The 93663-nt window shown below is 72.8% G+C and carries 89 protein-coding genes, 3 tRNA genes, 1 rRNA gene, 1 other RNA gene and 2 pseudogenes (1 of these 96 cut by a window edge); 44 read left to right on the plus strand and 52 right to left on the minus strand.

Annotation, left to right across the window (positions count from 1 at the left end; all coding sequences use genetic code 11):
* The 6 genes from ACFT41_RS06480 to ACFT41_RS06505 all read right to left on the minus strand — a co-directional run.
* Positions 1 to 646 carry the 5' portion of a MarP family serine protease gene (locus ACFT41_RS06480; protein ID WP_377583978.1) on the minus strand. Its footprint begins 533 nt before the window's first position, so the window shows 646 of its 1179 coding nt (coding positions 1–646); it begins with the start codon at positions 644 to 646; its stop codon lies beyond the left edge, outside the window.
* Positions 647 to 735: 89 nt separating this feature from the next.
* The gene (locus ACFT41_RS06485; RefSeq protein WP_377583981.1) at positions 736 to 1434 is read right to left on the minus strand and encodes an NUDIX hydrolase; all 699 of its coding nucleotides are present in this window, start codon (positions 1432 to 1434) and stop codon (positions 736 to 738) included.
* Positions 1431 to 2042 carry a TlpA family protein disulfide reductase gene (locus ACFT41_RS06490; RefSeq protein WP_377583984.1) on the minus strand — a complete coding sequence of 204 codons (612 nt, stop codon included), beginning with the start codon at positions 2040 to 2042 and terminating at the stop codon, positions 1431 to 1433. The genes ACFT41_RS06485 and ACFT41_RS06490 overlap by 4 nt, the downstream gene beginning before the upstream one ends.
* Positions 2039 to 2878 carry an endonuclease III gene (gene nth / locus ACFT41_RS06495; RefSeq protein WP_377584078.1) on the minus strand — a complete coding sequence of 280 codons (840 nt, stop codon included), beginning with the start codon at positions 2876 to 2878 and terminating at the stop codon, positions 2039 to 2041. Before nth ends, ACFT41_RS06490 begins: the two co-directional genes overlap by 4 nt.
* A gap of 29 nt (positions 2879 to 2907) precedes the next feature.
* Complete coding sequence (locus tag ACFT41_RS06500; RefSeq protein ID WP_377583986.1) at positions 2908 to 4083, minus strand: CapA family protein; 1176 nt, start codon at positions 4081 to 4083, stop codon at positions 2908 to 2910.
* 55 nt (positions 4084 to 4138) lie between these two features.
* Positions 4139 to 4831 carry an adenosylcobinamide amidohydrolase gene (locus ACFT41_RS06505; RefSeq protein ID WP_377583989.1) on the minus strand — a complete coding sequence of 231 codons (693 nt, stop codon included), beginning with the start codon at positions 4829 to 4831 and terminating at the stop codon, positions 4139 to 4141.
* Positions 4832 to 5051: 220 nt separating this feature from the next.
* Here ACFT41_RS06505 and ACFT41_RS06510 point away from each other — a divergent pair, with 220 nt between their 5' ends.
* The 7 genes from ACFT41_RS06510 (at position 5052) to ACFT41_RS06540 (ending at position 14017) form a co-directional block, all read left to right on the plus strand.
* Positions 5052 to 5729: a Crp/Fnr family transcriptional regulator gene (locus ACFT41_RS06510; protein WP_007073398.1), complete on the plus strand. Its 678-nt coding sequence runs from the start codon at positions 5052 to 5054 to the stop codon at positions 5727 to 5729.
* Positions 5730 to 6142: 413 nt separating this feature from the next.
* Positions 6143 to 6748, plus strand: coding sequence for a TetR/AcrR family transcriptional regulator (locus ACFT41_RS06515; RefSeq protein WP_377583992.1), 606 nt, complete (start codon positions 6143 to 6145; stop codon positions 6746 to 6748).
* A gap of 32 nt (positions 6749 to 6780) precedes the next feature.
* Positions 6781 to 7608 carry a TIGR03084 family metal-binding protein gene (locus ACFT41_RS06520; protein ID WP_377583995.1) on the plus strand — a complete coding sequence of 276 codons (828 nt, stop codon included), beginning with the start codon at positions 6781 to 6783 and terminating at the stop codon, positions 7606 to 7608.
* Positions 7605 to 9284: an acyclic terpene utilization AtuA family protein gene (locus tag ACFT41_RS06525; RefSeq protein ID WP_377583998.1), complete on the plus strand. Its 1680-nt coding sequence runs from the start codon at positions 7605 to 7607 to the stop codon at positions 9282 to 9284. Before ACFT41_RS06520 ends, ACFT41_RS06525 begins: the two co-directional genes overlap by 4 nt.
* Positions 9281 to 10882: an acyl-CoA carboxylase subunit beta gene (locus ACFT41_RS06530; RefSeq protein ID WP_377584001.1), complete on the plus strand. Its 1602-nt coding sequence runs from the start codon at positions 9281 to 9283 to the stop codon at positions 10880 to 10882. The genes ACFT41_RS06525 and ACFT41_RS06530 overlap by 4 nt, the downstream gene beginning before the upstream one ends.
* 10 nt (positions 10883 to 10892) lie before the next feature.
* Positions 10893 to 12857 (plus strand): acetyl/propionyl/methylcrotonyl-CoA carboxylase subunit alpha, encoded by a 1965-nt coding sequence (locus ACFT41_RS06535; protein WP_377584004.1) that lies wholly within the window; start codon positions 10893 to 10895, stop codon positions 12855 to 12857.
* The gene (locus ACFT41_RS06540; RefSeq protein WP_377584007.1) at positions 12854 to 14017 is read left to right on the plus strand and encodes an acyl-CoA dehydrogenase family protein; all 1164 of its coding nucleotides are present in this window, start codon (positions 12854 to 12856) and stop codon (positions 14015 to 14017) included. Before ACFT41_RS06535 ends, ACFT41_RS06540 begins: the two co-directional genes overlap by 4 nt.
* 110 nt (positions 14018 to 14127) lie before the next feature.
* Here the strand turns inward: ACFT41_RS06540 and ACFT41_RS06545 are convergent, their stop codons facing one another.
* Positions 14128 to 14316: a DUF397 domain-containing protein gene (locus tag ACFT41_RS06545; protein WP_377584010.1), complete on the minus strand. Its 189-nt coding sequence runs from the start codon at positions 14314 to 14316 to the stop codon at positions 14128 to 14130.
* Positions 14313 to 15167 carry a helix-turn-helix domain-containing protein gene (locus ACFT41_RS06550; RefSeq protein ID WP_377584012.1) on the minus strand — a complete coding sequence of 285 codons (855 nt, stop codon included), beginning with the start codon at positions 15165 to 15167 and terminating at the stop codon, positions 14313 to 14315. The genes ACFT41_RS06545 and ACFT41_RS06550 overlap by 4 nt, the downstream gene beginning before the upstream one ends.
* A 233-nt stretch (positions 15168 to 15400) precedes the next feature.
* On the opposite strand from ACFT41_RS06550, the gene ACFT41_RS06555 reads away from it, so the two are divergent.
* The 3 genes from ACFT41_RS06555 to ACFT41_RS06565 all read left to right on the plus strand — a co-directional run bounded on the left by ACFT41_RS06555 (position 15401) and on the right by ACFT41_RS06565 (position 16351).
* Positions 15401 to 15586, plus strand: coding sequence for a hypothetical protein (locus tag ACFT41_RS06555; protein WP_377584015.1), 186 nt, complete (start codon positions 15401 to 15403; stop codon positions 15584 to 15586).
* Positions 15587 to 15618: 32 nt separating this feature from the next.
* On the plus strand, positions 15619 to 15951 hold the full coding sequence (locus ACFT41_RS06560; protein ID WP_377584017.1) for a hypothetical protein: 333 nt from the start codon (positions 15619 to 15621) through the stop codon (positions 15949 to 15951).
* A gap of 166 nt (positions 15952 to 16117) precedes the next feature.
* Positions 16118 to 16351 carry a hypothetical protein gene (locus ACFT41_RS06565; RefSeq protein ID WP_377584020.1) on the plus strand — a complete coding sequence of 78 codons (234 nt, stop codon included), beginning with the start codon at positions 16118 to 16120 and terminating at the stop codon, positions 16349 to 16351.
* Here the strand turns inward: ACFT41_RS06565 and ACFT41_RS06570 are convergent, their stop codons facing one another.
* The 5 genes from ACFT41_RS06570 to ACFT41_RS06590 form a co-directional block, all read right to left on the minus strand.
* On the minus strand, positions 16352 to 17932 hold the full coding sequence (locus ACFT41_RS06570; RefSeq protein ID WP_377584023.1) for an ArnT family glycosyltransferase: 1581 nt from the start codon (positions 17930 to 17932) through the stop codon (positions 16352 to 16354). It abuts the gene before it with no gap.
* Between the two features lie 220 nt (positions 17933 to 18152).
* Positions 18153 to 18797, minus strand: a complete 645-nt coding sequence (locus ACFT41_RS06575) for an MBL fold metallo-hydrolase (protein WP_377584026.1) — start codon at positions 18795 to 18797, stop codon at positions 18153 to 18155.
* Between the two features lie 53 nt (positions 18798 to 18850).
* Positions 18851 to 19045 carry a hypothetical protein gene (locus tag ACFT41_RS06580; RefSeq protein ID WP_377584028.1) on the minus strand — a complete coding sequence of 65 codons (195 nt, stop codon included), beginning with the start codon at positions 19043 to 19045 and terminating at the stop codon, positions 18851 to 18853.
* Between the two features lie 666 nt (positions 19046 to 19711).
* Positions 19712 to 20758 carry a hypothetical protein gene (locus ACFT41_RS06585; RefSeq protein WP_377584030.1) on the minus strand — a complete coding sequence of 349 codons (1047 nt, stop codon included), beginning with the start codon at positions 20756 to 20758 and terminating at the stop codon, positions 19712 to 19714.
* Positions 20755 to 21696 carry a transporter substrate-binding domain-containing protein gene (locus ACFT41_RS06590; protein ID WP_377584032.1) on the minus strand — a complete coding sequence of 314 codons (942 nt, stop codon included), beginning with the start codon at positions 21694 to 21696 and terminating at the stop codon, positions 20755 to 20757. Before ACFT41_RS06590 ends, ACFT41_RS06585 begins: the two co-directional genes overlap by 4 nt.
* 280 nt (positions 21697 to 21976) lie before the next feature.
* On the opposite strand from ACFT41_RS06590, the gene ACFT41_RS06595 reads away from it, so the two are divergent.
* Entirely contained in the window at positions 21977 to 22327 is a 351-nt protein-coding gene (locus ACFT41_RS06595; protein WP_377584035.1) for a hypothetical protein, read from the plus strand.
* Here the strand turns inward: ACFT41_RS06595 and ACFT41_RS06600 are convergent.
* From ACFT41_RS06600 to ACFT41_RS06630, 7 genes are all read right to left on the minus strand, one after another.
* The gene (locus ACFT41_RS06600; protein ID WP_377584038.1) at positions 22314 to 23879 is read right to left on the minus strand and encodes a serine/threonine-protein kinase; all 1566 of its coding nucleotides are present in this window, start codon (positions 23877 to 23879) and stop codon (positions 22314 to 22316) included. The two genes, ACFT41_RS06595 and ACFT41_RS06600, sit on opposite strands and share 14 nt — an antisense overlap.
* 30 nt (positions 23880 to 23909) lie before the next feature.
* Positions 23910 to 24425 (minus strand): hypothetical protein, encoded by a 516-nt coding sequence (locus tag ACFT41_RS06605; RefSeq protein ID WP_377584041.1) that lies wholly within the window; start codon positions 24423 to 24425, stop codon positions 23910 to 23912.
* 129 nt (positions 24426 to 24554) lie between these two features.
* On the minus strand, positions 24555 to 28130 hold the full coding sequence (locus ACFT41_RS06610) for an adenylate/guanylate cyclase domain-containing protein (RefSeq protein WP_377584043.1): 3576 nt from the start codon (positions 28128 to 28130) through the stop codon (positions 24555 to 24557).
* Positions 28127 to 28939 carry an MBL fold metallo-hydrolase gene (locus ACFT41_RS06615; protein ID WP_377584045.1) on the minus strand — a complete coding sequence of 271 codons (813 nt, stop codon included), beginning with the start codon at positions 28937 to 28939 and terminating at the stop codon, positions 28127 to 28129. The genes ACFT41_RS06610 and ACFT41_RS06615 overlap by 4 nt, the downstream gene beginning before the upstream one ends.
* A 120-nt stretch (positions 28940 to 29059) precedes the next feature.
* The gene (locus tag ACFT41_RS06620) at positions 29060 to 29521 is read right to left on the minus strand and encodes a RidA family protein (protein ID WP_377584048.1); all 462 of its coding nucleotides are present in this window, start codon (positions 29519 to 29521) and stop codon (positions 29060 to 29062) included.
* Positions 29522 to 29526: 5 nt separating this feature from the next.
* The gene (locus ACFT41_RS06625) at positions 29527 to 29682 is read right to left on the minus strand and encodes a hypothetical protein (RefSeq protein ID WP_377584051.1); all 156 of its coding nucleotides are present in this window, start codon (positions 29680 to 29682) and stop codon (positions 29527 to 29529) included.
* A 44-nt stretch (positions 29683 to 29726) separates the two neighbouring features.
* Positions 29727 to 30215, minus strand: coding sequence for a hypothetical protein (locus ACFT41_RS06630; RefSeq protein ID WP_377584053.1), 489 nt, complete (start codon positions 30213 to 30215; stop codon positions 29727 to 29729).
* A 360-nt stretch (positions 30216 to 30575) separates the two neighbouring features.
* Between ACFT41_RS06630 and ACFT41_RS06635 the strand changes: the two genes are divergently transcribed.
* Genes ACFT41_RS06635 through ACFT41_RS06645 form a run of 3 tightly spaced genes read left to right on the plus strand, consistent with a single transcriptional unit; the run spans position 30576 to position 33465 of the window.
* A complete protein-coding gene (locus ACFT41_RS06635) occupies positions 30576 to 31247 on the plus strand; it encodes a hypothetical protein (RefSeq protein WP_377584056.1) in 672 nt (223 codons plus the stop codon).
* A gap of 34 nt (positions 31248 to 31281) precedes the next feature.
* Positions 31282 to 32259 (plus strand): ArsA-related P-loop ATPase, encoded by a 978-nt coding sequence (locus ACFT41_RS06640; protein ID WP_377584059.1) that lies wholly within the window; start codon positions 31282 to 31284, stop codon positions 32257 to 32259.
* A gap of 54 nt (positions 32260 to 32313) precedes the next feature.
* A complete protein-coding gene (locus tag ACFT41_RS06645; RefSeq protein WP_377584061.1) occupies positions 32314 to 33465 on the plus strand; it encodes an ArsA family ATPase in 1152 nt (383 codons plus the stop codon).
* Between the two features lie 38 nt (positions 33466 to 33503).
* Here ACFT41_RS06645 and ACFT41_RS06650 read toward each other — a convergent pair whose 3' ends face one another.
* Entirely contained in the window at positions 33504 to 33821 is a 318-nt protein-coding gene (locus ACFT41_RS06650) for a WhiB family transcriptional regulator (RefSeq protein WP_074472222.1), read from the minus strand.
* 397 nt (positions 33822 to 34218) lie between these two features.
* On the opposite strand from ACFT41_RS06650, the gene ACFT41_RS06655 reads away from it, so the two are divergent.
* Entirely contained in the window at positions 34219 to 36657 is a 2439-nt protein-coding gene (locus ACFT41_RS06655; protein ID WP_377584064.1) for a penicillin-binding protein, read from the plus strand.
* A 92-nt stretch (positions 36658 to 36749) separates the two neighbouring features.
* Here the strand turns inward: ACFT41_RS06655 and ACFT41_RS06660 are convergent, their stop codons facing one another.
* The 3 genes from ACFT41_RS06660 to ACFT41_RS06670 form a co-directional block, all read right to left on the minus strand.
* Positions 36750 to 37001 carry a hypothetical protein gene (locus tag ACFT41_RS06660; RefSeq protein ID WP_377586217.1) on the minus strand — a complete coding sequence of 84 codons (252 nt, stop codon included), beginning with the start codon at positions 36999 to 37001 and terminating at the stop codon, positions 36750 to 36752.
* Entirely contained in the window at positions 36998 to 37138 is a 141-nt protein-coding gene (locus ACFT41_RS06665) for a hypothetical protein (protein ID WP_377586219.1), read from the minus strand. The genes ACFT41_RS06660 and ACFT41_RS06665 overlap by 4 nt, the downstream gene beginning before the upstream one ends.
* Positions 37139 to 37218: 80 nt before the next feature.
* Positions 37219 to 37674: a GatB/YqeY domain-containing protein gene (locus ACFT41_RS06670; RefSeq protein WP_377586221.1), complete on the minus strand. Its 456-nt coding sequence runs from the start codon at positions 37672 to 37674 to the stop codon at positions 37219 to 37221.
* 25 nt (positions 37675 to 37699) lie between these two features.
* On the opposite strand from ACFT41_RS06670, the gene ACFT41_RS06675 reads away from it, so the two are divergent.
* From ACFT41_RS06675 to ACFT41_RS06700, 6 genes and pseudogenes are all read left to right on the plus strand, one after another.
* Positions 37700 to 38593 (plus strand): metallophosphoesterase, encoded by an 894-nt coding sequence (locus ACFT41_RS06675; protein WP_377586223.1) that lies wholly within the window; start codon positions 37700 to 37702, stop codon positions 38591 to 38593.
* A 346-nt stretch (positions 38594 to 38939) separates the two neighbouring features.
* A tRNA-Pro gene (locus ACFT41_RS06680) sits at positions 38940 to 39013 on the plus strand.
* A gap of 301 nt (positions 39014 to 39314) precedes the next feature.
* Positions 39315 to 40549, plus strand: a pseudogene (locus ACFT41_RS06685) (helix-turn-helix domain-containing protein).
* Positions 40550 to 40689: 140 nt separating this feature from the next.
* The gene (locus ACFT41_RS06690; RefSeq protein WP_377586225.1) at positions 40690 to 40857 is read left to right on the plus strand and encodes a hypothetical protein; all 168 of its coding nucleotides are present in this window, start codon (positions 40690 to 40692) and stop codon (positions 40855 to 40857) included.
* Positions 40844 to 42046 (plus strand): helix-turn-helix domain-containing protein, encoded by a 1203-nt coding sequence (locus tag ACFT41_RS06695; RefSeq protein WP_377586227.1) that lies wholly within the window; start codon positions 40844 to 40846, stop codon positions 42044 to 42046. Before ACFT41_RS06690 ends, ACFT41_RS06695 begins: the two co-directional genes overlap by 14 nt.
* A gap of 2 nt (positions 42047 to 42048) precedes the next feature.
* Positions 42049 to 42288 (plus strand): hypothetical protein, encoded by a 240-nt coding sequence (locus tag ACFT41_RS06700; RefSeq protein ID WP_377586229.1) that lies wholly within the window; start codon positions 42049 to 42051, stop codon positions 42286 to 42288.
* A gap of 74 nt (positions 42289 to 42362) precedes the next feature.
* Here the strand turns inward: ACFT41_RS06700 and ACFT41_RS06705 are convergent, their stop codons facing one another.
* The 6 genes from ACFT41_RS06705 to ACFT41_RS06730 form a co-directional block, all read right to left on the minus strand.
* Complete coding sequence (locus ACFT41_RS06705) at positions 42363 to 42575, minus strand: hypothetical protein (protein ID WP_377586231.1); 213 nt, start codon at positions 42573 to 42575, stop codon at positions 42363 to 42365.
* A gap of 203 nt (positions 42576 to 42778) precedes the next feature.
* Positions 42779 to 43438 carry an HNH endonuclease family protein gene (locus ACFT41_RS06710; protein WP_377586233.1) on the minus strand — a complete coding sequence of 220 codons (660 nt, stop codon included), beginning with the start codon at positions 43436 to 43438 and terminating at the stop codon, positions 42779 to 42781.
* A gap of 125 nt (positions 43439 to 43563) precedes the next feature.
* A complete protein-coding gene (locus ACFT41_RS06715) occupies positions 43564 to 44064 on the minus strand; it encodes a GNAT family N-acetyltransferase (RefSeq protein WP_377586235.1) in 501 nt (166 codons plus the stop codon).
* Positions 44065 to 44073: 9 nt separating this feature from the next.
* A complete protein-coding gene (locus tag ACFT41_RS06720; RefSeq protein ID WP_377586237.1) occupies positions 44074 to 44610 on the minus strand; it encodes a hypothetical protein in 537 nt (178 codons plus the stop codon).
* Between the two features lie 121 nt (positions 44611 to 44731).
* Positions 44732 to 45190 carry a lamin tail domain-containing protein gene (locus ACFT41_RS06725; RefSeq protein WP_377586239.1) on the minus strand — a complete coding sequence of 153 codons (459 nt, stop codon included), beginning with the start codon at positions 45188 to 45190 and terminating at the stop codon, positions 44732 to 44734.
* Positions 45191 to 45583: 393 nt separating this feature from the next.
* Entirely contained in the window at positions 45584 to 46363 is a 780-nt protein-coding gene (locus tag ACFT41_RS06730) for a phosphodiesterase (protein ID WP_377586241.1), read from the minus strand.
* 240 nt (positions 46364 to 46603) lie between these two features.
* Here ACFT41_RS06730 and ACFT41_RS06735 point away from each other — a divergent pair, with 240 nt between their 5' ends.
* Complete coding sequence (locus tag ACFT41_RS06735; protein WP_377586303.1) at positions 46604 to 47983, plus strand: diguanylate cyclase; 1380 nt, start codon at positions 46604 to 46606, stop codon at positions 47981 to 47983.
* A 51-nt stretch (positions 47984 to 48034) separates the two neighbouring features.
* Here the strand turns inward: ACFT41_RS06735 and ACFT41_RS06740 are convergent, their stop codons facing one another.
* Together ACFT41_RS06740 and ACFT41_RS06745 are read right to left on the minus strand one after the other, a co-directional pair.
* Positions 48035 to 49096, minus strand: coding sequence for an aspartate-semialdehyde dehydrogenase (locus ACFT41_RS06740; protein ID WP_377586243.1), 1062 nt, complete (start codon positions 49094 to 49096; stop codon positions 48035 to 48037).
* Positions 49097 to 49100: 4 nt separating this feature from the next.
* Positions 49101 to 50366, minus strand: coding sequence for an aspartate kinase (locus ACFT41_RS06745; protein WP_377586245.1), 1266 nt, complete (start codon positions 50364 to 50366; stop codon positions 49101 to 49103).
* 245 nt (positions 50367 to 50611) lie between these two features.
* On the opposite strand from ACFT41_RS06745, the gene ACFT41_RS06750 reads away from it, so the two are divergent.
* Entirely contained in the window at positions 50612 to 51472 is an 861-nt protein-coding gene (locus ACFT41_RS06750) for a hypothetical protein (protein WP_377586247.1), read from the plus strand.
* Between the two features lie 536 nt (positions 51473 to 52008).
* Positions 52009 to 53769 (plus strand): 2-isopropylmalate synthase, encoded by a 1761-nt coding sequence (gene leuA, locus ACFT41_RS06755; protein ID WP_377586249.1) that lies wholly within the window; start codon positions 52009 to 52011, stop codon positions 53767 to 53769.
* 21 nt (positions 53770 to 53790) lie between these two features.
* Here the strand turns inward: leuA and ACFT41_RS06760 are convergent, their stop codons facing one another.
* A complete protein-coding gene (locus tag ACFT41_RS06760) occupies positions 53791 to 55233 on the minus strand; it encodes an MFS transporter (protein WP_377586305.1) in 1443 nt (480 codons plus the stop codon).
* Between the two features lie 166 nt (positions 55234 to 55399).
* On the opposite strand from ACFT41_RS06760, the gene ACFT41_RS06765 reads away from it, so the two are divergent.
* Positions 55400 to 56059 carry an HNH endonuclease family protein gene (locus ACFT41_RS06765; protein ID WP_377586250.1) on the plus strand — a complete coding sequence of 220 codons (660 nt, stop codon included), beginning with the start codon at positions 55400 to 55402 and terminating at the stop codon, positions 56057 to 56059.
* A complete protein-coding gene (locus tag ACFT41_RS06770) occupies positions 55957 to 56346 on the plus strand; it encodes a hypothetical protein (protein ID WP_377586307.1) in 390 nt (129 codons plus the stop codon). Before ACFT41_RS06765 ends, ACFT41_RS06770 begins: the two co-directional genes overlap by 103 nt.
* A gap of 114 nt (positions 56347 to 56460) precedes the next feature.
* Here ACFT41_RS06770 and ACFT41_RS06775 read toward each other — a convergent pair whose 3' ends face one another.
* From ACFT41_RS06775 to ffs, 9 genes are all read right to left on the minus strand, one after another.
* Positions 56461 to 57558 carry an ABC transporter ATP-binding protein gene (locus ACFT41_RS06775; protein WP_377586309.1) on the minus strand — a complete coding sequence of 366 codons (1098 nt, stop codon included), beginning with the start codon at positions 57556 to 57558 and terminating at the stop codon, positions 56461 to 56463.
* Positions 57559 to 57587: 29 nt separating this feature from the next.
* Positions 57588 to 58574, minus strand: a complete 987-nt coding sequence (locus tag ACFT41_RS06780) for an ABC transporter ATP-binding protein (RefSeq protein WP_377586252.1) — start codon at positions 58572 to 58574, stop codon at positions 57588 to 57590.
* Between the two features lie 31 nt (positions 58575 to 58605).
* The gene (locus tag ACFT41_RS06785; RefSeq protein ID WP_377586311.1) at positions 58606 to 59547 is read right to left on the minus strand and encodes an ABC transporter permease; all 942 of its coding nucleotides are present in this window, start codon (positions 59545 to 59547) and stop codon (positions 58606 to 58608) included.
* Positions 59548 to 59606: 59 nt separating this feature from the next.
* A complete protein-coding gene (locus tag ACFT41_RS06790) occupies positions 59607 to 60614 on the minus strand; it encodes an ABC transporter permease (protein ID WP_377586254.1) in 1008 nt (335 codons plus the stop codon).
* Between the two features lie 96 nt (positions 60615 to 60710).
* Entirely contained in the window at positions 60711 to 62384 is a 1674-nt protein-coding gene (locus ACFT41_RS06795) for an ABC transporter substrate-binding protein (protein WP_377586255.1), read from the minus strand.
* Positions 62385 to 62647: 263 nt separating this feature from the next.
* Complete coding sequence (gene recR, locus ACFT41_RS06800) at positions 62648 to 63241, minus strand: recombination mediator RecR (protein ID WP_377586257.1); 594 nt, start codon at positions 63239 to 63241, stop codon at positions 62648 to 62650.
* 14 nt (positions 63242 to 63255) lie between these two features.
* On the minus strand, positions 63256 to 63564 hold the full coding sequence (locus tag ACFT41_RS06805; protein WP_377586313.1) for a YbaB/EbfC family nucleoid-associated protein: 309 nt from the start codon (positions 63562 to 63564) through the stop codon (positions 63256 to 63258).
* A gap of 110 nt (positions 63565 to 63674) precedes the next feature.
* Positions 63675 to 66218 carry a DNA polymerase III subunit gamma and tau gene (locus ACFT41_RS06810; protein WP_377586259.1) on the minus strand — a complete coding sequence of 848 codons (2544 nt, stop codon included), beginning with the start codon at positions 66216 to 66218 and terminating at the stop codon, positions 63675 to 63677.
* 131 nt (positions 66219 to 66349) lie between these two features.
* Positions 66350 to 66439, minus strand: an RNA gene (ffs, locus tag ACFT41_RS06815) — signal recognition particle sRNA small type.
* Between the two features lie 82 nt (positions 66440 to 66521).
* Here ffs and ACFT41_RS06820 point away from each other — a divergent pair.
* The 12 genes from ACFT41_RS06820 to ACFT41_RS06875 all read left to right on the plus strand — a co-directional run bounded on the left by ACFT41_RS06820 (position 66522) and on the right by ACFT41_RS06875 (position 76741).
* A tRNA-Ser gene (locus tag ACFT41_RS06820) sits at positions 66522 to 66606 on the plus strand.
* A 512-nt stretch (positions 66607 to 67118) separates the two neighbouring features.
* Complete coding sequence (locus ACFT41_RS06825; protein WP_377586261.1) at positions 67119 to 68333, plus strand: helix-turn-helix transcriptional regulator; 1215 nt, start codon at positions 67119 to 67121, stop codon at positions 68331 to 68333.
* 210 nt (positions 68334 to 68543) lie between these two features.
* A complete protein-coding gene (locus ACFT41_RS06830) occupies positions 68544 to 68795 on the plus strand; it encodes a hypothetical protein (RefSeq protein ID WP_377586263.1) in 252 nt (83 codons plus the stop codon).
* A complete protein-coding gene (locus ACFT41_RS06835; protein WP_377586265.1) occupies positions 68792 to 68989 on the plus strand; it encodes a hypothetical protein in 198 nt (65 codons plus the stop codon). The genes ACFT41_RS06830 and ACFT41_RS06835 overlap by 4 nt, the downstream gene beginning before the upstream one ends.
* Positions 68983 to 69243 (plus strand): hypothetical protein, encoded by a 261-nt coding sequence (locus ACFT41_RS06840; RefSeq protein WP_377586267.1) that lies wholly within the window; start codon positions 68983 to 68985, stop codon positions 69241 to 69243. Before ACFT41_RS06835 ends, ACFT41_RS06840 begins: the two co-directional genes overlap by 7 nt.
* A gap of 8 nt (positions 69244 to 69251) precedes the next feature.
* A complete protein-coding gene (locus tag ACFT41_RS06845) occupies positions 69252 to 69539 on the plus strand; it encodes a hypothetical protein (RefSeq protein ID WP_377586269.1) in 288 nt (95 codons plus the stop codon).
* Positions 69540 to 69628: 89 nt separating this feature from the next.
* A complete protein-coding gene (locus tag ACFT41_RS06850; protein ID WP_377586271.1) occupies positions 69629 to 70153 on the plus strand; it encodes a hypothetical protein in 525 nt (174 codons plus the stop codon).
* A 268-nt stretch (positions 70154 to 70421) separates the two neighbouring features.
* Positions 70422 to 72059, plus strand: a complete 1638-nt coding sequence (locus ACFT41_RS06855) for a hypothetical protein (RefSeq protein ID WP_377586273.1) — start codon at positions 70422 to 70424, stop codon at positions 72057 to 72059.
* A 182-nt stretch (positions 72060 to 72241) separates the two neighbouring features.
* Positions 72242 to 72856: a hypothetical protein gene (locus ACFT41_RS06860; RefSeq protein WP_377586275.1), complete on the plus strand. Its 615-nt coding sequence runs from the start codon at positions 72242 to 72244 to the stop codon at positions 72854 to 72856.
* The gene (locus ACFT41_RS06865; RefSeq protein ID WP_377586277.1) at positions 72853 to 73419 is read left to right on the plus strand and encodes a hypothetical protein; all 567 of its coding nucleotides are present in this window, start codon (positions 72853 to 72855) and stop codon (positions 73417 to 73419) included. Before ACFT41_RS06860 ends, ACFT41_RS06865 begins: the two co-directional genes overlap by 4 nt.
* 89 nt (positions 73420 to 73508) lie before the next feature.
* Positions 73509 to 75581, plus strand: coding sequence for an NACHT domain-containing protein (locus tag ACFT41_RS06870; protein WP_377586279.1), 2073 nt, complete (start codon positions 73509 to 73511; stop codon positions 75579 to 75581).
* A gap of 119 nt (positions 75582 to 75700) precedes the next feature.
* Entirely contained in the window at positions 75701 to 76741 is a 1041-nt protein-coding gene (locus ACFT41_RS06875) for a hypothetical protein (protein ID WP_377586281.1), read from the plus strand.
* Positions 76742 to 76815: 74 nt separating this feature from the next.
* Here ACFT41_RS06875 and ACFT41_RS06880 read toward each other — a convergent pair.
* Positions 76816 to 76902, minus strand: a tRNA-Ser gene (locus tag ACFT41_RS06880).
* A gap of 75 nt (positions 76903 to 76977) precedes the next feature.
* Between ACFT41_RS06880 and deoD the strand changes: the two genes are divergently transcribed.
* Positions 76978 to 77685, plus strand: coding sequence for a purine-nucleoside phosphorylase (gene deoD, locus ACFT41_RS06885; RefSeq protein WP_377586283.1), 708 nt, complete (start codon positions 76978 to 76980; stop codon positions 77683 to 77685).
* A 94-nt stretch (positions 77686 to 77779) separates the two neighbouring features.
* Here deoD and ACFT41_RS06890 read toward each other — a convergent pair whose 3' ends face one another.
* From ACFT41_RS06890 to ACFT41_RS06905, 4 genes are all read right to left on the minus strand, one after another.
* Complete coding sequence (locus ACFT41_RS06890; protein WP_377586315.1) at positions 77780 to 78310, minus strand: nucleoside deaminase; 531 nt, start codon at positions 78308 to 78310, stop codon at positions 77780 to 77782.
* 121 nt (positions 78311 to 78431) lie between these two features.
* Positions 78432 to 78980: a tRNA adenosine deaminase-associated protein gene (locus tag ACFT41_RS06895; protein ID WP_377586285.1), complete on the minus strand. Its 549-nt coding sequence runs from the start codon at positions 78978 to 78980 to the stop codon at positions 78432 to 78434.
* Positions 78981 to 79117: 137 nt separating this feature from the next.
* Entirely contained in the window at positions 79118 to 79285 is a 168-nt protein-coding gene (locus ACFT41_RS06900) for a hypothetical protein (RefSeq protein WP_377586287.1), read from the minus strand.
* A gap of 114 nt (positions 79286 to 79399) precedes the next feature.
* On the minus strand, positions 79400 to 79795 hold the full coding sequence (locus tag ACFT41_RS06905; protein ID WP_377586289.1) for a hypothetical protein: 396 nt from the start codon (positions 79793 to 79795) through the stop codon (positions 79400 to 79402).
* 230 nt (positions 79796 to 80025) lie between these two features.
* Between ACFT41_RS06905 and ACFT41_RS06910 the strand changes: the two genes are divergently transcribed.
* The 3 genes from ACFT41_RS06910 (at position 80026) to ACFT41_RS06920 (ending at position 84948) form a co-directional block, all read left to right on the plus strand.
* Positions 80026 to 80667: a M23 family metallopeptidase gene (locus ACFT41_RS06910; RefSeq protein ID WP_377586317.1), complete on the plus strand. Its 642-nt coding sequence runs from the start codon at positions 80026 to 80028 to the stop codon at positions 80665 to 80667.
* Between the two features lie 196 nt (positions 80668 to 80863).
* Entirely contained in the window at positions 80864 to 83794 is a 2931-nt protein-coding gene (locus ACFT41_RS06915; RefSeq protein WP_377586291.1) for a glycosyl hydrolase, read from the plus strand.
* An 89-nt stretch (positions 83795 to 83883) separates the two neighbouring features.
* A complete protein-coding gene (locus tag ACFT41_RS06920) occupies positions 83884 to 84948 on the plus strand; it encodes a PHP domain-containing protein (RefSeq protein WP_377586293.1) in 1065 nt (354 codons plus the stop codon).
* Here the strand turns inward: ACFT41_RS06920 and ACFT41_RS06925 are convergent.
* Positions 84837 to 85980, minus strand: a pseudogene (locus ACFT41_RS06925) (DMT family transporter); the annotation flags it as partial. The gene ACFT41_RS06920 and the pseudogene ACFT41_RS06925 overlap by 112 nt on opposite strands.
* A 153-nt stretch (positions 85981 to 86133) precedes the next feature.
* On the opposite strand from ACFT41_RS06925, the gene ACFT41_RS06930 reads away from it, so the two are divergent.
* Positions 86134 to 87804, plus strand: a complete 1671-nt coding sequence (locus ACFT41_RS06930) for a DUF885 domain-containing protein (protein WP_377586295.1) — start codon at positions 86134 to 86136, stop codon at positions 87802 to 87804.
* Positions 87805 to 87866: 62 nt separating this feature from the next.
* On the opposite strand, the gene ACFT41_RS06935 is transcribed toward ACFT41_RS06930, so the two are convergent.
* Entirely contained in the window at positions 87867 to 89534 is a 1668-nt protein-coding gene (locus ACFT41_RS06935; protein WP_377586297.1) for a DUF6114 domain-containing protein, read from the minus strand.
* Between the two features lie 83 nt (positions 89535 to 89617).
* Positions 89618 to 90160 (minus strand): DUF6230 family protein, encoded by a 543-nt coding sequence (locus tag ACFT41_RS06940; protein WP_377586319.1) that lies wholly within the window; start codon positions 90158 to 90160, stop codon positions 89618 to 89620.
* Positions 90161 to 90780: 620 nt separating this feature from the next.
* Between ACFT41_RS06940 and ACFT41_RS06945 the strand changes: the two genes are divergently transcribed.
* On the plus strand, positions 90781 to 92595 hold the full coding sequence (locus ACFT41_RS06945; protein ID WP_377586299.1) for a VanW family protein: 1815 nt from the start codon (positions 90781 to 90783) through the stop codon (positions 92593 to 92595).
* Between the two features lie 102 nt (positions 92596 to 92697).
* Here ACFT41_RS06945 and ACFT41_RS06950 read toward each other — a convergent pair whose 3' ends face one another.
* On the minus strand, positions 92698 to 93324 hold the full coding sequence (locus tag ACFT41_RS06950) for an NADPH-dependent F420 reductase (RefSeq protein WP_377586301.1): 627 nt from the start codon (positions 93322 to 93324) through the stop codon (positions 92698 to 92700).
* 252 nt (positions 93325 to 93576) lie between these two features.
* A 5S ribosomal RNA gene (gene rrf, locus ACFT41_RS06955) occupies positions 93577 to 93663 on the minus strand; the annotation flags it as partial.

Raw genomic sequence — 93663 nt, forward strand, 5'->3', positions numbered from 1 at the left:
CCTCGATGCGGCGCGCGCAGCTCGGCGCGGAGCCCAACACCTTGACCACCGAGCGCCGGCCGTCGGCCACCACCTTGGAGCCGGCGAGCGCCGGGTCGGGCGGCTCGACCTGCCGGGCCCGGGTGGGCGCGAGGTCGCCGAAGACGTCCGGGAAGCCGTTGGTGTCGACGGTGTCGCGCAACGCGGTGGACAGCTCCTGCGCCTGGTCGGGCAGGACCCGGTCGACGACGGTGAGCAGCGCGCTGTTGCGTACCGAGGAGGCCAGCCATGGCAGCGAGGACGAGCCCAGCGGCACGGCCACCAGCCAGGCGACCAGCAGGACGGCGAAGAGCGAGACGACTGCCCCGCCGATGTCGTCGGCCCGCTTGGCGATGTCGCTGGTGATGGTCTGGCGCAGGTGGGAACCGAGCCAGCCGGCCAGCGCCTGCCCCACCACGGCCAGCCCGAAGACGGCGACGAGGGAGATCAGCACCCGGGTGCCGCTGTCGGTGAACTGGCGGGCCAGCAGCGGGCCGACCTGGAGGCCGATGAGCGCGCCCAGGAAGAACCCGGAGAACGACAGCACCCCGATGACGAAGCCCTGACGGTATCCGCTGATCGCGAACACGAGCATGAGCAGGAGCAGAACGAGATCCACGGCGGACACGCCCCAAGGGTACGGGCACCGGGCCCGCCGGGTGCCCGCCGCTCGCGGAACGTGACGGTCCGGTCAACGTCCAGCCGTCTCGCCGGCGGTCAGGGCAGCGGCCCGGCCATCTCGTCGGCGGCGTCGGTGCCGGCGGAGGGTGCCGGCGCGGCCCCGGCCGGCGGCAGGTCGACGACCCGGTCGCCCGGCCAGGGGCGGGCCCACCCGCCCATCTCCAGCAGGGCGGCGAGCACCCCGGCCGTGAAGCCCCAGACCAGCATGCCGCGCGCCGAGAAGGCCGGGCCGATCCAGCCGCTCGGGTGGCGTACCCGCATCCGGTTCTCCGGGGCGACCAGCTCGGCGACCGGCAGCCGGGCGACGTGCGCGACCTCGGCCGGCTCCCGGGGGTGCACCGGGTGCGGCCGGTGCCACCAGCCGAGCACGGGGGTCACCACGAAGTCGCTGACCGGGATCCACAGCCTCGGCAGCTCGGCGAGGACGGTGACACTGGCCGGGTCGAGGTCGACCTCCTCGTTGGCCTCGCGCAGGGCGGTGGCTGCGGAGTCGGCGTCGCCCGGGTCGGCCGCCCCGCCGGGGAACGCCGGCTGCCCGGCGTGGTTGCGCAGGGTCGCGGCGCGTTGCAGGATCAGCACGTCCGGGCCCGCCCCGGGCTCCTCACCGAGGAGCACGAGCACGGCGCTCTCCCGCCCGCCACTGGCCGGGGTGGTGATCCGGGTGAAGTCCTCGGCCCGCGCGGAGCCGAGCCGGGACAGCAGGGGCTGCATCCAGGGTGGCGGCGTACGGCTCACGCCGGCACCACCACGCCGAGGTGCTCGCGGACGAGGGCGGCGAGGCGGGCGTCGTCCAGCGCGCCGGAGGTGTCGACGTGCCGGATGCGGCCGTCCGCGCCGACGAGCACGGTCAGCGGTACGGCGTTGCGGTTGAGCGCCCGGCGCAGGCTCTCGCCCTGGTCGAACAGAACAGGGAAGCGCACGCCGAAGTCCTCGCCGATGGACTGGGCGGCGTCCCGGCTGTCGCGGGTGTTCACCCCGATCACCTGGAGCTTGCCGTCGGCGCGCTCGCTGAGCCGCTGGAACGCGGGCAGTTCCTTGCGGCAGGGCGGGCACCAGGACGCCCACAGGTTGATCACCGCAGGGCCTCGGACGTCCCGCAGGGCGACGGGGTCGCCGCCGGTGAAGCAGGGCAGGGCCAGCTCGGGCAGCTCCGGCCCGCCGGACCCGGCGGGGGTGGGTGCGGCCGAGGCGGGCGGCACGGTCAGGGCCGCGCAGGCGGCGAACGGCGACGGTCGGGTGTTCCGCCGCGGCTCGGCCGACTGCTGCTCCTCGGCCGGGACCGCCGTGCAGGCGGCGGCGAGCAGGACGAGCGGCAGGAGCACAGCGGTGAGGCGGCGCTTCACGGCGCCTCCGCGACGTCCGCCTGCTGCGGCACCAGCTCCGGGTCGACGCCCGCCGCGACGGCCAGGTCCCGCGCCCGGGGGCCCTTGAGCAGCTTCGCGGCCGGCGCCGGCTCGGTCGGCCCCGTCCCGTACGACGGGCAGAGCTTCACCAGCGTGCAGGCGCCGCACGCGGGCTTCTTGGCGTGGCAGACCCGCCGGCCGTGGAAGATGATCCGATGCGACAGCATCGTCCAGTCGCGCTTCGGGAACATCGCGCCGATCGCGTGCTCGATCTTCACCGGGTCGGTCTCGGCGGTCAGCCGCCAGCGGTGCACCAACCGCTGGAAGTGTGTGTCGACGGTGATGCCGGGGACGTCGAAGGCGTTGCCGAGGATGACGTTGGCGGTCTTGCGGCCCATCCCGGGCAGCGTCACCAGGTCGTTCAGCTTCCCGGGGACCTGGCCGTCGTAGCGTTCGACGAGGGCCTGGCCCAGCCGGATCAGCGAGTTGGTCTTGTTGCGGTAGAAGCCGGTGGGCCGGATCAGCTCCTCCAGCTCGGCCCGGTCGGCACCGGCGTAGTCGGCGGCCGTCGGATAGCGGGCGAACAGCTTCGGGGTGACCTCGTTGACCTTCTTGTCCGTGCACTGGGCGGACAGGATCGTGGCGACGGCCAGCTCCAGCGGGTTGGTGTGGTCCAGCTCGCAGTGGGCGTCGGGGTGCGTCTGGGTCAGCACCCGGTGGATCTTCCGGGCGCGGCGCGTGCGGCCGAGGTCGGTCTCGGCGGCTCCGGGTGAGGTCTCGGCGGCTGCGGGGGCACTGGTGGTCACGACGGAAAGCCTACGTCGGCCCGGTGACAGCCCGGTGAGCCCACGCGGCCCGGCCGGGCTCACCCCTCGGTGATCCGGCCCTCGTCGTCGAAGCGGGCGCCGCTCTTCGGGAAGTCCAGCCGGGTGAGCTCCCGGAGCAGGCCGAGGCCCCGGTCGTCCGGGTCCATGGTCGGCTTGCCGATCGAGTTCATGTACGTCGAGGTGAACGACCCGCCGGCGAAGCTGCCGTCCGGCTTCAGCGACACCTTCAGCACGCCGCCCCAGCCGAGCCGGCCGTTGTTGCTCAGCGAGTTGCCGCCGCCGGCGAAGTTGCCGAGGCTGTAGGCGATCAGCCGGCCCTGGTAGAACTCCATGCCGCGCAGCACGTGCGGGCCGTGGCCGACGATCAGGTCCGCCCCTGCATCGATCATGGCGTGGGAGAACTTGACCGGGTCGCCCCGGTTCTCGCCGAGGAACATCTCGGTGCCGGGGCGCACCCGGGTCTTGTCCGAGCCCTCGCCGCCCATGTGCACCTGCACGACGACGAGGTCGGCCATGGTGGCCGCCTTCTCCACCACCTCGCGGGCGGCGTCGATGTCGACCAGGCTGTTGGACCAGACGTACGACGAGAAGCCGGCGACGGCGATCTTGACGCCCTCGACCTCGACCACGGTGATCTGGTCGGGCGCCCCGGTGTGCGCCAGGTCGTACTTCTCCAGCGCGGCCTGGGTGTTGCGGTAGCCCTTGGGGCCGTAGTCGTAGCCGTGGTTGTTGGCCTGGTTGAGCAGCTCGAACCCGCCGTCGCGCAGGTGCGCGGCATACTCGGGCGGGGCGCGGAACTGGAAGCACCGGGTCGAGTTGGCCCCGCACTTGCCGGTGCCGGTGTCGACGGTGAGCGGCTCCTCCAGGTTGCCCATCACCAAGTCGGCGGCGAGTGCCCCCTTGACGGAGTCGAAGAAACCCTTCCCGCCGTTCGGCGGGAGCCGGTTCGGCGCGTTGCCCATGATGATGTCGCCGGTGGCGGAGAGCGACACGCTCTCGACCCTGCTCCCGGGGGTCGCGCCGGAGGGGGTCGGGGAGGCGGTGCCGGTCGCCCCGACCCGGGTGCCGGGCTGCCAGGTGGGGGCCTCGGCCGCCTCGGAGCAGCCGGCGGCGAGCAGCGTGCCGAGCAGCACGCCGAGGGCGAGGGTGGGGCGGCGACGCGGACGGGCTGCGCCGGTGCGGCGACGGGGGCCGGGGCGGGTGGAAGCGGACATCGACCGCGAGGCTACCGGGTGGAACAGGCGGTGACGATGGCCGATCGGGCGAAAATCAGGCCGTGCGCCGTTCGGACCAGGGGACCACGGTCCCGGCCCCGCCGGCGAGCACGGCGGCGTGCACCGCCCGGGCCAGCGGCGCACCCCAGGCGGAGCGGGGCCCGCCATAGGCGGACGGCTCGCCGTCGGCCGGGCAGAGCACGGCGACGGCATCGGTGGGGGTGCCGGTGGCGGCCAACCCCAGTGCCCGGATCGCCTGCGCCTTCGCCTCGGTCGCCGTGGCCACCGCGTTGACCAGGGCCGCGTCGCCGAGTCGGGCGGGCACCTCGACCACGATGTTGACCGTGCCGACCCGGTGGGCGGGCACGGCGCACCCGGCCGGGGCGGGCGCCGGAACGGCGGGGTCGGGCGCGGCGGCCTGCACGGGGGTGCCCAGCCCGACGGTCGCCCAGACCCGCACCCCGGCGTCGGTCCGGACGATCACCTCGGCGACGTCGACGCCGGTCAGCAAACCGACGCCGGGCCCGTCCAGGCCAAGTTGGTCGGCCAGTTCGGCCAGGTGGGCGGCCGGGTCGTCCCGGTGGTACGACATGGGCACGGTCGCGTTGACAACCCAGTGCCGTACGCCGATCCCGCCGCCGAGCGGCGCGGAGCTGACGGCCAGCAGCGGCCGGTCGGCCCGCCAGACGAGCAGCGGGACGTCCCACCCGTCCTCGTGGCGAGTGGTCAGGGTCGGCTCGGTCAGCACGCCGCCGACCCTACGTCCCGGGCACGCCGAGGCGGGCCGGGGGCCGCCGAACCGGCGGATCATAGTGGTTGATCAGGTCGGGCACGTTACGTCCAACGATCAAGATTCCAGGGGTGCGCCTCTGATTACCGCTCACGTGCGCCTAGACTGGCCTCGCGCGAGGGGATCAGCGGACGGCGGACCCGGCCGGGAAGACGGCACGCGCAGGCGGAGGTGCGCGATGGACGAGGTACTGGCCCGCAGCGGGATCTTCCAGGGAGTCGACCCGGAGGCTGCCGAGGCGCTCGCCAAGGAGATGGAGACGATCGAGGTCCGCAAGGGCGAGGTCGTGTTCAACGAGGGCGAGCCCGGCGACAGTCTCTACATCCTGCTGTCCGGCAAGATCAAGGTCGGTCGCCGGGCGGCGGACGGCCGACAGAACCTGATCGCCGTGATGGGCCCGTCGGACATGGTCGGCGAGCTGTCGCTGTTCGACCCCGGCCCCCGGACTGCGACGGCCACCGCGGTGACCGACACCCGCCTGGTGCGCCTGCGCAAGCAGGCCCTGCGGCCGTGGCTGAACAACCGGCCCGAGATCGCCGAGCAGCTGCTGCGGGTGCTCGCCCGCCGGCTGCGCCGGACGAACGACTCGCTGGCCGACCTGATCTTCACCGACGTGCCGGGGCGGGTCGCGAAGAACCTGCTCCAGATGGCCGGCCGGTTCGGCACCCGCGACGGCGGCGTGCTGCGGGTGACCCACGACCTGACCCAGGAGGAGATCGCCCAGCTCGTCGGCGCCTCCCGGGAGACCGTCAACAAGGCGCTCGCCGACTTCGCCTCGCGCGGCTGGCTGCGGCTGGACGGCAAGAGCATCATCATCCTGGACCCGGAGCGCCTGGCCCGCCGCGCCCGCGTCTGACCTTCCCCGCGCCCGCCCTGGCGGGCGCGCTGTTTCCCGGGAACGCGTGCACACCAGTTGGGCCCTACGGAGCTGCCCCGTTCACGCGCCCGCCCTGATTGCTCCGTTCGTGGTTGCTCCGTTCGTGGTTGCCCCGTTCGTGGTTGCCCCGTTCGTGGTTGCCCCGTTCGTGGTTGCCCCGTTCATGGGGGCAGCTCCATAGGGCGGGGCAGGACCCGATGGGCCAGGCAGGGCAGCGAAAGTCGAGCACAACCAGCGAACACGACACAACCAGCGAACACGACACGGCCGGTTGACAGGGCATAACCGGTGGACAGGGCGTCACCCCTGGCAGGCGGATCCGCGCTCGGCCGTCGACCGGCATATAAAAAGTCAGGCTTGACTGTTTGTTTCGGTGGCGGCACGCTGACCGGGTGACCGCCGCATCGACCCGCGTCCCTCAGCAGGAGCGCAGCCGCGCCACCCGGGCCCGGCTGCTGGAGGCGACCGTCGAGTGCCTGGTCGAGCACGGCTGGTCCGGCACGACCACCACCGTGGTGGCGGCCCGGGCCGGGGTGTCCCGGGGTGCCCAGCTGCACCACTACCCCACCAAGGCCGCCCTGGTCACCGCCGCCGTCGCGCACCTGGCCGAGCGCCGGGCCGACGAGCTGCGCACCGAGGCCGAGGCGCTGCCCGCCGGGCCACAGCGGCTCGACCGGGTGATCGACCTGCTCGGCGCGGCGTTCACCGGCCCGCTCTTCGTCGCCGCCCTCGAACTCTGGGTCGCCGCACGCACCGACGCCGAGCTACGCGCCGCCCTGGTCCCCCTGGAACGGCAGGTGGGCCGGGAGATGCACCGGCTGACCGTGGCACTGCTCGGCGTCGACGAGCGCCGCCCCGGCGTCCGGGAGTCCGTGCAGGCCACCCTCGACCTGCTGCGCGGGCTCGGGGTGGCCAACCTGCTCAGCGACGACTCGGCCCGCCGCGCTGCCCTGCTCACCACCTGGAAACGCCAGCTCGCCACCCTGCTCACCCCCTGACCGGCCCGCCCGACCGGCCCCCTGGAGGCACGATGGTCGACCTCACGGACCTGCACACGGATCTGACCGACGAGTCCGGGCAGCTGGACGCCCTGGTCGCCGCCCTGCCCCCGGGCGACTGGGCGCGGCCCACCCCGGCCCCCGGCTGGACGGTCGCCCACCAGATCGCCCACCTGGCCTGGACCGACCACGTCGCCCTGCTCGCGGCCACCGATCCCGGCGCGTTCCTCGCCTCGGTGACCTCCGCCCCGGACCCGACCCGGCTGGTCGACGCCGGGGCGGCGGACTTCCTGGCCCCGCCGACCGAGCTGCTGACCCGCTGGCGGGCCGGCCGCTCCGCGCTCGCAGACGCGCTCGCCGACGTACCGGCCGGGGAGAAACTGCCCTGGTACGGCACCCGGATGTCGGCCGCCTCCATGACCACCGCCCGGATCATGGAGACCTGGGCGCACGGCGAGGACGTGGCCGACGCACTCGGCGTCACCCGCGCCCCGACCGTCCGGCTCCGGCACGTCGTACACCTCGGTTTCCGTACCCTCGGGCACGGGTTCGCGGCCCACGGCCGGGCGGTCCCGGCGGTCCCGGTGCGGGTGGAGGTCACCGCGCCCGGCGGCGTCTGGGTCCACGGCCCGGCGGACGCCGCCGACCGGGTCACCGGCCCGGCCCTCGACTTCTGCCTGCTGGTCACCCAGCGCCGGCACCGCGCCGACCTCGACCTGGTCGCCACCGGCCCGGTCGCCGACGCGTGGCTCGACGTGGCGCAGGCGTTCGCCGGCCCGCCCGGGGCCGGCCGCGAGCCGGCGGGTGCCCGGCCCGAGGCGGCACGGCCCGAGGCCGCACGGCCCGAGGCGACCGCGTGAGCCCGCCGCTGCGGGTCGGGAACGCGTCCGGCTTCTACGGCGACCGGGCCACGGCCTGGCGGGAGATGCTCGACGGCGGCGAGCTGGACGTGCTGACCGGCGACTACCTGGCCGAGCTGACCATGCTGATCCTCGGCCGGGACCGGCTGCGCGACCCGGGGCTCGGCTACGCGAGGACGTTCCTGCGCCAGCTTGAGGAATGCCTCGGCACGGCGCTGGAGCAAGGGGTCCGGATCGTGACCAACGCCGGCGGGTTGAACCCCGCCGGGCTGGCCGCCGCGATCGGGTCGCTCGCCGACCGGCTCGGGCTCACCGCCCGCATCGGGTACGTCGAGGGCGACGCCCTGGCCCGACCCGACGCGCTGACCGCGAACGCGTACCTGGGGGCGTTCGGGATCGCCGCGTGCCTCGACGCCGGGGCGGACGTCGTGGTGACCGGACGGGTCACCGACGCGTCCCTGGCGGTCGGGCCGGCGATCGCCCGGTACGGCTGGCGGCGCGACGATCTCGACGCGTTGGCCGGGGCGACCGTGGCCGGGCACCTGATCGAGTGCGGGGCGCAGGTCACCGGCGGCAACTTCAGCTTCTTCACCGAGCTGCCCGACGGCGGCCACCGCCCCGGCTTCCCGATCGCCGAGATCCACCCGGACGGCTCCTCGGTCGTCACCAAGCACCCGGGCACCGGCGGCGCGGTCACCGTGGAGACGGTCACCGCCCAACTGTTGTACGAGGTGGGCGGCCCCGACTACCTGGGCCCGGACGTGGTGACCCGGCTGGACACGGTCGAGCTGACCGCCGACGGGCCGGACCGGGTACGCGTCACCGGGGTCCGGGGCACGCCCCCGCCGCCCACCCTCAAGGTCGGGGTCAACAACCTCGGCGGGTTCCGCAACTCGATGACGTTCGTCCTGTGCGGGCTGGACATCGCGGCCAAGGCGGCCCTGGTGCGGGGCCAACTGGAGGCGGCGGTCGGGGTCGACGGGCTGGAGTTCGTGCTGGCCCGCACCGACCACCCGGATGCGGGCGACACGGAGGCGGCGAGCGCGCTGCTGCACGTACACCTGCGTGACGGCGACAAGACGCGGGCCGGGCGGGCGTTCTCGGCCGCCGCCGTGGAGCTGGCGCTGGCCTCCTACCCGGGCTGCACGCTGACCACGCTGCCCGGCGACGCCACCCCGTACGGGGTGTTCACCGCCGACGCCGTGCCGCAGGACGCGGTGGAGCACGCGGCCGTCCTGCCGTCGGGCGAGCGGGTGCTGATCGCTCCTCCGCCGGTGGTGGCGTGTTTGCAGGGGCCCCCTATACCACAGAATGCGTTAACAAGGGGCCCTTCCTTGCACTCAAGGCGGGGGGCGCTGGGCGAGGTGGTGGGGGCGCGGTCCGGCGACAAGGGCGGCGACGCGAACCTGGGCGTCTGGGCCCGTACGGACGCCACCTGGGCGTGGCTGCGCGGCTGGCTGACCGTCGAGCGGCTGGCCGAGCTGCTGCCGGAGACCGCCCCGCTGACCGTGGAGCGGCACGAGCTGCCGAACCTGCGCGCGATCAACTTCGTGATCCGGGGGCTGCTCGGGCAGGGGGTGGCGGCGTCGACCCGGTTCGACCCGCAGGCGAAGGCGCTGGGCGAGCTGCTGCGCTCCCGCATCGTCGACCTGCCGACGGAGGGAACGGGGTCGTGACCACACTGGACAGCGCGCTCGACCCGTCCGCGCCGGCCTTCCGGGCCAGCCGGGAGGCCCTGCTGGAGCGCCTCGCCGAGCTGGACGCGGCCCTCGACCAGGCCCGCGCTGGCGGCGGCGGGAAGTACGTGGCCCGCCACCACAAGCGCGGCAAGCTGCTGCCCCGGGAGCGGATCGAGCTGCTGCTCGACCCGAACAGCCCGTTCCTGGAGCTGTCACCGGTCGCCGCGTACGGGACGGACTTTCCCGTCGGGGCCAGCGTGGTCACCGGGATCGGCGTGGTCGAGGGCGTGGAGTGCCTGGTCGTCGCCAACGATCCGACGGTACGCGGCGGCGCGGTCAACCCGTGGTCCCTGGCGAAGACCCGGCGGGCCGGGGAGATCGCCCTCGCCAACCGGCTACCGATGGTCAACCTGGTGGAGAGCGCCGGAGCCGACCTGCCCACCCAGGCGGAGATCTTCATCCCCGGCGGGCGGGTGTTCCGCGACCTGACCCGGCTCTCGGCCGAGGGGATCGGCACGGTCAGCGTGGTGTTCGGCAACGCCACGGCCGGCGGCGCATACGTGCCCGGGATGTCCGACCACGTGATCATGATTCGGGACCGGTCGCAGGTCTACCTGGCCGGGCCGCCGCTGGTGAAGATGGCCACGGGCGAGGTCACCGACGACGAGTCCCTCGGCGGCGCCGCCATGCACGCGACCCGTTCTGGCCTGGCCGACTTCCTCGCGGAGGACGAGCGGGACGGCATCCGGCTGGCCCGGCAGTGCGTCCGCCGGCTCAACCGGCGCAAGCAGGGCCCGCCGCCGCGCACCGCGTTCCCCGCGCCGCCGAAGTACGACCCGGAGGAGCTGCTCGGCGTCGTCAGCGCCGACCTGAAGGTGCCGTTCGACCCGCGCGAGGTCCTGGCCCGGGTGCTCGACGGCAGCGAGTTCGACGAGTTCAAGCCCGCGTACGGCACGGCGCTGGTCACCGGGTGGGGCGAGCTGCACGGGTACCCGGTCGGGGTCCTCGCCAACGCCCGGGGCGTGCTGTTCAGCGAGGAGGCGCAGAAGGCGACCCAGTTCATCCAGCTCGCCAACGCCGCCGACACCCCGCTGGTCTTCCTCCAGAACACCACCGGCTACATGGTCGGCGCCGAGTACGAGCAGCGCGGCATCATCAAGCACGGCGCGCTGATGATCAACGCGGTGTCGAACTCGAAGGTGCCGCACCTGACGGTCAACCTGGGCGCGTCGTACGGGGCCGGCAACTACGGCATGTGCGGGCGGGCGTACGAGCCCCGGTTCCTGTTCACCTGGCCGAACGCGAAGTCGGCGGTGATGGGGCCGGCGCAGTTGGCCGGGGTGCTGTCGATCGTGGCCCGGCAGGCCGCCGCCGCCCGGGGGCAGGAGTTCGACGAGGACTCCGATGCCGCCATGCGGATGATGGTCGAGCAGCAGATCGAGTCCCAGTCCGGGGCGCTGTTCCTCTCGGGCCGGCTCTACGACGACGGGGTGATCGACCCCCGGGACACCCGTACCGTCCTCGGGCTCTGCCTGTCAGCCATCCACAGTGGACCAGTGCGGGGTGCCGACGGCTTCGGCGTCTTCCGGATGTGAGGGGCGAATCGTGATCCAGAAGCTGCTGGTGGCCAACCGGGGCGAGATCGCCCGCCGGGTCCTCGCCACCTGCCGGGCGCTCGGCGTCGCCACGGTCGCCGTGCACTCCGACGCCGACGCCGACGCGCCGTTCGTCGCCGAGGCCGACCTGGCCGTACGCCTGCCGGGGAACACGCCCGCCGAGACGTACCTGCGGGTCGATCTCATCCTGGACGCGGCCCGCCGCACCGGAGCGGACGCCGTGCACCCCGGCTACGGCTTCCTCGCCGAGAACGCCGAGTTCGCGGCGGCGGTGACCGACGCGGGCCTGACCTGGGTGGGCCCGCCCGCCAGGGCGATCGCCGCGATGGGCGACAAGGTGGCGGCGAAGGCGCTGCTCGCCGACGCGGGCGTGCCGATGCTGCCCACCTGGACCGATCCTGACGAGATCACCGACTTCCCGGTGCTGGTGAAGGCGTCCGCCGGGGGCGGCGGGCGCGGCATGCGCATCGTCGCCGACCCGGCCGGGCTCGCCGGGGCCGTGGCGAGTGCCCGGCGGGAGGCGGCGGCGGCGTTCGGCGACGGCACGGTCTTCGTCGAGCGGTACGTCGAGCGGGGCCGGCACGTCGAGGTGCAGGTCTTCGGCGACGCCCACGGCACGGTGCTGGCGCTGGGCGAGCGGGACTGCTCGATCCAGCGCCGGCATCAGAAGATCGTCGAGGAGGCCCCGGCGGTCCTGCCGGACGGGGTGCGGCAGCGGCTGCACGCCGCGGCCGTCGCCGCCGCCCGCGCGGTCGGCTACGTGGGCGCGGGCACGGTCGAGTTCCTGCTCGCCCCCGACGGGCAGTTCTTCTTCCTGGAGATGAACACCCGCCTCCAGGTGGAGCACCCGGTCACCGAGGCAGTCACCGGGCTGGACCTGGTACGCCTGCAACTGCTGGTCGCCGAGGGCGGGCCGCTGCCGCTGGCGGCGGCCCCGCCAACCGACGGTCACGCCATCGAGGTACGCCTGTGCGCCGAGGACCCGGCGCACGACTACCGGCCGGCGACGGGGGTCCTGCACCGGTTCGCGGTGCCGCAGGTGGCGGGCGAGTTCGCCCCGACGCGGGGGCTGCGCCTCGACTCGGGGGTGGTCGACGGCTCGACGGTCGGCGTGCACTACGACTCGATGCTGGCGAAGCTGGTCGCCTGGGCCCCGACCCGCGCGGAGGCGACCCGGCTGCTGGCCGGCGCGCTGGCCCGCGCCGAGCTGCACGGGGTGACCACCAACCGGGACCTGCTGGTCCGGGTGCTGCGCAGCGACGAGTTCGGGGCGGCCGAGGTGGACACGGGCTTCCTGGACCGGCACCCCGACGTGTTCGCCCCGCTGCTGCCGGCCGGCGAGCTGCCGCTGGCCGCCCTCGCCGCCGCGCTCGCCGCCGCTGCGGAACGTCGGGCGGCGGCCACGGTGCTCGCCGGGCTCCCCTCCGGCTGGCGCAACGTGCCGGCGTTCCCGCAGTTCACCCGGTACGCCGGGCCGGGCGGCGACGAGATCGAGGTCCGCTACCGCCTGGACCGCACCGGCGCACTCGCCGACTGCTCCGTGTCGCCGGCTGTGACTCTTGTGCAGGCTGTCCCGGACCGGGTGGTCCTCGACGTCGACGGCGTGCGGCACGCGTACTCCGTACACCGGGTGGGGTCTCAGGTCTTCGTGGACGGCCCGAGCGGGGCGGCGAGCCTCACCGAGCTGCCGCGCTTCCCGCTGCCGACGGCGGAGCTGGCCGCCGGGTCGCTGCTCGCGCCGCTGCCCGGCGCGGTGGCCCGGGTGCACGTCGAGGTCGGTCAGCGGGTCGCCGCCGGTGATCTGCTGCTGACCCTGGAGGCGATGAAGCTCGAACACCCCGTGCTCGCCCCCGCCGACGGCGTGGTCGCCGAGCTGCCGGTGCCGGCCGGCGGCCAGGTCGACACCGGCGCCGTGCTGGCCGTGGTAACCGCTTTTGAGGAGGCACCGTCATGAACTTCGACCTCACCGACGAGCAGGAGCAGCTCCGCGACGCCGTCCGGGCGCTGGGCCGCAAGTACGGGCACGGCTACTTCGTCGAGAAGGCGAAGGCCGGCGGGCACACCACCGAGCTGTGGGACGAGGCCGCCCGGCTCGGCTATCTTGGCGTCAACATCCCCACGGAGTACGGCGGCGGGGGCGGCGGCATCACCGAGCTGGCCATCGTCTGCGAGGAGCTGGCCGCCGCCGGCTGCCCGCTGCTGCTGCTCGTGGTCTCCCCCGCCATCGTCGCCACGATCATCACCAAGCACGGCACCGAGGAGCAGCGCACGCGTTTCCTGCCGGCCATGGCGGACGGCACGCTGAAGGTGGTCTTCGCGATCACCGAGCCGGAGGCCGGGTCCAACTTCCACCGGCTCGGCACGGTGGCCCGCCGCGACGGCGACGACTGGCTGCTGACCGGCCGCAAGTGCTACATCTCGGGCGTCGACGAGGCAGGCTACGTGCTGGTGGTGGCCCGCACCGAGGACGCGGCGACCGGCAAGCTGAAGCCGGCGCTGTTCCTCGTGCCGGCCGACGCCCCCGGGCTGACCCGCTCCAAGCTGGACATGGAGATCGTCTCCCCGGAGAACCAGTTCATGCTCTACCTCGACGACGTGCGGTTGCCCGCCGCCGCCCTGGTCGGCGGGTCCCTCGACGCCGGCCTGCCCGCCCTGTTCGCCGGGCTCAACCCGGAGCGGATCACCGTGGCCGCGATGGGCGCGGGCACCGGCCGGTACGCGATCGAGCGCGCCAGCGAGTACGCGGCCACCCGCAAGGTGTGGGGCGGGAGGAGCATCGGCACCCACCAGGGCGTGTCGCACCCGCTCGCCCACGCGGCCGTGCAGGTGGAACTGGCCCGCCTCATGATCTACAAGGCGGCCACGCTGTACGACGCGGGGCGCGATCTGGAGGCCGGCGTCTCCGGCAACATGGCCAAGTACGCCTCCGGCGAGGCCGCCGCGCTGGCGGTGGACACGGCGGTGCAGGCGCTGGGCGGCGCGGGCATGACCACGGAGTACGGGGTGGCGACGCTGCTGGGCGCGGTGCGGGCGGGAAGGATCGCCCCGGTGACCAGGGAAATGATCCTCAGCTTCGTGGCACAGCACGTCCTGGGCCAGGACAAGTCCTACTGACGACCAACCCGGCCCACCCCCTCGGCCCGCTTGGGCCCGCCGCGGTGATCAAGAGGTTTGCGTCATCGGCGAGATCAACTCTGACGCTTTCCTCTTGATCACCGAGGCGGTCAGGTGGTGAGGGTGCCGGCCTTGATGGTCTTGAGGAAGAGGGTCCAGGGGGCGGGGGCGAAGTGCAGCACCGGGCCCTGCTGGTCCTTGCTGTCGCGGACCATGACGGCCTGGGCAGGCGTGGCGACCTCGACGCAGTTGCCGCCTCCGTTGCTGCGCGTGCTCTTCTTCCACGTGACCATGCTCATGGTTGTTCCTCCCCAATCGATGCGATGAGCTTGCGAGAAGCCGCCTCGGTCAGCGCCGACTTTTCCATGCTGGCCCACACCTCCCCGTACGTCGCGACCTCGGCAGGCTTGTCGAGGTAGAGCGCGCCCGTGAGGCTGTCGGAGTAGATCAGTGAGGGCTCGTTCCCGCCGTCGAAGTCAAGGATCGTGAACGTGCCGCTGGTCATGTTGCCGCGATGCAGGCCCGCCGAGGCGGGCACGACCCGCACCGACACGTTGGGCTGCCGGCTGACCGTCACCAGGTGCTGTAGCTGGCCTGCGTCGACGCCCCGCCGCAGCACGGCTTCGTCAAGCAGCACGTCGAACTGCGGAGCGCGGGGCGTGGTGCGGGTCAGAAGGGCCTGCCGACCGAGCCGCACCGCAACGCCACGCTGGATCTCTTCCCTGGTCATCTCTGGGCGGGCCACCTCGTAGACGCGGGTGGCGTACGCCTCGGTCTGCAACAGGCCGGGGACCAACTGCGCTTCAAAGGTGCGCAGACGGGTCGCAGCCGCTTCCAGTCCTACGTACAGCTCGAACCACTCCGGGATGGCGTCGCCGTAGGAGTGCCACCAGCCGCGGGCCTTCGTCTCCTTCGCGAGACCCATCAACGCCTCGGTGATTTCCGGTGACGCTCCGTAGAGGCGGCACATGGCCTCCACGTCCAGTGACCGCATCGACGTCGCGCCGGTCTCGATGCGCCACATCTTCGGCGTCGACCACTCCAGCGCATCGGCCGCAGCCTTGACCGTCATGCGCGCTTCCTCGCGAAGCTGCCGCAGGAAACGCCCGAGTTGTCGCCTCGGGACCGTCGAGCCGGTATCCGTCGTCACTGACCTCTCCCTTCCTGCGACTACATACCGGGCGACGCCTGCGCTCGACATGTAATAACCCCTCGACCACGGTGAGCAACGGAGCCTATCAAAACGAAAGCACCCTAACCGTTCACCCAGAATGTAATGTTGCGCATCGAGCCTCCGCCAGAGAAGCATGAGCACAGGATGTGGCGGTCGGATGACCGTGCGTGGCCCGGCTGCCGCGTCCCCCTCACCCGGAGGAGGCAGGGATGCGCAGACGCATCACCTACGGCCAGTACCTCGCCGCCGTCGCGGCGACCCTCGCCCGCCGGCACCGGCCGATCTGGTCGTGGATCAGGTGGCGGTACGTCTGCAAGTGCGGCAACGAGCTGCCCTGCCGGCAGAAGCACAAGATCCCGATCAGGCGCTGCCACTGGCCGGGTGAACGCGAGTGACCACACCCGGCCCTGCTCCCCACGTGGCTGGCGTGACCGAGTTCCGCGCCGGGATGGTCCTCCACGTGACCCGGGCGGCGAGCCCGCAGTTCGTCCAGCCGATCTTCTTCCGGCTGATCCGCGTGCACGCCGACTGGATCACCTACCACGGCTGGACCTGGCTGCACGGCTACCAGCTCGACGCCAAGGGCGAGGCGGTGGCGCAACGCTCCATCTACGTACAACCTGCGGGGTTGATCGTGCAGAGCCCGCCGCCGGTCCCGGCCCGCCGCCCGCAGCCGACCAGGCCCGCCGTACCCCCCAAGCGCCCGGCCGCCTCGGCGGCGGCCAACCGGGCGGCCCAGAGAGGGGAACGTCGCAGCTGATCTCGACCGGCACCGCCACTCGCGAGAAGGCCGAGGCAGGTGGAGCCCTCATGTTTGCTCTTCAGGGGTGTTTGCTGGCTCAGCAAACAGCCCTGAACCCCAACGTGTTTGCTGGAACCGCGAGTTTGGCAGCACGGCAAACTCGGCTGTACGACAAACTCCCAGGGTGGAGATGACCGAGCCAGGGCTACTCAATGCCGCGCGAGAGCGCCTGACCTCGCTGCTCCCTGGGCACTTCGAGTTGACCGACGCCATGATCGACGGGCAGGCGGGAGCGCCGGACTCGGGCGACGCGCTGTGGCAGTTGAAGGAGCAGCGCAGCGGCTACACGCTGATCCTTGTCGAGGCGAAGACGTCATTCGCGCCCCGGGACGTCGAGAAGATCGAGCAACGCACTTGATCAGTCTTGCTTCGGGCTCTGGCGGCAGAGGTAGACCCGGTAGCCCGCGACCACATCCAGAGAGATCACTTCGACCCCCGCCGGGGTGGACCGGGCGAAGTTGCCCGCCATGACGCTCGACTCGGGCAGGACGTAGGCCACCCGCTCCGCCTGCCGGACCTGGTCACGGTACGGCCGGTAGCGGTCGAAGCCGGGCGCGAGGTCCTCGTCGAGGACCGCGCAGCGGACCTGCTCCGCGCTGCGGTAGGCCAACCGGTTGCACGTCCAGTACTCGGAATAGACATGCGTGAGAGCGGCTGCCCGCAGCCGGTCCAGAAGTTGCCGTTCCTCGTCGGCCTTGTCGGCGTAGTGGGACTGGTAGGCACCCAGTTGCGCCGTGGCGACCAGCAGGCTGGCGATGAGCGCGCCGACGAGCGCAACACAGCCGACGGCCGGGATGACACCACGCCGGGCCGAGCCGGCCGCGCTTTCCCGGGTTGCCTCCTCGCCGCCGGAGGCCGTGACTCCCGCCCTGCCGGCCAGGGAAGTCAGGCCGCCCCACAGGGGCCAGAGAACGGCCGGCAGCGACACCATCGCGTAGTGAAGGTAACGGGCGCTTTCGATCGGCGTCACCGCCGACGCGGAACTCGCCACATACGCGGCCAGGGTCAGCGCGGCACCGGCGAGGAGAGCGAGCCGACCGGCCTGAACCCGGCGTTCACCGAGGTCGGCGCGGCGAATCGCCACTAGCGCGACGACCGCCGCCACGACCATCAGGATCAGGTACGCCGGCCCCCACCACATCTGCCAGGTCGCACAGTGGCTCGGCGCGCACATCCCGGAACTGAGCGGCAGGCCGAGGAGCACGGCGCCGTACCACCTGTCCGGCCACGCAGCCGGCTCGGTCGCGCCGCTGAGGGACAGCAACACCGAGAGGGAATTGGCGTGGTGGAGGTTGAACCAGATCAACGGCGCCGCGCCGAGGAGGAATCCGAAAACCGCCAGGGAGACCCACCGCAGCGTCAGGACTGACCGGCCCACCCAGGCCACGAGCAGCGCGGCGACGACGACGTACGGCAGCGCGAGCCAGTGGGTCCAGACGATGTAACCGGCCAGCAGGCCCCACACGGCAAACATTGTCCTCCGCTTGTCGGGCTCCAGCGCCAGAAGTGCGGACGCCAGCATGAGCCCGGCAACGGCGGTGGCCACGTCGGAATAGCCGCCGGCCCCGATCATCTGATCCTTGATGACGCGGTCGGACCCGAATGCCATGACTGCCATGACGAAGACGGCGAACCACGGGGTGTAGAGCGTGCGCGTCAGCCGGAAGACGAGAAGGAGGAAGACGGCGTACATGGCGAGTGCCGGCAGGCGAAGCACCCACCAGTGGGTGCCGAGAACCTGGATCAGGGGTGCCGCGAGGTACGAGTAGAAGGTGCCCATGTAGTCCTGGCCGTAGAAGAACGTCGGCCAGTGCCGGCCTTCTCCGATGTGTAGGGCGGCCAGACCGGCAGTGCCCTCGTCGCTGTTCGCTGGCGGGACGTCGAGCGCCAGCAGAATCACCCGATACAGGACGCCGGCGAGACCAAGTGCCGCCGCCACCCGGCCAGGAAGCAATTTCCCCAGGCGAACCGACGTAGCCGGCCCCGCTATCGGTTCCCCTGCGGTCCGGTCACGCCCAGCGAGATTATCCATCTCGACCAAGTCTCCGCCCTCCCGCACGGCACGGCTGATGTCGGTTTCCGGGTGGTGATCAAGGAGGAGGGGACTGCGCCCACCCGAGCCGGGGCACCGGTCGCCAGCCGCAGGTGCGCCGCCCCTGTCACCAGCCGCGGGTGCGCCATTCCTCCAGCGCCGGCCGTTCCGCGCCCAGCGTCGTGTCCCGGCCGTGGCCCGGGTAGACCCACGTGTCGTCCGGCAGCCGGTCGAAGACCTTGGTCTTGACGTCGGTGAAAAGCGACTCGAAGTCGTCGGTGTTGCCGAAGGTGTTGCCGACTCCTCCGGGGAAGAGCGAGTCGCCGGTGAACAGGTGCGGGTGGCCGCCCGGGTCGTCGTACAGCAGGGCGACGCCGCCGGGCGTGTGGCCCGTCAGCCGGATGACCTCGAGGGAGACCTCGCCGCAGTGGATGGTGTCGCCGTCGGCCAGGGGCACGTCGGTCGGGACCGTGATGCCGTCCGCGTCGGGCGCCCCGGCGTAGGTGCGCGCACCGGTGGCCGACACGACGTCGGGCAGTCCGTGCTCCCAGTGGTCCCAATGGTGGTGGGTGGTCACCACCGCGTCGAGCCGCCCGCCGCAGAGCTTCAACAAGCGTTCCGGCTCGTTCGCCGCGTCCACCATCAACTGGGCACCCGTCGCGCGGCAGCGCAGCAGGTAGCAGTTGTTGTCGCCCGGCCCGACCGAGATCTTGCTCAGGGTCAATGCCGTCAGCTCGCGCACCCCGGGGGCTGATCCGTCGTATTCCGCCATGATCGGAATGTAGTCCGATCAGCCCGATCCCGGGGGTACGGACTGCCGCGCGGTCAGCTCACCGGCACGGCGGCGTCGCGCAGGGCCCAGAAGCTCGGCCGGTACTGGTCGTGGATGGTCGCCGACTGGATCCGCAGCAGCGCCTCGTCGTTCTCGCGGAGCGCGGCGTTGGAGTAGTTGTGGCTGCCGGCCGCCTCAGCCGCCGCGAGCAGGAACCCGGAACGCTCACCCTTCCGTCGCGGCGACAACGCCCTCCCCCACCCGCCACTCACCATCAAGACGTGACACAGCGCAGTCCACTCGCCCGACGCCACCATCCCAGCGAAACCCCTTTGCTCTGCACCCCTATACGCAACGAATCACGCAGTGCAACCCGCCACCACACCTCTCGACATTCGCGATCTTCCATTTAGCCAGCTAGACGCAGGTGTTGCGCATGGGGGTGCAGAGCAAAGGGGACGCGAGACGTCAGGTGGGGTCGGAGGAGCGTGACGAAGAGTCAGATCAACCGATCATCGGAGGCGGGCTGCGCAGCCATCACTCATCGTGATCGGTGTCGCCAACACGGATCCGAAGGACGGGCCGCATCTGGGCATACTGGGGACATGCGGGGAGATCATGAATTCGAGCAGGCGGCGGACCGGCCGTACGCCGCTTTCGCCCACCACCCGCTGCCGCCCGACCGACCGCCTGCGGGCACTGCGTGGACCCGGCCGACATGGCGCTCTTCGCGCGTACGCCGCTGCGGGAACTGACGCCGGACCAGCTCCGCACGTACCTGATGAACCCGGGCACCTGGGGGGACTGGGGGTCGACGTCGGGCCGCACCTGGCCGGGTTCGCGGACGGGCCGGGCGAGGGCCCCGCCCGGCACCTGGCCGACGTCATCGACGACTGGTCGCCGCCCGTGGTTGGTCAGCCGGTGGCGCGGCAGGCGGCGTCGATGCGGTGCACCGGCCGGACCCGCCGCCCCAGCGCCTCCAGCAGCGAGTCCTCCACGTGGAAGTCGCGCACCCGCAGCCGGTGCCGGGGCAGCTCCTCCTCGCTCGGGCAGAGCACCTGCGCCTGCACCTGGTCGATCGGCACGTACCGGACGCCGCCCTGCTCCTGGAGCAGCACCATGCTCACGTCGTCGACGACCACCACGTGACCGCGCACGTCCTCGGTGACGTCCGGCGCGGTCTGCACGGTGGTGACGGTCAGCGGCAGCACCGGCGTGCTGATCACCGGCAGCGCCGCCCAGACCAGCATCGCCAGCACGGCGGCCTGGGTGATCGAGGCCAACGGCCGGATCACCGCGCCGGGCAGCGGGCCGGCGATGGCGAGCGCGAGCACCGGCGGTACGACGAACAGCGCCACGACCAGCGGTTCCTCCTGCCGCCAGGCGTCGAGCACGGTCGGCGCGAGGAGGAACAGGTACCCGCCGAGCAGGGCCGCGACGATCAGCACCCGCGCCGTCGCCAAATCGTGCAGCCGCTCGGGGCGGAGCTGGAACGCGGCGGCGAACGCGGGCAGCAGCAACGGCAGGTAGAGCAGCGGCCAGGTGACCAGGGCGATCAGGAAGCTGGCCAGCACGAACCAGGTCGGGGTGATGTCCGCCCAGCGGGCGAAGAGCGGGCGACGGTGCCCGGGCAGCCGGTCGACGCTGACGCCGAGCACCGCGCCGAGGGCGAACACCGCGACCAGCCCGGTGGCGAGCAGCCGGGCGGCGGTGGTGAGGAACCCGGCGAGCAGGTTGACCGGGCCGACGTTGGCGACCAGCAGCAGGGTGGTCTGGAGTTCCCCGCCGGCCTCCACGCCGAGCCTGAGCACCGAGAAGACGGCGGGCACGGCCACCACGACCGCCCAGAACGACTGGCTGGCGCGGGCCCGGCGCTCGTCCGCGCCGGGCCCCGGGGCGGGGCGGGGCGTGGGCGGCGCGGCGTCCACGTCGTCACCTCCGGTGGCCGCCGGCGCGGTCATGACGGGCGGACCTTGTCGTCGAAGTCGACCAGCTCCGGGACGTTCAGCGTCGGCGGCTGGGTCTTCGGCTGCCGTAGCCACGGCCCGAGGGTCCGGTGGTACGCGGTGAGCCAGGGGCTGGTCAGCCCCTTGCGCCCCTGTTGGTAGCTCCTGTCGAGGAAGAACGCGACGAGGTCGCGCAGCGCCGGGTCGCTGATCGGCACCCCGACGCCGATCTGCTCGCTGGTGCCGAAGGGCATGTCGACGATCGTGAAGTCCTTCGGATGCCGGGAGAGGAAGCCGGCGAGGATGGTCTCGTCGGAGCTGACCGCGTCGTACCGCCCCTGGAGGATGCCCTCGACGCAGTCGCCGACCTCCTTGACGACGAACACCCGGATCTGGTGCCTGCCCAGCTCGGCCTCGGTGGTCGAGCCGCCGCTGGTGCAGACCTTGTAGCGGGGGTCGCGCAGGTCCTCGATGGTGCGGATGCTGTCCCTGAGCCGGTTGGGGACCATCGCCTCCTGGGTGGTCACCAGGTACGGGCCGGCGAAGCTGATCAGCTTCGCGCGCTCCTCGGTCATCGAGAAGGTGGAGACCACCAGGTCGACCGACCCGCCCTGGAGGGCGGGGATGCGGTCCTCCGTGGACACCGGCACCCACTCGATCCGATGGTCTCCCGCGTAGCCGAGCTGAGCGGCGACGTACCGGGCGATCTCGACGTCGAACCCGGCGTGGATGCCGTCGCGCAGCTCGCCCATCAGCGGGCCGCTCGTGGAGACGCCGATCTTGAGCGTCGGTTGGCCGTAGATGTGCGTCTGGCGCAGCTTGTCGTTGACGGACGGGATCGGGGGCTCCTGCCGGCTGTCGCAGCCGGCGGCTGCCGCAAGCATCAGGGTCAGCGCGACCGCCAGGGTGGTGGCGACGGAACGGACCCGGGACCGGGTGAGAAACTGGTTCATCGGCGACCTCGCTGACCCGTACACCTGCGGGACACCGAGGGTAGCCGAACCGGTCCATTCCCGTGGTCGCCCAGGTGACGGCTCCGGGGGCACGGCGAGGAAGGTCTCCAGGCTGTTGTCGTACGGGAAGTCGTGCCCCGGCGGGCCTGCTGGGTCGCGGCGGTGGCGGCGCGGTGGGCGAGCGCCGGCAGCACGGACAGCCGGGCGGTCGGGCGGGCCCGCAGGGCCGGTGTCCGGGGGTGGCGGTTGACAGGGCGGCAGGCTCCGCCATCCTTGACGGGTGACCCGATTCCCTCGGCCCGATGTGCCCGTCGTGGCGGGCGCCGCGTCGCTGGCGGCGGTCGCCCTGCTGGTGGCACTGGTCTGGTGGCGTCCGCGCAGCATCGTGGCGGTGGTCCTCGCCCTGCTCTGCGTCCTGCTCGTGATGATCGCCGGGGTGTCGGTGACGGAGGGGCGGCACCGCCGCGAGGAGGCCCGCGAACGCGCGGGCGACGAGCCGGCGCAGTGGTCGGGGCAACCCGCCGCCCGGCTCAGCGACGTCGACGCCGACACCCTGGAGGCGCTGGACAGCCGCGACCTGCGGGCCATGCGGGAACGCCGCCAGGGCACGAGCAGGTTCAGCGACCGGTGAGGGTCGGCTCGTACAGCCCGTCGACGCCGCGCCCGGCCAGGCACCGGTACGTCCGGTCCGGGCCGTCCGCCGCCGGCGGCAGCACCTCCAGACGCCAACCGCTGGTGTACGCGATCCCGCTGGTCAGCCGGAACGTCACCGGGTTGCACACCTGGCGCACCTGCGGGTCGGCGGTCACCTCGTCGTGCTCGGCGTCGGCCAGGGCGGCGGGCAGCTCACCCTCGGCGTAGGCCTCCCAGGTGTGCCGGCCGTCGCAGGGCAGCCGGGGCGCCTCCGCCCGGGTGCCGCCCACCCGCATCGGCCCGAAGCACTGCAACTCGGCGACGCACCGCGCGCCCGCCGGCAGCTCGGCGGGGCCCGGCGACCCGGAGACGCAGCCTGGCAGCGCCCCCCACCGGCTGGCGGTCGTCGTGCCGCCCACCGTTACGACGGGCGTGGGCGTCGGCACGACCGGCGCTCCCCCGGCGATCCAGGCCCCGGCGCTCGCCGAGGCGGCCAGCGCGAGCGCCCCCGCGCCGCCGAGGAACCACCGCCGCCACCGGCGCCCGGACGTCGTCGGCACCGTGGGGTGCTCCTCCTCCACCGGGGGGCGCGGGGCGGCACGGCCCGGCTGACTGGTGCCGTAGAGGCCCCCGGACGTGGACGGGCTGCCGGTGGTCACGCCCGTCGGGCCGCCGGAGGCGGGCCCACCGGAGACCGGGGCGCCGCTGACGGGCGCGCTGAACGGGTCCAGTGGCAGGGCGGCGAGCAGGCCGCGCAGCTCCACGGCGGACGGGCGGGTCCTCGGGTCGTTCGCCATGCCGGCCCGCAGCACGTCGACCAGTTCCTCCGGCACCCCGGGCAGCCCGGGGACCGGCTGGTGGAACATCTCCAGCACGGTGACCAGGCTGGGGCTGCGCTCGGACTGCCAGCGGGGCGGCCGGCCGAACATGACGGCGTAGAGGGTGGCGCAGAGCGCGTACACGTCGACGGCGGGCGACGGCGGGCTGTGGTTGAACATCTCCGGCGGCGCGTACGCCGGGGTGAGCACCTCCAGGGTCACCGTCGGGTCGCGCACCTCGGCCAGCACCGCGAGCCCGAAGTCGGCCAGCACCGCCGGGTTGAAGTGGGAGTGCAGGATGTTCGCCGGCTTGACGTCGCGGTGCAGCACGCCGTTGGCGTGCGAGTGGGCCAGCGCGTCGGCGATCTTCACGCCGAGGTCGCGGGTCTCCGCCGGGCCCAGGGGCGAGGTGCGCATCCGTTCGGCGTACGACCCGTCGCAGAGCTCCATGATGAGGTACGGGTGCCGGTCGACGGTGACGCCGACGTCGAAGAGGTCCACCACGTGCGGGTGGGACGACATCCTTCCGGCCGCCCGTGCCTCGCGCAGGAACCGGGCCTGGTCCCGCTCGTTGTCCAGGGTGCGGTTCTCGACCTTGACCGCGACCTCACGCCCGACGGAGATCTGGGTGGCCCGGTAGACGGTCGCGTACCCTCCCCGGGCAAACACCTCCAGATCGGTCAGACCGGGCACGATGGGCAGCCGTAGGGCGCCGGACGGGGTGTCGGTCACTGCTCGAAAATACCTAACCGGTCCGGCGGCTCAGCGGTCCGCGCCCGCGGACCGGGGGGTGCCGTCCGCCGCTGTCGCCGCCGGCTCACCCTGAGTGTCCGTCGGCACGCCCGCCGTCTCACCCGGCGCTCCCGCGGGCACGGCCGTCGCGCGGCGGGCGTCCAGGCGCAGGGCCACGGCGGTGGCGACCGCGCCCAGGCCCTCCCAGAGCGCCACCGTGAAGAACCGCCCCGGGGCGACGTCGGCGAGCACCACGATGGTGAAGACGGTGAAGGTGACCAGCCGGAAGACGACCGTGAACCGGTAGAACGCCCGCCACTCGGTGGCCGTGGCCAGCAGGTAGTAGACCCCCATGTTGAACGACGCCATCGCCGACGCCGTCAGGAACGTGCCGGTGTAGTCCCCGGCGGACCGGCTCTGCGGCACCTCGAAGCCGAGCATGCGCAGCTGCGCCTCCGGCCAGAGCAGCCCGAGCGCGCCCATCAGCAGCGCCAGGACGCCGAAGACCGCGATCGTCCAGCCGGCACTGGAGCGGGGCAGCCTCATCACGCCTCCCGGGCCCGGCACGGCGGCCCCACAGTGGACCACCTCATGGAACTGTCACCGTAGCCGTTACCGCCGACACCCGCATCGGCGGAACCGACAGGATCCTCTCGGCGCACCCACAGCTCCTCCTTACCCCCGCAGGCGCACGCGCAGCGTGTCCGCCGCGAGCCGCTCGCTGCGCTGCTCCGTCGCGTACGCCAGGCGCACCGCTTCCTCGGCCCTGGCCAGCGCCTCGACGGGGCGACCGCAGGCGGCCAGCGCCTCGGCCAGCACGCTCACCGCGATCACCTGGCTGCGCACGTCCTCGGCGGGGACGGCCATGGCCCGGTGTGCCCAGTCCAGCGCCTGTTCGCGCTGGCCGTGGGCGAGCAGCGCGGAAGCGTACCGGGCCATGGTCTGCTGGCGGGAGAACAGCAGCGAGGGCGCGTTCGCGGCGGCGGTGGCCACCGGGGCGAGCAGCCCCACGGCGGTGGCCGGGTCACCGGCGGCGAGCCGGGCGGTGGCCAGCAGCACCCGGGGGCCCACCTGGGCGGGTGCCTGCGGGTTGTGCGGCTCGACGGCGGTCAGCACCGCCCGCGCCGACCGTTCGGCGGTCTCGCAGTCGCCGAGGTCCAGCGCCACGAAGCCGCGCAGCGTGCCGGCCATCCCGGTGAGCAGCGGGTGCGAGGTCCGCTCGGCGTACGACATGGCGTCGGCGAGCAGGTCGGCGGCGTGTTCCGGCTCGCCCAGCCCTCGGGCGACCACCCCCCGCGCCACCAGGGCGAAGCCCCGCCCCCAGTCGTCGGAGACCTCGGCGAAGTCCCGGTACGCCCGGCGGGCCGCCCGGTCGGCCTCGCCCAGCTCGCCCAGTTCCGCCCCGGCGAACGCCTCGACGGCGCGCAGCGTGCCGACGGCCCACGCCTCGCCGACCCGCTCCCCGAACGGCAGGAAGACCCGCGCCAGCCGGCGCGCCTCGCGCAGCCGGCCGGCGAGCAGCCGGGCGAACGCGGTGGTGCCGCGCAGCCAGGCCCGCCCGTAGGGGTCCTTCAGCTCGGCGAAGAGCCGGGCAGCCCGGCCCAGCACCGCGTCGGTGCCGGCGAAGTCGCCCCGGGTGGTGGTGACCCAGGCCAGGTTCTGCAACGACCACGCCTGCCCCCGCCGGTCCTGCGACGTGAGGCTGACCTGGTAGGACGCCGCGAGCCGGCTGCTGGCCTGGCCGAGCCGGCCGGCGATGAAGTCGGCCATGCCGAGCCGGCGCATCGCCGAGGCGCGCAGGTTGGGCAGCCCGCCGGCGGTGGCCACCTGCGACGCCTCCTGCCAGCAGGCCACCGCCCGGCCCTGGTCGCCGAGGGTCTGGTGGGCCTGCCCGGCGAGCAGCAGGGCGCTGGCCCGGGTGCCCGCGTCGTCCCCGGCGTTGGCGGCGATCTTCTCGGCGTAGGCGAGCGCGTCGCCGGGCCGGCCGACCTGGAGCAGCGCACGGGCGTGCACCACCCGGTCGGCGGCGGGCAGCCCGTCCCGGGCCAGCTCGGCGGCGCGTTCGGCGTACTCGACGGCGGCGGCCGGCTCCCCCGCCTGCAAGGACCGGCGGGCGGCCCGGCCCAGCGCGGTCACGCCCAGCGGCGCGACGGTGCGGGCCGGCGCGTCCGGGCGCAGCTTGACGGCGTCGGCGAGCGCGGCGGCCCGCTCGACGTGCTCGGCGACGAACGCGTCCCGGGCGGTGTCGGTGAACCCGCCCGGCGCGGCCGACCCGTCGGGGGCGGCCCAGCGGGCCAGCGCGGCGTGCCGCTCGGCCAGTTCGGCCTTGCTCACCCCGGCGTACGCGGCCTCCCGCATCAGCGGGGTGGCGAACGCGTAGCCGGTGCGGGTGCGGTGCAGCATCCGGCGTTGCAGCAGTTCCTCGACGGCCCGGTCCAGTTCGACGGCGACCACGGCGGCGGGTCGGCCGTCCCGCCCGGCGCGCTGTTCGCGCAGCGCCTCCAGCGCGCCGTCGGGCACGGTGTCGCCGACAACGGCAGCGTCGCGCAGCACCGACCGGGCGTCCGGCGGCAGCGCGTCGATGCGCGCGGCGAGCACGGCGGCGAGGTCGCGGGAGAGCAGCCGGCTGCCCAGCGAGCCGGGGGCGAGCCGCCAGCCGGAGTTGGCCGGGGCGGACCGGTCGGCCACGGCGGTCAGCGCGCCCCGCTCCATGAGCAGGGTGACCAACTCGGCGAGGTAGAACGGGTTGCCCTGGGCGGTGGCGAGCAGCCGGTCGGCGTCGGGCTGCGGCAGCTTCCCGCCGCCGAGGTAGCTGGTGAGCAGCCGGGCCGCGTCGGCGCCGCGCAGCGGGGGCAGGGCGTGCACCTCGGCGTCGGCGACCCGGGTCAGCGCCCCGGCGGTGCGGACCAGCTCGGGGCGGCCGAGCAGCAGCACCAGCACCGGGCCGGCGATGCGGGACAGGGTGACCCCGAGCGCGCGGATGGTCTCGGCGGTGGCGTCGTGCAGGTCGTCGACGAGCACCACCAGCGGCGCCTCGGCGGCCAGGGCGCTGAGCAGGTCGGCCACCGCGTTGGGCACGGCTTCGGCGTCGGCGGGCTGCTGGGCGCCGCCGCCCCACTCGCCCTGGTCGGTCCCGGCGGGCAGGTCAGCGTACCCGAGCAGGGCCAGCAGTTGGTCGGCGGCGACCGGCGGGGCGTCCTCTCCGAGCCGGCCGAGGCGCTGGTTGAGCCGGCGCAGCCGCTCCTCGACGGCGGGCCGGGTCAGCGCGGTGGCCGCGTCGTTGGGCAGGCCCACGGCGGCCCGGACCAGGTCGGCCAGGGGCGCGAGCCGGCGGCGTTCGCCGAACGCGGCGCAGCGCACGGACAGCACCCGGGCGCCGGTGTGCGCGGCGTACCGACCGGCGCCGACGTCGTAGCCGGCGGCGAGGCGTTCCACCTCGGCGGCGAAGCGGGACTTGCCGATGCCCGCCTCGGCGGTCATCAGCAGCACCCGGGGCTCGCCCCGGTCGATGACCTCGGCGACCCGGCCGGCGACCCGGCCGATCTCGGTCTCCCGGCCGACGAACGGGGCCTCGTCGCCGAGGCCGGAGCGGGTGCCGGGGGCGTCGAGGAGGCCGAGCAGCTCGTACGCCTCGACGGGTTCCCGCTTGCCTTTGAGCCGCAGCGGGCGCAGCGCCCGCCAGGACGCCACGTGCCGGGTGGCGGCGGAGGTGCGCGCCCCGGCGTAGACGGCGCCGACGGCGGCGGCGTCGGCGAGCCGGGCGGCGGTGTTGACGGTGTCGCCGATGACGGTGTATTCGATGGCCGCCTGGATGCCGGCGATCACGTCGCCGGTGTTGAGGCCGACGCGCAGGCCGAGCGGCGCGCCGCCGCCCCGCTCGTCGTCGAGCACCCGGCGTACCGCCCGCTGCATGGACAGGGCGGCGCGGACGGCCCGCTCGGCGTCGTCCTCGTGGGCGACGGGCGCACCGAAGACGGCCATGATCCCGTCGCCGGTGAGCTTGTCGACGTGCCCGCCGAACGTCTTGACGGCCCCGGCGAGGGCGGCGAGCACCCGGTCGGTGACCGCGCCGACGCGTTCCGGGTCGAGGTCCTCCGACCACGAGGTGAAGTCGGACAGGTCGCCGAAGAGCACGGTGACGACCCGCCGCTCGGCGGCGGGCAGCGTGGCGGCGGCCGGCAGCGCGGCCCCGCAGTTGTGGCAGAACCGGCCCCCCGGTACGGCGACCGTCCCGCAGACGGGGCAGGTCACGACCGGTCCGCCGGTTCGGGGGGCACCCCCAGGTAGTCCAGCTGCGCGCGGACCGACCACTCGGCCGCCCACCACAGCGACCGGTCGACGTCCGCGTACACCCGGGCCACCACCTCGGGCGCGGTTCGCGCTCCCTCGGCGACCGCCTGCCGCACCTGGTCGAGCCGGGCGCGGCGGTGGGTGAGGTAGAACTCGGCGGCGACCCCGCAGTCGGCCAGCGCCGGGCCGTGTCCCGGCAGCGCCGCGATCCCCCGGTACGTCGAGAGCAGCTCCAGGCTGTCCAGGTACGCCCCGAGGTGCCCGTCGGGGTGGGCGACCACGGTGGTGCCCCGGCCGAGAATGGTGTCGCCGGTGAGCACGATCCGCTCGTCGCCGCGCTCGACGAGGAAGCAGACGGAGTCGGCGGTGTGCCCGGGGGCGGGCAGCGCCCGCACGGTGAGGCCGGCGGCGTGCAGGACGGTGTCGGGGGCCAGCGGCGGCCCGCCGTGGCTGTGTGCCGGGTCGACGGCCCGCACCGGCGCGCCGCCGAGCAGCTCGCGCAGCCGGGGCGAGCCCTCGGTGTGGTCGGGGTGCCCGTGGGTGATCAGGACGGTGGCCACCGGGGCGTGGGCGGCGATCGCGGCCAGGTGCCCGTCGTCGGCGGGCCCCGGGTCGACGACCACGGCGGGCTCGCCGGGCCCGGCCCGCAGCACCCAGGTGTTGGTCCCGTCGAGCGTCATCGGCCCCGGGTTCGGTGCCCGCAGCAGGGTCACCCATCCCGGCAGTTCGTCAGCCAGCGCGGCCACGGCCGCCGTGATGTGCCCGGTCATGCCAGCGATCGTACGACTCCCCCCGCCACTCCCCGCGATCTTGCACTTGCGGCCCGGGATTTGTGCCCGTACGCGGCTTTCGCCCGGGCCCGAAGTGCAAGACCGCGGCGCGAGTGGCGGTCAGGAGACCTCGACGACCAGTTCGACCTCTACCGGGGCGTCGAGGGGGAGTTCCGAGACGCCCACCGCGGAACGGGCGTGGCGGCCCGCCTCTCCGAAGACCGCGCCGAACAGGTCGGACGCGCCGTTGATCACGCCCGGCTGGCCGGTGAAGCCGGGCGCGCTGGCCACGAAGCCGGTCACCTTGACGATCTTGACCACGTTCTCCAGGCCGACCAGCGCGTCGACGGCGGCGAGGCCGTTCAGCGCGCACCGCTGCGCCAGGTCCTTGGCCTGCTCGGCGGAGACCCCCGCCCCGACCTTGCCGGTGGCCAGCAGCTTGCCCTCGGCCATCGGGAGCTGCCCGGAGACGAAGACGTGCTGCCCGGACTGCACGGCCGGCACGTAGCTGGCCACCGGGGGCACCACCTCGGGCAGCGTCAGCCCGAGCTCGGCGAGCTTCGCGTGCGGCCCGTTGCCCACGCCGCTCACGCCTTCGGCCGCTTGAGATACGCGACGAGCTGCTCCGGGTTGGGGCCGGGGACCACGGCGACGAGTTCCCAGCCGTCCTCACCCCAGTTGTCGAGGATCTGCTTGGTCGCGTGGACCAGCAGCGGGACGGTCGAGTATTCCCACTTCTGCATCGGTGCGGGGCTCCCTAGGAGGTGGTGACTGTTTCGGCCCCAGCCTACGATCCGGCGGGACCCCCCGGCGCGGGACGCTGCTCCGGGGCGGCGGGCGGCTCGCCGCAGGGGCCCTCGTGGTCGTACCGCTGGGGGCAGCGCGACCGGTCCGGCAGCAGCAGGTCGCAGAAGACCCGGTGCCGGTTGTTCTGGTCGTCTGCCGTCGAGACGGTGGTCTCCCCCGCGTCCAGCTCGGGCAGGAAGCCGAGCGAGACCGCCACCCGGCCGGCCAGAGCGGTCGCCGTCGCCAGGTCGGCCACCCGGATCGGCAGGTGGATGACGTACCCGGTCTCCTCCTCGTCGCGGGGGCGCTCGGCTGGCCGGCTGAGCGTGCGCAGCATCTCCCCGGGGTCGGTGAGCCGCCGGTAGGAGCGCTCGTTGAACGGCGGGCCGGTGACCGGCCCCTCCTCGCCGGTGGGGCCGGTCCCGGTTCGCCGGGCGCAACCGGCCGGCGGCGGGAACTGGGCTCGGGAGATGTTGTCCGTGTCGCGCATTACTGCCTCCGGGCCTCGCACCTGATCACGTCGTCACCATCCGGCTCGGGCCTTCCGCCGATCCGCCCCCGCGTCGGCACGAACGTAGGGCCGATTTCGGACAGGGACAACGGGGCGCGCATACCCAGATACCGAAAGTCACATATGCGACAGATCGCGGTCCGGTACCGGATGGCGGCGGAGGCGCTTCCGTGATCCTCGTGCCGGTCGGACCGCCCGGGGCCCCACCCTGGGCCGGGTTCACCGCTACCCTTCCCGTCGGACGGGCCACGCAGCCCGGCCGCCTCCGCACTCGCCTTCGCTCGTCCAGCGCTCGCGTCCCGCCGGGACGACGACGCGCCGCACCCCCGGGGGACCGACATGACCCAACCGCCCAACGGCGGCGCCACCGGATCGCCCAGCGGTCCGCCCTCCGGCGACCACACGCCCGGCCCACCCGCCGGGCCGGTCTCCCCCGCCCCGCCCGGCGCCGGCCCGTTCGGCTCGCCGGCCGGCCCCGCTCCGTTCGGCGGCCCGCCGAACCCGGGCGCCGGCCCGCTTCCGCCGCCCCCACCGGGTTACCCGCCGTACCACGCCCCGGTCGCGCCGAAGCAGCGACGGGGCGTGGTCGTCGCCTCCATCGTGGCGGTCCTCGCGCTGCTGCTCTGCGGTGGTGGCGGCGCCGCCGCGTTCTTCACCCTGCGCAGCGCCGAGAACGGTGAGGGCGCGAAGGAGCCGACGGCGGCGGTGGAGAACTTCCTCACCGCCGTCTACCGGGAGCGGGACGCCCGCAAGGCCGCCGGCTACGTCTGCGCCGCCGCCCGCGACGACCGGAAGATCACCGCGAAGGTCACGGAGCTGAAGCGGTACGCCGAGCAGTACGAAGACGCCCGGTTCCGGTGGACCGGCCCGAAGGTGGACAACCAGACCGGTGACCGGGCCACCGTCACCACCAGGGTGACCATGACGACCTCCGACGAGAAGGTCGCCGACCAGGACCTCCGCTTCACCGTGGTGCAGAAGACCGGCTGGTGGGTCTGCGAGATCGCCTGACCGGGCGACGCGGCCGGGTGGATAGGCTCGACGGGTGCGAGCAGCTGAGCGGCCGGCCGACCCGGCCTCCACGCAGTGGCCGGCGCGCCTCCACGTGGTGACCGGCAAGGGTGGCACCGGCAAGACCAGCGTGGCGGCGGCGCTGGCGCTGGCGCTGGCCTCCGACGGCCGGCGCACCCTGCTGGTCGAGGTCGAGGGGCGGCAGGGCATCGCCCAGCTCTTCGGCACCGACCCGCTGCCGTACGCCGAGCGGCACCTCACCGACGCCCCGGGCGGCGGGGAGGTGCGGGCCCTCGCGGTGGACGCCGAGGAGGCCCTGCTGGAATACCTCGACATGTTCTACAAGCTCGGTGCCGCCGGCCGGGCGCTGCGCAAGCTCGGCGCGATCGACTTCGCCACCACCATCGCCCCCGGCCTGCGGGACGTGCTGCTCACCGGCAAGGTCAAGGAGGCGACGACCCGCAGCGCGGGCCAGCGCCGGGCGTACGACGCGGTGGTGCTGGACGCGCCGCCGACCGGGCGGATCGGCCGGTTCCTCAACGTCACGGCGGAGACGGCCCGGCTGGCCAAGGTCGGCCCGATCAAGACCCAGAGCGAGGGGGTCGCCGCGCTGCTGCGCTCCCCGATGACCGCGGTGCACGTGGTGACGCTGCTGGAGGAGATGCCGGTCCAGGAGACGGTGGACGCCATCGCCGAGCTGACCCGGCTCGGCTTCCCGGTGGGGCGGGTGATCGTCAACGCCGCCCGACCGCCGCTGCCCGCCGGCCGGCCGGTGACCGCCGCCGAGCTGCGGCGCGGACTGCTCGCCGGCGGGCTGCCGGCCGACCGGGACACCGTCGCCGGGCTCGCCGCCGAGGCCCGGGACCAGCGGATCCGCCGGGAGTTGGAGGACTCGCTGCGCGGTGACCTGGCCGAGCTGGGGCAACGGATGATCGAGCTGCCGCTGTTGCCCGACGGGGTGGACCGGGCCGGGCTGGATGGGCTGTCCCGGGCGCTCGTCCGGGCGGATTGACTCACACTGGCGGCCGGCACGGCGCGGAGACCGCCCGGAGCCCGATACGCTCGATTGGTGCCTTCCGAAGACGCGGCGCCGCAGCTGGACGTCGACCAGATCCTCGCCGACCCGGGCGTGCGGATCGTGGTGTGCTGCGGGGCGGGCGGGGTGGGCAAGACGACCACCGCCGCCGCGCTCGCGTTGCGTGCCGCCGAGCAGCACGGCCGGCGCACGGTGGTGCTCACCATCGACCCGGCCCGCCGGCTGGCCCAGTCGCTGGGCCTGACCGAGCTGGACAACACGCCCCGCCAGGTCAAGGGCATCGACGTCGAGGCCAGCGGCGGCGAGCTGCACGCCATGATGCTGGACATGAAGCGCACGTTCGACGACGTGGTGCTCCAGCACACCGACCCGGCCACGGCGAAGGAGATCTTCGCCAACCCGTTCTACCAGGCCATGAGCTCGACGTTCGCCGGCACGCAGGAATACATGGCGATGGAGAAGCTCGGCCAGCTGCACGCCCGGGGCGAGTGGGACCTGATCGTGGTGGACACCCCGCCGTCCCGCTCGGCGCTCGACTTCCTGGACGCCCCGGCCCGGCTCTCCCGGTTCCTCGACGGCCGGATGCTGCGGCTGCTGCTGGCCCCGGCGCGCAGCGGGGGCCGCAGCATGTTCAGCCTCGTCACCGCGAGCTTCGGGATGTTCTCGAAGGTGGTGCAGAAGGTGCTCGGCGCGCAGCTGCTCACCGACCTGTCCGGCTTCGTGGCGGCGCTGGACTCGATGTTCGGCGGCTTCCGGCAGCGGGCCGAGCAGACGTACCGGATCCTCCAGGCGCGGGAGACGGCGTTCCTGCTGGTCGCGGCCCCGGAGCCCGACGCGGTCCGGGAGGCGGCATACTTCGCCGGGCGGCTGCGCTCCGAGCGGATGCCGCTGGCGGGGCTGGTGCTCAACCGGGTGCACCGGCCGGCGGCGCCGGCGCTGGACGCCGAGGCGTGCCTGGCCGCCGCGCAGCGGCTGGCCGAGGCCGGCGGGCACGACGGCACGGTCGACGTGCTGCGGGCGCACGCCGCGCTGGCCCAGCAGGCGCTGCGCGAGCAGCGGGTGGCGGCCCGGTTCACGGAGGCGTTCCCGCAGGTGCCGGCGGTGTCGGTGCCGGCGCAGCCCGCCGACGTGCACGACGTCGACGGGCTGCGGACGATCGGCGCGGCGATCAGCCGGCCGTGAGCCGAACCACGATCGGCCGGCCGTGACCTGGCCGGCCGTCAGCCGGTCGGGACGAGGACCTTGTCCTTGCCGGAGCGGTCCTTCGCGTTCTTCTTCATGGCCGCCTCGAACATCTTCCGCCAGCTGGCGACCTGGGGGTGCCGGCGCAGCAGGGCCCGGCGTTCCCGCTCGGTCATGCCGCCCCAGACCCCGAACTCGATCCGGTTGTCGAGCGCGTCGGCCAGGCACTCGTAGCGAACTGGGCAGCTCCGGCAGATCCGCTTCGCCACGTTCTGTTCAGCGCCCTGTACGAACAGCGCGTCCGGGTCCCCGTTCTGACACGCCGCCAGTGACGGCCAGTCAGTGATCATGCCCATGTGTACACGTCCCCCCTTGCAGTACCTACCGACGTCGCGCGACCAGCCGTCGAATCCCCCCGGTCGTCCGCCCGGCCTCCCCAGGGCGGCACGGACGACGTGTGGCTGTCGCCGCCACCATCATGCTCCGTAGTCGACTGATTACGCAACGTTGTCGGCAAAATCCATCATTACGGACATCCCCGGCTTCCCGGGCCTTCGGCCCCCGTCTACCCGGCCGCAGTACGTGAAAACGCTGCGCCGCTCCTCCGATCGGTGGAGACTTGTGGCGGATCCGCGCAACCCCGCACCAGGGCTCGTGCGTTTAGCACAACGAGGTCGGCGCGCGCAGGAAATGGGGAAAAGACGCCCCAGCGCCCCTCGTTCCCTACTCGCGTACCCTGTCGAGGTGACCTGGATGCGGAAACGTGACCATAATGTGCTGACCAACACCGCATCGCTGCTCGTCTGTGGCCTGTTGGCCGGCGTGGTGGTCGCGGCGGCGGCCTTCCCCGCGGTGGCGATGTCCGGGCTGGCCGCAAAGGCCGGCGCGGAGACCTTCGGGGCGTTGCCCAAGGAGCTGCTGGTGGGCCAGGCGCCCCAGATCAGCTACCTGCTCGCCTCCGACGCCAAGACACCGCTCGCGACCATGTACGACGAGAACCGGCGCGACGTGAAGTTCACGGACATCGGGCCGTACATGCCGAAGGCGATCATCGCCGCCGAGGACCACGACTTCTACAAGCACAACGGCGTCGACCTCAACGGCATCGCCCGGGCGTTCGTCAACAACCAGTCCGGCGCGAGCTCCCAGCAGGGCGCGTCGACGCTGACGATGCAGTACGTCCGGCTGGCCATCGCCTACTCGGCCACCCACCCGGCCGACGTCGTCGCCGCGACCGAGGACACCAGCGCCCGCAAGCTGCGCGAGATGCGGCTGGCCCTCCAGGTCGACAAGGAGTTCTCCAAGGACGAGATCCTCACCCGTTACCTGAACCTCGCCTCCTTCGGCAACGGCGCGTACGGGATCTACGCCGCCAGCCAGGTCTACTTCGGCAAGCCGCCGAGCAAGCTCAAGATCGAGGAAGCGGCCATGCTCGCCGGCATGGTGAAGGCCCCGAGCACGAACGACCCGACCACCAAAACCGGGTACCCGCTCGCCCTGGACCGGCGCAACTACGTCATCGACAACATGGTCAAGACCGGTGCGATCACCAAGGAGGAGGGCGAGGCGGCCAAGGCCACCAAGATGGTGATCAAGGACAAGACCACCCCGAACGGCTGCGTCGCCACCAACAAGAAGGAGTGGGGCTTCTTCTGCGACTACTTCTACCGCTGGTGGATGCAGCAGGAGACGTTCGGCTCGACCTCGTACGACCGGGAGCGGCGGCTCAAGAGCGGCGGCTACACGATCGTCACCAGCCTCGACGTGCAGGCGCAGAACGGCGCCGACAAGGCGGTCCGCAAGAACCTGGGCGTCAACAGCAAGGCGGCCCGGATGGTCGCGGTCGTCGAGCCGGGCACCGGCCGGGTCCGCGCGCTCTCGGTGAACCGCAACTTCAAGATCGACGACCCGAAGAAGCCGCAGAACAAGCTGAGCACCGACCCGCGCAAGCGCAGCAAGGGCATCCGGGGCAACTACCCCAACACGGTGAACCCGCTGCTCACCGGCGGCGGCGACATCAAGGGCTACCAGGCCGGCTCGACCTTCAAGATCTTCTCGATCGTGGCCGCGCTGGAGAAGGGCGTCCCGCTCAGCTACACGATCAACTCGCCGAAGCAGTTCAAGTCGGAATACATCATCGACAGCAGCAGCCCTGCGGCCTGCCAGGGCCACTTCTACTGCCCGACCAACGCCAGCGAGTCGATGGCCGGCGTACACAACATGTGGAGCGCGTTCGGCCGCTCGGTGAACACCTTCTTCGTCCCGCTCCAGCAGCAGGTCGGCGCGGAGAACGTGGTGAAGGCTGCGCAGAAGCTGGGCATCCAGTTCCGCTCCAGCGAGGACGCGGACTTCGCCAACAACAAGGAGGCGGCGCACCAGTGGGGCGCGTTCACCCTCGGCGTCTCGGCCACCACCCCGCTGGACCTGGCCAACGCGTACGCGACCCTCGCGGCCGACGGAAAATACTGCGAGCCGATCCCGGTGCAGGAGATCAAGGGCCCGGACGGCAAGAAGCTGGACATCGCCAACCCGCGCTGCGAGCAGCGGATCAGCACCGACGTCGCCCGCGCGGCCGTCGACGCGGCCCGCTGCCCGGTCGGCGACCGGTCGTCCACCTCCCGCTGCACCGGCGCCACCGCCCCCAACGTGCGCGGCATCGTCGGCAAGCCGGTGGCCGGCAAGTCCGGCACCACCGACTCGGAGAAGACCTCGTCGCTGGTCGCGATGACCAAGCAATATTCGGTCGCCGGCATCATGGCCGACCCGGACTGGCCGCAGACCAACCAGCAGATGGGCCACGACACCCCGACGGGCATCAACCCCCCGGTGTACGAGACGCTGCGCGACGCCATGAAGGGCAAGAAGGGCATCGAGTTCACCCCGCCCAGCGGCAAGATCATGGAGGGTGACCAGCGCTCGATCCCCGACGTGAAGTGCGTGGACGTCGAGACCGCGAAGGACCGGCTGCGGGGCGCCGGCTTCGACCCGGTGGTCTCCTCGGCCCGGGTGCCGTCGAGCTGCGCGGCCGGCAAGGCCGCCGGCACCAGCCCGAACGGGCGCACCATCAAGGGCGGCGTGGTGGTCATCGAGGTCAGCAGCGGCAGCGGCAACACGGACACCCCGCCGGCCAACGGCGGCACCAGCCCGAGTAGCCCACCCGGCCAGGGCGGCCGACCGGGTCGCAACGGCTGACCGGCCGCACCCCACGCGTGTGACAACGCGACGGGCGGGCACCCCTGGTCGGGGTGCCCGCCCGTCTTCGTGGCCCCGGTCGCCGGGACCGGTCAGCCGATCGCCAGCGCGTCCCGGACGGCGGGGTCGACGGGCGAGCGGACCGCCGACGGCCGCCCGCTGACCGCGTCCCACGACGCCTTCCCGCTGGCGAAGTAGTCGCGGACCGCCTTCTCGGCGAGCAGGGCCGCCGGGCAGCCCGCACACCGGGCGGCCACCCCGTCGACGTCGACGCCGAGGCTGCGGCACAGCGTCACCGCCCGCGACAGGTGGTAGGACTGGGTGACGATCAGCGCCCGGGTCACCCGTACACCTGACGCGCCCGGGCGCAGCTGTCGTAGGTGTCCAGGCCGAAGGGGTCGGCCACCACGCGCCGGGGGTCCACACCGAGTTCGGTCAGGTACGACGTCATCACCGTCGGCTCGTCGCCGGATGCGCCCACGACAGCCAGGCGCGTCAGACGCCGCCGCCAACAGGTCGGACGACCCGCCTCACCGGCTTCCCCGCTCGCCGGCACCCGCGTCAGAGGCCGAGTTGGCGGCGTACCTCGGTGGCCACCCGGCCCCCCTCGGCCCGGCCGGCCACCGCGGCCTGGGCCGCCTTCATCGCCGGGCCCATCTGCGCCTTGCCGGTGAACCCACCGGCGGCGAGCGCCTCCGCGACCAGCTCGGCCAGCTCGCCGTCGGGGAGCTGCTTCGGCAGGTACCGGTCCAGCACCTCACCCTCGGCGGTCTCCTTCGCGGCCTGCTCGGCGCGCCCGGCGTCAGCGAAGGCGGTGGCGGCCTCGCGCCGCTTCTTCGCCTCCTTGGTCAGCACCGCGAGCACCTCGTCGTCGGTGAGCTCGCGCTTGGCCTTGCCGGCGACCTCGGCCGTGCCGACGGCCGCCAGGGCCATCCGCAGGGTGGAGGTGGTCAGCTCGTCGCGCGCCTTCAGGGCGGCGCGCATGTCGGCGGTGAGGCGGTCCTTCAGCGTGCTCATGGACGGTGAAACTACCCTGAACGGCATGCGAAAGCGCACACTATTCCGACTCGGCGCGGGCACCATCGCGGCCGGAGCGGCAACCCTGGCATACGCGTCACTCGTCGAGCGCAACCTGTTCACCCTGCGCCGGTTCGACGTGCCGGTGCTGCCGGCCGACACCGAGCCGCTGCGCGTGCTGCACCTGTCGGACCTGCACATGATGCCCGAGCAGCGGCGCAAGCAGGACTGGGTGGCTTCGCTGGCGGCGCTCGACCCGGACCTGGTCGTGGTCACCGGCGACAACATGGCCCACCCGGGCGCGGTACCCGGCGTGCTGCGCGCCCTCCAGCCGCTGCTGGACTTCCCCGGGGCCTTCGTGTTCGGCTCGAACGACTACACCGGGCCGGTGCTGAAGAACCCGTTCAGCTACTTCCTGCCCGAGCGGGAGTACAGCGCGGGCGCCGAGCTGCCGTACGACGAGCTGCGCGACGTCTTCGCCGGTGCCGGCTGGGCGGACCTGAACAACGCCCGGACTACGCTCAAGGCGGGCGGGCGACCGATCGAGCTGGTCGGCGTCGACGACCCGCACATCGCGCGGGACGACTACCCGGCCGTGGCCGGCCCCGTCTCCGCGTCGGCGGAGCTGTCGATCGCGCTGTCCCACTCCCCCGAGCCGGCCGTGCTCGACCAGATGGCCGCCGACGGCTTCGACCTGCTGCTGGCCGGTCACACCCACGGCGGGCAGGTCTGCGTGCCGGGCTTCGGGGCGCTGGTGACCAACTGCGGGCTGCCCCGGTCGATGGCGAAGGGCCTGCACCGCTGGCCGGGCTCGGACGCCTGGCTGCACGTCTCGGCCGGCCTGGGCACCCACCCGACCGCGCCGGTCCGGTTCGCCTGCCGGCCCGAGGCGAGCATCCTCACCCTGATCCCCCGCTGACGCTCGTGGCTTCGGGCCCCGGCTTCGGGCCCCGGGCCTCGGTCTGGGGCGGTCGGGGGCCGCGGCCGGGCTGCGGCCCGCGTTCGGCGGGCCGACGATGTGATGTACGCCGCCTAGGGAGCTGCCCCGTTCGCGCTACCGCTCCCGACCCTTGGTATCGGAACGGGGTCTCTCAGGGCGGCCCCGGCGGCGGGGTCGGATAGCGCGGCTGGTCACCGGCCCTGCGGTCGGGCTCGTCCCGGGGTCGGTGGAGGGCTACCGGTGGGGCTCCCGGCGGGCGGCGCGAGAGGTGGGGGTACCGAGTTTGACCATCGGGGCGGGTGGGCTAGTATTTGTCCGCACGCCTCGGGGTGTGGCGCAGCTTGGTAGCGCGCTTCGTTCGGGACGAAGAGGTCGTCGGTTCGAATCCGGCCACCCCGACCGAGGGAATCGGGCCAGGTGAGACAGCATCTCACCTGGCCCGATACTGCATTGCTAACACCCCGCTTCAGCGATCCACCTCGATCGCCTCTAGCCTTCCTCGGCTTCGTTCCGCTCGATCGTCAGCGGAAAGTCAGCGAAGGACTCTCGGACCCGGTCCAGATCTCGACCACGCTCGATCGGTACACGCACGCGTTCGAGGCGGGTGCCGTGGTCCGCGAGCGGCGGCCGTTACCTTCAATCAGTCATCGATGTACCGTCAGTAGTGGTTGTCCGCTGACGAAAGCTGAGCGGGTTCGTCATTCCGGCTGGGAGCGCCGTTGTGTCGCACGTCGATCCGCGTTTCGGGGCTCGCTTGCGGGCGCTGCGTGCCGGCCGGGGTCTGTCGCTGCGGGCGCTCGGGCAGCTCGCGCACCGGGGCAAGAGCCACCTGCATGATCTGGAGACGGGTGCCAAGGCTCCGACGCCCGAGACGGCCCAACATCTCGATGAGGTTCTTCAGGCCGGCGGTGTGCTCGCGCGGCTTGTTGGTCAGCCTGTCGACCATGATGCCGAGGCCGACGATCTGCTCGCTCGGGTGCGGGCCAGCGATGTGAGCGCCGAAACGCTCGCCCGCATCGAGGCGAGCGTCGACGACCTGGCGAGCGCGTACGCGACGACCCCGCCGGTGGAGTTGCTGCCGATGGTGCGCAGGTACCTGGCGTACGTGGGTCGGCTGCTCGACGGCCGGGGGACCCTGGCGCAGCGGCGGCGTCTGATCGTTGCCGGCGGCTGGTTGACCGTGCTGCGGGCGACGGTGCACATCGACCTTCAGCAGCGTTCCGCAGCCGACACACACCTGGTCGCCGCAGCGGCGCTCGCCGAACATGCCGAACATGCGGAGATCCAGGCGTGGTGTCTGGAGACCCGGGCGTGGGACCGTCTCACCCAGGGTGAGCACCGGCAGGCGATCGACCTGTCTCAGCAGGCCCAGCGGGTGGCACCTCGGGGCAGTTCGGCGCACATCCAGGCGACGGCGCAGGAGGCGCGGGGGTGGGCGCGGGTGGGTGACGTGCGGCGGACCCGTGACGGGCTGGACCGCCTGGAGCGGTTGACCGCGAACCTGCCGGTGCCGGAGCGGGCCGAGCATCACTACCGGTACGACCCGACGAAGGCGCTGGCGTACACGGCGACGACGCTGTCGTGGGCGGGTGACCCGGCTGCCGAGCAGGTGGCCCGGGTGGCGTTGGCGGAGTTGGACCCGCGCGGTGACGGGGGTGACCGGCCACGGCGGTCCGCGTCTGCCCGCCTTGACCTGGCCCTGGCCTTGATAGCTGCCGACCAGCCGGACGAGGCCAGCGCGGTCGCCGGTGAGGCGATCCGTTCCGGGCGGGTGGCACCGTCGAACTGGTGGCGGGCTCACGAGGTGCTCCGGCGGGTCGAGCAGACCGACGCGACAGAGGCGTCGGTGCTGCGCGAGGTGTACGAGGCGTACCGGCCCGCCGGCTGACAGAGGACAGCCGACCCGCCCAGCGGACAACCAACACCTTTGAGTAACCGCCCGATCGCTCAATGCTGTGAGCAAGAGCGGGATTGACGCGGACACACCAGAGCGCTGAGACCCGCTTGGAGCCGGGCGCGGTGGTGTCGGTCCTTCCACGAGCACGCCGCCGCGCCCCTACCAGCGGAGGTGGGGAATGGGCGACACCGGTCCGGTCGAGGGCAGCAGGGGCGAGCAGATCCAGCAGGCGGAACGGGAAGCCGCCCGACGGCGGATCCTGGCGCAGGCCGAGCAGGAACGGATACCGGCCGAGGAGACCACCCGGGCGGTGCCCGATCGGCGGTGGCGTCGTGAACAGCCTTGAGCTGTTGCCGGTCGGCCGTCGGGTGGCGTACTGGCGGGGGCGGCGGAAGTTGTCGCAGCAGGTGTTCGCCGATCGGCTGGGCAAGTCCAAGAGCTGGGTCGACAAGGTCGAGCGGGGCGTCCGGTCCCTCGACAGGGTCTCCACCCTCCACGACATCGCCGCCGTCCTACGGATCGACGCGGCGGTGCTGCTCGGCCGGGACACCCGGCCCGCCGACGTGACGGGGCGGGTCGAGGGCGTCGAACAGGTCCGGGAGGCCCTGTCGACGTACGACATAGCGGTGGGTCACTCGGTGACCAACCGTGCCGTGGTGCCGGCGGATCGACTCGCGCGGGCTGCTGCCCACGCGTGGATCAGTTTCCAGCATGCCCGGTACGCGCAGGTGACCGCGATGGTCCCAGAGCTGTTGGCCGGCGCGCAGCGCGCGCACGCCGACGACCCTGAGCAGGCGCGGGCAACGCTGGTGGAGGCGTACCGGGTGACCGCTTCGCTGCTGACGAAGCTGGGCGAGGCCGGCTTGGCCTGGCTGGCCGCCGACCGGGCCATGCTCACCGCCACCGGCGATCCCGTCCTGGTGGCCGCCGCCACCGTGCAACTCGGCCAGGCGCTCCGCGCCTGCGGGCGGACACGAGCAGCCGTGTCGACGGCCCAGGCCGCCGCGTACCGGATCGCCCCGCCCGACCCCGACGACGCGCCACCGCCGGAGCTGTCGCTGTGCGGGACGCTGCTCGTCCAAGCCGCGTTGGCCGCCGCCCGCCACGGCGACGACCGCACCGCCGCCGACCTGATCGACGAGGCTGCCGCCATGGCCGCCCGCGTCGGCGACGGCCACGACCACCACCGGACCGCGTTCGGGCCAACCGCCGTGGACCTGGCCCGGGTCGCCGCCGCTCTCGACCTCGGCAACGCCCACGAAGCCGTCGCCTGGCACAGAAAGGCCACCAAGCGGGACGGATGGCGGTGGCTACCTGCCGAACACCGCGCCGCGCACCTGCTCGACGCCGCCCGCGCATACCTCCATACCGACGACCCCACCAACGCGGCGCGGGCCCTGGTCGAGGCGGACCGGACAGCACCGGCCGAGATACGACACCGCCCCGCCGCCCGGAAGATCGTCGCCCAGGTCGCCCGCGACCCACACGCCCCGGCCACCATCATCCAACTCGCCGTCGTCCTCGGGGTGACCTGACCATGACCGCGCCGTTCCTGTCCCTGGCCCAGATCCGCAACCGGCTGACCCTCACCGCCCGCCAGATCCTCCGCCACCACCAACCCGGCACCGACGGGCGTTGCCCGATCTGCCGGACGTCGGGATGCACCGTGGCCGCAGCCGCCCGCAACGTCATCGACACCGCCGAGGAAGTACGGCAGCGGAATACAGCAGCCCAGCCAGCCACACCGGACCGGGACGACCCTCAGCAGACCGGATGACCTCGGATGACACCCGATCCGACCGGCCGTCCCGCTGCGACTGCCCGCTGAGAGCGCGCTTACGCGAGGCCCGCTCAGCCGCCAGAGGACTCTGGCCCGCGCCGCCATGCCTCCCCCTGGACGGCATGACGCTCTGCCGCGTACCGTTCCTGGGTGAATTTGGCCTCGCGGGCCGCGGCCGAGTCTTCGGGCGAGGACAGCCGCCTCCGGTCGCGCCAGCCGACGAGAACGAAGGTCACGATCAGCAGCACGGCGAAAACCGCGAGGGACACCAGCACCGGCTTCATGCCATCGACGCTACGCTCTACGCGCCAGCGTGCGCCTCTCCCCGGCGTTTCTCCGCGCTGCCGTACGTGCGTCCGCTGCCCTGACGGGTGGTGCTGGCCGCGCTCGGCCCGGGCGGTGCTGGTGCCACTGATGGTGCGTCGTCACCGCCGGCTGGGCCGGCCCGCCACGGGTGACGGGCCGGCGTGAGCGGTCGTACGGCGGCTCAGTACGCGTACGTGACCGAGATGGTGACGTTGGGGCAGGAGCTCGCCCAGCTCGTCAGGGCGTCCTTCTCGGCCGTGTCGACGGTGAGCCGCCAGCGGGTCTTGGTGGCCACCCACTCGTTGACGTAGCGGCAGCGGGCGGAGCTGTACGACGGCATCCACGTCGCCGGGTCCTGGTCGCCCTTGGACTGGTTGACGTTGTCGGTCACCGCGACCAGCGGGCGGGAGTCGTCGAGGTCGTTCGCGTACGCCTGGCGGCGGCTGGTGGACCAGTTGCGGGCGCCGGAGTCCCACGCCTCGGCGAGCGGCACCATGTGGTCGATGTCGACGTCGCCGGTGGCCGTCCAGTAGGCGTTGTCGTAGTAGGAGTACCAGCGTCCGCCGGAGAGCGTGCAGGTGCCGCTGATCGTGGGCGCGGAGACCGCCTCGGCGAGCAGCACCTCGTTGCGGGTGTGGCAGCCGTCACCGTCGGCGTCGATCCAGTGCGGGAAGAGGTCCCGGCTGTAGCCGGTGCGGATCTCGGTGGCCACCGGCAGGGCCGCGACGGCGGTTTGCAGGGGCGCGGAGTAGCTGGCGGCCCAGGCGGGATCGGCCAGGCCGATGGCGGCGGCGAGGGTGGCGGCGAGGGTGGTCGCGGCCACGCGCGGCGTGCGGTTCATGGTGCTCCGTCCGGGTAGGCGGGATGCATCGTCTCCCCTGTATATAGACAGAGGCGACATTCCCACAACCAGAACCCGCAGGTGAACGCTTCACGAACCCTCACCCGAGGCGGCTCCGCCGCGCCTCAGGCAAGCAGGTCGAGCATCCAGTGCCGGGTCCGGAAGACTTGGCCCCGGAACGGCGTCTCCCGCTCCCCGAGCAGGACGAACCCGAGCGACCGGCAGAGGCCGTTCGAGGGCGCGTTGTCGACTCCCGGAAAGGCGTGCACCGGTGACCAGCCGCCCGCCCGGCGGGCCTCGTCGAGCAGCATCCGGACCGCCCGCCCGGCCACGCCCCGCCCCTGGTGTTCGGGCAGCACCATCCAGCCGATCTCGGCGGCGGGTGCGCCGTCGATCTCGTGCCGGTGGAGGGTCACCGTGCCGGCCACCGCCGCCGGGTCGGCCGGGTCGGGCACGATCATTCTGATCAGGCCGGCACCGCGCGCCACCAGGTCCAGGTCGTGCCGGACCTGACCGGCCAGGGACTCCTCCGGCATCGGTCCGCCGAGGTCGGCCATCATCACCGGGTCGCAGCGCATCCGGCGGTACGCGTCGACGTCACCGTCGTCGACATCCCGGAGCAGCACGCGTACGCCTCAGTCGTTCAGCTCGGTGCGCCGGATCTCGGCGAACGCGGCGGTCAGCAGGCCGTCGAGCGGCTGGTCCGGCGCGGCCGGCGGCTGGTCCGGCGCATTGGCAGGCCGGTTCGTCGCGGTCGCCGGCCGGTTCGTCGCGGCCAGCAGGTCGACGAGGAGCAGCGGCGCGTGCCGGGCCAGCGCGGCCGGGTCGGGCGGGGTGGGGTCGTCGTCCGGGTCGTACACGCCGAGAGCGCCGGCCAGCAGCACCAGCACCACGTGCGGGTCGACGTCCGGCCGCCAGGTCGCCGCGCCCCGGACGCACGCCTCCAGCACCTGCCGGACGTCGTCACCGTCCAGCCCGTCGGGGTGGGTCTCCTCCAGCAGCAGGCGGACCACCGCGCCGAGGACCAAGCCGGACCGGTCCGCCCGGGCGAGCAGGTCGACCGCCTCGTCGTACGCCTCGGGGTCCCGGGCGCGGACGGCCGCCACGGCGTCGGTGGCCGCGCGGCCGATCTCGCGGGCCGGCGCGGGCAGGTGTCGCCAGGTCGTCGTCATCGCCCCCAGGATGGCAGACCCACCAAGAGGGTCTGACGTTGGCGGCCGGCTCCCCCCTCATGAGAGCCGGCCGCCTCGCCTTGCCGGCCGGACGACCGGGCCGTCCGGCCAACGGACAGCGTCAGCAGTTGGTGTAGCTGCCGCTGCTCCCCCACGAGCAGGAGTCGATCTGCTTGCCGGCCGTGTCGCGCACGTACGCGGCGTCGCCGGTGTTGTTCCAGATGTACGCCTCAGACCCCCAGTACCGGTTGGTCGAGGTGTTGGTGCCCTTGCCGGTGTGGATGGTGACGCTGGCCCCGGCGGCGAGCTTGAAGTCACCGCTGAACGTGTACACGTGGCTCGACTTGTCGCGCAGCGTCCACGACTTGAGGTTGACGGTCGTGGTCTTGCGGTTGGTCAGCTTCACGTACTCGGCGTTCAGGCTGCTGCTCGACCGGTTGTCGGTGCCCGGCGAGTTGTAGTAGACCTTGGTGATCTGGATCGCCGGGGTGGCGGCCTGCGCGGGCGCGGCCAGGGTGAGCGAACCACCGACGGTGACGGCGAGAGCCACGGCGATGCCGGTCAGCCTCTTCTTCAACACGATCCCCCACATGCTGACGGCCGGCCCTCGACGGTGGCCGGCGGAACGTGAGCAGAGGCTATCGGCGTCGCACGACCACTGTGGACGGTTCCGGGCCCGCGTCGGCAACTACACCCGCAGGGCCCACCGATCGCGGCCGAACGGCACCGCCGGCCGACGCGAACGGCGACACAGCGCAACGCGAACGGTGGCACGGCACAGCGCGAACGGTGGCATGCCGCGACGCGAACGGCAGCGCCGGGCGACGTCCCGGGCGGGCGACCATCACCCGGCAAGCGTGGCCGCCACCAACGAGTCGACGGCGGCGCGTTCCCTCCGGTCGGCGTGCATGTTCGAGCCGTACGCGACGCACCAGAGCGGTTCGCTCACGGCGGTGGGCCGGAGACGCGGCTGTCAGAACGCGCCGGTGCGGGCCGCCGCGTGGCTCACCTGCACGGTGTGCGTGACGCAGCCGGCGTCGGCGACGAGGTGCAGCAGGAAGGCGGTGGGTTCGAGGGCGTACCCCATCTCGTCGCCCTCGTCGAGGGTGAGCGACGACTGCCGCCAGGTGCTCGGCGCGGTGGTCAGCACCGTGCCGGCGAAGCCGACCGTGATCGGGCGGTGCACGTGCCCGGCGACGACCCGGACGACGTGCGGGTGCGCGGCCACCACCTTGGCCAGGTCGTCGCCGTCGCGCAGGCGCATGCCGTCGAGGTAGGGCAGGCCCACCGGGACGGGCGGGTGGTGCAGGCAGACGACGGCGGGCAGCTCGGCCCGGCGGGCCAGCGTCTCGTCGAGCCAGGCGAGCTGCTCGGGGCCGAGCCGGCCGGCCGGCTCGCCGGGGGTCGCGGAGTCCAGCACGACGATGGTCGCGCCGGGCTGCTCGACGGCGTAGTGGGCCTGGTAGCCGCCGCCGAGGTGCGGCGTGCCGCCGAAGACGTCGAGCAGCGACTCGCGGTCGTCGTGGTTGCCGGCGACCAGGTGCACCGGCACGGGGAACCGGGCGATCAGGTCGCGCAGCGCGACGTACTCCTCGGGGCTGCCGTGCTCGGCGAGGTCGCCGGTGATGACGACGTGGTCGGGGCGGGGACGCAGGCCGAGCACCCGGCCGAGCGCCCGGTGCAGCGCGGCGGCGGGCTCGGCGGCCAGCGGGCCGGTGGTGAGGTGGGTGTCGCTGAGCTGGGCGATGAGCATCGCGTGCCTCCAGGTCGACCGGTGCCTCAAGGCTATCGCCGCCGCCCGCCGCCCACGGCCCGCGTCCACAGCCGGCGTCCACAGCCTGTGGATAGCACATGTGTACGAAGAAAACGATCTTGGCAACGGGCCGCTGAGCTGCGGTGAGTACGCTTGGTCGGGCCACTTCCCTCCCCCGTCAGGAACCACGTGCGCGCAGCTCACCACCGGGTCGTCCGGGACGTCACGGTCCGCCTGCCGATGGCGTCGACCGCCGTCGAGGCGTGCCAGTGGACCGTCGCCGCGCTGGCCCGGTACGCGCCGGCCACCATCTCCGTGCTGCTCCAGGTGCACGACCGGCTCCGCTGCGTGGCCGCCACCGGCGCCTGGCAGGTCTTCTCCACCGTCCCGCCGAAAGCCGGCGTCGTCGGCCGGGTCTACGCCTCCGGCGAGCCCGCCACCGTCGGAGACGTCACCGCCGACCCCGACTACCTCCCGGTACGCCCCGACGTGACCACCGAGGTCTGCGTGCCGGTGCTCGACCCGGCGGGCCGACCGATCGGGGTCCTCGACCTCCAGTGGTCCGACCCGGTCGAGCTGGACGCGTGGCGGGAGACCGCCGAACGTGTCGCCGCCCGGCTCGGCGCCCGGATCACCGCCCTGGGCGGCCCGCCCGCCGAGACCCGCAGCGAGAAGCTGCTGCGGCACGCCGCCGCGCTCACCGCCGCCCCCACCGAGTGGGACCTGATGACGGCAGCCATCTGCGCGGCCCGGGAGGTTTCCACCCTCTCCGCGGCCGTCCTGCTGCTGACCGGCGGCGGGACGGGCCCCCGGCTGGGCGCGCCCACCGGCGCCCCGGGCGAGCTGGAGTCCCGCATCCGGGCCGAGCTGACCGAGGCGGGCGCGCCGGCCCTGCACGGGATGGTCGCCCGCGCCCACGGGCACGGCTCCGGCTACACCCTGGGCGAGGCGGGGCACCCGCCCACCCAGGAATACCGGCCGCTCGCCGCCGCCGGGGTGCGCACCCTGGTGGCGGTGCCGGTCGGGCCGCCCGACGGCGGCGGGGTGCTGCTGGTCGCCGACGAGCGGCTGCTGCGGCCCGACCCCACCACGGTCAACCTGATGGAACTGCTCGCCGGGCAGGCGTGGACCTGCCTGGACCGGCTGCGCACGCTGGCCCGGCTGCGCGAGCAGGCCAGCTCCGACCCGCTGACCGGGCTGCGGCACACCGAGCCGTTCGGGCAGCGGATCGCGCGGGCCACCCCGGGTCGTACGGCGCTGCTGGCCATCGACGTGGACGGCTTCAAGGCGGTCAACGACACGTACGGCCACCAGGCCGGGGACCGGCTGCTGGTGGGGCTGGCCCGGGCGCTGGAGGCGGCGCTGCGCCAGGGCGACGAGCTGTACCGGATCGGCGGGGACGAGTTCGTCGCCGTGATCGAGGTGAACCGCCCCGAGGAGGCGGTGCGCATCGCCGAGCGGCTGGCCGAGGCGGCCCGGTCCACCGGTCGCACGATCAGCGTCGGCGTCGCCCTGCCCCGGCCGGGCGAGTCGCCCGAGCAGACCCTGCGCCGCGCCGACCAGGCCCTCTACGCGGTCAAGCGCCAGGGGCGCGACGGCGTCCGCCTGGCCGCCGCCTGAGGGTCCACCGCTCCCGGCCCCGCCTGAGCGACCGCCCCCACGGGGAGGGCGTCAGCGGGCGGTCAGCTCCTTGGCCAGCAGCTCGGCGATCTGGGCCGTGTTCAGGGCCGCGCCCTTGCGCAGGTTGTCGCCGGTGACGAAGAGGTCGAGGGCGCGCGGGTCGTCGACGGCGCGACGGATCCGGCCGACCCAGGACGGGTCGGTGCCCACGGCGTCGATCGGCATCGGGAACTCCCCGGCGGCCGGATCGTCGACCAGGATCACGCCGGGGGCGTTGCGCAGGGCCTCCCGGGCGCCCTCCGCGTCCACCTCGGTGGCGAAGACGGCGTGCACGGCCACCGAGTGGCCGGTCACCACCGGCACCCGTACGCAGGTCGCGGAGACCTTCAGGTCGGGCAGACCGAGGATCTTGCGCGACTCGTTGCGCATCTTCAGCTCCTCGGACGACCACCCGCCGTCGGCGAGCGAGCCGGCCCAGGGCACCACGTTGAGCGCCAGCGGGGCGGGGAACGGCCCCAGCTCGTCGCCGACCGCCTGCCGCACGTCGCCGGGGCGGGAGCCGAGCACCCGGTCCCCGGCGATCTTGCCGAGCTGGAGGTGCAGCGCGTCCACCCCGGCCTGGCCCGCCCCGGAGACCGCCTGGTAGGAGGCCAGGACCAGCTCGCGCAGCCCGTACTCGCGGTGCAGCGGGGCGATCGCCACGATCATGGCGAGGGTGGTGCAGTTGGCGTTGGCGATGATCCCCCTCGGCCGGTTGCGCACCTGCTCGGGGTTGATCTCGGGGACGACCAGCGGGACGTCGCGGTCCGTCCGGAACGCGCCGGAGTTGTCGACCGCCACCGCGCCCCGGGACACCGCGACCGGGGCCCACTCGGCGGAAACCTCGTCGGGCACGTCGAACATGGCCACGTCGACGCCGTCGAACGCCTCCGGGGTGAGCGCCCCGACGGTCAGCTCCTCGCCCCGGCAGCGCACCCGCCGCCCGACCGACCGCTCGGAGGCGATCAGCCGGATCTCGCCCCACACGTCGCGCCGCGACGACAACAGCTCGCACATCACCGTGCCGACGGCACCGGTCGCCCCGACCACGGCAAGGGTGGGCCGCGACGGCACGGCGTTACCGCCCGGTCCCCGCGTATACGACGGCTTCGGTGTCGCCGCCCAGCTCGAAGGCGTCGTGGATGGCCCGGACGGCCTTGTCGAGGTCGGTGTCCCGGCAGACCACGGAGACCCGGATCTCGGAGGTGGAGATCATCTCGATGTTGACGCCGGCCGCGCCGAGGGCGGCGAAGAAGCCGGCCGCGACGCCCGGGTGCGACCGCATCCCCGCGCCGATGAGCGAGACCTTGCCGACGTGGTCGTCGTAGAGCAGGCCCTTGAACTTGACCGGATCCTGGATCTTGCTGAGCGCGGCCATGGCGGTCGGCCCGTCGGTCTTCGGCAGGGTGAACGAGATGTCCGTGCGGCCGGTGCCCTCGGTGGAGACGTTCTGCACGATCATGTCGATGTTGATCTCGGCACCGGCGACGGTGTCGAAGATCCGCGCGGCGGCGCCCGGCTCGTCCGGCACCCCGACGATCGTGATCTTCGCCTCGCTGCGGTCGTGGGCGACGCCGGTGATCAGTGCCTGTTCCACAGCAAGGTCCTCCATCGATCCGGTGACCATCGTGCCGGTGTTGGTCGAGTATGACGAACGGACGTGGATCGGCAACCCCGCGCGCCGGGCGTACTCGACGCTGCGCAGGTGCAGCACCTTCGCGCCGCAGGCGGCCAGCTCCAGCATCTCCTCGTAGGTGACGTGCCGGATGTGCCGGGCGTTCGGCACGATCCGGGGGTCGGCGGTGAAGATGCCGTCGACGTCGGTGTATATCTCGCAGACGTCGGCACCCAGCGCGGCGGCGAGCGCCACGGCCGTGGTGTCCGAGCCGCCCCGGCCCAGCGTGGTGACGTCCTTGGTGTCCTGGGAGACGCCCTGGAAGCCGGCGACGATGACCACCGCGCCCTCGTCGAGCGCGCCCTTGAGCCGCCCCGGGGTGACGTCGATGATCCGCGCCTTGCCGTGCACGGAGGTGGTGATCACGCCGGCCTGCGAGCCGGTGAACGAGCGCGCTTCGTACCCCAGGTTGTGGATCGCCATGGCGAGCAGCGCCATGGAGATCCGCTCCCCGGCGGTGAGCAGCATGTCCAGCTCGCGGCCCGGCGGCAGCGGGCTCACCTGGTTGGCCAGGTCGAGCAGTTCGTCGGTGGTGTCACCCATCGCGGAGACGACCACGACCACGTCGTCGCCTGCCTTGCGGGCGGCGACGATGCGTTCGGCCACCCGCTTGATCCGCTCGGCGTTGGCGACGGAGGATCCGCCGTACTTCTGCACCACGAGTGCCACGACGGTGCACTCCCTCCCCGCGTCCCTTGACCGTGTCGCGCCCCCCGGAAACCAGCCGGCGGCGCTTGTCAGACCCCATCAGGGTATCCGGCGGCCCGGACGGCCGGGTCAGGTGATCCCACCATCCGGCCCGCGCGGCCCGGCCCGGCCGCGCCCCGGTCAGCCCGCCGAGGGGGTACGCGACACGCCCACCGAACGGCGTCGCCGGGGTCACGGGCGCGGCCCGCGCACCGCAGAATGACCCGGTGCACGCCCACCTCCGCGCGGCCCGGCGCCCGACCGGCGTCCTCGCGCCCGCCCTGCCGGCCAAGCGCCCGACCGGCGTCCTCGAGGCCAGGCGCCTGACCGGCGTCGCGGCGCTCGCTCTCCTGCCGGCCCTGCTCGCTGCCTGCGCCGACGATCCGGCCCCCGCGCCGGCCCCGCCGACGCCCGCCGACCCCGCGCCCGCCGTCGCCGACGCCGCCCGGGACGAGCTGGCCGCCCTGGCCGCGGCGGCCCAGGACCGGAGCTTCACCGCCCGCTACACCTTCGCCGACGGCGACGGTTCCGACCGCTCGGTCGTGGTCACCAGCGCCAGCGACGGCACCTGGCGGGTGGACGTCCCGGGCGGCGCGCTGGGCGGGACGGCCGACGTGTCGCTCGTCGCCACCGCCGACGGGCTCTACCAGTGCGGCCTGCCGTCGGCCGGCCGCCCGGAGCCGGCGGGCTGCGTACGCCTCGGCGACCCGGCGGACACCGTCCCGCGCCGGCTCGACCCCCGGGTGCAGCACCCGTTCACCGACTGGCTGGAGGTGCTCACCGACCGGCGGGCCCCGCTCGCGGTCTCCCCCGCCCGGCCGCCGCAGGGGGCGAGCGGGTCCTGCTACTCGGTCGACACGACCTCGGCCTCGCTGAACGCCCCGCTGGACGTCGGCATCTACTGCTACGCCCCGGACGGCACCCCGACGGCCGTGCGGACCGCCGGCGGCACGCTCACCCTGGCCGGGCCGGCCGGGCCCGGCCCGGCCACCGTGGCGCTGCCCGGGCCGGTGACCGACGGCGAGCCGCTCGGCGTCGCCGCGCCGGAGCCGGACGGGACGACTCCCACGGCCACGGCAACGCCCTGACCGAAGTCCGTTGCGGGTGGCTATGGGCGCACTCGCCCCACCTCGCATCTCGGGAAATAGGTCCGATACGAGACGCTTCATCCATGGCTGACCTGACCCCGCTGGGCGCCCCCTGCCGGCAACAGCCAGCCGTGGGCCCGGCACGCCGCCGCCTGCCGCTCGGCGCCCACCTCACCGACGCCTCCGTCACGAGCGACACCGTCGTGAGCGACGCCGCCACCCGCGCCTCTGCTCGCGGGATGTCCGCCGGTTGCGACTCCCGTCTCAATCTGCGGACCGGCCTTTCCACCCCTCGTCCCACCACGTAGGGTCACTCTGTCATGTGGCGGGCGTACCTTCTCCTTGGTTGCCGCGACGAGGCCTGACCGGCCGGCACCTCGTCGCGGAGTCGAAGCGCGCCGTCCAGCAGATCCGAACCTCCCGTCGGCGCCCCGCGCCGGCCCCGGCACCGTCGCCGCACCGGCCCAGCCGCCGCTGCCGCACCGTCGCCGGCCTTCCGATTGCTGACGCCACCTGTTCAGGGGGAACACTCCGCCATGGCTCAACCCGCCACCGACGCCGACATCGACATCGATCCTTTCACCCGGCAGCGCCCCAGCCGGATGCCGTACCACCGCTACCAGCCGTACCAGCAGCAGTTCCGGATCGACCTGCCGGACCGCGCCTGGCCGACCCGGCACGTCGAGGCCGCGCCCCGCTGGTGCGCCGTGGACCTGCGCGACGGCAACCAGGCCCTGATCGACCCGATGTCCCCCGAGCGCAAGCGCCGGATGTTCCAGCTGCTGGTGCAGATGGGCTACAAGGAGATCGAGGTCGGCTTCCCGTCGGCCAGCCAGACCGACTACGACTTCGTCCGGCAGCTCATCGAGCAGGATCTGATCCCCGACGACGTGACCATCCAGGTGCTCACCCAGTGCCGGGAGCACCTGATCGACCGGACGTTCGAGTCGCTGCGCGGCGCGAAGCGGGCGATCGTGCACTTCTACAACTCGACCTCCACGCTCCAGCGTCGGGTGGTCTTCGGCCTGGACCGCGACGGCATCACCGACATCGCCACCAGCGGCGCGCGGCTCTGCCAGAAATACGCGGAGATCCACACCCCGGACACGGAGATCTACTACGAGTACTCCCCGGAGTCGTACACGGGCACCGAGCTGGAGTACGCGCTGGAGGTCTGCGCGGCGGTGATCGACGTGATCGACCCGACGCCGGACCGCAAGCTGATCATCAACCTGCCGGCGACCGTCGAGATGGCCACCCCCAACGTGTACGCCGACTCGATCGAGTGGATGCACCGCCACCTGCCCCGCCGGGACAGCCTGGTGCTGAGCCTGCACCCGCACAACGACCGGGGCACCGGCGTGGCCGCCGCCGAGCTGGGCCTGCTCGCCGGTGCCGACCGGATCGAGGGCTGCCTGTTCGGCAACGGCGAGCGCACCGGCAACGTCGACCTGGTGACGCTGGGGCTGAACCTGTTCTCCCAGGGCATCGACCCGATGATCGACTTCTCGAACATCGACGAGGTCAAGCGGGCCGTCGAATACTGCAACCAGCTCCCGGTGCACGAGCGCCACCCGTACGCGGGCGACCTGGTCTACACCGCCTTCTCCGGCTCCCACCAGGACGCGATCAAGAAGGGCTTCGACGCCCTGCACGCCGACGCGGCGGCGGCCGGGGTGCCGGTCGACGAGTTCGCCTGGGCCGTGCCCTACCTGCCGATCGACCCGAAGGACCTGGGCCGCACCTACGAGGCGGTCATCCGGGTCAACTCGCAGTCCGGCAAGGGCGGCGTCGCGTACATCATGAAGAGCGAGCACCAGCTCGACCTGCCCCGCCGGCTCCAGATCGAGTTCTCCGGCGTGGTCCAGCAGGTCACCGACCACGGCGGCGGCGAGGTCGACCCCGGCACCATGTGGGACATCTTCGCCGGGCACTACCTGCTCGACCACCAGTCCGACCCGACGCTGACGCTGGCCGGCTACGCCATCGGCACCGTCGACGGCAAGGTCGAGATCGAGGCCCGGGTCGGCGTCGGCGGGGCGGACGCCCGGCCGCTGACCGCGGTCGGCAACGGCCCCATCGACGCGTACGTCAACGCGCTGGAGTCGGTGGGCGTGGCGGTGCGGGTGCTCGACTACCACGAGCACGCGCTCTCCTCCGGCGGGGACGCGCAGGCCGCCGCGTACGTGGAGTGCGAGGTGGACGGTCGTACCGTGTGGGGTGTCGGGATGGACGCCAACATCATCACCGCCTCCGTGAAGGCGGTCACCAGCGCCGTCAACCGCGCCCGCGCCTGAGGTGCAAGGAAGGGCCCCTTGTCAACGCTTTCTGTATAGCAGGGGGCCCTTCTCAACAGGCGCTGCCGCTCGCCTAGGGCGGTGGATCAGCAGGCCGGCCATCGCCGCGCCCGCCAGCAGCCCGCCCGCGCACCAGAGCATGGCCCCCCGGAACGCGTCGGTCAGGGCCGCCGCCTGCTCGTACCCGGTGCCGCTCAGGCCCACCAGCAGCGGCAGCGCGGCAACCGCGAGCAGGCCGCCCGCCCGGGACGCGGCGTTGTTGAACCCGCTGGCCACCCCGGCGAACCGGTCCGCCACGGCGGCCAGCACCGAGGCGGTCAGCGGGGCCACCACGAGGGTGAGGCCGAGGCCGAAGAGCGTCACCCCGGGCAGCACGTCCGTCCAGTACGACGCGCCCGGGGACACCCCGCGCAGCAGCAGCAGGCCGAGCGCGGCCACGACCGGCCCGATCGTCAGCGGCAGCCGGGGGCCGATCCGGGCCGACAGCGCGCCGGCGCGCGACGAGCCGACCAGCAGCAGCACCGTCATCGGCACGGTCGCCAGCCCGGTGAGCAGGGCCGACCAGCCGACGACGTTCTGCAGGTAGACGGCGAGGAAGAAGGTGAACCCGCCGAGCGCCGCGTACACCACCACGGTGAAGACGTTCAGCACCGAGAAGAGCCGGCTGGTGAACAGCCCGGTGGGGAGCATCGCGGCGGCGCCCCGGCGGCGCTCCACCAGCACGAACGCCACGGCGGCGAGCACACCGACCAGCACCGACGCCAGCACCGGCAGCGAGGTCACCCCGCGGGCCGGGGCGTCGATCAGGGCGTACGTCACGCCACCCAGGCCGAGCGCGCCGAGCAGCGCGCCGGCCACGTCGAACCTCCGCCGGCCCGATCCGGTACGCGAGGCGTCGACGTCGCGGCTCTCCGGTGCCCAGCGCAGCGCGGCGAGCATCACCGGCACGGCCAGCGGCAGGTTGATGAAGAAGATCCACCGCCAGGACACGGCGTCGATCAGCCAGCCGCCGACGAAAGGGCCCAGCGCGGTGGAGACCCCGGCCAGCCCGGACCAGGTGCCGATGGCCCGGCCCCGGTCGTCGGGGTGGAAGCTGGACTGGAGCACCGACAGCGAGCCGGGGGTGAGCAGCGCGCCCCCGGCGCCCTGGAGGAACCGGGCCGCGATCAGCCAGCCGGTGCCCTGGGCCAGGCCGCACAGCGCCGATGCGACGGCGAACCAGACCACCCCGACGAGGAAGATCCGCCGCCGCCCGAAGCGGTCGCCGAGCGCCCCGCCGAGCAGCACGAACGCGGCCAGCATGAGCAGGTACCCGTTGACGGTCCACTGGAGACCGGCCACGGTCGCGCCGAGGTCCGCACCGAGGCGGGGCAGCGCGACGTTGACGACCGTGCTGTCGAGGAACACCATCCCGGAGGCGAGGATGGCGGCGAGCAGGGTGCCCCGGCCGGCGAGGGTGCCCATCCGGAGCGCAGGCGCGGGGGACGGTGCGGGCGTGGGGGACGGTGTGGGTGCGGTCACGCGTACCAGTGTTCCTCCGGCCGATTTGCCGGACGCCACGAATCATGGAAACGGTGCCGGGGTACTGTGCGCAATCGCCGGGAGCCCGCAAGCTGGAGAGGTGTCGTCTGTGCGTACCAGATCAGGACGTCGCGCGGCCGTGGTCGCCGCGCTCGCCGCGGCGCTGGCCGTCGCGGCGGCCGGCTGTGCGGTGGTCGACGAGCCGGAGGCCGCGCCGAGCGGCGGTGGGGGCAACGTCGGCGAGATGCTCGACCAGCTCACCGTGGCGAGCGCCGCGTCGATGAAGGGCTACAGCCGCAACCGCTTCCCGCACTGGCGGGACACCGGCAAGAACTGCGACGTACGCGACAGCGTGCTGGAGCGGGACGGCAAGGACGTCCGGTTCTCCGGCTGCAACGTGGTCGCGGGCCGCTGGGAGAGCGTGTACGACGGGCGGACGTTCACCGACCCCTCCGACGTGGACATCGACCACACCGTCCCGCTGGCCAACGCGTGGCGCTCGGGGGCCGACGAGTGGGACGACGCCAAGCGGGGTGACTTCGCCAACGATCTCACGCGACCGCAGCTCATCGCCGTTTCGGCCTCCTCCAACCGGTCCAAGGGTGACCAGGATCCAGCCCAGTGGAAACCGGCGAACCGGTCGTACTGGTGCCAGTACGCCGAGGACTGGGTGACGGTCAAGCACCACTGGCGGCTGGCGGTGACCAGTGCCGAGAAGGCCGCCCTGACCGACATGTTGGGGGGCTGCACGTGGGCGAGCAAGCCGTGACGGGGGCCGGGGCGGCGGAGCCCGCCTCCGACGCGGCTGCCCGGGAGTTGACCACGGATCTGGTCGCCGGGCCGGGCGGGGTGATGACCGACGAGGTCGGCGTGGTCACCGGCGCGCTGACCCTGAAGTCCGCGTACGCGGACGGCCAGGTCCGCCTCACCGTCCAGTACAAGGACGCCGACGAGTGGTACGCGGTGACCGGCGGCAGCGCCGAGCTGGCCGACCCGGCCGGGCTGGCCGCGGTGCACGCGATCGCGGTCGGGTTGCTGAACCGCCCGGAGGGCTGATCCGCGTCGAGGCCCCACCCCGCAGACTCGGGGGCGGGGCGTCGACGCGTACTCACCGGCGCCGGGTGATCAGCTCACCGCGTCGGGATCGACCCACGCATCGGGATGGTCAGCTCACGGTGTCGGGATCAGCTCACCGCTGTCGCCCGGCGCGGCCCCGTCGTCCGGCCGGACCAGTTCGGGCTCGACCTCGTGCGGCCGGATCTGCCCGGCCGCGATGGCCTCGGCCCAGTGGCAGGCGACCCGGTGTCCGCCGACCACGTCGCGCAGCGCCGGTCGCTCGTCGGCGCAGCGGGTCGGCTGCGCCCACGGGCATCGGGTGTGGAACCGGCAGCCAGCCGGCGGATTGGTCGGCGAGGGCAGGTCGCCGGCGAGCAGGATCCGCTCCCGGCGGTCCTCCACCAACGGGTCCGGCACGGGCACCGCCGACATCAGCGCCTTCGTGTACGGGTGCATCGGCTCCCGGTAGAGGTCGTCGCTCGACGCCTCCTCGACCAGGCCACCCAGGTACATCACGCCGACGGTGTCGGCGATGTGCCGGACCACCGCCAGGTCGTGCGCGATGATCAGGTACGTCAGCCCGCGCTCGTTCTGCAGGTCCTCCAGCAGGTTGAGCACCTGCGCCTGGATCGATACGTCCAGCGCGGAGACCGGCTCGTCGGCGACGATCAGGTCCGGGTCGAGCACCAGCGCGCGGGCGATGCCGATGCGCTGCCGCTGGCCGCCGGAGAACTCGTGCGGATACTTGCTCAGGGCCGAGGCGGGCAGGCCGACCGCGTCCAGGGTGTCCCGCAGCCGCTTGCTCGTGGCCGCCTTGTCGTCGGCGAGCCCGTGTGCCTTGAGCCCCTCGACCAGCAGAGACTCCACCGACTGGCGGGGGTCGAGGCTGGAGAGCGGATCCTGGAAGATCATCTGCATCCGGCGGCGGGCAGCCCGCATCGTCTCGCCCTTGAGCGAGCGGATGTCGGTGCCGTCGAAGACGATCTCGCCGTCGGTCGGCTCGACCAGCCGGAGCAGGCCGCGACCCAGCGTCGACTTGCCGCAGCCCGACTCGCCGACCAGCCCGTACGTCTCCCCCGCCCGGATCGCCAGCGAGACGCCGTCGACCGCGTAGACGTAGCCGACCGTGCGGTCGAAGAGCAGTCCACTCTTGATCGGGAAGTGGACCTTCAGGTTCCGAAGTTCGATCAGGGGCCGGTTCCGCTCGGTCACGGCGTCGTCTTCCGTTCCGGTCCGCTCGGTCACGGCACCGTCACCTCCTCCGAGACGGGGTTGTTGCAGCGCAGGTCGCCGCCGGAGGCGGTCGGCTCCAGCGGCGGCGCCCCCTCCAGGCAGGCGTCCACCACGTTGTCGCAGCGGGGTGCGAAGGCGCAGCCCTCGGTCCACGGGATGTTGTCGGCCACCGAGCCACGGATGGCGTGCAGCCGCTCCCCGCGTACCGAGTCCAGCCGGGGCACCGAGCTGAGCAGCCCGTGCGTGTACGGATGCCGGGGCCGGGCGAACAGTTCGTGCCGGGCCGCCCGCTCCACCACCTTGCCGCCGTAGAGCACGTTGACCGTGTCGCAGAGGCCGGCCACCACGCCCAGATCGTGTGTGATCATGATGAGGGCGGTGCCGGTCTCGTCGACCAACTGCTTGAGCAGGGTGAGGATCTGCGCCTGGATCGTCACGTCCAGCGCGGTGGTCGGCTCGTCCGCGATCAGCAGCCGTGGCTTACAGGCCAGCGCGATGGCGATCAGGGCTCGCTGCCGCATCCCGCCCGAGATCTGGTGCGGATACTCTGTCAGCCGGCGTTCCGGATCCGGGATGCCGACCGCGTCGAGCAGTACCCGGGACTCCTTCAGCGCCTTCTTCCGGTCCATCCCCTGGTGCCGTTGCAGCACCTCGGCGACCTGGACACCGATCGGGACGACCGGATTCAGCGAGGAGAGCGGGTCCTGGAAGATCATGCCGATGTCCCGGCCACGCCGGTCCCGCATGTCGTTCGGGCGGAGCTTGAGCAGGTCTGCGCCTTCGAAGAACACCTCGCCGGTGACCCGGTTGCCCCGCTTGGGCAACAGGCCCATGACCGCCAGGCTGGTCACGCTCTTGCCGCAGCCGGACTCGCCGACCAGGCCGACGGTCTGCCCCGGCTCCACGCTGAAGCTGACCTTGTCCACGGCGGTGAACGGCCGCTCGCCCCGCCGCTGGAACACCACGCTCAGGTCGCGTACGTCGAGCAGGCTCATCGGGTCACTTCCTCACTACTGGGCATCGCCGTCACCGCCGGTTCTTCGGGTCGATGGCCTCGCGCATCGCCTCACCGAGCAGGGTGAAACCGAGCGCGACCACGATGATCGCCAGCGCCGGGTAGTAGGCCAGCTCGGGGCGGACCTCGAAGTAGCGTTGGCCGTCCACGCCGAGCATCAGGCCCCACTCGGCCCGGTTGATGTCCGGGTCGCCGAGACCGAGGAAGGAGAGCGCCGCCGCGTCCAGGATCGCCACCGCGAAGGTGAGCGTGGCCTGCACGATCACGGCGGTCAGCGAGTTCGGCAGCATGTGCCGCAGGATGATGTTGCGCTCCTTCACGCCGAGCGCCCGTGCGGCGAGCACGTGGTCGCTCTCCCGTTGGGCCAGCATCGAACCGCGCAGCAGCCGGGCGAAGATCGGCACGTTGACGATGGCCACCGCGAAGATGACCGTCCACTGGCTCGACCGGCTGGCCATCGCGACCAGGGTGATGGCCAGCAGCAGGCTCGGCAGGGCCAGCATGACGTCGGTGAGTCGCATCAGGACGACGTCCAGCCAGCCGCCGAAGGCGCCGGCGAGCGCCCCCAGCAGCACGCCCAGGGTCAGCCCGATGAGGGTGGCGAGCACGCCGACGAAGAGGGTCTGCCGGCTGCCGTGGATGAGCCGGGAGAGGAAGTCACGGCCCAGCGGGTCGGAGCCGAACGGATGCTCGGCGCTGGCCCCCGGGATGCTGTCCACGGTGAGGTTCTTCGTCAACTCGTCGAAGCGCTGCACGGGATCGTGCGGGGCGATCAGCGGAGCGAAGACCGCGATCAGGATGAACAGGCCGACGATGGTGGCGCCGACGATGGCGACCGGATTGCGGCGGAGCCGGCGCAGCGCGTCCCGGACGAGGCTGACGCCGCCCTTGTCGGCGCTGGCCCGCGCCAATTCCTCCAGGCGGGCCTTCTTCCGTTCGCCGAGCAGCCCGATGCCGCGTTCACTCGGCCCGGTACGCGGTGCGGGCACGTCGGCCCGGGTGGTCGGATCGGTCATCGCACACGCACCCTCGGGTCGATGAAGGCGTAGGAGAGGTCGACCAGGAGATTGACCATGACGAAGACCAGCGCGGCCAGCAGGATGATCGCCTGGAGCACCGGGTAGTCACGGCCGCCGCTGATCGAGTCGGTGATCAGCGTGCCCAGGCCTCCCCAGTTGTAGACCTTCTCGGTGAGCACCGCGCCGGAGAGCAGCGCGCCGGTCTGCAACCCGATCGTGGTGACCACCGGCAGCAGGGCGTTGCGCAGGATGTGCCGGCCCCGGATGGTCCGGTGCCGCAGGCCCTTGGCCTCGGCGGTCCGTACGTAGTCCTCGTTGAGCACGTCGAGCACGCTGGCCCGGGTGATCCGCACGATCACCGCCAGCGGGATGGTGGCCAGCGTGATCGCCGGCAGGGCGAGGTGCCAGAGCGCGTCGGCGGCGGCGTCGAACTCCCGGGTCAGCAGGCCGTCGAGGACGAAGAAGCCGGTGACGTTCGTGTTGTCCAGGCCGGTGCTGATCCGTCCGGACGGCGGGAACCAGTGGATGTTCTGGGTGAGGAGATCCTTGAGCAGGTAGCCCAGGAAGAAGATCGGGATCGAGATGCCGAGCAGCGTGCCCGCGATGGTCAGGTTGTCGATGGCCCGGCCGCGCCACCGTGCGGCGAGGTAGCCGAGCGGAACGCCCAGCCCGATCGCGATGATCATCGCGGCGAGGGCCAGCTCGATGGTGGCCGGGAACGCGCGGCCGAGGACCTCGGTGACCGGGTCACCGGTGCGGATCGAGTTGCCGAAGTCTCCGGAGAGGACCCGCTGCATGAACTTTCCGTACTGCACCAGGATCGGTTGGTCGTAACCGAGGGCTTTGGTCAGCAGCGCCCGACGTTCGGGGGTGGCCCGCTCACCGAGCAGCGCGTCCACCGGCCCGCCGGGCAGGTTCCGCAGCCAGACGAAGATCAGCGCCGACAGCGCCATCAGGGTCACCACCAGCTGTAGCAGGCGGCGGACTACCACTCGCAACATCTCTCACACACCAGACTCTCGATGATCGCGGAATCGGCCCGGGCCGGGAGAGCCCCGACCCGGGCCGATCACACCTGCGGTGTCAGCCGACGGACGTCACTTCTTGACGCTGACGGTGTTGAACCGCTCGTCGGTCAGCGGGCTGGCGACGAGACCCTCCACGTCCTTGGTGACCACGATGGCCGGCGGGGCGTGCCAGACCGGCACGGCCGGCAGCCACTTGCTGGCGATGTCCCGGTTGACCTGCTCCCAGGCGGCCTTCTTGGCCGTCTGGTCGACGGTGGCGTCGGCCTTGGCGATGGCCTCGAACATCTCCGTCATGGCCTGGTCGCCGAACTCGATCTTGCCCCGGCCGAAGAAGGTGCCGACGAAGTTGCCCGGGTCGTTGTAGTCACCGGTCCAGCCGAGGATGTGCAGGTCATGCTTGCCGAACTGCTGCACGTCGTCCTTGAAACCACCGTTCCACGGACGCGGCACACCGTTGACCTTGATGCCGACGGCCTGCAGGTCGTTGGCGAGCACGGTGAAGATTTCCTGCGGGTTCGGCATGTACGGCCGGGAGACGTCCGGCGGGTAGTAGAAGTTGAGGGTCAGCCCCTCGGCACCGGCCTCCTTGAGCAGCTGCTTGGCCTTCTCCGGGTTGTACTCGTACTTCTGCACGTCCGGGGCGTAGCCGAGCACGGTGTCCGGCAGGAACTCGTCGGCGACCTTCGAGCCGCCCGGGCCCTTGGTCTGGACGAGCTGCTGGCGGTTGAGGGCGTAGGCGATCGCCTGCCGCACCCGCAGATCCTTCAGCTTCGGGTTCTTCTGGTTCATGCCGAGGTAGAGGATGTTGAACGCGGGCCGGTTGATGACCTGGAAGCCCTCACCCTCGAGCGCCTTGCGGTCGGCCGGGGCCGGGAAGTCGATGCCCTGGACGGTGCCCGCGCGCAGCTCCTGCTTACGGGTGTTCTCGTCCTTGATGACCTTGATGATGAGCTTGTCGACCTTGGCCTTCGTCCCGAAGTAGTCCGGGTTCCGGTTCAGGGTGATCTCGTTCTTCGCCTTGTCCCAGCCGCCGAAGGTGAACGGGCCGGTGCCGACCGGGTTGGTGGTCGCGAAGGCGCTGAACTCGAACGAGTCGCCGCTCTGCTTGACCGTGTCGGCGTCGTACTTCTTGAGCGCCTCGGGGCTGGCGATCGAGAGCGCGGTCAGCGCGAAGGCTCCGGGGAACGCGCCCTTGTACTGCTTGAGGCTGAGGACCGCGGTGCCGTCGTCCTTCGCCTCGCACTTGTCGTAGATCGACTCGCCGGCGTCCTCGGCCTCGTTCTTCGCGAACCCACCGAAGACGTCCATGTAGTAGATCATGTTCGCCTGGGCGGCGGCGCCCTTCATGTTGTACCAGCGGTCGAAGTTGAAGCAGACCGCCGCGGCGTTGAAGGGGGTGCCGTCGTGGAACTTCACGCCCTGGCGCAGCTTGAAGGTCCAGATCTTGCCCGTCGGGTCGTTCTCCCAGCTCTCCGCCAGGCCGCCCTCGAGCTCAGCCGTGCCCGGCTTGTGGCTCACCAGCGTGTCGAACATCTGCCGGACCGGCCGGAACGACTCACCGTCGTCGTTGAAGATCGGGTCGAAGTTCTTCGGATCACCGGCACCCGCGAAGATGAAGGTGCCGCCCGTCTTGGCCTCGCCACTGTCATCGCTGCGGTCGCTCTCCGCGCAACCCGCCGCACCGATCACCAGGGCCGTAACGGCCGCGAGGGTGGCGGCCGTTCTGAGCCTTCTCGCCTGCATCTCTCACCTCTGTCATCCGCGTGACCGCACCGGTCGATGGCTCGGTCCGTGAGCGGGAGGCTATGACACGTCACAGCGAAGCGGAACGCCCGTCAGGCAATCGCTATCAAGCCGACACCAAGCGTTCGGGTCTGACAGCCCTCGAACGGCCCCGCAACGGGCTGTCACACCCGAATCGCGGCCGTTCGGGGCACGCCGACGCCCGGACGGATCGAAGAGATTCGACCAGGCTGCCGCCGGCCAGCGGCCCACCCGCGCGGCGGTCAGACCGCCCGGCGGCCCTCGAACGCGCGACCGAGGGTGATCTCGTCGGCGTACTCCAGGTCGCCGCCCACCGGCAGGCCGCTGGCCAGTCGGGTCACCGAGATGCCCATCGGCTTGACCAGCAGCGCCAGGTACGTCGCCGTCGCCTCGCCCTCGGTGTTCGGGTCGGTGGCGAGGATCAGCTCGCGCACCGCGCCGCCGCCCAGCCGCGTCATCAACTCGCGGATGCGCAGGTTGTCCGGCCCGATCCCCTCCAGCGGGTTGATCGCGCCGCCGAGCACGTGGTAGCGCCCCCGGAACTCACCGGTACGCTCGATCGCCACCACGTCCTTGGGCTCCTCGACCACGCAGAGCACCTCGTCACCCCGGCGCGGGTCGCGGCAGATCCGGCACTGCTCGGACTCGGCGACGTTGTAGCAGGTGGTGCAGAAACGCACCAGGTCCTTGACCTTGCGCAGCGCGCCGGCCAGCCGGTTGACGTCGGCCGGGTCGGCCGACAGGACGTGGAAGGCGATCCGCTGCGCGCTCTTCGGGCCCACGCCCGGCAGCCGCCCCAGCTCGTCGATCAGGTCCTGGATGGCACCTTCGTACATCTGCGTCGGCCGGCTCAGAAGCCGGGCAGGCCGAGGCCGCCCATGCCGCCCGCGACCGGGCCCATCTTCTGCTCCGTCAGCGCCCGGGCCGCCTCGGCAGCATTGTGCAGCGCGGCGACCACCAGGTCCTCCAGCGTCTCCACGTCCTCCGGGTCGACCGCCTTCGGGTCGATCTTGACGCTCTTGACGTCGCCGGAACCGGAGACCGTCACGGCGACCAGGCCGCCCCCGGCGGTGCCGGTCAGCTCGGCCTCGGCCAGCTCCGCCTGGGCCTTGGCGATCTGCTGCTGCATCTTCTGCGCCTGCTTCAGCATCTGCTGCATGTTCGGCTGTCCACCTGGGCGCACGGATGGCTCCTTCTCGCACTCGTCTGCTCGGCCGCGCCCAGACTAACCGGGGCGCGAGCTGTTGCCTGGCACGGGCGACGCCCGCGTCAGCGGGCGTCCACCTCGTCGATCTTCTCGGCCCCGAACGCCTCCCGGAGCAGCTGCACCGCCTGCTCCTCGCTGGACTGCCGGGCCGTCCGCTCGTCGATCACCTCGTCGAGCGGCTCGTCGCCCGGGTCGAAGCCCTCGTAGGCCGGGGTGGCCGGCGCCGCCGGGCCCGGGCGGCCACCGCCGCGCACCGGCCCGTCGTAGTCCGGGTCGTAGGGCGGCTCGCCCGCCCAGTCGGCGTCCGCGGTCTTGCGGGCCCCGTTCTGGGTACGCGGACCCCGGCCGGCCGCCGCAGCCCGCGCGGCGGCGAGCCCGCTGCCGCCGACGGGGCTCCTGCCTCCTGGGGTGGCGGCACCGTTGGCCGGTGTCGTCGGGGCGGCACCACGCGCTGCGACACCGTTGGCCGGCGCGGCAGGGGCGGCAGCACGGGGAGCGGCCCCGTTGCCCGCAGCGCCGTTGGCGGCACCGTTGGCCGGTGCTCCCGAGGCGGCAGCACGCGCGGCGACGGCCGGGGCGGGCCCGCCGGGCGGGGCGACGGCTGGCGAGGCCGCGGCCGACGACAGGGCGGCAGGGCCGGAGCCACCCGGGCGGGCCGCCTCCGGCCAGTCCTCCTCGGCCGGGGCGCTCGCGGCGGGAGTGGCGATGGCGGCGGTGGCGGCTCCACCGGGGCGGGCCGGCTCGGGCCACTCCTCGCCACCGCCAGCGGCGGCCGGGGCGACACCGCCGCCTCCGGCGGGGCCGGGCGCAGCGCCGGACGACGGGCGTGCGTTGGTCGCGGGCATGTTGGTCGCGGGCGCGTTGGTCGCGGGCGCGTTGGTCGCGGGCGCGGCCGGCGTGGGGCGGGGCGGGGCGGGTGCCGGCCCTCGGGAGCCGCCGCCCAGCGACGCGCCACCGCGCTCGCCGGCCACCTCGCAGCGGATCTGCCAGCGCCCGTCGAACTCCTCGCGAAGCGCTTCGAGCACCAGATCCGGCTCATTCGAAAGCGCCTGCGCATGGAACGGGTAACGGAACGTCATGACGATTACCTGATCGTCGACCTCCCGGACGGTAGCTTCTCTGGCCCAGGCCGCCACCTTCTTGCTCTTGCGACCCACCCTGCCGACGACGTCCGGCCACGCCCGGCGTACCGCCACCGCGTCCACCGCGCCCGGGGCAGCCGCCCCGGGCCGGGGCGGGGCAGGGGTGGCGGGGTCGGGCATGACCGCTTCCGGCGGGACCTCCCGCCGAGGCTCGGCCGGGGGACCCGCCGGGGCGGCGGACGCCGCCGCCGGCACCGGATGCGCGGCAGCCGCCGCAGGCGGGGTGGTCGGCTCGGGGCGTACCGCCGGGGCGGTGGCGACCGGCGCGGAGCCGGCGGCGACCGGCGGCGGCTCCACGGCACCCAGGGTGAGCCGGCGCTCCATCCGCTCCAGGCGCTGGAGCAGGCCGCCGGTGGAGTCGTCCGCGCCGGGCAGCAGCATGCGGGCGCAGATCAGCTCCAGCAGCAGCCGGGGCGCGGTGGTGCCGCGCATGTCCACCAGGCCGTCGTGCACGATGTCGGCGCACCGGGACAGGGTGGCCGGGCCGAGCCGCTGGGCCTGGGCGGTCATCCGCTCGATCTGGTCGGCCGGGCCGTCGATCAGGCCCTTCGCGGCGGCGTCGGGCACCTGCTGGAGGACGATCAGGTCGCGCAGCCGCTCCAGCAGGTCGGAGGCGAAGCGGCGCGCGTCGTGCCCGGCCTCGGCCACCCGGTCCACGGTCGCGTACGCCGCCGCGCCGTCGCCGGCCGCGAGGGCGTCGCACATCTCGTCGAGCAGCCCCGAGTCGGTCACGCCGAGCAGCGCGGCGGCCCGGGGATAGGTGACCCCCTCCGGCCCCGCGCCCGCGATGAGCTGGTCGAGCACGGAGAGGCTGTCCCGGGCGCTGCCGCCGCCCGCGCGCACCACCAGGGGGAAGACCGCCGGGTCGACGGTGACCCCCTCGGCCTGGGTGAGCTGTTCGAGGTAGGGGCGGAGCGTCTTCGGCGGGATCAGCCGGAACGGGTAGTGGTGGGTCCGCGACTTGATCGTGCCGAGGACCTTCTCCGGCTCGGTGGTGGCGAAGATGAACTTGACATACTCCGGGGGCTCCTCGACCAGCTTGAGCAGGGCGTTGAAGCCGGCCGACGAGACCATGTGCGCCTCGTCGATGACATATATCTTGAACCGGCTGCGGGCCGGCGCGAAGAACGCCTTCTCGCGCAGCTCACGGGCGTCGTCGACACCGCCGTGGCTGGCCGCGTCGATCTCGATGACGTCGAGCGAACCGGAACCGTCGGTGGCCAGCGAGCGGCACGAGTCGCACTGCCCGCACGGCTCCGGAGTCGGGCCCTGCTCACAGTTGAGCGAGCGGGCCAGGATGCGGGCGCTGGAGGTCTTGCCGCAGCCGCGCGGCCCGGAGAAGAGGTACGCGTGGTTGAGCCGCCCGCTGCGCAGCGCCTGCGACAGCGGCTCGGTGACGTGCTCCTGGCCGATGACCTCGGCGAAGGTGCGCGGCCGGTACTTGCGGTAGAGCGCGAGTGTCACGCGTCCCGCCTCCTCTCGACCGAGCCATTCTGCGCCGGTCGGGCACGGGTGACCACCCACCACCCCGTGACCCCGACCCGGACCTGGCCTGCACCTGGCCTGCGGCGTACGGTACCGGTGCCGGGAGACAAAAAGGCCTCCCGTGCACCCGGCAGAGCTCGCTTATCCTTGCTGCCTTCCGGCCCTGGGGAGGTTCACGAGATACCGCCGCACGGGAGGTGAGACCCACCCTACCCGACGCCCGGTCGATCTTCGGGGGGTGGTGGGGTGGCCGGGGCGCGGCGGACCTGTATCCTGTCCCACGGAGGATTCGCCTAGAGGCCTAGGGCGCACGCTTGGAAAGCGTGTTGGGATAAAACCCTCACGAGTTCGAATCTCGTATCCTCCGCTCTGCGGAACAGCACGAACATGCAGATCAGGCCCGGTCTTCGGACCGGGCCTGATGATCTTTAGGGGACTGGTAGGGGAATCGGGTCAGCCCCTCGAACCATCCGGCCACGCCTGGCGGGGCCGGACCACCCGGCCATTCCTCGCCAGCCGACCCGGACGCCGGCCACATAGCCGCGCGCCTCTCGGCCTCCGCCAGCTCCGCGTTACGTCGCTCGCGAATGACCTTCGTGTCGGATGATCGGGTGCCTCGCCCGACGCCGCTGCGACGTCCTCCACTCCATGCTCCGCAACAGGATCCCCTGCCAACCCCGCCCAGCCACGCCCTTTGACGCTTGACAAAACCCATAGAGACACCCCCGGTCCATAGTCAACTTGGGTGCGCGCAGCGCAGTGGACGGGCTTGGTCCCAGGTGCCGTCGAACGTGGCGGCCCGCTGGGGTGGAGGCCGGCGGGCCTCATGGCGCGTACCGTGGGGTACACGATGTACCCAACCCCGGGCGAGGTGCCTTCATGACCACCGAGCAACCCACCACACCAGGCCAGCGCGTCGAGCGGCTCCGCCGAGCAGCCGGGCTCTCCCGAGAGCGCCTCGCCGGACTCGCCGGACTCAGCCCGACCACCGTGAAGTTCATCGAGAACGGCCGCCGCGCCCTGACCCTCCGCGCAGCACAGCAGCTGGCCCCGCACCTCGGCGTCCGGGACCTCGGCGAGCTGTTCGGCCCCGCCGTCGCGCTGTCCCTCGACGCCCGGCCCAGCCACCCCGCCGTCAACGACGTGCGCCGCGCGCTGACCGCGTGGCACATCACTCTCGACGGCGACCCAGAGAGCCCTGCCTACCTGGGCGGCGCCGTCGACGCCGCGTGGCAGACGTGGCACACCTCCCGGCATCAGCGCACCGAAGCCGGCCTGATCCTGCCTGGGCTGCTGGACGCCACCCAGCGGGCCGCACGCCTGCACGACGGCGCGGACCGGCGGGCCAGCCTCGCTCTGCTCGCCCAGGCGTACCACCTCGCCCAGGCGTACCTGGCCTGGCACGGCGACCGCGAGATGGTGTGGCTCACCGTCGACCGCGGCATGGCCGCCGCGCTGGACTCCGACGACCCGCTGGCCATCGCCCAGTCCATCTGGTACGCTGCGCACCTCCTCCGCTCCGCCGGCCGCGCCGACGAGGCAGTGGAGCGGCTGCGGGAAGCGCGCGGCCTCATCGAGCCGCGAGTCGCCGACGGCGGGCCCGAGTGGGCGGAGATGCTCGCCGACCTGCACCTGTGCGCGGCGCTGACCCGCGCCCGATCGGGCGACCAGGGGGCCTGGTCGGACTGGGACGCCGCGCGGCAGGTCGTCGAGCGGGCGCTGCCGGATGGCTACGTCGGTCTGCGTACCCGCGTCTCCCGGCCGCTCGTCGACGTCTACGCGGTGATGTGCGCCGTCGACCTCGGCGACCCCGACGAGGCGCAGCGCCGGGCCCACTCGCTCGACCCGGCGTCGATCCCGTCGACGGAGCGGCGCGGCCGCCACTACGTGGAACTGGCACGGTCAGCGGACCTGGAGGGAGCTCGGGAGGCGACGCTGCATCTGCTCACGCGGGCCGAGGCGACGTCACCGGAGACGGTCCGGTACTCGCCGCCAGCGCGGGACATGGCGGCGCGGCTGGCGCGGGAGGCACCGGCGGCGATCCGGGCTGAGGCAGTGGAGTTGTCCCGGCGGATCGGTGTCCCTGAGCTGTAGGTACGCCCCGTCACCGGGTACGCGGCGCACCCCCACCGCTCGGCGCTGCTGCTTAGCGTGATCGCACGGCTGCGGCAGGGAGTCGCCAGCGTGCGACGAGCTGTTCTCCCTGCCCGCCGCGTCAGACGGCGGCGGAGGTCCTTCCAGCCCCGGCCCCGTCCGGGGCACGAACCTTCCGCCGCCGCCCCCAACCGAGCAAGGGAGGCGGCTGTGGCGCTCTGGTCCGAACTACGCGCGATCATCCGGTGGTTACTGCGGCGACCCGATCCGCCTCCGCCGCCCGGATACGGTAAGCGCGTTCAGGCCGCCGAGCAGGATGCCGCGCGGCAGCGGCTCCTCGGCCAGGCGCAGGCCGAGCGGCTGCGGAACAGCCGCTGGTACACGGAGCCGACGCAGCCCAACGCGTACGTGCCGCTCACCTTGGGCCAGCGCACCGGCTACCAGGTGAGGTGCGACCGGTGACCCGCATGGTCGACGACCTCGACGCCGGGTGCGTCGCAGCGGTCGCGGACCTGGTGGTCACCAGCCACGCGGACGGCCGCACCTGCTGGCGGTGTACGCCGGAAGGCTGCGAAGAGGCCATGTGGGCGCGGAGCATCCTCGACCTGGCCGACACCGACCGGGGCGCCCTGGAACGGCTGGTGGCCACGTGGTGAGCGTCCGCGTGCCCGCCGGGGAACGGCTGTCGCTGCGCACCGGCGAATGGGCCACTCACACCGGCCAGCTCGGCACCACGTACATCGACATGCGGGTGGTCGACGTCGGCGGCCAGCCCACCGACGTGCCCGGCTGGGTGCGGGTATACGGCCACGGCCTCGAGTGCCGGTGGGAGTCGGTGCAGTGCCCGGAGCCGTGGTGCCTGGAACTGCTGGTGAAGGTCGAAGCCCTGTACGACGCGGTGAACCGATGAAGGCGGCCGTGCGGGCAACCAAGATCAGGGAATCGGTGGACCACCGCTACCAGGTGTCCGGCGCGCCCGACCTCACCGACTACCGGGGCCGGAAGTTCCGGCCGACGGAGCTGGAGGTGATCGTCATCGACGGCGCGATCTCCACGACCACCGTGCACGGCGTCCTGCTCGGCACCAGCGGACCGTACGGGGGGCGATACACCGACGCCCGCTGGTATGGGCCGTGGGAGTGGCAGGTGCCGCCGCTGCCCGAGTGGATCAGGGACGTCGCGGTCGACGTCCAGGCCGCCGGGTAGGTGCCGGCGTGCGCTGGAGCCGGGCCCCACCGCCCCGCCGTAGACTGCCCCCGAGCTGCCACGATTCCCGACCCAGCAGGAGAGCAACCGTGCAGGTATCCCAGGCCCTGGACATCATGGAAGCCCTCTACCGAGCCGCCGAGCACCCGGACATCACCGAGATCAAGCGGTATGGCCGGGACGCCGAGCCCGGCGGCCAGTCACCCGCAGGGATCAGGCTGTGGCACGAAAGCGGGTCCAGCTCGATGCTGTGGGCGGCCGTCCCGCACCGGGACGCCCAGCCCCTGCCGCTCGGCGAGATGCCGCCCCCGCGGCTGCGCTTCTGGCGGCTGCTCGTGCTCACCCATCAGATCCTCGACGTCGCCCAGCCCGAGCCGTTCGCCTCGTGGGAGCTGTGCGCCACCCCGGGCGTCGGCTGGACCGAGAACGGCCACCCGACCCCGTCGGCGCTGCGGATCACCTGCCGCGACCGAACGGTGCTCCACCTGCGGGCCACGGCGACGTCCGGTGACCGGCGCGAGCCAGAGACCGACCCCTATCCGGACTACCAGATTCCCGAAGGAGTCCGCGAATGGCACCACAAAGTCAGTGCTCCGTCTGCGGGGCACGTGTAGGCCCATCCCCGGGCAACCCCTGCCCGCCGCACCAGGCTGAGAAGGGCCGGGGCACCTGCTCCGGCAGCGGCCAACCCACCGTGTGATCGCACTGAAATCGGCGGACCGGGTCGGCCGTTCGGCCGGGTGGGCTGCCCGGTCGTCGGCCGACCCGCCCGTTCGCCTGGTTATGGATGTCGGTCTATCCCCCTAGCGTGTCGGGGCGTCCAACAACGAGCGGGGGTTTGTGTTGCGTCGGATGACAACACATCGAAAGACGGCGGCAGGCGTGTCGGCTCTGGTCGTGGTGGCCGGGCTGGCGGTCGGTACGCCCGCAAGGGCGGCCGACGAGGTCGGCACCATCACCCGGGAGGGCGTCGTCCTCCAGTACCAGCGGGTGGCGAAGGCGGTGACCCCGGTGAAGGGGACGGGCGCCACCCGGTCCGACTTCGACGGCGACGGCATCGACGACGTCGCGGCCACGGGCGACCCCTCCCAGTCCGAGCTGCCCCATTACCCGACCGGGGTGGTCGTCGTGCGCTACTCGTCCGCGCCACAGATCGACTACTTCCTGGGCGTCCTGTCGCCGACGGAGGGCGGCTGCGGCTGCTTCGGTCTGGCGCTGGTGGCGGGGGACTTCAACGGCGACGGCTACGACGACCTCGCCATCGGTGACTCCGACGAATCGGACCCGCGCAACAAGGCCCACGCGGGCGGGGTCTGGGTCATCCCGGGCAGCGCCTCGGGCCTGGTGGTCGGCGCGGCGGGCCACTTCAACCAGAGTTCGCCAAACGTGCAGGGCGAGCCGGAGAGCTACGACCGGTTCGGGGCGGCGCTCGCGGCGGGTGACATCAACGGGGACGGCCGCGACGACCTGGCGATCGGCGCTTACGGGGAGGCGATCGGGGACAAGGCGGACGCCGGCTCGGTCTACGTCCTGTTCGGCGGGTCGGGTGGGCTGACGGCCACCGGCTCCCAGTACTTCCAGCAGGACCAGGCGGCGGTGCCGGGCGCGGCCGAGCGCAACGACCACTTCGGCTACATGCTCGCGATCGGCAAGGTCGACAACAATAGGTACGCGGACCTGGTCATCGGCGCGCCGCACGAGAACGACGGCACGTCCCCCGACGGCAGCGGCATGGTCACCCTGATGTGGGGCTCGGCGAGCGGCGTGTCGACCACCGGCGCGACGTCGGTGACCGGCGCGGCGGTGTACCCGGCGACGGGCGACCCCGACGTCGTCGCCTGGTATCTGGGCGAGACCCTGGCGATCGGCGACGTGAACGGCGACGGGCTGGGCGAGGTGATCGCCGGTGCGCCCGACGCGCAGACCCCGCACCTCACGGGTGGGCTCATCGCCGTCCTCACGGGCCGTTCCGGCGGCCTGTCCGGCAGCGCCGTAAAGATCATCACGCAGCGCACGGCTGGCGTGCCGGGTGATCCGGAGGGCGAGGACCGCTTCGGTGGCGCGCTCGCGGTCGGCGACGTGACTGGCGACGGCAAGGCGGACGTGCTGGTCGGCGTGCCCGGCGAGGACATCGGCTCGACGGACAGCGCCGGCATGATCACGCTGCTGAAGGGCTCCTCGTCGGGCCTGACCGGCAGCGGCGCGCAGGGCTTCGACCAGAACCACTCGGTGGTGCCGGGCTCGGCCGAGCGCGATGACAAGTTCGGTGCCTCCGTCGCGCTGCTGAACCTCAACGGCACCGGCGGGCTCGACGCCGTCGTGGCGTCGACCGGGGAGGAGATGGTCAACGACACGCCTGGATACGCCTCGGGCTCCATCACCGCGTTCCACGGCTCCTCCGGCGGGCTCGTGCCGCAGACCACCTCGTGGAGCGGCGCGTCCCTGCGCACCGACCGCGTCTGGCCCGAGCGGTACGGCATGCGCATCGCCGGGCCGCACAGCGGCGGCTCGGTCTACTGATCCTGCGGCCTCTACTGATCCTGCGACGCGAGGGGCCGGTCCCGTGGGGCCGGCCCCTCGGCACGTCCGCCCCGCCTCGGCGTCGACGGGGTGTGCGTTCGGTACGGTCCGGGGCAGCGCCGGCACGCCGCTCCCGGTCGTACACATGTTCCATCCACAGGCTGTGGACGGGCGGAGGGTCGATGAGTTACCAGCTCAGCGCGGTCGTGGCCGATGTCGAACTGCTCCGCGAGCGGACCGCCGACCTCGATCACGCCGTGCTCGCCGCGCTGCGGCAGGACTTCGCGCTGCTGCCGGTCACCCCGCAACTCGTGCAGGAGCTGACCGGGGCGCTGCCGGACTTCGCCGCCGAACCACCCGGCCCGGAGCAGCCGTTCGAGCTGGTGTTGTCGCCGGTCCTGGCGGGGCTGCTCGCCGGGTGGTCCCGGTCGGGGCCGGTGGCGTACCTGGAGGCGGAGTTCTCGGGGGGCCTCGGGCGGCAGGCGTCGGTGGTGTGGCTCGCCGGAGCGGTCCACTGGGGCCCGCACTTCGACGACGTGTTGGACGCCCCGCGCGGGCAGTGGCCGCTGAACGCGGCGCTGACGCGCATCGGCGCGGAGCCGGGCCGGTGGATCGACCCGTTCGCCGAGCTGGGGCTGCACCTGGAGCGGAACACCGCCGGCTGGCTGGCGCACGGGCGGCGCGGGCTGACCGCCGACTACTGGGACGAGCTGGCTGAGGAGTGGGAATTCAAGGAATCCGGCGATCGGCAGCAACCTGAGCGCCCCGATCCCGTTGTGGACTGGGGGATTCCATGAAATTGCGACAATTCGTTTTCATTGCGACACTGCTCACGGCTGCCTCGATCGCCGGCAGCGGCGTACGTCCACAAGGGCCGGTCGACACGGGCGGCGATGCCCGCCCGCCCGGGCCGCCGCCCGACGCCGGCCGGGCGGCCACCGGCGAGGTCGTCGACCTCGACGGCCTGCGCAACGTCGAGTTCGGCGAGACCGAGGAGGAGCTGACGCGGCGCGGGATGCTGACGTCCGACGTGGACGCCTGCGGGCCCACGCTCGCCGGCCACGGCGCGGTCAGCCCGATCTTCGTCGACGACCGGCTGGTGCTGCTCTGGCTCGACGACCCGGTCCGCACCCCGCAGGGCATCGGCGTCGGCACGCCGGTCGACGAGGTCCGGGCCCGCTACCGGTCGGTGAGCCCGCTCGACGCCCCCGGGCGGACGTACCGGTTCGACGGACTGCTGGCCCGCAGCGGCGACCGCGCGTACCTCTTCCTGCACGACGGGCGCACGGTCCGGAAGATCATCGCCGGGTACGCCGACTGGGCCCGCCGCCTCTTCGCCGAGGGCTACGGCCCCTGCTGAGCCGAGGGCTACGGCCCCTGCTGACAGCTTGATCTGCGCGTACCCGATCATGGGTTGTGCGGACGCGGGCCGGACGGTAGAGACGACGCATGCGTCGGGTAACCATGGTCGTCCTCTCGGTGGTCTGCGTGACCCTGCTGGGCGTCGTCACCAACGTCGCCACCGGGGCGCTGCCCGATGAGTGGACGCCGCGCCTGTGGCTCGCCTGGCCGGCGCTCGCCGTGGTGGTCGTGGCGCTGATGGTGGTCGAGATCCGACGGGCCCGCGAGTCCGCGCCGGTCACCGGCGTGACCGCGACGCACGCCCGCCGGGTCCTGCTCGACCGGGTACGCCGGTACTGGATCACCAGCGTGCTGGAACGATCCCTGCACCAGGAGGCGCGGATCCAACTGGGCGTCACCGCGTCGGCCGACGACCGGCGGTACCCGTGGACGCTGCGGGCCACCCACCGCGACGGCTTCACCGGCGTCCTCGACGAAGGCGCGTCCGTGGCCGGCCTCTTCGAGCGGCTCGACCGGGCCGTGGTGATCCTCGGTGCGCCCGGCTCCGGCAAGACGACCACCCTGCTGGAGCTCGCCCGGGAGCTGATCGACGCGGCCGAACAGGACCCGGAGGCCCCGTCCCCGGTGGTGCTGAACCTCTCGTCGTGGGCCACCCGACGCCAGCCGCTGGAGCAGTGGCTCGCCGCCGAACTGACCGAGCGGTACGGCATCCCGTCCCGGCAGGCGGGCGCGTGGATCGAGGCCGGCGCGATCCTGCCCCTGCTCGACGGCCTCGACGAGGTCGTCGCGGCCCGCCGCGACGAGTGCGCGGCGGCGATCGCCGCGTTCCACGCCCGGCAGCCGCTCACCCCGATTGCGATCTGCTGCCGCGAGGCCGAGTACCGGGAGCTCCACACCGGCCTTCCCGTCTACGGCACGGTGACGATCCAGCCGCTGACCCGGCCGCAGATCGAGCGGTACCTGGACCGCTCCGGGCCCGCCCTCGCCGGCCTCCGGGCCGCCCTCGCCGCCGACGAGGGCCTGTGGGAGTTCACCGGGTCGCCACTGCTGCTCGCCATCATGGGCCTGGCCTACGCCGACGGTCCCGGCCCGACCGCCGGTCCCGGCGGTCGCCGCACCCGCCTCTTCGCCCGGTACGTCGAGACGATGCTGCGGCACCGCCCGCACCCGGCGTACCGGCCGGAGCAGGCGGTCCGCTACCTGTCGGTGCTCGGCCACCAGTTGCGCAAGCGGCAACAGACCATCTTCGTCCTCGACCTGATCACCCCCGACTGGTCGCCGCTCCGGGCCTTCCGGAGTGCCGGCGTGCTCAGCCAGGCACTGGCCAGCGTCGCCGTGGGCGGGCTGCTCGCCCTGCTCGGCACCGGCCTGCTCGGCTGGCCCGGCCTCGTGGTCGGCGCGGCAGCGGGAGTGCTGACGGCACTGGGCCTCGGGCTCGACACATACCACGTCGTCGAACGGATCACGTCCCGGGAGCGCCCGGCGGATGATGTACGGCGAGTGCCCGTCGCCTGGCCGCACGACATCCGAACGAGTCTCACCTGGATGGTCCGCTTCTCCGGGGCCGGCTGGCAGATCCTCGGCAACTCGATGCTGGTGGGGCTGGTCCTCGGCCACGCCGACACCCGGCACACCTGGTGGGGACCGCTCCCCCAGCTGGCGTACGGCTTCGCGTTCCTGTTGGCCACGTTGCTCAGCATGGCTGCCGCCGATTCCCTGCTGTTCAAGCTCCACCTGGCCGGCCCGCCGGGCGGCACCCCGCAACGGGAGATCCCGAGCCCCGCCCTGCGGCAGCAACTCCGGGCCGCCGCCGGCGAAGCGCCGGTGATCGCTGTCGTCGCCGGCATTCTCGGCTGGCTGCTCGTCGACAGCCCAAGCGGCACGGGCCTGCGGTACGGGGCGGTCCTCGGAGCCTTCGCCGCGTCGTACCTGCTGGTGGCCGTCGCTCTCGGGCCCCTCACCGAACAGTGGCTGGTACGCCGGCGGCTCGCCCGCGAGGGTGCCGTGCCCCTCCCGCTGCGGCCGTTCCTCGACTACGCCGTGCAGTGCCTGTTCCTGCGGGACGTCGGCGACGGCTACATCTTCGTCCACCGGGAGCTGCTGGAGTTCTTCGCCGACCGGCTGACCAAGTCCGACGCCCAGGCGCTCCCGCGCCCGTGAGATCGGGTTGCGGATAGTCGAGCTGCGGATCCCGGACAGAAGCGCGTCTGCGCCCACTCCCGTACGGCATTCTTCGGTGTCGGCGTCATTCCGACGTCGACGACCACGCCGAGGAGCAGATGTTGCTGACCATCGCCAGGAACCCGATTCCGGACCTGAGCATCACGGGCGCGTTGGACCCCTACGCCGAGCAGATCGAGCAGGCGTTCGGCCAGTATCAGCAGACGACCGGTGAGGAGTTGGCGGAGCACGAACGACAGGCCATCCTGACGCAGCTTATCCTCTGGTCCGGACCCGAGGGCAAGGAGTCGTTCCCCTCCTGGGCGCAGGCCGTGCGGGCGGCCCAGATGCGGTTGAAGACCGGCGGCTTCCTGGGTGAGCGGAACACCAACGAGGTGAAGTCCCGCAACGAGGGCCTGTTCAAGATGGCGATGGGCAGCGTCAACTGGGCCAACTGCGGAAAGACGGCGGAAAACATCCTGGTCGAGCTGAAGAAGCGACACCCCACCTTCGTTGGTGGCATCGAGGCGGGAATGTCGACGAAGGTCGGCTCGGGTGCCGGGCATCGGTTGACGGAGATTTTCCGGAAGGTGCCGCAGCCTGGGCAGATCCTGCTCCTCGACTGTTCCTTCCCGTCCGTGCACACCTTCCTGCTGGAAATCCACTCGAATGGCAACCGCTACCTGTGCCAGGGCTACCAGAGCACCTATTACGCCAGCTGGTGGACGGGAAAGGACGATGAGGGTCTGCTCGTCCGCGAGGGGCAGGAGGCGAAAGTCAGCAACGAGGACCGGAACCGGCTGCGCCGGACGCGTGAGGACTGGGGCCTCGGCCGGCCCATCGACCCCAACCGGTACGACGACATGGTCGTCCTGCTGGCGAAGGCGTTCGACGCGGCCGCCGTGCCGGACATCGGCGTGGGCGAGTACGACGGCATGGAGGTCGAGAAGCTGCGGCGGCAGGAGACCGCCGCGTGGGAGGTGTTCGCCGAGTTCTGGCCGGAGCTGCCGTTCTGCCCGGTGCAGCGGGAGACGGACAGCATCGCCAAGCGCACGCAGCGCCCCGAGATCGAGGTCACCGAGATACTGGTGCCGGACGTCACCGAGGGCGCGGGCACGTCGGTGACGGTCCCGGTGGTGCCCAACTCGATCAAGGGCTGACCCAACCGAGACCAGAACCCGGAACGCCCGGTGCGATCCTCGCGGATCGACCGGGCGTTCTCGCTGTTCACGAGCGGTGGCGGCGGGATTTGAACCCGCGGAGGGCGTAAACCCTCACACGCTTTCGAGGCGTGCTCCTTAGGCCACTCGGACACGCCACCGCCGACGAGGCTACAGGACCCCGGTCGCGGATGCCGAACCGGTATCCCCCCGGTCGGCCTGGCAGGATCTTTGCCATGAGTACGCACATCGGCGCGAAGCCGGGAGAGATCGCCGAGCGGGTCCTGATGCCGGGCGACCCGCTGCGGGCCAAGTGGATCGCGGAGACCTACCTCGAGGACGCCAGGTGCTACTCGACGGTCCGGGGCATGCTGGGCTTCACCGGCCGCTGGAACGGGGTGGACGTCTCCGTCCAGGGCTCCGGCATGGGCATGCCGTCCGCCTCGATCTACGCCCACGAGCTGATCAACGAGTACGGCGTGAAGACCCTGATCCGGGTCGGCTCCTGCGGGGCGCTGACCGAGGAACTCCAACTGCGGGACGTGGTGGCGGCCATCGGCTCGTCCACCGACTCGAACATGAACCGGATGCGCTTCGCCGGCCTGATCGACTACGCCCCGGTCGCCGACTTCGGGCTGCTGCGTACGTCGGTCGAGGTGGCCGAGCGGCGCGGCATCACCATGCGGGTGGGCCCGATCCTGGCGGCGGACGCCTTCTACACCGACCGGCCGGACCTCTACGACAGCCTCGCCGACTACGGGGTCCTGGCGGTGGAGATGGAGTCGGCGGCGCTCTACACGATCGCTGCCCGATTCCGCGCCCGCGCGCTGACCATCCTCACGGTCAGCGACCACATCAAGACCGGCGAGAAGACCACCTCGGAGGAGCGCGAGCAGACCTTCTCCCAGATGGTCGAGATCGGCCTGGACACGGCCGTCGCCTGACCACCCGCCTGGCCCACGCCCGACAGGCCGTGGGCCAGGGCCGTGGGCCGCCACAAGATCGTGCTCGTTCCCGGAACGAGCGGGGCAGCGGCGGTCAGCGGAAGAAGGCGCGCAGGACAGCGGAGTTCTCCGCCTCCAGCACCCCGCCGTAGACCTCGGGGCGGTGGTTGAGCCGCCGGTCGCGCAGGACGTCCCAGAGCGAACCGGCCGCCCCGGTCTTGGGCTCCCAGGCCCCGAAGACGACCGTCGCGACGCGGGCGAGCACGATGGCCCCGGCGCACATCGTGCAGGGTTCCAGCGTCACCACGAGGGTGCAGTCGTCCAGCCGCCACCGGCCCAGGCGCTCGGCGGCCCGGCGCAGCGCCAGCACCTCCGCGTGTGCGGTCGGGTCCCCGGTCAGCTCCCGCTCGTTGCGCCCGTAGGCCAGCTCGGCGCCGTCCGAGCCGTAGATCACGGCACCAACCGGCACGTCGTCGACCGCCGCGTCGATGCGAGCCGCCTCGTCGGCCGCCATCTCGACGCAAGCCGCTTCGCCCACACGGGCCGGCGCGGGGCCGGTGACCGCGACCTGGAGGGCACGCCGCATCCACAGCTCGTGCCGCTGCCGGCGACCCGCCCCGCCCAGATCCGCCCCGCCCGGGTCCGCGAGGCCCTCGTCGGCACCCGGACCGATCCGCCGCGACGATCCCGGGGTCGGCTGCCCCGGCCGCACGGTGCCCAGGGCCGGGTCGGTGGCGTCGGCCGGCTCAGACGCCACGCAGTTCCTCGACCTCGTCGACGCAGCCCAGGACCTGACACACCTCGGCGGTCACGTCGGCCGGCAGCATGCCCTCGTGGGCGCACAGTCGCAGCAGCCGCTGCGCGGGGATGCCGAGGTCGGCGAGGAGGTCGGCGTCGCCGACCGGGTCCGCCTCCGGGTCGACGGCCGGCTGCTCGCTGTCGTCGTCGCCGGTGCCGCTGCCAGTGCCAGTGCCAGTTCCCGGCCGGGGCCCCTCGGTGTCGTCGAAGCCGGTGACCGATCCCTTCAGGTCGCCGATCAGCAGGGCACCGAGCCGGGACTCCTCGGCGTACGCGGAGTCGGAGCCGAACACCCGCAGGTCCTCGCCCTCGTCGAGGCGCAGGATGACCAGGTAGGCGTCGTCGGCCTCGACGAAGAGCAGCGACAGGTCGGCGTCGGGCTCGACGTCACGCAGCCGGTCGGCGACCTCGTCGACGTCGGTGGCCCCACGCAGGTTCACCTCTGCGGCGGTCCAGCCGCCTCCGTCGCGCACCACGGCGGCAGCGAAGTACGACACGGTTCCCCCAAGTTTGCCTCGGCACAGCACGCCGACTCGTTACGCGTGCACGTTAACCGGTCGGGTCGGCAGGCGACCGGTCAACGCCCCGAAGGGCCGGTCATTCCCGTGGAAAGTGTGGCGGTCGGCCGGAGCCGTCAGCCCCCGACCCGGCGGCGGGTGGCGATGAGTTGCCGCAGCCGCTCGGTGCGCGCGCGTTGGGGCCGTTCCCGCTCGCGTCCCGCTCGGGCCCCCGCCAGCTCGGCGAGGATCTGGAGGCGGCGGCGGCTCCGCTCAGGGTCGAGCCGCGGGGTGGTCCAGGCCATACCGCCGAGAGTGCGCCGTCGGAGCGGGTACGTCAAGACGGGAATTGGTGCGCAGCCGACCGGCGACCGACGGTGGCGCCTCGGTGCCGGTCGGATCCACCGTGCGGAGGCCCGTCACCAGAGGGGCCAGTCGCCCGTCGTCGCCCAGGTCACGGCCACCACGGCGGCGGCGATGCTCCAGCCGCCGGCGGTGACGATCGCGACGCCGGCGGCGACGCCACGGTCGCCGTAGCGGGCCAGCGCCAGGGCGGCCAGCCAGGCCAGCCCGCCGGCGACGACGGTCCACCAGGCGTACGTGGGGACGTCACGGCCGAGGAGGGCGAACAGCACGAGCCAGGCGGCGGTGACGGCGGCCCCGGAGGCGAGCGCCGCCCCGGTCACCGGGTGCGGTTCGCGCCAGGTCGGCCGCAACGGCGGCCCGGAGGGGAAGAGCCCCGAGGGGGTACGCGAGCCGGGGTGGGCCTGCTGCTCCGGGTCGGCCCAGTCCGGGTGGGCAGGCTGCCAGGTCATCACCACACTCCGTCCGCCGGTTGCCGCGGGACACGGGGTGGACACCCCGGACCGTTCCTTCCCCACCGTAACGGTTCTGTCAGGATGGATGGATGTCCTCGTGCTTCCCGCGTCGGCGTCGCCTGCGCGCGGCGTACCCGGTGCTGCTGCTGCTCGCGCCGGTGCTGGCCGCCGGTTGCGGTGCGCCGCCGCCGAACCGGACGCCCGGCGGCTGGGTGGCCCCGACCGGGATGGTCACCGGCGGGCAGCCGCCCGCGACACCGGCCGACCCGTCGGCGCCGTCGCCGTCGGGCACCCCGTCGGCGAGCGCCCGGCCGTCGGCGTCGCCGAGTCCGACCCGCACCGGCCTGCGGCATGTCTTTCCGGTGCGCGCGGGCGATGTCGCCTACCATCCGACCCACTCCGCGTACCCGGGGACGGACATCTTCGCCGACTGCGGGGAGCCGGTGGTGGCGGTGACCGACGGGACGATCCTCGAGGTGAGCCGGGTGGACCGGTTCGACAAGCGGGGGCCGCTGGGGCCCCACAACGGCGGCCTGTCGGTGTCGCTGCTAGGCGACGACGGGGTGCGCTACTACGGCTCGCACCTGAGCGCGCTCGCCGACGGGATCGACGCCGGCACGCGGGTGCGGGCCGGGAGGCAGCTCGGCCGGGTGGGCCGCACGGGCAACGCGAACAACGTCTGCCACCTGCACTTCGGCCTCTCGCCGCAGTGCGCGGGCCGGGGCGACTGGTGGATCCGGCGCGGGGTGGTCTGGCCGGCCCGTTATCTGGACTCGTGGCGGCGCGGCGGCAACCGGGAGCCGGCCGCCGAGGTCGCCGCATGGCATCGCGAGCACGGCTGCCCGAAGGCGCCGGCCGGCACCGACTGAGAAACCGGCTGGGAGTGGGACCAGGGATGGTCCAATCGCGACATCCCGGTTCAACCGGTCGGACACATTGACGGACGTCTCGGGTACCGGTTAACGTCCCGTCATGAGAGAGCGCTCTCACAGGTAACGAACCTCCCCAATCCCGACCAAGCGCCGTCGCCGGCCGATCCGGCGTACCCGCGCGATGGAGGCACCCGTGACACCTCCCGCACCACACCGCCGCCGCCTCTGGGCCCTCGCCTCGTCCACCGTCCTCGCCCTCGCCGCCGGCAGCCTCGCCGTGGCCGTCAACACGGCCCCCGCCCAGGCCGCGTCCGTCGGGGCGGGCAGCTACACCACCACGCCCGTCGGCCCGCTGCCCGCCGGCTGCGGGCAGCTCTCCACCAACCCCCGGCAGCACGTCACCGCCGATGCCCCCGCCGGGGCCGTGCCCACCAACGACTGGTGGTCGTCGCTGCTGTGGAAGCGCACCGACTGCGCCTACAGCGAGCCGCTGCACGCCCACCCGCTGTCCTACGACACCTTCACCGACGGGCTGGGCTTCTCGGCCAACTCGACCCCCGCGATCAGCGGCACCGCCACCGGGGTCGGCGAGTTCCACTACCCCTACACGCAGGACATCCGCGTCGGGGTCGCCGGGCTCGCCGCGCCGACCGTGCAGGTCGCCGGCTGGACCGACTGGACCGTCACCCCGTACTGGAGCGACGGCGCCCGCAGCCTGCGCGCCACCATCGGCCACGGCCTGCCGTTCGCGTACTTCCAGGCCACCGGCGGCGACGCGGTCGTCAACACCAACAGCACCCCGACCGTGTGGTCGAACAGCGGCGCGACCATCGGCTTCACCGTCGCCGGCCACGACTACGTCGCGTACGCGCCGAGCGGCGCGAGCTGGACGGTCAGCGGGGGCCGGATCTCGTCCACCCTCGCGGGCCGGGGCTACTTCTCCGTCGCCCTGCTGCCCACCACCGCCGGCAGCACCGCCGCCGAACGCACCAGCCTGGCCACCACCTACGGCCGGTACGCGCACGCCCACGTCACCGGCACCCGCGTCTCGTACGCCTACGACCAGGCGGCCAGCCGGATGACCACCACGTACGCCTTCACCACCACCGCCCGGGAGGGCACCGCCACGCAGACCGTGGTGAGCCTCTACCCGCACCAGTGGAAGGCGCTGACCGGCTCCACGCCGATCACCCAGACGTACCCGTCGGCGCGCGGCCGGATGAAGGTCCTCACCGGCGTCAGCCAGTTCCGCACCGCGATGACCTACCACGGGGTGCTGCCGGAGCTGCCGGCCGTCGGCGACGGCTCCGGCGCCGACCTGGCCACCCTGCGCGACCAGCTCGCCGCCGTCCGGGGCAACCCGATGGACCAGCGCGGCGGCGACACGTACTGGACCGGCAAGGGCCTCGGCCGGGCCGCCCGGATCGCCGAGGTCGCCGACCTCGTCGACGACACCGCCACCCGCGACAGCGCGCTCAACGCCATCCGGAGCACCCTCACCGACTGGTTCACCGCCTCGCCCGGCAAGGCCGCGAAGGTCTTCTACTACGACCAGAACTGGGGCACCCTGATCGGCTATCCGGCCTCGTACGGGTCCGACCAGGAGCTCAACGACCACCACTTCCACTACGGCTACTTCATCGCCGCGGCGGCCACCCTGGCCAAGTTCGACCCGCAGTGGGCCACCGACGCCCGCTACGGCGGCATGGTCGACCTGCTCATCCGGGACGCCGACAACTACGACCGCGCCGACACCCGGTTCCCGTACCTGCGGGACTTCGACATCTACGCCGGCCACGACTGGGCCTCCGGGCACGGCTCGTTCGGCGCGGGCAACAACCAGGAGTCCTCGTCGGAGGGGATGAACTTCGCCAACGCCCTGATCCAGTGGGGTCAGGCCACCGGCGACACGGCCGTCCGCGACGCCGGCATCTTCCTCTACACCACGCAGGCGGCGACGATCCAGGAATACTGGTTCGACCACGCCGACGAGAACTTCCCCGCCGGGTTCGCGCACTCGACGGTCGGCATGGTCTGGGGCGACGGCGGCGCGTACGCGACCTGGTTCAGCGCCGAGCCGGAGATGATCCAGGGCATCAACCTGCTGCCCGTCACCGGCGGCCACCTCTACCTCGGCTACGACCCCGCGTACGTCCGCACCAACTACGCCGAGCTGGTGCGCAACAACAACGGGCAGCCGACCGTGTGGCAGGACATCCTCTGGCAGTTCCAGGCGCTCGGCGACGCCGGCACGGCGCTGACGAACCTGCGGGCCAACCCCGGCTACACGCCGGAGGAGGGGGAGAGCCGCGCGCACACCTTCCATTGGATCCGCAACCTCGCCGCGCTCGGCACGGTCGACACCACGGTCAGCGCGAACCACCCGCTGAGCGCGGTCTTCACCCGCAACGGGGCGCGGACGTACGTGGCGTCGAACATCACCGCCGCGCCGATCACGGTGCGGTTCTCCGACGGCACCACGCTGACCGTGGCGGCCGGGAAGACGGCCACCACCGGGGCGTACACGTGGAGCGGCGGCAACGCCGGCGGCGGCGTGCCGCCGACGGGCACCCCGAGCCCCACGCCGACCACCAGCAGCCCGTCGCCGACCCCGACAACCACCAGCCCGAGCCCGACGCCGACCACCCCACCGCCGACCGGCTCGCCGACGCGCTACCTGCTCGCCGGGGGCGGGCTCGGTGCGGCCGGCGGCGCGGGCACCACGACGGTGGCGGCGGCGAACGGCAACCACGACGGCACCCCGACCAACGCCCAGGTGTTCACCGCGACCGGCCTCAACCTCGCGTACGCCGGCGGGCAGACCGCGTTCGACCTCTTCCTCGACGCCGGCACCGCCGTCGGCAACGGGGTGCAGGTGCGGCTCTCCTACGACCTCACCGGCAACGGGAGCTGGGAGCGGGTGGAGACCTACCGCTACTTCGCCACCGACCCGATCCCCGGGTACGAGCACTACACCCAGGCCGCCGGGCTGCACTCCAGCAGCGGCACGCTCGGCAACCTGGCGGGCGGCACCGTGAAGGTGGAGGTCTGGTCGGCGATCGGGGGCAGCCCGAGCACCCTCGGCCTCGGCAACCAGTCGGTGGTGAAGCTGCCGTACTCCTGACCGGTCCGCACCGGTCCCGACGCACCACCCACACCCCGCGCCGCCGGTCGTACCCCCGACCGGCGGCGCGGGCGCGTAGGTTGCAGGGCATGACCGACCGGGACCCCGTCGCCGACCTGCGCCGGATCGCGTTCCTGCTGGAGCGGGCCAACGAGGCGACCTACCGGGTGCGGGCGTTCCGGTCGGCGGCGCAGACCCTGGCCGCGCTGCCGGCGGCGGAACTGGCCGAGCGGGCCCGCACCGGAAAGCTCACCGAGCTGGCCGGGGTCGGCGACGTCACCGCCCGCTGCGTCGCCGAGTCGCTGGCCGGTGAGGAGCCCGTCTACCTGCGCCGGCTCGTCGCCACCGAGGGCACCGACCTGGACGCCGCCGCCACCGCGCTGCGCTCGGCGCTGCGCGGCGACTGCCACACCCACTCCGACTGGTCCGACGGCGGCTCGCCCATCGAGGAGATGGCGCTCGCGGCGGTCGAGCTGGGCCACGAGTACGTCGTGCTCACCGACCACTCGCCCCGGCTGAAGGTGGCCCGGGGCCTCACGGCGGACCGGCTGCGCCGCCAGCTCGACCACGTCGCGGCGGTGAACGCGGCGCTGCCCGAAGGGTTCCGCGTCCTCACCGGCATCGAGGTGGACATCCTCGCCGACGGCTCGCTGGACCAGGAGGAGGAGCTGCTGGCCCGCCTCGACGTGGTGGTCGGCTCGGTGCACAGCGGCCTCAACGACGAGCGGGGCCGGATGACCCGGCGGATGCTGGCGGCGATCGCCAACCCGCACCTGGACATCCTCGGCCACTGCACCGGGCGGATGGTGTCGTCGCGCCCGGCCGGGGTGAAGGGGGCGGGCGACCGGGCGCACCGGCCGCGTACCCGGGCGGAGAGCGACTTCGACGCGGACGCCGTCTTCGCCGCCTGCGCCGAGCACGACGTGGCCGTCGAGATCAACTCGCGGCCGGAGCGGCAGGACCCGCCGAAGCGGCTGATCCGGCGGGCGCTGGAGGCCGGCTGCCGGTTTGCGATCGACACCGACGCGCACGCGCCCGGCCAGCTCGACTGGCAGCGGTTCGGCTGCGAGCGGGCGGCCCTGTGCGGCGTCCCCGCCGACCGGGTGGTCAACACCTGGCCGGCGGAGCGCCTCGTGGCGTGGGCCCGGGGCTGACCGGCCTGCGCCGACCCGGCCCGCGCCGGGCCAGCGGGCGGCGACTGGACGCGCGCCGGCTCAGCGGGCGGCGGCCGGGGCGGCGGGCGGGGCGGCCTCGACCGCGCGGGCCCGGCTGCGCCGGCCGAGCAGGCCCTGGGTCACCGCGACCCCGACCAGCACGATCAGCGCCCCGACGGGCTGGTGCCAGTTGAGCCGCTCGCCGAGCGCCAGCGCCCCGATCAGCACCGCGAAGATCGGGACGAGGTAGGTCACCATGGACGCGGTGCTCGCCCCCGCCACCCGGATGTTGCGCAGGTTGATCACGAAGGCCAGCCCGGTGCCGAGCGCGCCGAGCGCGAGCACGCTGGCCAGCGCACCCGGCGACAGGTCGGTGGGCAGCGGCGGCGCGCCCGCCACCAGCGGACCCACCACGGCGAGCTGCGCGGTCGCCAGCACGAGCTGGGCCGCCGAGAGCGAGAGGCCGGAGTGGGCACTGCCCGCGACGAACCGCTTCTGGTACGGGATGGCGAAGCCGTAGCAGACCGCCGCACCGAAGCACATGAGCTGACCGGTGAAGTGGGCACCGCCGACGCCCGCCCAGACCCCGAGCACCACGAGCACCCCGGCGAAGCCGAGCCCCAGCCCGACGGCCTTACGGGTGGTCAGCCGCTCGGTGCGGAACACGAGCACCGCCATCGGCAGCACGATCAGCGGCGTGGTGGCGTTCCAGATCCCGGCGAGCATCGACTCGACCCGCTGCTCGCCGTACCCGAAGAGAGTGAACGGCACGGCCACGCCCAGCGCGGCGACCACGAACTGGTGGGCCCAGATCCGGGGCTCGCGGGGCAGCCGGTCGCGCAGCAGCGCGAGCGCGACGACCAGGGTCAGCGCCCCGGCGGCGACCCGGTAGAGGGTGAGGTGCAGCGGATGCAGCTCGCGGACGCCGACCTTGATGAACAGGAAGCTGGAGCCCCAGATCACGGCGAGCGCGAGGAAGCCGGGCAGCCAGCTGCGCAGCGCCGACCTGTCAGGGGTGGTGTCGGGTCTCACCCCTGACACTCTGCCGCAGGGGTACGACGATGTCGCGCGGTTTCCGGCCACCGTGTCCACCACCACAGGAACCACCTACAGTGGCCGAGTTGCTCCCCTGAACACGGCAATCACGCTCGACAACCGGGCACCCCGGTCGCGTAGTGTCACCCCGTGGGACGAATCGATGACCTCGCCAACCGCTACGTGGCCGACTGGGCGCCGCTGAGCCCGGTCGGTGCCACCTACGTCGGCATCGCCGGACACGACGACCGGCTCGACGACCTGTCGCCGGAGGGCTACGCGGCGCGGGCGGAGCTGACCCGGCGCACGCTGGCCGACCTCGACGTCACCGAGCCCGAGTCCGAGGCGGAGCGGACGGCCCGGGAGGCCATGCAGGAGCGGCTCGGCCTGGACCTCGCCCGGTACGAGGCGGGCGAGACGACCAGCGAGGTCAACGTCATCGCCAGCGGGCTGCACGACGTCCGCATGGTCTTCGACCTGATGCCCACCGAGGGCGAGCAGGCGCAGGCCAACATCGCGGCCCGGCTCAACCGGTTCGCGGGCACCGTGGAGGGCTACAAGACGACGCTGCGCGAGGCGGCCGGCGCGGGCCGGGTCAGCTCGAAGGCGCAGCTCGTCGAGGTCGCCAAGCAGTGCGACGTCTGGACGGACCCGGACGGCGACAACTTCTTCCACGGCCTGGTGGAGCGGCTCGGCGTCGACGGCACGCTCGGGGCGGAGCTGCGCCGGGGCGCGGCGGCGGCCACCGCCGCCACCGCCGGGTTCGGCCAGTTCCTCCGCGACGAGCTGGCCCCGCTGGGGCGCGACAGGCAGGCCGCCGGCCGGGAACGCTACGAGCTGGCCTCGCAGTACTTCCTCGGCGCGCGGGTCGACCTCGACGAGACGTACGCCTGGGGGTTCGCGGAGCTGGCCCGGCTGGAGGCCGACATGCGGACGGTCGCCGCGCGGATCGTCGGCCCGGGCGCGACGATCGACGAGGCGGTGGCCGCGCTGGACGCCGACCCGGCGCGCACCATCGCGGGCAAGGAGGCGTTCCGGGACTGGATGCAGGCGCTGGCCGACAAGGCGATCGGCGACCTGCACGGCACCCACTTCGACATCCCGGAGCAGGTGCGCCGCATCGAGTGCTGCCTCGCCCCGACCAGCGACGGCGCGATCTACTACACGGGCCCGAGCGAGGACTTCTCCCGCCCGGGGCGGATGTGGTGGGCGGTGCCGCAGGGCGTCACCGACTTCTCCACCTGGCGCGAGGTGACCACCGTCTACCACGAGGGCGTCCCGGGCCACCACCTCCAGGTCGCCCAGACCGCCGTCCGGGCCGAGAAGCTCAACCGCTGGCAGCGGCTGCTGTGCTGGGTCTCCGGGCACGGCGAGGGGTGGGCGCTCTACTCCGAGCGGCTGATGGACGAGCTGGGCTACCTGGAGGACCCGGGCGACAAGCTCGGCATGCTCGACGGGCAGGCGTTCCGCGCCGCCCGGGTGATCGTCGACATCGGCATGCACCTGGAGCTGGAGATCCCGCGGGACAACCCGTTCGACTTCCACCCGGGCGAGCGGTGGACCCCGGAGCTGGGCTGGGAGTTCATGCGGGCGCACTGCCGGGTGCCCGACGAGAACCTGCGCTTCGAGCTGAACCGCTACCTGGGCTGGCCGGGGCAGGCCCCCTCGTACAAGGTCGGGGAGCGGATCTGGCTCCAGGCCCGGGAGGACGCGAAGGCCCGCAAGGGCGCCGACTTCGACCTGCGCGAGTTCCACCGGCAGGCGCTGGACCTGGGGGCGCTGGGCCTCGACCCGCTGCGGCGGGCGCTCGCCCGCATCTGAGTCCTCCGCACCGACGACGGCCGGGGCCCGGGGGTTGGCCCCGGCCGTCGCGTCGGGGCGGGTCAGGCCAGGTCGAGCTTGAGCGCAGGCTTTCCGGTGAGGACGTCGCACTCGACGTACGCGAGGTCGATCACCGGGTCGGTGAAGGTGATCGGGATCGGCGAGGTGATCGGGATGCCGTCCGGGAACGGCAGGTCCGGCGTAAGGGTGATCTTGATGCCGAGCAGCCGGCCGACGAACCGGGTGGCATAGAACGCCACGTTTCCCTGGATGGTCAGCCGGTCCGTCGCGTACCGCTGTGACTTGCCGCCGGGGCCGTCCGCCTGGAGCAGGAAGTCGTCGGTGACCGCTTTGGCCATGCTGAACTTCAGCGCCTTGAGCGTGCCGTCGCCGGTCGGCAGGTCGACGATCCCCTCGAAGCGCAGCCCGGTCATGGTGACCTTCGAGCCGGTGAGCTTCGACGGCTTCGCCGCCACCCGGGGCTGGCTGGGCTCGGCGGCGATCCTGGGCAGCGGCTCACCGGGTTCGACCTCGGCCGGCTCGGTGGGCTCGGGGGTGGCGCATCCGTCGCCTGGCTCGTCGGGGGTGGTCGACGCGTCCGGGGTCGGCCGGGCGGTGGTCGTCGGCCCGGCGGTCGGTGCTCCCGTGGTGGGCGCGGCTTCCTTCGGCTCCGGGCTCGCCGTCGGCCCGGCGGCCGGCGCAGCGTCGTCGCCGCCGGTGAAGAGGTCGCCGATACCGTCGATGATGTCGCTGAGCACGTTGCCCCCGGAGGTCTTCTCCGCGCTGGGGCTGGGGCTGGGGCTGGGGCTGGGGCTCTCGCCGGCCGGGCGCGACGCCGACGGGTCGGGCTCGGCCGGGCGGGTGGCGGACGGGGTGGGGCACGGGACGGCGGGGGCGGCCTGCACCGGGGCCTGGTCGCGCAGCGCCAGCGCCCCGGCGGCCGAGACGCTGAGCAGCACCAGGGTGATCGCCAGCAGCCTCGGGTTCCGATGCGTGCCGGGTTGGCCCGGGCCGTCCTCGGCCGGCCGGCGCTGCGGGCGGCCGTCCGCCCCGACCACCGGCAGCACCTGGGTGCTGTCGTCGCCCCGGTCGGCGGGCAGCGACTCCCGCAGCGGGGGCGGCGCGTCGGCGGGCAGCGACTCCCGCAGCGGGTTGCGGGGCGGGGGCAGGGCGTCGGTGAGCGGGCCGGTGACCTCGTCGGGGTGCTGGGCGCGGGGCATCAGCTCGTCGACCAGCGCCAACTCGTCGGCACGGTCGGCGTCGGCTTCGGTGGGCCCGGTGTCCGGCCCCACGGTCGGGGTTCCGGCCGGCCCGGACTCGGCTGGCGCGGCGGCCGGTCGGCGGGCGGGCACCCAGGCGAAGCCGAGGGCGCTGCCGACCATGCCGAGCAGCAGGCCGACGAAGAAGCCGCCGAGGTTGACCCCGATGAGCGAGAACACGGCGGTCACCGCGCCGACGATCGCATAGAACATCCGCTGCTGCGGGCTGAACCACATCAGCATCCCGCAGGCCACCAGGATCACCGGGATCAGCCAGGACAGGAAACCGGTCGGCCCCATCTGGAAACTCAGGCCGCTCAGACTCATCTGGGTGGTGGAGAAGATCTCCAGCCCGGCCAGCGCGGTGAACAGGCCGCCCCAGAAGGGCCTGGCTCGCCGCCAGCGGCGGAAGTTGCGCCACGCCTGACTGACCCGGCCCGGCTGGGCGTGCTGCGGGTTGGCGGTCGTCACGTACTCCTCCTGGCGGTGCTCACTGGTGACGAGAGAGGGCCGGGGCCCGTGGGGGGCCGCCCCCACAGGCCCCGGTGGCTAGCTCAGAAACATTCCTTGGCGGCGGCGCCCATGTTGACCTTGAGCTTCAGCCCGTTGAGGGTGAAGATCGCGGCGCTGGTGGAGCGGGCCACCTGCTCCAGGCCGGTGATGGTCACGCTGTCGGCGCTCTGCCCGAACGACTTCGCGGTGGCACCGGCGTTGAGATCGGTGGCGTCCCGGCCGATCTTGATGTTCTTGAACTCGGCGTCGCCACCCAGGGAGTCCATGTCGATCAGCAGGCCCTTGGCGGTGGCCGGGTTGCCGCCGCCGCCGGCGTTGATGGTGAGCACGATCGGCAGGTCCGGGATCTTCACCGACTGGCAGAGGTCGTACAGCTTGGCGTCCTCGATCTCGGACACCGCCACCGGGTGTGCGGTGCCGTCCTTCTCCTTGACGAACCCGCCGTACTGCTTGAAGCCGGTGCCCTCCAGCTTCGAGGCGCCGACCTTGAAGGTCTGGCCGGAGACGGCGAACGACGCCGCGATCGCGCCGTTGGCCATGCCGAAGACGATGGCACCGGCTACGGCGGTCGCGGGCACCATCATCGCGGCGAACCGCCGCCAGCGGGTGCCGCCCTGCTCCAGACGGTCTTCCGAATCCTTCACGAGGTCCTCCTCGAACGGGGGTCACCGAGCGCGGGATCGCGGCTCGGGGGGTGGGGGAAGCTGCGGTGGCTGCTGCGATCCGCTGGCCGGACGGCGCGCGCAGCGTGCGGATTGGATGCTCCCGCGAAGCGACCCAGGTCACAAGACCCTTGCTACCGACGGGTAACCCGCCCGCCCCGGCAAGATCGGCTACGGTCACCTTCGGTCAACACCCACCCCCGTCGACCCACCGGGCAAACCGGGCCGAGTGCGACACCCGACACGCCGAGACTCACGCCCCGTAGCCGTGATACCTGCTGGTAACTTTTCGGTAACGGGAACCTGCCAGACCGCTGAGAGTGATCCATCGATCACTCCTGTGGTGCGGCGGCGGCCCCGACACGGGGAAACCCTGCTTGGACCGCCTGCCGCAGCCCGACGGACGCCCGGTGCGCCCGACGCCGACACGCTGCACGGACACGGCCGGGGGCGCAGACTGCCGGACGGCCGCGCCGTTGGTTACCGTAGGTGTCTCCCGGGTGGGAGACGCTCCCACGTGGTACGTACCGATCGAGGTTGCTGTGACTCTGTACGGCGAAACACGACCGCCCGCCGACGACCGGCCGACCGTCAAGGTGACCGCGGTGAGCTGGCCGGTCGACGAGCCGGACCCCGTAGCCCCGGCAGCCACAGCCGCCGGCGGCCCGGCCCGCCGCACCCGGCGACTGCGGGTCCTGCTCGCCGCCGGCGTCGGCACCGTCGTCCTGGCCGCCGTCGGCGGGGTGAGCGCCTACGCGTACGCCGGCGACGTCCCGCGCGGGACGACCGTGCTCGGCACCGAGCTGGGCGGACGCAGCCGCACCGACGCGATCCGCGAACTACGCGCTGAGCTGGAACAGGCGGGCACCCCGAACACCCCTCTGCGGGTCACGGTCGGCGAGAAGAGCCTGGAGTTCGCCCCCGCCGACGTGGGGCTGGCAGTTGACGTCGAGGCGACGGTGGACGCGGCGGCGAACGCCCAGGCGCATCCGGTGAGCCGCCTCGTCGGCTCCCGCGCCGTCGCCCCGGTGGTGACCGTCGACGCCGCCCAGCTCGACGCGGCCCTGCGCAAGGCCGCCGGCGACCAGACCCGCGAGTGGACCGTGCCGGCCATCATCTTCACCGGGACCACCCCCAAGCCGGTACGCCCGAAGTCCGGCCTCGCGCTCGACCCGCAGCGCTCGGCCCAGGCGGTCCGCGACGGCTGGCTCTCCGGCCAGCCGGTGACCGTGCCACTGGTGGAGAACACGCCGGCGACCAGCGCCGAGGAGGTCGACAAGCTCGTCGCCGAGCTGGCCCGCCCCGCCGTCGCCGCCCCGGTCACCCTCGACACCGACAAGGGTTCCGTCACCATCCCGCCCGCCACCATCGCCCGGAGCCTGCGCTTCACCGCCGACGACGCCGGGAAGCTGACCCCCCGCGTCGACGTGAAGCGGCTGCGGGCGGCCCTCGGCGACAAGCTGGACGCCATCGAGACCGAGCCCCGCGACGCCCGGATGACCGTCACCGGGGGCAAGCCGAAGCCGGTCGACGGGCACCCCGGCCAGCAGCTCGACAGCGCCGCGCTCAGCCGCGACCTGCTCGCCATCCTGCCCCGCGCCGACGGTCGTACGGTCACCGGCCGGCTCAAGGAGACCCAGCCGAAGCTGACCACCGAGAAGCTGGCCGGCCTGGGCATCGTCGAACGGGTCTCCCGGTTCACCACCCACTTCACCGGTGGCCTCTCCTCGCCCCGCAGCCAGAACATCGTCCAGATCGCCAAGGACGTCGACGGGACGGTCGTGCCGCCCGGCGAGACGTTCTCCCTCAACGGCCACACCGGCGAGCGCGGCTACGCCCAGGGCTACCGGGACGCGCCGGTGATCCTCGACGGCAAGCTCGTTCCCGGCGTGGGCGGGGGCACCTCCCAGTTCACCACCACCCTGTTCAACGCCACCTACTACGCGGGCCTGGAGGACGTCGAGCACAAGCCGCACTCGTACTGGTTCAGCCGGTACCCGCCGGTCATCGAGTCGACGATCTTCTGGCCGAACCTCGACTTCAAGTTCCGCAACAACACGAAGTACGGCGTCCTCATCGACACCTCGACCACCGCCAGTTCGGTCACCGTGTCGATCTGGAGCACGAAGATCTACGACAGCGTCAAGACGGAGTACGGGCCCCGCCGGGACATCACCAAGCCGAAGACCATCCACCTCACGCCCGGCCCGTCGTGCATCCCCAGCAACGGCATCGACGGATTCGCCCAGGACGCCTTCCGCGTCATCAAGAAGGACGGCAAGGTGATCAAGCGGGAGAAGTTCTCCTGGCGATACCTGGCAGAGCCCCGCTACGTCTGCGGCGGCCCCGCCGACTGAGCTCCGCCGGACCCGGACACACCGATGCCCCGCCGGCACGTCGCCGGCGGGGCATCCCCATCTTCGGTACGCGAAACTCGCCCACCGCCCGGAACGAGGCGCTCAGGGCCGCGCGTCGGCCAGCCCCTGGCGTACGCCGTCGGCCTCGCGGTCGGTGCCGTACACGGGTGTGTCCGGCTGCTGCCGCCAGCTCTCGTCGAGGGTGCCGGCGTCCACCGGGTCGAAGCCCAGGGCGTCGACCAGCTCCATCACGACGCGCTTGGCGTCGGCGTCGTCGCCGGCCACCGGCAGCGCGATCCGGTCGGACGCACCGGCCGGTCGCCCGTTGTCCATCAGGTGCTGGGCCTGGATGTTGTTGAACGCCTTCACCACCCGGGCGCCCTTCAGGTGCTCGGCCGTCCACCGGCTGGAGCTGAGGCTGCGGTCCAGCAGCTCGGCGATGTCGCCGTCCCGCTGCGGATAGTAGTTGTCGGCATCCACCACGATCCTGCCCTCGAAGAGCCCGTCCGGCAGCTCCGGCACCGCCAGCAGCGGGATGGCCACCACGACCACCTCGGCCTGCTCGGTGGTCTGCTCCAGGGTTCCCGCGGTCGCGCCGGTCTCCCGCGCCAGGTCGCCGAGGGACTCCGGTCCCCGCGAGTTGGTGACGGTCACGTCGTGGCCCAGGGTGCGCAGCCGACGGGTGAGGGCGCCACCGATGTGTCCCGACCCGATGATTCCGATCTTCATGACCACTCCTGCCTCCGCCTCCCGGCGGTCAGATTCGGTCGAACCGTGGGCAGGCACCCCGACCGGCGCGTCCCAATAGCGCTGGAGGCGTGCGCCACGTGCGGCTTTCCGGCCACGGTCGCGGGGAACGCCACCGGCGGCGGGTCCCCGATCGACGCTACCGAGCCGGCGGGCACCGCGGGAGCGTTCGGGAAGATGGTCCTGGAAACGGTTCAGGGCCACCCCGTGAGGGGTGGCCCTGAACGAAAGAATGTCCGGCGGTGTCCTACTCTCCCACACCCTCCCGAGTGCAGTACCATCGGCGCTGAAGGGCTTAGCTTCCGGGTTCGGAATGTAACC

The organism is Micromonospora sp. NPDC057141, assembly GCF_042670805.1.
Classification (GTDB): Bacteria; Actinomycetota; Actinomycetes; order Mycobacteriales; family Micromonosporaceae; genus Micromonospora.

Excerpts from the sequence above, each read along its gene's own strand:
- ACFT41_RS06805 (WP_377586313.1), bottom strand. The coding sequence starts at position 63,564 with ATGCAGCAGATGCTGAAGCAGGCGCAGAAGATGCAGCAGCAGATCGCC.
- ACFT41_RS06905 (WP_377586289.1), bottom strand. The coding sequence starts at position 79,795 with ATGACCTGGCAGCCTGCCCACCCGGACTGGGCCGACCCGGAGCAGCAG.
- ACFT41_RS06875 (WP_377586281.1), top strand. The coding sequence starts at position 75,701 with ATGTTGCTGACCATCGCCAGGAACCCGATTCCGGACCTGAGCATCACG.
- ACFT41_RS06605 (WP_377584041.1), bottom strand. The coding sequence starts at position 24,425 with ATGAGGCTGCCCCGCTCCAGTGCCGGCTGGACGATCGCGGTCTTCGGC.
- ACFT41_RS06900 (WP_377586287.1), bottom strand. The coding sequence starts at position 79,285 with ATGGCCTGGACCACCCCGCGGCTCGACCCTGAGCGGAGCCGCCGCCGC.
- ACFT41_RS06865 (WP_377586277.1), top strand. The coding sequence starts at position 72,853 with ATGAAATTGCGACAATTCGTTTTCATTGCGACACTGCTCACGGCTGCC.
- ACFT41_RS06540 (WP_377584007.1), top strand. The coding sequence starts at position 12,854 with ATGAACTTCGACCTCACCGACGAGCAGGAGCAGCTCCGCGACGCCGTC.
- ACFT41_RS06735 (WP_377586303.1), top strand. The coding sequence starts at position 46,604 with ATGGCGTCGACCGCCGTCGAGGCGTGCCAGTGGACCGTCGCCGCGCTG.
- ACFT41_RS06860 (WP_377586275.1), top strand. The coding sequence starts at position 72,242 with ATGAGTTACCAGCTCAGCGCGGTCGTGGCCGATGTCGAACTGCTCCGC.
- ACFT41_RS06630 (WP_377584053.1), bottom strand. The coding sequence starts at position 30,215 with ATGCGCGACACGGACAACATCTCCCGAGCCCAGTTCCCGCCGCCGGCC.
- ACFT41_RS06520 (WP_377583995.1), top strand. The coding sequence starts at position 6,781 with ATGGTCGACCTCACGGACCTGCACACGGATCTGACCGACGAGTCCGGG.
- ACFT41_RS06670 (WP_377586221.1), bottom strand. The coding sequence starts at position 37,674 with ATGAGCACGCTGAAGGACCGCCTCACCGCCGACATGCGCGCCGCCCTG.
- ACFT41_RS06705 (WP_377586231.1), bottom strand. The coding sequence starts at position 42,575 with ATGAAGCCGGTGCTGGTGTCCCTCGCGGTTTTCGCCGTGCTGCTGATC.
- ACFT41_RS06700 (WP_377586229.1), top strand. The coding sequence starts at position 42,049 with ATGACCGCGCCGTTCCTGTCCCTGGCCCAGATCCGCAACCGGCTGACC.
- ACFT41_RS06635 (WP_377584056.1), top strand. The coding sequence starts at position 30,576 with ATGACCCAACCGCCCAACGGCGGCGCCACCGGATCGCCCAGCGGTCCG.
- ACFT41_RS06780 (WP_377586252.1), bottom strand. The coding sequence starts at position 58,574 with ATGAGCCTGCTCGACGTACGCGACCTGAGCGTGGTGTTCCAGCGGCGG.
- ACFT41_RS06710 (WP_377586233.1), bottom strand. The coding sequence starts at position 43,438 with ATGAACCGCACGCCGCGCGTGGCCGCGACCACCCTCGCCGCCACCCTC.
- ACFT41_RS06675 (WP_377586223.1), top strand. The coding sequence starts at position 37,700 with ATGCGAAAGCGCACACTATTCCGACTCGGCGCGGGCACCATCGCGGCC.
- leuA (WP_377586249.1), top strand. The coding sequence starts at position 52,009 with ATGGCTCAACCCGCCACCGACGCCGACATCGACATCGATCCTTTCACC.
- ACFT41_RS06510 (WP_007073398.1), top strand. The coding sequence starts at position 5,052 with ATGGACGAGGTACTGGCCCGCAGCGGGATCTTCCAGGGAGTCGACCCG.
- ACFT41_RS06545 (WP_377584010.1), bottom strand. The coding sequence starts at position 14,316 with ATGAGCATGGTCACGTGGAAGAAGAGCACGCGCAGCAACGGAGGCGGC.
- ACFT41_RS06870 (WP_377586279.1), top strand. The coding sequence starts at position 73,509 with ATGCGTCGGGTAACCATGGTCGTCCTCTCGGTGGTCTGCGTGACCCTG.
- ACFT41_RS06590 (WP_377584032.1), bottom strand. The coding sequence starts at position 21,696 with ATGAACCAGTTTCTCACCCGGTCCCGGGTCCGTTCCGTCGCCACCACC.
- ACFT41_RS06625 (WP_377584051.1), bottom strand. The coding sequence starts at position 29,682 with ATGCAGAAGTGGGAATACTCGACCGTCCCGCTGCTGGTCCACGCGACC.
- ACFT41_RS06795 (WP_377586255.1), bottom strand. The coding sequence starts at position 62,384 with ATGCAGGCGAGAAGGCTCAGAACGGCCGCCACCCTCGCGGCCGTTACG.
- ACFT41_RS06500 (WP_377583986.1), bottom strand. The coding sequence starts at position 4,083 with ATGTCCGCTTCCACCCGCCCCGGCCCCCGTCGCCGCACCGGCGCAGCC.
- ACFT41_RS06720 (WP_377586237.1), bottom strand. The coding sequence starts at position 44,610 with ATGACGACGACCTGGCGACACCTGCCCGCGCCGGCCCGCGAGATCGGC.
- ACFT41_RS06760 (WP_377586305.1), bottom strand. The coding sequence starts at position 55,233 with ATGGGCACCCTCGCCGGCCGGGGCACCCTGCTCGCCGCCATCCTCGCC.
- ACFT41_RS06615 (WP_377584045.1), bottom strand. The coding sequence starts at position 28,939 with ATGACCGGGCACATCACGGCGGCCGTGGCCGCGCTGGCTGACGAACTG.
- ACFT41_RS06790 (WP_377586254.1), bottom strand. The coding sequence starts at position 60,614 with ATGTTGCGAGTGGTAGTCCGCCGCCTGCTACAGCTGGTGGTGACCCTG.
- ACFT41_RS06940 (WP_377586319.1), bottom strand. The coding sequence starts at position 90,160 with ATGATGGTGCCCGCGACCGCCGTAGCCGGTGCCATCGTCTTCGGCATG.
- deoD (WP_377586283.1), top strand. The coding sequence starts at position 76,978 with ATGAGTACGCACATCGGCGCGAAGCCGGGAGAGATCGCCGAGCGGGTC.
- ACFT41_RS06910 (WP_377586317.1), top strand. The coding sequence starts at position 80,026 with ATGGTCACCGGCGGGCAGCCGCCCGCGACACCGGCCGACCCGTCGGCG.
- recR (WP_377586257.1), bottom strand. The coding sequence starts at position 63,241 with ATGTACGAAGGTGCCATCCAGGACCTGATCGACGAGCTGGGGCGGCTG.
- ACFT41_RS06555 (WP_377584015.1), top strand. The coding sequence starts at position 15,401 with ATGCGCAGACGCATCACCTACGGCCAGTACCTCGCCGCCGTCGCGGCG.
- ACFT41_RS06730 (WP_377586241.1), bottom strand. The coding sequence starts at position 46,363 with ATGCTCATCGCCCAGCTCAGCGACACCCACCTCACCACCGGCCCGCTG.
- ACFT41_RS06950 (WP_377586301.1), bottom strand. The coding sequence starts at position 93,324 with ATGAAGATCGGAATCATCGGGTCGGGACACATCGGTGGCGCCCTCACC.
- ACFT41_RS06575 (WP_377584026.1), bottom strand. The coding sequence starts at position 18,797 with ATGGCGGAATACGACGGATCAGCCCCCGGGGTGCGCGAGCTGACGGCA.
- ACFT41_RS06655 (WP_377584064.1), top strand. The coding sequence starts at position 34,219 with ATGCGGAAACGTGACCATAATGTGCTGACCAACACCGCATCGCTGCTC.
- ACFT41_RS06585 (WP_377584030.1), bottom strand. The coding sequence starts at position 20,758 with ATGACCGCGCCGGCGGCCACCGGAGGTGACGACGTGGACGCCGCGCCG.
- ACFT41_RS06920 (WP_377586293.1), top strand. The coding sequence starts at position 83,884 with ATGACCGACCGGGACCCCGTCGCCGACCTGCGCCGGATCGCGTTCCTG.
- ACFT41_RS06650 (WP_074472222.1), bottom strand. The coding sequence starts at position 33,821 with ATGGGCATGATCACTGACTGGCCGTCACTGGCGGCGTGTCAGAACGGG.
- ACFT41_RS06825 (WP_377586261.1), top strand. The coding sequence starts at position 67,119 with ATGACCACCGAGCAACCCACCACACCAGGCCAGCGCGTCGAGCGGCTC.
- ACFT41_RS06690 (WP_377586225.1), top strand. The coding sequence starts at position 40,690 with ATGGGCGACACCGGTCCGGTCGAGGGCAGCAGGGGCGAGCAGATCCAG.